Annotated in this window: 97 protein-coding genes, 2 tRNA genes and 18 pseudogenes (2 of these 117 cut by a window edge); 71 read left to right on the top strand and 46 right to left on the bottom strand. The window is 61.6% G+C overall.

The genetic code is table 11. The features are described from left to right. The 12 genes and pseudogenes from A2G06_01865 to A2G06_01920 all read left to right on the top strand — a co-directional run. Positions 1-656, top strand: partial view of a flagellar hook-length control protein gene (locus tag A2G06_01865; protein ANA39340.1) — the final stretch only. Its footprint begins 763 nt before the window's first position; the window shows 656 of its 1,419 coding nt (coding positions 764-1,419); its start codon lies beyond the left edge, outside the window; the stop codon is at positions 654-656. Positions 657-680: 24 nt separating this feature from the next. Continuing rightward, complete coding sequence (locus tag A2G06_01870; GenBank protein ANA39341.1) at positions 681-1,337, top strand: flagellar hook capping protein; 657 nt, start codon at positions 681-683, stop codon at positions 1,335-1,337. Positions 1,338-1,344: 7 nt separating this feature from the next. Further along, a pseudogene (locus A2G06_01875) lies at positions 1,345-1,730 on the top strand (flagellar protein). A gap of 162 nt (positions 1,731-1,892) precedes the next feature. Beyond that, entirely contained in the window at positions 1,893-3,152 is a 1,260-nt protein-coding gene (locus tag A2G06_01880; protein ANA39342.1) for a flagellar biosynthesis protein FlgE, read from the top strand. Between the two features lie 368 nt (positions 3,153-3,520). Continuing rightward, positions 3,521-4,030 (top strand): flagellar basal body protein FliL, encoded by a 510-nt coding sequence (locus A2G06_01885; GenBank protein ANA39343.1) that lies wholly within the window; start codon positions 3,521-3,523, stop codon positions 4,028-4,030. A gap of 34 nt (positions 4,031-4,064) precedes the next feature. Beyond that, positions 4,065-5,051 (top strand): flagellar motor switch protein FliM, encoded by a 987-nt coding sequence (locus A2G06_01890; GenBank protein ID ANA39344.1) that lies wholly within the window; start codon positions 4,065-4,067, stop codon positions 5,049-5,051. Continuing rightward, a complete protein-coding gene (locus A2G06_01895) occupies positions 5,048-5,353 on the top strand; it encodes a flagellar motor switch protein FliN (GenBank protein ID ANA39345.1) in 306 nt (101 codons plus the stop codon). The genes A2G06_01890 and A2G06_01895 overlap by 4 nt, the downstream gene beginning before the upstream one ends. Continuing rightward, positions 5,350-5,847: a flagellar biosynthesis protein FliO gene (locus tag A2G06_01900; protein ID ANA39346.1), complete on the top strand. Its 498-nt coding sequence runs from the start codon at positions 5,350-5,352 to the stop codon at positions 5,845-5,847. The genes A2G06_01895 and A2G06_01900 overlap by 4 nt, the downstream gene beginning before the upstream one ends. 5 nt (positions 5,848-5,852) lie before the next feature. Further along, positions 5,853-6,620 carry a flagellar biosynthetic protein FliP gene (locus A2G06_01905; GenBank protein ID ANA39347.1) on the top strand — a complete coding sequence of 256 codons (768 nt, stop codon included), beginning with the start codon at positions 5,853-5,855 and terminating at the stop codon, positions 6,618-6,620. 12 nt (positions 6,621-6,632) lie between these two features. Next, on the top strand, positions 6,633-6,902 hold the full coding sequence (locus A2G06_01910) for an EscS/YscS/HrcS family type III secretion system export apparatus protein (protein ANA39348.1): 270 nt from the start codon (positions 6,633-6,635) through the stop codon (positions 6,900-6,902). Positions 6,903-6,952: 50 nt separating this feature from the next. Beyond that, a complete protein-coding gene (locus A2G06_01915) occupies positions 6,953-7,747 on the top strand; it encodes a flagellar biosynthetic protein FliR (protein ID ANA39349.1) in 795 nt (264 codons plus the stop codon). A 4-nt stretch (positions 7,748-7,751) separates the two neighbouring features. After that, positions 7,752-8,810, top strand: coding sequence for a flagellar biosynthesis protein FlhB (locus tag A2G06_01920; GenBank protein ID ANA39350.1), 1,059 nt, complete (start codon positions 7,752-7,754; stop codon positions 8,808-8,810). Positions 8,811-8,868: 58 nt separating this feature from the next. Here the strand turns inward: A2G06_01920 and A2G06_01925 are convergent, their stop codons facing one another. Both A2G06_01925 and A2G06_01930 read right to left on the bottom strand, forming a co-directional pair. Beyond that, positions 8,869-9,321 (bottom strand): peptide-binding protein, encoded by a 453-nt coding sequence (locus tag A2G06_01925; protein ID ANA39351.1) that lies wholly within the window; start codon positions 9,319-9,321, stop codon positions 8,869-8,871. Between the two features lie 108 nt (positions 9,322-9,429). After that, positions 9,430-12,399 (bottom strand): transposase, encoded by a 2,970-nt coding sequence (locus tag A2G06_01930; protein ANA39352.1) that lies wholly within the window; start codon positions 12,397-12,399, stop codon positions 9,430-9,432. Positions 12,400-12,733: 334 nt separating this feature from the next. Here A2G06_01930 and A2G06_01935 point away from each other — a divergent pair, with 334 nt between their 5' ends. The 9 genes and pseudogenes from A2G06_01935 to A2G06_01975 all read left to right on the top strand — a co-directional run bounded on the left by A2G06_01935 (position 12,734) and on the right by A2G06_01975 (position 27,278). Beyond that, positions 12,734-16,948: a hypothetical protein gene (locus A2G06_01935; GenBank protein ANA39353.1), complete on the top strand. Its 4,215-nt coding sequence runs from the start codon at positions 12,734-12,736 to the stop codon at positions 16,946-16,948. A gap of 544 nt (positions 16,949-17,492) precedes the next feature. Next, a complete protein-coding gene (locus tag A2G06_01940; protein ANA39354.1) occupies positions 17,493-18,665 on the top strand; it encodes a hypothetical protein in 1,173 nt (390 codons plus the stop codon). A gap of 16 nt (positions 18,666-18,681) precedes the next feature. After that, positions 18,682-19,260 (top strand): DNA invertase, encoded by a 579-nt coding sequence (locus A2G06_01945; GenBank protein ANA39355.1) that lies wholly within the window; start codon positions 18,682-18,684, stop codon positions 19,258-19,260. A 300-nt stretch (positions 19,261-19,560) separates the two neighbouring features. Continuing rightward, positions 19,561-20,115: a type VI secretion protein gene (locus tag A2G06_01950; GenBank protein ANA39356.1), complete on the top strand. Its 555-nt coding sequence runs from the start codon at positions 19,561-19,563 to the stop codon at positions 20,113-20,115. Further along, complete coding sequence (locus A2G06_01955; protein ID ANA39357.1) at positions 20,112-21,503, top strand: type VI secretion protein; 1,392 nt, start codon at positions 20,112-20,114, stop codon at positions 21,501-21,503. The genes A2G06_01950 and A2G06_01955 overlap by 4 nt, the downstream gene beginning before the upstream one ends. A 10-nt stretch (positions 21,504-21,513) precedes the next feature. Beyond that, complete coding sequence (locus A2G06_01960; protein ID ANA39358.1) at positions 21,514-21,921, top strand: type VI secretion protein; 408 nt, start codon at positions 21,514-21,516, stop codon at positions 21,919-21,921. Between the two features lie 28 nt (positions 21,922-21,949). Continuing rightward, positions 21,950-23,682: pseudogene (locus A2G06_01965) on the top strand (type VI secretion system protein ImpG). Further along, complete coding sequence (locus tag A2G06_01970; GenBank protein ID ANA39359.1) at positions 23,646-24,638, top strand: type VI secretion protein; 993 nt, start codon at positions 23,646-23,648, stop codon at positions 24,636-24,638. The pseudogene A2G06_01965 and the gene A2G06_01970 overlap by 37 nt, the downstream one beginning before the upstream one ends. Positions 24,639-24,650: 12 nt before the next feature. After that, positions 24,651-27,278: a ClpV1 family T6SS ATPase gene (locus A2G06_01975; GenBank protein ANA39360.1), complete on the top strand. Its 2,628-nt coding sequence runs from the start codon at positions 24,651-24,653 to the stop codon at positions 27,276-27,278. 9 nt (positions 27,279-27,287) lie between these two features. Here the strand turns inward: A2G06_01975 and A2G06_01980 are convergent, their stop codons facing one another. Next, complete coding sequence (locus A2G06_01980) at positions 27,288-28,292, bottom strand: thiamine biosynthesis protein ThiI (protein ID ANA39361.1); 1,005 nt, start codon at positions 28,290-28,292, stop codon at positions 27,288-27,290. 171 nt (positions 28,293-28,463) lie between these two features. Between A2G06_01980 and A2G06_01985 the strand changes: the two genes are divergently transcribed. Continuing rightward, positions 28,464-30,113, top strand: coding sequence for a pilus assembly protein PilB (locus tag A2G06_01985; GenBank protein ID ANA39362.1), 1,650 nt, complete (start codon positions 28,464-28,466; stop codon positions 30,111-30,113). A 13-nt stretch (positions 30,114-30,126) separates the two neighbouring features. Then, the gene (locus tag A2G06_01990; protein ID ANA39363.1) at positions 30,127-31,197 is read left to right on the top strand and encodes a type IV pili twitching motility protein PilT; all 1,071 of its coding nucleotides are present in this window, start codon (positions 30,127-30,129) and stop codon (positions 31,195-31,197) included. A 29-nt stretch (positions 31,198-31,226) separates the two neighbouring features. On the opposite strand, the gene A2G06_01995 is transcribed toward A2G06_01990, so the two are convergent. The 5 genes and pseudogenes from A2G06_01995 to A2G06_02015 all read right to left on the bottom strand — a co-directional run bounded on the left by A2G06_01995 (position 31,227) and on the right by A2G06_02015 (position 35,062). Continuing rightward, positions 31,227-31,661 (bottom strand): hypothetical protein, encoded by a 435-nt coding sequence (locus tag A2G06_01995; protein ANA39364.1) that lies wholly within the window; start codon positions 31,659-31,661, stop codon positions 31,227-31,229. A gap of 232 nt (positions 31,662-31,893) precedes the next feature. Next, positions 31,894-32,445, bottom strand: a complete 552-nt coding sequence (locus A2G06_02000) for a hypothetical protein (protein ANA39365.1) — start codon at positions 32,443-32,445, stop codon at positions 31,894-31,896. Positions 32,446-32,519: 74 nt separating this feature from the next. Beyond that, positions 32,520-33,466: pseudogene (locus A2G06_02005) on the bottom strand (HNH endonuclease). Beyond that, entirely contained in the window at positions 33,420-33,818 is a 399-nt protein-coding gene (locus A2G06_02010) for a very short patch repair endonuclease (protein ANA39366.1), read from the bottom strand. Before A2G06_02010 ends, A2G06_02005 begins: the two are co-directional and overlap by 47 nt. Then, the gene (locus A2G06_02015) at positions 33,776-35,062 is read right to left on the bottom strand and encodes a cytosine methyltransferase (protein ID ANA39367.1); all 1,287 of its coding nucleotides are present in this window, start codon (positions 35,060-35,062) and stop codon (positions 33,776-33,778) included. Before A2G06_02015 ends, A2G06_02010 begins: the two co-directional genes overlap by 43 nt. A gap of 552 nt (positions 35,063-35,614) precedes the next feature. Here A2G06_02015 and A2G06_02020 point away from each other — a divergent pair. The 8 genes and pseudogenes from A2G06_02020 (at position 35,615) to A2G06_02055 (ending at position 42,774) form a co-directional block, all read left to right on the top strand. Further along, positions 35,615-35,691: transfer RNA gene (locus A2G06_02020), tRNA-Pro, on the top strand. Positions 35,692-35,849: 158 nt separating this feature from the next. Continuing rightward, positions 35,850-37,263 (top strand): annotated as a pseudogene (locus A2G06_02025) (menaquinone biosynthesis decarboxylase). Then, the gene (locus A2G06_02030) at positions 37,263-37,793 is read left to right on the top strand and encodes a hypothetical protein (GenBank protein ANA39368.1); all 531 of its coding nucleotides are present in this window, start codon (positions 37,263-37,265) and stop codon (positions 37,791-37,793) included. The pseudogene A2G06_02025 and the gene A2G06_02030 overlap by 1 nt, the downstream one beginning before the upstream one ends. After that, complete coding sequence (locus tag A2G06_02035) at positions 37,793-38,689, top strand: 4-hydroxybenzoate octaprenyltransferase (GenBank protein ID ANA41568.1); 897 nt, start codon at positions 37,793-37,795, stop codon at positions 38,687-38,689. The genes A2G06_02030 and A2G06_02035 overlap by 1 nt, the downstream gene beginning before the upstream one ends. After that, positions 38,686-39,309, top strand: coding sequence for an aromatic acid decarboxylase (locus A2G06_02040; protein ANA39369.1), 624 nt, complete (start codon positions 38,686-38,688; stop codon positions 39,307-39,309). Before A2G06_02035 ends, A2G06_02040 begins: the two co-directional genes overlap by 4 nt. 4 nt (positions 39,310-39,313) lie before the next feature. Next, positions 39,314-40,399: an aminofutalosine synthase MqnE gene (locus A2G06_02045; GenBank protein ANA39370.1), complete on the top strand. Its 1,086-nt coding sequence runs from the start codon at positions 39,314-39,316 to the stop codon at positions 40,397-40,399. After that, a complete protein-coding gene (locus tag A2G06_02050) occupies positions 40,399-41,463 on the top strand; it encodes a dehypoxanthine futalosine cyclase (protein ANA39371.1) in 1,065 nt (354 codons plus the stop codon). Before A2G06_02045 ends, A2G06_02050 begins: the two co-directional genes overlap by 1 nt. Before the next feature lie 166 nt (positions 41,464-41,629). Beyond that, positions 41,630-42,774, top strand: a pseudogene (locus A2G06_02055) (3'-5' exonuclease). A 6-nt stretch (positions 42,775-42,780) separates the two neighbouring features. Here A2G06_02055 and A2G06_02060 read toward each other — a convergent pair. Genes A2G06_02060 through A2G06_02070 form a run of 3 tightly spaced genes read right to left on the bottom strand, consistent with a single transcriptional unit; the run spans position 42,781 to position 45,227 of the window. Then, positions 42,781-43,503 carry a hypothetical protein gene (locus A2G06_02060; GenBank protein ANA39372.1) on the bottom strand — a complete coding sequence of 241 codons (723 nt, stop codon included), beginning with the start codon at positions 43,501-43,503 and terminating at the stop codon, positions 42,781-42,783. Between the two features lie 39 nt (positions 43,504-43,542). Continuing rightward, a complete protein-coding gene (locus A2G06_02065; GenBank protein ANA39373.1) occupies positions 43,543-44,325 on the bottom strand; it encodes a 16S rRNA (uracil(1498)-N(3))-methyltransferase in 783 nt (260 codons plus the stop codon). Positions 44,326-44,327: 2 nt separating this feature from the next. Next, positions 44,328-45,227 (bottom strand): ribosomal protein L11 methyltransferase, encoded by a 900-nt coding sequence (locus tag A2G06_02070; protein ID ANA39374.1) that lies wholly within the window; start codon positions 45,225-45,227, stop codon positions 44,328-44,330. A 142-nt stretch (positions 45,228-45,369) separates the two neighbouring features. On the opposite strand from A2G06_02070, the pseudogene A2G06_02075 reads away from it, so the two are divergent. From A2G06_02075 to A2G06_02105, 7 genes and pseudogenes are all read left to right on the top strand, one after another. After that, positions 45,370-46,532, top strand: a pseudogene (locus A2G06_02075) (hydrolase). A 136-nt stretch (positions 46,533-46,668) separates the two neighbouring features. Next, a complete protein-coding gene (locus tag A2G06_02080) occupies positions 46,669-47,478 on the top strand; it encodes a phosphoenolpyruvate synthase regulatory protein (protein ID ANA39375.1) in 810 nt (269 codons plus the stop codon). A 47-nt stretch (positions 47,479-47,525) separates the two neighbouring features. After that, positions 47,526-48,200 carry a DNA-binding response regulator gene (locus A2G06_02085; GenBank protein ANA39376.1) on the top strand — a complete coding sequence of 225 codons (675 nt, stop codon included), beginning with the start codon at positions 47,526-47,528 and terminating at the stop codon, positions 48,198-48,200. A 3-nt stretch (positions 48,201-48,203) separates the two neighbouring features. Beyond that, on the top strand, positions 48,204-49,613 hold the full coding sequence (locus A2G06_02090) for a two-component sensor histidine kinase (GenBank protein ID ANA39377.1): 1,410 nt from the start codon (positions 48,204-48,206) through the stop codon (positions 49,611-49,613). 5 nt (positions 49,614-49,618) lie between these two features. Beyond that, positions 49,619-50,350 (top strand): futalosine hydrolase, encoded by a 732-nt coding sequence (locus tag A2G06_02095; GenBank protein ID ANA41569.1) that lies wholly within the window; start codon positions 49,619-49,621, stop codon positions 50,348-50,350. Further along, positions 50,350-51,186 carry a 1,4-dihydroxy-6-naphthoate synthase gene (locus A2G06_02100; GenBank protein ID ANA39378.1) on the top strand — a complete coding sequence of 279 codons (837 nt, stop codon included), beginning with the start codon at positions 50,350-50,352 and terminating at the stop codon, positions 51,184-51,186. Before A2G06_02095 ends, A2G06_02100 begins: the two co-directional genes overlap by 1 nt. Before the next feature lie 102 nt (positions 51,187-51,288). Continuing rightward, a complete protein-coding gene (locus A2G06_02105; GenBank protein ID ANA39379.1) occupies positions 51,289-51,741 on the top strand; it encodes a hypothetical protein in 453 nt (150 codons plus the stop codon). Positions 51,742-51,792: 51 nt separating this feature from the next. Here the strand turns inward: A2G06_02105 and A2G06_02110 are convergent, their stop codons facing one another. From A2G06_02110 to A2G06_02155, 10 genes and pseudogenes are all read right to left on the bottom strand, one after another. Continuing rightward, on the bottom strand, positions 51,793-54,342 hold the full coding sequence (locus A2G06_02110) for an RND transporter (GenBank protein ANA39380.1): 2,550 nt from the start codon (positions 54,340-54,342) through the stop codon (positions 51,793-51,795). Then, positions 54,343-55,031 (bottom strand): annotated as a pseudogene (locus tag A2G06_02115) (hypothetical protein). A 13-nt stretch (positions 55,032-55,044) separates the two neighbouring features. After that, positions 55,045-55,668, bottom strand: coding sequence for a cell envelope biogenesis protein LolA (locus A2G06_02120; protein ID ANA39381.1), 624 nt, complete (start codon positions 55,666-55,668; stop codon positions 55,045-55,047). After that, positions 55,665-56,054: a hydroxymyristoyl-ACP dehydratase gene (locus A2G06_02125; GenBank protein ID ANA39382.1), complete on the bottom strand. Its 390-nt coding sequence runs from the start codon at positions 56,052-56,054 to the stop codon at positions 55,665-55,667. Before A2G06_02125 ends, A2G06_02120 begins: the two co-directional genes overlap by 4 nt. Next, the gene (locus tag A2G06_02130) at positions 56,047-57,072 is read right to left on the bottom strand and encodes a beta-ketoacyl synthase (GenBank protein ANA39383.1); all 1,026 of its coding nucleotides are present in this window, start codon (positions 57,070-57,072) and stop codon (positions 56,047-56,049) included. The genes A2G06_02125 and A2G06_02130 overlap by 8 nt, the downstream gene beginning before the upstream one ends. 11 nt (positions 57,073-57,083) lie before the next feature. Next, positions 57,084-58,288: pseudogene (locus tag A2G06_02135) on the bottom strand (beta-ketoacyl synthase). Positions 58,289-58,423: 135 nt separating this feature from the next. Further along, positions 58,424-59,164 carry a beta-ketoacyl-ACP reductase gene (locus A2G06_02140; GenBank protein ID ANA39384.1) on the bottom strand — a complete coding sequence of 247 codons (741 nt, stop codon included), beginning with the start codon at positions 59,162-59,164 and terminating at the stop codon, positions 58,424-58,426. Between the two features lie 47 nt (positions 59,165-59,211). After that, on the bottom strand, positions 59,212-60,285 hold the full coding sequence (locus A2G06_02145; protein ANA39385.1) for a peptidase M48: 1,074 nt from the start codon (positions 60,283-60,285) through the stop codon (positions 59,212-59,214). Then, positions 60,282-61,522: pseudogene (locus A2G06_02150) on the bottom strand (hypothetical protein). The gene A2G06_02145 and the pseudogene A2G06_02150 overlap by 4 nt, the downstream one beginning before the upstream one ends. A 13-nt stretch (positions 61,523-61,535) precedes the next feature. Beyond that, entirely contained in the window at positions 61,536-61,733 is a 198-nt protein-coding gene (locus A2G06_02155) for an RNA-binding protein (GenBank protein ID ANA39386.1), read from the bottom strand. Positions 61,734-61,831: 98 nt separating this feature from the next. On the opposite strand from A2G06_02155, the gene A2G06_02160 reads away from it, so the two are divergent. Further along, positions 61,832-62,395 (top strand): elongation factor P, encoded by a 564-nt coding sequence (locus tag A2G06_02160; protein ANA39387.1) that lies wholly within the window; start codon positions 61,832-61,834, stop codon positions 62,393-62,395. Positions 62,396-62,493: 98 nt separating this feature from the next. Continuing rightward, a tRNA-Phe gene (locus tag A2G06_02165) sits at positions 62,494-62,569 on the top strand. Between the two features lie 64 nt (positions 62,570-62,633). Here the strand turns inward: A2G06_02165 and A2G06_02170 are convergent. The 6 genes and pseudogenes from A2G06_02170 to A2G06_02195 form a co-directional block, all read right to left on the bottom strand. Then, on the bottom strand, positions 62,634-63,674 hold the full coding sequence (locus tag A2G06_02170; protein ANA39388.1) for a cytochrome C peroxidase: 1,041 nt from the start codon (positions 63,672-63,674) through the stop codon (positions 62,634-62,636). A gap of 94 nt (positions 63,675-63,768) precedes the next feature. After that, a complete protein-coding gene (locus A2G06_02175) occupies positions 63,769-64,629 on the bottom strand; it encodes a hypothetical protein (protein ID ANA41570.1) in 861 nt (286 codons plus the stop codon). A 47-nt stretch (positions 64,630-64,676) separates the two neighbouring features. After that, on the bottom strand, positions 64,677-65,189 hold the full coding sequence (locus A2G06_02180) for a hypothetical protein (protein ANA39389.1): 513 nt from the start codon (positions 65,187-65,189) through the stop codon (positions 64,677-64,679). A gap of 28 nt (positions 65,190-65,217) precedes the next feature. Then, complete coding sequence (locus A2G06_02185; GenBank protein ANA39390.1) at positions 65,218-65,565, bottom strand: hypothetical protein; 348 nt, start codon at positions 65,563-65,565, stop codon at positions 65,218-65,220. 183 nt (positions 65,566-65,748) lie between these two features. Further along, positions 65,749-67,109 (bottom strand): annotated as a pseudogene (locus A2G06_02190) (sigma-54-dependent Fis family transcriptional regulator). A 16-nt stretch (positions 67,110-67,125) separates the two neighbouring features. Further along, positions 67,126-68,361, bottom strand: a complete 1,236-nt coding sequence (locus A2G06_02195) for a histidine kinase (protein ANA39391.1) — start codon at positions 68,359-68,361, stop codon at positions 67,126-67,128. Between the two features lie 335 nt (positions 68,362-68,696). Between A2G06_02195 and A2G06_02200 the strand changes: the two are divergent. Next, a pseudogene (locus tag A2G06_02200) lies at positions 68,697-69,699 on the top strand (transcriptional regulator). A gap of 121 nt (positions 69,700-69,820) precedes the next feature. Next, positions 69,821-72,199: a diguanylate cyclase gene (locus A2G06_02205; protein ANA39392.1), complete on the top strand. Its 2,379-nt coding sequence runs from the start codon at positions 69,821-69,823 to the stop codon at positions 72,197-72,199. On the opposite strand, the gene A2G06_02210 is transcribed toward A2G06_02205, so the two are convergent. After that, a complete protein-coding gene (locus A2G06_02210) occupies positions 72,189-74,057 on the bottom strand; it encodes a PAS domain-containing sensor histidine kinase (GenBank protein ANA39393.1) in 1,869 nt (622 codons plus the stop codon). The two genes, A2G06_02205 and A2G06_02210, sit on opposite strands and share 11 nt — an antisense overlap. Positions 74,058-74,388: 331 nt before the next feature. Here A2G06_02210 and A2G06_02215 point away from each other — a divergent pair. The 10 genes and pseudogenes from A2G06_02215 (at position 74,389) to A2G06_02260 (ending at position 82,452) form a co-directional block, all read left to right on the top strand. Beyond that, a pseudogene (locus A2G06_02215) lies at positions 74,389-75,548 on the top strand (hypothetical protein). A 70-nt stretch (positions 75,549-75,618) separates the two neighbouring features. Next, on the top strand, positions 75,619-76,257 hold the full coding sequence (locus A2G06_02220; GenBank protein ID ANA39394.1) for an HAD family hydrolase: 639 nt from the start codon (positions 75,619-75,621) through the stop codon (positions 76,255-76,257). Beyond that, positions 76,254-76,706, top strand: a pseudogene (locus A2G06_02225) (ferritin). Before A2G06_02220 ends, A2G06_02225 begins: the two are co-directional and overlap by 4 nt. Positions 76,707-76,739: 33 nt before the next feature. Next, positions 76,740-78,190: pseudogene (aspA, locus tag A2G06_02230) on the top strand (aspartate ammonia-lyase). After that, on the top strand, positions 78,174-78,398 hold the full coding sequence (locus A2G06_02235; protein ANA39395.1) for a hypothetical protein: 225 nt from the start codon (positions 78,174-78,176) through the stop codon (positions 78,396-78,398). The pseudogene aspA and the gene A2G06_02235 overlap by 17 nt, the downstream one beginning before the upstream one ends. A 36-nt stretch (positions 78,399-78,434) precedes the next feature. Then, on the top strand, positions 78,435-78,635 hold the full coding sequence (locus A2G06_02240; GenBank protein ANA39396.1) for a hypothetical protein: 201 nt from the start codon (positions 78,435-78,437) through the stop codon (positions 78,633-78,635). A 134-nt stretch (positions 78,636-78,769) separates the two neighbouring features. Continuing rightward, positions 78,770-79,958: pseudogene (locus A2G06_02245) on the top strand (cardiolipin synthase B). Positions 79,959-80,048: 90 nt separating this feature from the next. Beyond that, positions 80,049-80,762: a 7-cyano-7-deazaguanine synthase gene (locus A2G06_02250; protein ID ANA39397.1), complete on the top strand. Its 714-nt coding sequence runs from the start codon at positions 80,049-80,051 to the stop codon at positions 80,760-80,762. A 62-nt stretch (positions 80,763-80,824) separates the two neighbouring features. Further along, the gene (locus A2G06_02255) at positions 80,825-81,601 is read left to right on the top strand and encodes a GTP cyclohydrolase FolE2 (protein ANA41571.1); all 777 of its coding nucleotides are present in this window, start codon (positions 80,825-80,827) and stop codon (positions 81,599-81,601) included. 167 nt (positions 81,602-81,768) lie between these two features. After that, positions 81,769-82,452: a hypothetical protein gene (locus A2G06_02260; protein ID ANA41572.1), complete on the top strand. Its 684-nt coding sequence runs from the start codon at positions 81,769-81,771 to the stop codon at positions 82,450-82,452. Here the strand turns inward: A2G06_02260 and A2G06_02265 are convergent. Then, a pseudogene (locus A2G06_02265) lies at positions 82,403-83,609 on the bottom strand (threonine ammonia-lyase). The gene A2G06_02260 and the pseudogene A2G06_02265 overlap by 50 nt on opposite strands. Positions 83,610-83,630: 21 nt before the next feature. After that, entirely contained in the window at positions 83,631-84,626 is a 996-nt protein-coding gene (locus A2G06_02270) for a cation transporter (protein ID ANA39398.1), read from the bottom strand. Between the two features lie 159 nt (positions 84,627-84,785). On the opposite strand from A2G06_02270, the gene A2G06_02275 reads away from it, so the two are divergent. The 7 genes and pseudogenes from A2G06_02275 to A2G06_02305 all read left to right on the top strand — a co-directional run bounded on the left by A2G06_02275 (position 84,786) and on the right by A2G06_02305 (position 90,674). Further along, positions 84,786-85,736, top strand: a complete 951-nt coding sequence (locus tag A2G06_02275; protein ANA39399.1) for a thioredoxin-disulfide reductase — start codon at positions 84,786-84,788, stop codon at positions 85,734-85,736. Between the two features lie 5 nt (positions 85,737-85,741). Beyond that, positions 85,742-86,668, top strand: a pseudogene (locus A2G06_02280) (ATP-dependent protease). A 338-nt stretch (positions 86,669-87,006) separates the two neighbouring features. Continuing rightward, entirely contained in the window at positions 87,007-88,131 is a 1,125-nt protein-coding gene (locus A2G06_02285) for a hypothetical protein (protein ANA39400.1), read from the top strand. 2 nt (positions 88,132-88,133) lie between these two features. Beyond that, positions 88,134-88,589, top strand: a complete 456-nt coding sequence (locus tag A2G06_02290; protein ANA39401.1) for a hypothetical protein — start codon at positions 88,134-88,136, stop codon at positions 88,587-88,589. Positions 88,590-88,646: 57 nt separating this feature from the next. Beyond that, entirely contained in the window at positions 88,647-89,438 is a 792-nt protein-coding gene (locus A2G06_02295; GenBank protein ANA39402.1) for a hypothetical protein, read from the top strand. A gap of 77 nt (positions 89,439-89,515) precedes the next feature. Beyond that, entirely contained in the window at positions 89,516-90,406 is an 891-nt protein-coding gene (locus A2G06_02300; GenBank protein ANA39403.1) for a hypothetical protein, read from the top strand. Continuing rightward, complete coding sequence (locus A2G06_02305; GenBank protein ANA39404.1) at positions 90,399-90,674, top strand: hypothetical protein; 276 nt, start codon at positions 90,399-90,401, stop codon at positions 90,672-90,674. Before A2G06_02300 ends, A2G06_02305 begins: the two co-directional genes overlap by 8 nt. Here A2G06_02305 and A2G06_02310 read toward each other — a convergent pair. Both A2G06_02310 and A2G06_02315 read right to left on the bottom strand, forming a co-directional pair. Beyond that, a complete protein-coding gene (locus A2G06_02310; protein ANA39405.1) occupies positions 90,645-91,463 on the bottom strand; it encodes a hypothetical protein in 819 nt (272 codons plus the stop codon). The two genes, A2G06_02305 and A2G06_02310, sit on opposite strands and share 30 nt — an antisense overlap. Beyond that, positions 91,460-92,185 carry a hypothetical protein gene (locus A2G06_02315; protein ANA39406.1) on the bottom strand — a complete coding sequence of 242 codons (726 nt, stop codon included), beginning with the start codon at positions 92,183-92,185 and terminating at the stop codon, positions 91,460-91,462. The genes A2G06_02310 and A2G06_02315 overlap by 4 nt, the downstream gene beginning before the upstream one ends. Positions 92,186-92,242: 57 nt before the next feature. On the opposite strand from A2G06_02315, the gene A2G06_02320 reads away from it, so the two are divergent. From A2G06_02320 to A2G06_02360, 9 genes are all read left to right on the top strand, one after another. Continuing rightward, on the top strand, positions 92,243-92,770 hold the full coding sequence (locus A2G06_02320; GenBank protein ID ANA39407.1) for a phospholipase: 528 nt from the start codon (positions 92,243-92,245) through the stop codon (positions 92,768-92,770). 138 nt (positions 92,771-92,908) lie between these two features. Beyond that, complete coding sequence (locus tag A2G06_02325; protein ANA39408.1) at positions 92,909-93,157, top strand: hypothetical protein; 249 nt, start codon at positions 92,909-92,911, stop codon at positions 93,155-93,157. Positions 93,158-93,172: 15 nt separating this feature from the next. Then, on the top strand, positions 93,173-93,358 hold the full coding sequence (locus A2G06_02330; protein ID ANA39409.1) for a hypothetical protein: 186 nt from the start codon (positions 93,173-93,175) through the stop codon (positions 93,356-93,358). Between the two features lie 118 nt (positions 93,359-93,476). Continuing rightward, on the top strand, positions 93,477-94,592 hold the full coding sequence (locus tag A2G06_02335; GenBank protein ID ANA39410.1) for a hypothetical protein: 1,116 nt from the start codon (positions 93,477-93,479) through the stop codon (positions 94,590-94,592). 412 nt (positions 94,593-95,004) lie between these two features. Next, positions 95,005-97,938, top strand: coding sequence for a hypothetical protein (locus A2G06_02340; protein ANA39411.1), 2,934 nt, complete (start codon positions 95,005-95,007; stop codon positions 97,936-97,938). Then, on the top strand, positions 97,914-99,092 hold the full coding sequence (locus A2G06_02345; protein ID ANA39412.1) for a hypothetical protein: 1,179 nt from the start codon (positions 97,914-97,916) through the stop codon (positions 99,090-99,092). Before A2G06_02340 ends, A2G06_02345 begins: the two co-directional genes overlap by 25 nt. Positions 99,093-100,182: 1,090 nt before the next feature. Further along, positions 100,183-100,770 (top strand): resolvase, encoded by a 588-nt coding sequence (locus A2G06_02350; GenBank protein ANA39413.1) that lies wholly within the window; start codon positions 100,183-100,185, stop codon positions 100,768-100,770. Positions 100,771-100,773: 3 nt separating this feature from the next. Continuing rightward, positions 100,774-101,406: a hypothetical protein gene (locus tag A2G06_02355; GenBank protein ID ANA39414.1), complete on the top strand. Its 633-nt coding sequence runs from the start codon at positions 100,774-100,776 to the stop codon at positions 101,404-101,406. A 218-nt stretch (positions 101,407-101,624) separates the two neighbouring features. Further along, a complete protein-coding gene (locus tag A2G06_02360) occupies positions 101,625-102,128 on the top strand; it encodes a hypothetical protein (protein ANA39415.1) in 504 nt (167 codons plus the stop codon). A gap of 259 nt (positions 102,129-102,387) precedes the next feature. Here A2G06_02360 and A2G06_02365 read toward each other — a convergent pair whose 3' ends face one another. The 14 genes and pseudogenes from A2G06_02365 to A2G06_02430 all read right to left on the bottom strand — a co-directional run bounded on the left by A2G06_02365 (position 102,388) and on the right by A2G06_02430 (position 113,804). Then, entirely contained in the window at positions 102,388-102,771 is a 384-nt protein-coding gene (locus tag A2G06_02365) for a hypothetical protein (GenBank protein ID ANA39416.1), read from the bottom strand. A 32-nt stretch (positions 102,772-102,803) separates the two neighbouring features. Continuing rightward, complete coding sequence (locus A2G06_02370; GenBank protein ID ANA39417.1) at positions 102,804-103,904, bottom strand: hypothetical protein; 1,101 nt, start codon at positions 103,902-103,904, stop codon at positions 102,804-102,806. 118 nt (positions 103,905-104,022) lie between these two features. Continuing rightward, entirely contained in the window at positions 104,023-104,430 is a 408-nt protein-coding gene (locus tag A2G06_02375; GenBank protein ID ANA39418.1) for a single-stranded DNA-binding protein, read from the bottom strand. Positions 104,431-104,911: 481 nt separating this feature from the next. Beyond that, the gene (locus A2G06_02380) at positions 104,912-105,175 is read right to left on the bottom strand and encodes a hypothetical protein (protein ANA39419.1); all 264 of its coding nucleotides are present in this window, start codon (positions 105,173-105,175) and stop codon (positions 104,912-104,914) included. Then, positions 105,172-105,984, bottom strand: coding sequence for an endonuclease (locus A2G06_02385; protein ANA39420.1), 813 nt, complete (start codon positions 105,982-105,984; stop codon positions 105,172-105,174). The genes A2G06_02380 and A2G06_02385 overlap by 4 nt, the downstream gene beginning before the upstream one ends. Positions 105,985-106,296: 312 nt before the next feature. Next, positions 106,297-106,518, bottom strand: coding sequence for a hypothetical protein (locus A2G06_02390; GenBank protein ID ANA39421.1), 222 nt, complete (start codon positions 106,516-106,518; stop codon positions 106,297-106,299). An 86-nt stretch (positions 106,519-106,604) separates the two neighbouring features. Next, complete coding sequence (locus A2G06_02395) at positions 106,605-106,829, bottom strand: hypothetical protein (protein ANA39422.1); 225 nt, start codon at positions 106,827-106,829, stop codon at positions 106,605-106,607. Between the two features lie 108 nt (positions 106,830-106,937). Beyond that, a complete protein-coding gene (locus A2G06_02400) occupies positions 106,938-107,432 on the bottom strand; it encodes a hypothetical protein (GenBank protein ID ANA39423.1) in 495 nt (164 codons plus the stop codon). A 22-nt stretch (positions 107,433-107,454) separates the two neighbouring features. Next, a complete protein-coding gene (locus tag A2G06_02405; GenBank protein ID ANA39424.1) occupies positions 107,455-108,942 on the bottom strand; it encodes a conjugal transfer protein TraH in 1,488 nt (495 codons plus the stop codon). A 33-nt stretch (positions 108,943-108,975) separates the two neighbouring features. Then, entirely contained in the window at positions 108,976-109,812 is an 837-nt protein-coding gene (locus A2G06_02410; protein ID ANA39425.1) for a thioredoxin, read from the bottom strand. Continuing rightward, a complete protein-coding gene (locus A2G06_02415) occupies positions 109,800-111,251 on the bottom strand; it encodes a hypothetical protein (protein ANA39426.1) in 1,452 nt (483 codons plus the stop codon). Before A2G06_02415 ends, A2G06_02410 begins: the two co-directional genes overlap by 13 nt. After that, a pseudogene (locus A2G06_02420) lies at positions 111,248-112,620 on the bottom strand (conjugal transfer protein TraG). Before A2G06_02420 ends, A2G06_02415 begins: the two are co-directional and overlap by 4 nt. Next, on the bottom strand, positions 112,589-113,311 hold the full coding sequence (locus A2G06_02425; protein ANA39427.1) for a hypothetical protein: 723 nt from the start codon (positions 113,309-113,311) through the stop codon (positions 112,589-112,591). Before A2G06_02425 ends, A2G06_02420 begins: the two are co-directional and overlap by 32 nt. Then, complete coding sequence (locus A2G06_02430) at positions 113,298-113,804, bottom strand: transglycosylase (protein ANA39428.1); 507 nt, start codon at positions 113,802-113,804, stop codon at positions 113,298-113,300. Before A2G06_02430 ends, A2G06_02425 begins: the two co-directional genes overlap by 14 nt. 113 nt (positions 113,805-113,917) lie before the next feature. Here A2G06_02430 and A2G06_02435 point away from each other — a divergent pair, with 113 nt between their 5' ends. The 3 genes in view from A2G06_02435 to A2G06_02445 are tightly spaced (at most 3 nt apart) and all read left to right on the top strand, a layout consistent with a single transcriptional unit that may run on beyond the window. Beyond that, positions 113,918-114,523, top strand: a complete 606-nt coding sequence (locus A2G06_02435; GenBank protein ID ANA39429.1) for a LexA family transcriptional regulator — start codon at positions 113,918-113,920, stop codon at positions 114,521-114,523. 3 nt (positions 114,524-114,526) lie between these two features. Then, the gene (locus tag A2G06_02440; protein ANA39430.1) at positions 114,527-114,772 is read left to right on the top strand and encodes a hypothetical protein; all 246 of its coding nucleotides are present in this window, start codon (positions 114,527-114,529) and stop codon (positions 114,770-114,772) included. Continuing rightward, a protein-coding gene (locus A2G06_02445; protein ANA39431.1) for a DNA polymerase IV crosses the window boundary here: on the top strand, positions 114,772-115,343 show its 5' end (the start). The gene runs 658 nt beyond the window's last position; 572 of the gene's 1,230 nt are visible here — the first part of the coding sequence; its start codon is at positions 114,772-114,774; its stop codon lies off the right edge, out of view. The genes A2G06_02440 and A2G06_02445 overlap by 1 nt, the downstream gene beginning before the upstream one ends.

Genomic DNA, 115,343 nt, shown 5'->3' on the forward strand with positions numbered 1-115,343 from the left:
CCGGGAGTCCGGTCAGGGCGCTGGACGTGGAAGTGACCGTCAGGGACGGCTCAGGCGAGCAGCACTTCGCCGAAGGCCGCGACCAGGCGTTCACCGGCAAGGAGTCCACGGCGATGAAGGATGCCGTTGCCAGCCATGCCAGCCACGAGGCGGGCAAGACCTCTGCCGCCCAGCCGGCCGAAGCCAGGCCGACGCCGGAGTCGTCGCACTCGCTCCGCGACAGCATCATGGCCCAGGTCCGGGACGCCGTCACGGCCCGCGAGCCCAACGGCAACGGCCGGATCAGCATCAGGCTCAACCCGGCGGAACTGGGCGAGCTCACGATCAACGTCCGGGTGGCGGACCAGCAGGTCAAGGTGGATGTAGTGGCGGCCAACGGCCAGATAAGGGACATTCTCCTCAACAACCTCGACAACCTGAAGGAGAACTTTTCCCGCCAGAACCTGACCATGACCGGTTTCGACGTTTCCACCGGCACCGGCCAGGGGTTCGAGCACCAGCTCTTCCGCGAGGGGGGGCAGGCAGGCCAGGGAGGAACCCATTTCTCCTTTGCCCGTGGTGAAGAACTCGACGGGGACGTCCAAGTCGCAATGGAAGACACGCGCCACTACGTTACCGACCGGCGCGAAAACGGCCTCGTCGACGTGAGGCTCTGACAGAAGGAAAGGAGGTACAACAACGTGGTTTACGGCGTTACCAACGACACCACGGCAGCCGCAGCGGCCATGAAGAAGTCCACCGGCATGAACAAGGACGACTTCCTCAAGCTGTTCGTTACGCAACTCCAGAACCAGGACCCGCTCAATCCCCAGGACAGCACGGAGTTCATCGGACAGTTGGCACAACTCACCCAGGTCGAACAGGCCTACAACACCAACAGCAACCTCTCGGATCTTCTCAACCTCGTGAACGGGGCGACGAGCCTCTCGGCGGTCTCGTTCATCGGCAAGGAGATCACGGCCAGCGGCAACCTGATCAAACTCACCGGCGGCACCCAGCCCACCTTGGGTTACCGGCTTCCCGCCACCGCCCAGAAGGTGACCATCAAAATCAAGGATGACACCGACACCGTTGTCCGGACCCTGACTCTGGGGAGCACCCAGGCGGGAGACGGTTCCATAACGTGGGACGGCAAGGACGAAAAAGGGAATACGCTCCCGGAGGGACGCTACACCTTCTCCGTCTCGGGGACCAACGCCAAGGGAGAGGCCTTTGACGGCGCTCCGCTGCTCCTCGGCCGGGCCGAAGGGGTCATGCTGGAGGGAGAGGAACCCTACATAACCATCGGCGGCATCAATGTACCGCTCGGCAACATACTCTCTGTGAAAGGAGCGTGATTCAGGGATGATTGATTCCATCTACTTCCCCGAACCGCTTCCCATCAACCCGGGTCGCTCGCAGTCGCAACCCCAGCCGGCACAACCGGCCGGCAAGCCGGGCGGGTTTGCCAGGATTCTCGACGGCAAGCTTCCGGCCCAGGAGGTGAAATTCTCGAGTCATGCCCAGCAGCGGCTCCAGTCTCGGGGAATCACCTTCAGCGACACGGACCTGAAGCGGCTGGAAGGAGCCGTGGAGAGCGTGGCCCAGAAGGGGGGCCGTGAGTCGCTCATCATGCTTGGCGACGCAGCCTCGTGGTGAGTGTCAGAAACCGGACAGTCATCACGGCCATGGATCGGGCAAGCATGCAGGGAAATGTGTTTACCAACATCGATTCGGCAGTGATCATTTAGGAAACGGGGACCAGGGACCGGGAACCTTAATGGGCAGGGAAGAAACGAACAACGAACAATGGGCCGGACCTTCACGGGGGCCCATGGGACGCCGACCGACCGAGGCGTTCCAGTCAACCCGGGCGGCAGCCGGAGCGCTGTCGCACCCACGGAGGCACATCAATGAGCGTCACATCCGCACTTTACACCGGCATCAGCGGCCTCAACGCCAACGGCGAGGCCATGTCCGTCATCGGCAACAACATCTCCAACGTCAACACCATCGGCTTCAAGCAGGGCCGGATGCTCTTCTCGGACGTCCTCTCCAGCACCATCAGCGGCGGCTCCCAGATCGGCCGCGGCGTCCAGATCCAGACCGTTGAAAACCAGTTCACCCAGGGCTCCTTCGAGAGCACCGAGAGCGGCACTGACCTGGCCATCCAGGGTGATTCCTTCTTCGTGGTCCAGAACACCAGCGGCCGCTACTATACCCGTGCCGGCGCCTTTTCCTTCAACAAGGACAAAACCCTGGTGAACCCGGAGGGATATCAGGTCATGGGATACGGCATCATTCCCTCGTCCGGGCTCGCCGACGGCGTGCTCAAGCCCATCGACCTGACCAACTTCGCCACCACGCCGCCGAAGCAGACCTCCAACGTCAAGTTCGTGGTGAACCTGGATTCCACCCAGACTACGCCGGCCCTGGCATGGGACCCCGCCAACCCGGTTGCCACGTCCAACTTCTCGACCAGCCTGTCGGTCTACGATTCCCAGGGCAATGCCCACACTGCCACGGCATATTTCCGTAAAACCGCCGATAACACCTGGGACTGGCACGTCATCCTTCCCGATGCCGTGGCCGGCACGCCGGGCAGCAGCACCAGCCCCATCGACGGGACCCTCACCTTCGATGAGACCGGTGCCCTCACCGGCCAGACTCCCCTGGCCAGCGCGGCCCAGAACATCACCTTCACGGGTGGCGTCGCCGCACCCCAGCCGATCTTCTTCGACCTGGGCGTCGGCGCCACCACCCAGTACGCCAGCGCCTCGGTGGTTTCCTCCCAGACCCAGGACGGCTACTACCAGGGTACCCTCACCAAGGTTACCATCGATGACAAGGGATACGTGAACGGCGTGTACTCCAACGGCCAGCTCCAGAAGCTCTACCAGGTGGCCCTGGCCAAGTTCTCCTCTACGGCCGGCCTGTCCAAGGCGGGAGGCACCCTCTTCGAGGAAACCCTCGAATCGGGACAGCCCCTGTTCTCCGACGCCAGCGCCCCCGGCGTCGGGAAAATCCTGGCCAACTCCCTGGAACAGTCCAACGTGGACATGGCGGCCCAGTTCGTCAAAATGATCACCACCCAGCGCGGCTACTCCGCCAACTCCAAGACGATCACCACGGCCGACGAGATGCTGCAGGAAGTACTCAGTCTCAAGCGGTAACCAGCCACTGGCCGCCCGGCGGGGGGAGAGCGCGTTCCTCCCCGCCGGGCGCAACGGTCCGATGTTTGCCGGGGCTTGTCGTTTTTTTGACGATCTGCCGGTTTTCGCGTGCCAGCCGGGGGCATCCAGCCCATTCCATCGCCGAATCTTTGCCTGCCTTGTCAAAAGTCCGACGTGGCTGCTTCCGTACCGGATGATTGCCGTATCTGCCCAATCCCGCGCTTCTCCGCATTAGTTACCAATATCAGGGTGTTTTTTCGCGTAGTATTCCATTGATGCCGTAAAGCAGTTTCTGGCATTTCGGTTGCAATAGCCGTAACGGTACGTAGAGTCCCAAGGATTTCAATCAATACAGAAGGAGGAGTCTGATGGCAGCGGACGAAAAGGCACCCGCCGAGGGTGTGCCAGAGGACAAGAAAAAGCTTTTCATCATCATCGGCGCTGCTGCCGTGGTGATTATCGCCCTTGCCGTAGTGTTCATGGGCGGAGGCAAGAAAGAAAAGGGCAAGGAAGGCGAGGCCGCGGCCAAGGTCGAGCAAAAGGCCGAGAGCGGCAAGGAGGGTGCGGCCGGAGCGACGACCACCGCGTTCGCGCTTGAGCCGTTCATCGTCAATATTTACGACGGCCAGGAACTGCGCTATCTCCGGGTAAAGGTCGAGTTCGAAACCGCTGCCCCGGACGCCAAGACGGAAATAGAGGCCCGTCAGGCGCCCCTGCGCGATGCCATTCTGGTTTTGCTCACCACCAAGACCCTCCAGGACATCCAGGACCTCCAGGGGAAAAACCAGTTGCGGGACGAAATCCTCGTGGCCGCCAACAAGATTTTGCCGCCAGGCAAGGTGAGCAAGGTCTATTTCACCGATTTCGTGGTCCAGTAGCCAACGGGACGTCAAGGGAGGCGGAGGAATCTCCATGGAGAAGATCCTCACCAAGCAAGAGATAGAGGCGCTGCTCGCCGCGGTGTTCGAGGGGAAGATCGAGCCCGACCGGGAACTGGCCAAGGAGCAGGGCGCCGCCCACTCCTACGACCTCTTCAACAGTGAAGCCCACAAGGGGCTCGTTCCCAACCTGGACATCATCTACGACGGTTTCATCCGCTACCAGCGGGGGACCCTGTCGAACCGGCTGGGGCGCATCGTCGAGATCAAGAAGCTCGGGGCCGGGTCGTACAAGTTCGACGACTTCATCCAGACCCTCCCTTCGCCGGTCTGCATGGCGATCTACAAGGCCGATCCGCTCAAGGGTGCGGCCCTGATCGCCTTCGACAGCACGCTCGTCTTCACCATCGTGGACTGCATCCTGGGAGGAACCGGCATGACGTCGGTCCAGACGAGCGCCAACCGGATGTTCACCTCCATTGAGCTGCGGCTGGTCCAGAAGATCGTTCAGGACATGCTCGTCGATCTGGAAAAGGCCTGGGCGCCGCTCTATGCGGCCAAGATGAGCCTGCTTCGGATGGAGATGAACCCGCGGCTCGTGAACATCGTCCCCCCCGAGTACCAGGTGGTGACCATGGAGATGGAGATCCAGATCGACCAGATCGAGGGTAAGATGGTCTTCGCCGTCCCCTACATGACCATCGAGCCGATTCGGGACAAGCTCAAGTCCGGCGCCCAGTTCGACCTCATGGCCATCGATCCCCAGTGGTCGTTCCGGTTGTCCAAGGAGCTGCTGGAGGCTCCCCTGGACGTGTCGGTGGAGGTCGGCGGCGCGGTCATCAGCCTCAACGACCTGCTCAGCCTGGTCCCCGGCGATACCATCATGCTTGATACCCCCTGCACCAGCGATCTCACGGTCAAGGTCGGCGGGGTGCCCAAATTCACGGGAATGCCGGGCATACGCCACGGCAACAAGGCACTTCAGATCACGAACGTCGTAGGCAAGGGAGAACAGCGGTGAGCGACCTCACGAAAGAAGAAACCAAAGACGGTGAACTGGACCGCAAGAACCTGGAGTTCATCCTCGATATACCGCTTCAGCTCACGGTGGAGCTGGGCCGGACCAAGATCCTGGTCAAGGACGTGCTCCAGCTCAATCAGGGGGCGGTGGTGGAGTTGACCAAGCTTGCCGGAGAGCCCCTGGACGTCTTCGTGAACTCCAAGCTCGTCGCCCGCGGCGAGGCGGTGGTGGTCAACGAGAAGTTCGGGGTCCGGCTCGTGGATATCGTCAGTCCCAACGAGCGGGTGGAGAAAGTCCTGTGAAACAGCAGGCGTCAGCCACGGCCCTGGCCCTGGCGTTCCCCGGCGTCGCCCGGGCCGCAGAGGCCGCCGGCGGAGCGAATTTCAGCTTCGCCACCGTGTTCGTCCAGATGCTGGCCTCCCTCGCCCTGGTGCTGGGACTCATCTATCTGGCCTATTACGCGGCGAACCGGTGGTTTAGGCCCGGCGTCCACGGCAAGGGAACCGAACGCCACATCCGGCTGGTGGAAACCCGCTACCTGGCGCCGAAGAAGTCGCTGGTCCTGGTGGAGGTGGGGGGCGAGTTTCTCCTGCTCGGCTCTTCCGGCGACAATCTCTCGTTCATCAAGCAGATAGACATCCTGGAGGAGATCGAGGTGCTCGACGAAACCGCCGGGCGCACCCCCCTCGCCACCCTTTTCCAGGGCAAGCTGGACGCGGTCACGACACGGCTCGCCGCCATGAAACAGGGGCGTGCCGATGCCCCCGAGCGCCGCGCCGGGGAAGGAAAAGCCTGAGCACCATGGACGGTGTCCCGATGTTCAAACGAATCCCTTTCATCGCTTTCTGCGTCGTCCTGCTGACCGCCTCGCTGGCGGCCGCCGCCGAGCCCCTGGCGCTGCCCAGCGTCAGCATCGGGGTGGGCAAGGCCACCAAACCGGGCGATGTGTCGGTGGTCCTCCAGATATTCTTCCTGATGACGGTGCTGTCCCTGGCGCCGGGGCTCCTCATGATGACCACCTCGTTCACACGGATCGCGGTGGTGCTGTCGTTCATGCGCCACGCCATCGGCACCCAGCAGGCGCCCCCCAACCAGATCATCGTCGCTCTGTCCCTGTTCCTGACCTTTTTCGTCATGGCCCCGGTCTGGCAGCAGGTGAACACCCAGGCGATCCAGCCTTACCGGGCGGCCCAGATCACCCAGGACGAGGCCCTGAAGCGGGCGGTGGCTCCCATGCGGAAGTTCATGTTCTCCCAGACCCGCGAGAAGGACCTGGCCCTGTTCCTGAATCTTTCGAAGCTGCCGCGGCCCCGCACTGCCGACGACATCCCGACCCTGACCCTCATTCCGGCCTTCATGATCAGCGAGCTGCGGACCGCCTTCCAGATCGGCTTCCTGGTCTTCATCCCGTTCCTGGTGGTGGACATGGTGGTGGCTTCGGTCCTCATGTCCATGGGTATGATGATGCTGCCGCCGGTCATGATCTCACTGCCGTTCAAGATTCTCCTCTTCGTCCTGGTGGACGGGTGGGGGCTGGTGATCGGCTCTCTGATAAAAAGCTTTGGGTAGCGGAGGTTTGTCATGAGTCCCGATCTCGTCGTACAGCTTGCCCGCCGCAGCTTCGAGGTGACGCTGATGCTGGCCGCTCCCCTGCTCATTTCCGGCCTTGTGGTCGGACTTGCCGTCAGCATCTTCCAGGCGGTCACCTCCATCCAGGAGGCCACCCTTGCCTTTGCCCCCAAGATCATCGCCGTCATGGTCGCCCTGGTGATCTTTTTCCCCTGGATGATGAACTACATGAGCGACTTCACCCGGGAAGTCTACGCCCTCATCGCCACCATGCGACGGTGAGGACCGTCAGCTTCGGCGAGTGACAGCGCTCCGCCGGGACGCCGACACCCATGTTTCCACTGACCACACCATTCCCCACGGTCAACGACGTGGCCTTCTTCACCCTGGTGATGGGGAGGATGGCGGGCATCTTCGCAGCCATTCCCATTTTTGGCGGCCGGCGGGTGCCGACCCCCATCAAGGCGTTGCTCGTCTTCGCCATGACCATGGTCTGTTTCCCCATCATCAAGGGAAAGATGCCGCAGTTTCCGACCGACATGCTCTCCCTGGGGTTCCTCATGGTGCAGGAGGTGCTGGTTGGCGTGTCGCTTGGGTTGCTGTCCCTGATCATCTTCGCCGCCGTCGAGTTCGCCGGCCAGATCGCCAGCGTCCAGATCGGCCTTACCATCGTGACCGAGTTCGACCCGTCCCAGGGAGGCCAGTTGTCGATCATGTCGATCATCCTGGAGATGCTGGCCACGCTCCTGTTCCTCTCCCTGGGCATGCACCACATCTTCATCGGGGCGCTGGTCCAGAGCTACGACGTCCTCCCCCTGGGGGCGTGGCACATGAGCGGCGGGCTTCTCCAGTTCATCGTGACCACCATCGGCGAGGTGTTCGTCCTGGCGGTCCGGCTCGCGGCGCCGGTGATGGTCACGCTCCTGGCGACCAGTGTCATGCTCGGCATCATGGCCCGCTCGTTCCCCCAGATGAACGTCTTTTTCGTCAGTATGCCCCTGAACATCGGCATCGGGTTCATCATCCTGGGGCTTTCCCTCCCTCTCTTCCTCCACACCGTCCAGGGGCATTTTGGCATGCTCGACGAACAGCTCAAGACCATGATGAAGCTCATGGGCAAGGGATGAGGGCATGTCTGACGACAAACATTCGAAAACAGAAAAACCAACAGCAAAGAAGCTGGACGAGGCGAAAAAGAAAGGGGTTCCCCACAGTCGGGACCTGACCTCCACCGTAACCCTCATCGCCGCCATGGTTGCCCTGTACACCACCGGCGGCTTCATGTTTACCACCCTGAAGCGGACCAGCGGCGAACTGCTCGGCTCCATGGGAACGTTTCACCTGACCGAAGCAAGCGTCGAACATCTCCTCATCAAGCTGTTCCTGGTATTTCTCAGCGTGGTCATGCCGTTCATGCTGGTGGTGGTGATTTCGGGGCTCGCAACGACCATGGTCCAGGTGGGCTTCTCCATGAACAGCGAGCGGATCACCTTCAAGCTGGACAAGCTCAATCCGGCCACTAACGCAAAGAAGCTCTTCAACAAGGACTCCCTGGTGGAGATGCTCAAGGCTGTCCTCAAGATCGTCATTGTCGGCTACATGTCGTACAAGATCATGCGGGACGAGATGGACGGACTGCTTTTCCTGGCCGATACCGACCTGGCCGGGATCCTGGAGGTCTTCAGGCACCTGGCCTTCAAGCTGGTCATCCACACCTGCGGCGTGCTCCTGATCCTGGGGGTGCTGGACCTGGCCTTTGTCAAGTGGCGTTTCATCGACAATCTGAAAATGACCAAGCAGGAGGTCAAGGACGAGCACAAGGAGTCTGAGGGGGACCCGAAGGTCAAGGGTAAGATCCGTCAGATGCAGTTTCAGCAGGCCCAGAAACGCCTGCGCAAGGTGATTCCTACCGCCGACGTGGTCGTCACCAACCCGACGCACTACGCCGTGGCGCTCAAGTACGAACGCGAGACCATGGCCGCGCCGCTGGTGCTGGCCAAGGGCGTCGACCATATGGCCCAGACCATCAAGGCCATCGCCCGTGAGAACAACGTCATGCTCGTGGAGAACCGTTTCCTGGCCCGCGAGCTCTATGCCCAGGTCAAAGAGGGGCAGCCCATCCCCGAGAGCCTGTACACCGCGGTGGCGGAGGTGCTGGCCTATGTGTACAGCCTGAAGGGCAAGATATGAACCGGCGCCGCTCCCGCGGGCATGCGGGGTTCATGCGCCGGCCTGCGGGCTCTGCGGCTCACTGCCCATTCCCCTCCACAAACCTCCGGTAGACCCATCCCTCCACCGTTTTCCCGCCGTGCTGCCAGCGAACGCGCAGCCAGCGTCCCTGTTCCCCCAGCAGCTCCAGGTGTGTGCCGCTCCTCAGGACAGCCACCACCTTCGTGCGGGGTGAAGGCCCGCGCCGGGCGTTCACATACGTGTGCTCCGGTCCGATGCGGAGCAAGGCCGGCGCGGCGGCCGCCGGAGTCGCGAGCGGTTCCGGCGGCTGCGGTGGCGGGGGCTGGACCACCGGCGGGACAGAGGCGTGCTGCCGGTCGGTCCGGTCGACGGCCGGTGTCTCCTCGAAGCCGATTCCCGGGGCCTGGGGACCAACCCGCTCCCCGGTGACGGTGGTGCAGGCTGCAAGAAAAGGGGCGGCCTGGGCGAGCGACGGAATCAGCATCCGCAACAGAAGCCGAATCAGGGTCATGGCACATTTCTCCTTTCAAGGAGGGAGGTTAACGCGCCGATGCCTCTCGCGTCAATGGTTACCATTTCACTACATGGGGTCGTCTCAGAAAACGGAATTTATAGCACGCTAAGCCGACTGCACCGGCCGCAATGGCCTATATCTGCCTGCACCAATCTTCGCGCTGCTGCGCCACACATAATCACCTGTCAGATTGATGTGTTCCCAGCCGAGCGGCGACAAGTACTGTAACAGCGAGTCATCGACGCTCTGCCCCTGACCGCGCAAGGCGTCTGTAGCCCGTTCCAGGTAGACGGTGTTCCATAGCACTATGGCAGCCGTCACGAGGTTGAGACCGCTGGCCCGGTACCGCTGCTGCTCGAAACTGCGGTCTCGGATTTCGCCCAGCCGGTTGAAGAACACCGCCCGAGCCATTGCGTTGCGGGCCTCCCCTTTATTCAGCCCTGCGTGCACTCGGCGGCGCAATTCCACGTTTTGCAGCCAGTCCACGATGAACAGCGTGCGCTCAATGCGTCCCAACTCGCGCAACGCAACGGCCAAACCGTTCTGTCGCGGGTAGCTGCCAAGCTTTCGCAGCATCAGCGAGGCCGTCACCGTTCCCTGCTTGATCGAAACTGCCAGCCGCAGAATCTCATTCCAGTGGGCACGGACGTGCTTGATATTGAGCGTGCCGCCGATCATGGGCTTGAGAGCATCATAGGCCGTATCACTCTTCGGGACGTAGAGCCTGGTATCGCCCAAGTCACGAATGCGCGGCGCGAAGCGAAAGCCTAGAAGGTGCATCAGGGCAAAGACGTGATCGGTGAAGCCCGCCGTGTCGGTATAGTGCTCCTCTATGCGAAGGTCGGATTCGTGGTACAGCAACCCATCGAGCACGTAGGTCGAGTCGCGCACGCCGACATTGACCACCTTGGTGTGAAACGGCGCGTACTGGTCGGATATGTGGGTGTAAAACAGCCGCCCCGGCTCGCTGCCGTACTTCGGGTTGATGTGTCCGGTGCTCTCGGCCTTGCTCCCCGCCTTGAAGCGTTGACCATCCGACGATGAGGTGGTGCCGTCACCCCAGTGCTCGGCGAACGGATGCCGGAACTGTGCGTTAACCACCTCGGCCAGCGCCGTCGAATACGTTTCATCGCGGATATGCCAGGCTTGGAGCCAAGCCAGCTTAGCATAGGATGTACCTGGGCAGGACTCGGCCATTTTAGTGAGCCCTAGGTTGATGGCGTCGGCCAAGATGGTAGTCAACAGAAGATGCTTGTCCTTCGCCTGGTCGCCCGACTTCAGGTGTGAGAAGTGGCGGGTGAATCCTGTCCATTTATCAACCTCCAGCAACAGTTCGGTGATCTTGACGTGAGGCAGAACCATTGCCACCTGGTCGATCAGCGTTTGCGCGTTGTCGGGAACCACCGCATCCAGCGGCGTGATCTTCAGTCCCGATTCCGTAATGACGGCATCCGGCAGGTCGTTGGCCACCGCCATGCGGTTGACCGTGGCGAGTTGCTCTTCCAGTAGCGTCAGCCGATCATGCAGATACGTCTCGCAGTCGCTGGCTATGGCCAGCGTCAATTCGCCGGCTGTCTTGAGTGCGGTGAACCTCTCGGTAGGCACCAGATAATCCTCGAAGTCCTTGAACTGGCGTGAGCCCTGCACCCAGATATCGCCAGAACGCAGGGCATTTCGCAGTTCCGACAACGCGCACAACTCATAGTAGCGCCGATCGATGCCACCCTCAGCCATCACCAGCTTCTCCCATCGTTTCCTGATAAAGCCAATCGGCGCATCTGCAGGAACCTTGCGGGTGTTGTCGGCATTCATGCCGCGCAAGACTTCGACGGCTTTGAGCACACCCTCTGCCGCCGGCGCCGCCTTCAGCTTGAGTACCTTGAGGAATTCAGGCGCATAGCGGCGCAAGGTGGCATAGTTGTCACCGACGCGATACAGGAAATCGAAATCTTCAGGCTGTGCGAGTTTTTCCGCCTCAGTGACACTCTCTATAAAGTCATCCCAAGACAAGATTTCCTCAATGGCGGTAAAGGGATCGCGGCCAGATTGTTTGGCTTCCACCAGGGCCTGACCGATGCGGCAGTACAAGCGCACCTTGTCATTGATGGCCTTGCCAGATGCCTGAAACTGTTGCTGGTGCTTGTTCTTTGCCACATTAAACAGCCTACCGATGATACGGTCATGGAGGTCAATGATTTCGTCTGTGACGGTGGCCATCCCTTCGATGGCCTGTGCCACTAGGGTGGCGTAACGCCGGCGCGGCTCGAATTTGGCCAAGTCCGCGGGCGTCATCTGCCCGCCTTCGCGGGCGATTTTGAGCAGTCGGTTCTGGTGTACCTGCCGCTCGATCCCTGTAGGCAAGTCAAGCGCCTGCCACGTTTTGAGCCGCTCGATGTGTTCGAGCATGTACCGCGAGTTCGGCTTCGCGGGCGACTGGCGCAGCCAGGCCAGCCAGGTCATCTTCCCATTGTCACGGCGCTTTAGCAACTCGTCGAGGCGATTCCGGTGCGCGTCTGAAAGCGGGTTCGACAATGTTGCGTAGATGCGCCGATTGGCGCGGGTGATGGCCTCGGCACAGACCCGTTCGATGACCCCGGAAGGCGGCAGCAGGATGCCATTGCGACGCAGTCCTTCGATCAGCGCTGTTGCCAGCACGATCCCCTTGTCCGTCTGCCATGCCAGTTCATCCAGGCTGTGTACCGCCGCCCGATAGTGGCCGATCGTGGTGAACGGTTGGAAGCCGAATAGCGTCTGCAGCTCGACCAGGTGTTCGCGCCGGGTCTGCTGACGTCTGCCATAATCATCCCAGCATTCGACCGCCACCCTGAGCTGGTCGGCAACCAGTTTAAGCAGCGGCGGGTACGGCTGCTCATCTGGACCAAGGAAGATGCCGGGATAACGCAGGTAGCAAAGCTGCACGGCAAAGCCCAAGCGATTTCCGGCCCTACGCCGCTGCCGGATTATGGAAAGGTCGGTTTCACTGAATGTGTAGTGCCGGATCAGTTCGTCCTTAGTGTCTGGAAGCGCAAGCAGGCTTTCGCGTTCGGCGGCGGACAGGATGGAGCGGCGGGGCATGGTGAGTCCTCTCGAAAACGGTCGTTTTTGATAACTCTGTTTTCAGCGGCAACAGGAAACGCTAACTCAGGCACTCGAAATTCTCAAAAACAGTTATTAAAACATTATTCTCATCATGGCCGTGTTGCAACGATTTTTGAGAGCATTTTCGCGTTCAGCGAGATAAGTACCCTTGCAGATTTTTACGTATCAGTGCTCGAGTTCGAGCGACTTGAAACAGCGGGATGGGGATTAGGAGCTATTATTATTGTATTGCACCAACCACTTGTCTCCGGTACAGTATACGCCACTTACAACCCATCTCAAAAGCATCCCGAGCCAAGGAGTCTTTTTCATGGTCCACTTCTCCCGGTGTTCGTCGCTCTTACGTGTGGCTTTCTGCACAACTTTTCTTTCAGCGATGATTTTGTTTTCTGATATCAGACCGGTCGCTGCCGCTCTCTCTTGCAACCCCCAGAGCGGCATCACCACCATCGGCCTCGAATGGGTTGCCAAGCAGTGCATACCCGAAGGGATGACCGACAGCACCTCGATTTACTACGAAAGCAACATGCTCGAATGTTCCGGCTCCTCGGTCGGCCTCTACGCCTGGTACGGCGACACTCAGGGCACACCGACCAACATCGTCAACTACGCCAAGAGCCAGGGCTATCGCGTTTTCCGCAACAAGGAAGGCTCCCATATCGTCGCTGTCCATCGTTACTATACCGGCCTCATTGACGGCAAGAGCATGGGTAGCTACGCAGTCGGCCAGGTCTACACGGATATTTTCAAGGAAGCCCTCTATCCCACCAACCCGGTCCCCGACTGCAAGGGGCGCGAGCCCGACCAGTGCAAGCTGGAGCGGCAGGCCGGTTCCACCGTCAACCTGAGTACCGGGCGGCTTTCCCACTCCCAGACGGTTTTCAGTCTGAGCAACAGCCGTTCTCTCTCCTTGGGGGTTACTCTTTACTACCGTTCTTCCTCCCCCTTTGCGCCGAGCGCCATCGGCAACGGCTGGAGCCACAATTACGAAGCCACGCTGGCTGCCGGCAGCGGCAGCGCCATGGTCTTCTGGAATCAGGGGATTCGCAAGGTCTACGAGAAATACAATACTACCTACATCTCTCCCAAGGGCGACACCTCCACCCTGGTCAAAAACGCCGACAGCACCTGGACCATCACCGAGCTGAGTGGTCTGAAGCGCCACTTCGACACTGCCGGCAAGCTCACCTCCATCGTCGACCGCTACAATAACTCCCTGACCTTCGCCTATGCCAACGACAAGCTTACGTCGGTGACCGACTCAACCGGCCGGGCCGTCACCTTCGGTTACAACGCCACCAGCGGCAAGCTGGAAACCATCACCGAGCCGGAGACGACACGGGTGCATACCCTGGCCTACCCCTCCGGCAGACTCGACACGGTTACACCACCCGGCAACAAGGGGCAGTGGGTTTACACGTACGGCACGAACGGCCTTCTCGAAACAAAGAAAGACCCCGAAAATAACCTCACGCGCTACACCTACCACCCTGACAACCGCCTGAAGGACGCCACCGACCCGAACAACAAGCCCAGGGCATACGCCTATCCCTCGCCAACCGGCACTGCCGGCAAGGTGCCCGATGCCTATCCCGTGCAGAATGTGCCGGTCAAGCAGTTCAACTTCACTGAAAAGGACGGTTTCGGGTGGACCTACACCTACGACACCCTGACCATGGCGGAACGGACCGCCACCGACCCCTACGGCAAGTCCACCACCTCCTACTACAACCCCGACGCTACCCTGCGGGCCAGAACTGTTCCATTCGACGGCAACGTTGCGCTCACCACCTTCTACACCTACGACGCCAACGGCAACCTGCTGACCGAAACCGACCCGGTGAACATTGCCGCCTACACCAACCCGACCATCGATCCCCAGACGGTGAACATCGCTTCACTTGCGAGCCGGACACCGCCGATCAAGACGGCCATGAGCTACACCTACGACACGGCCGCCAGCTACTACCAGGTCAAGACCATCACCGACCATCGGGGGACCACGCCGCTCACCACCACCTATGACCGTTACACCGAGCCGGACGGCCAGGGGGGCACATGGCTGGTGACCCGGACCACGGCCCCGGGCGAGACCAGCGGCACGTATCTCGTCAGCTACCAGCGCCAGAACCAGAACGGCACCCTGGCCGGCACCACCGACGCCAACGGGAATACTACGACCTACAGCTACTACCCGGTCGATACAGCAACCATTGCCAACGGCACCGCCGGCATGCTCCAAACAATGACTACCCCCGACGGGATCAAGCTTACCTACACCGCCTACGACAAGAACGGCAACCCCACCGAATACAAGGTAACCGGCACCGACAATGCCGACGTGCCTGTGAAGACCACCCAGGAGTACAACAGCCAGAACCTGATATCCTCGCTTCTCAGGGAATCGACGGTGCAACCGGCCAGGTTCCCCGCCAACCTGACCGCGTTCGGCTACGATAACAACGGGAACCAAAGCTCCGTCATCGATGCCGAGGGCCACCCCACCACCTACACATACACCTACCAGGGGCAGCTCTCCGAAATCATCGACGCTCGCAACACGTCCACCACATTCGACTACAGCGGCAGCGGCTGCTCCTCCTGCTCCAGCGGCGTGGACAAGCTCACTGCCGTGCGCGACGCCAACCACATTGCCAACAATCAAGCCGGCACCGTCTACACCTACGACAAGGTCGGCCGCCTGGAGACCGAAACCGACCCCCTTGGCAAGAAGCTCCGCTACACCTACTACGATGGCGGCCTGCCCAAGGAGAAATACGACGCAACCGCCGGCGAGCCGGGCACGCTCCTTGTCACCCATTACTACAACGGTCGTGGCCAACTGACGGAAAAACGCTACGCCGACAACACGTCGGTCGCGTTCACCTACAAGCCCAACGGCTGGCTGGAAACCGCTGAGAACCGTGCCGGAACCACCGTAACCTTCAGCTACACCTACGACTATCATGCCAATGGCCGCCTCAAGAGCGTCACCGACTCAAACGGCCGCGTGATCTTCTATGACGAATACTTTGCCGGGGGCCAGCGCAAGAAAGTCACCTACTTTCCCACCACCCCTGACCAGCGGATCATCCGGTACGACTACGACGCCAACCGGCCCTGGCACATCGTTGCGCCTGCCGGCACCTTCACCTATGGCTACGATGAGCGGGGCAGACTCGACAGCCTGGAGTATCCCAACACCGTCACAGCCGCCTATGATTTCGACGACCTGGACCGGCTCACCGCCCTGAACCATGGTACCGCGGGCGGGACGACCATTGTTGCCAACGGCTATCCCGAGCATGACCGGGTGGGGAACATCACCGCGCGCACCGGCGATCTTGCGGCCACCTACGTGTACGACGAACTCTACCGCCTCACCGACGCCGTGACCGCCAAGGGGACCGAAAAGTTCACCTACGACGACGTGGGAAACCGGCAGACCGGCCCCGGCCCCAGGGATACCGCTTACGAGCACAATGCCGCCAACCAGATGACCCGGGGGCGGACCCTCGGCTTTGACTATGACAATGCCGGCAACCAGACCACACGGACCATCGGCAATGCCCCGGACAAGAGCTGGGTCCTTACGTGGGACTACGAGAACCGGCTGACCAGGGTGGAAAAGACCAAGGGGGCCGAAACCCGGACCACCACCTTCAAGTACGATCCCTTTGGCCGCAGGATCGAGAAAAAACATACGACTACCAAGGGACAGATCACCAAGACAATCACCACCACCTACGTCTACGACGAAGAGGACATCATCCTCGAAATCACCAACGACGGCACCACCGCGACCAAGACCTTCTACACCCATGGCCCCGGCATGGACGAGCCGTTGGCCCTGGAGCGGGGCGGCAGCCATTACTACTACCATGCCGATCACCTCGGCAGCATCATGGCCATTACCGACGGCACCGGCAACGTCGTGCAGCGCTACCGCTACGACTCTTTCGGCCTGCCCAAGGCGACGACCACGTTTCAGAACAGCTACCTTTTTACCGGCAGGGAGTGGGATAAGGAGACGGGGCTGTATTACTACCGGGCGAGGTATCTCGACCCTCTGACAGGAAAGTTTTTGAGCAAGGACCCCATCACTATCTTTGATGGTGGGGATGTGGGTCTGTACGGATATGTGCAACAAAACCCCATAAACTTCAGCGACCCATTTGGTCATTACACACAAGCAATTTCTGCATGTGCAAGGAATTTGAGAGCTTGCACAGCGGCTGTTATGGCTACAGCCGCTGCAATAAACAATATTTTTAACCCTGTAAAGTCAAAGACAAGAACTTGTGATGATGACGACGGCAATGACGATTGCAAGGATAAGCTCTCGCCATGGGAGATTGAAAAGATGAAAAAATTGGGGCCAGAATTTCATCCACATTCTATAAAAAAGGATTATGGTGCTGGGTTTGATTTATATAAATGTAAGAATGGAGATATTGTTATCAGGATGAAGCCCGGTATTGGGCCGAATCATCCTACAGGGCTAAATGTTAATATGTTTAGATAAACGGAAGGGATATCATATGAGTGCAAGATCAGATGAAGTATATGTCAGTCTTTGTATATGGAGTAAAGAAATACCATCAAAAGATATTACACAAATATTAGGTATAACTCCAGACAGCACTAGAGATATTGGAGATATAATAAGACCTGGAATTATTTCAGATACCTACTTTTGGGAAATAAATTCTAAAGAAGCTGATAATGTACACCTTGCAACTCACGTTAAATCGATAATAAATTTTATTAAACCTAACATTGATAACTTTTCAAAGCTTGGAAAAGCTCGAATATGGCTTTCTTGTGCCATGTATGTCAACCAAGGACCTTCTGCTCCTAGCGTTCACTTTGATACCGAATCGCTTACATTTTTATCTAAAATAAATGCAGAAATCGATGTAGATATTTATTGTATGGGATCCTGTAATACATTGGAATAATCGGAGCTTCATTAAACTAAAACCCTAACATTAGCATTCCTAAAGTAAAACATGCCAACGCATCGGTTAATCTAACACTGTAATACCATTCGTTCCATGGGAGATAACATGAGAATCTTCCGATTGCTTTTAATCGCCTTATTGCTACCAATTTCTTCAGCGTTGGCCGCCACCGGCGGCATCTACCAACTCACTGAATCCACCACCGCGACGTGGGACGGCACCGACGCCAACCGCCTCAAGCCGATCACTCCCGACTACGATTTTGTCTACGGCGATGATGAGTATCTGACCTACACGCTCCCCTGGCCCTCGTTCACCTTTTACCGGCAAGCGTACACCCAGATCACCGTCGACACCAACGGTAACATCTGGTTCGGGGGAGCCAGGTCTGGCCGTGGCTTTAATCTCGCCTCGGCGGGGTTTGGCCCGGTGATCGCGGCATGGAACGATGACCTTTCCTCGCTGTACGACGGCGGCGTTTTCATCCAGCACAAGGCAGCTCCCGAACGTGTTGTCATCGAGTGGCAAACCGAGACCTACTCCGATGAGGGGAATGGCCTACCGAATTCCTTTACGGTGACATTGTACCAGGACGGCAAGATCCGTTTCGGCTATGGTACCTTTGCCGCTGCCAGTGCCACAGACGCCGGTTCAGGAATCTCCCAGGATGACGGCAGCCACTACCTCAGCGTTACCAATGTTATTGGCAGCATCCCGTCCCTTGCGGGGAGATACTTCTACTTCAACGACGTCTCCCAGCCACTTACGTTCTCGCTGAATATAGCCTTCACCGGCACCGGCGCAGGCACCATCACCAGCACGCCGACCGGCATTGCCTGCAACACCAACTGCTCGGCCTTTTTCCCCGCTGCCGAACCGATAACCCTCTCCTCTCTGGCAGCACAGTATTCGTTCTTCTCCGGATGGAGCAACGGCAGTTGCACCGGAACCGCTGACTGCTTGATGACCCTGGACGCAGACACTTCGATCACGGCTGCCTTTACTTACGATGTTGAGCACCACGTGCGGATTGACGATGGTTCGTCCAATTACTACTCATCCATCCAGTCTGCCTATGACGCGGCAGCGGAGAATGCCGTCATCAGACTCTGGGCTACCACGTATAACGAATCGCTTTCTTGCAGTCGGCCCGTTACAATCACCTTGCAGGGCGGATACGACAGCAACTACTCCACGCTTATCGGTGAGCCGGTTCTCAATGGTGCATTGACGGTAACTGACGGGACACTGATCCTGGACGGCTTCAGCATACGATGAAACCGGGGGCAGACTGATGCTTATTGGATATGCCCGGGTATCAACGCAAGACCAGAACCTTGATCTACAGCGCTCTGCGCTGGAACAGGCCGGTTGCGAGCGTATTTACGAAGACCAAGTAAGCGGCTCCCGTTCAGAACGGCCGGGGCTGAAGGCAATGCTCGATTTTATTCGAGAAGGGGATACCTTGGTTGTCTGGAAACTCGACCGGCTTGGCCGCAGTGTTAAAGGGCTGGTCGATCTGGTTGGCGAGTTTTCAACCAAAGGGATAAACTTCAAGAGTTTGACAGACAGCATCGACACCACCACCCCAGCTGGGCGTTTTTTCTTTCATATCATGGCGAGTCTGTCACAAATGGAAAGGGAACTCACTGTTGAGCGAACCCGGGCCGGGCTAATTGCCGCCCGTCAGCAGGGGAGAGTCGGTGGCCGGAAACGCAAAATGACAGACAGCAAGCTTGAATCAGCAAAAAAACTTCTCGCCAATGGTGTTCCCCCAAGAGAGGTGGCCGAAAATCTCGGTATATCCATTCCCACACTCTACAGATGGCTGCCAGCCTCAAATGATAACCGAGTGCCTACCCCTGACGGCTAATTGAAAATCAATTCTAGGCCAAATAGAGAAGCCGATTTTCATAATCCTTAGCGTGCTATAAATTCCGTTTTCTGAGACGACCCCTACATCTCCCACCGCCACACTGTTCCGGCCATTCCCGGCGCAGGGCTCCCTCCCTCCGCCCCCAACGGCGCGTAGCGCTGTTTCTTACTGTCCATTGACAGCATGTACTAATAAATGATAATAAGTCTGCATTAAATGTATTGTGATTAATAAATTCCGCCTTGCTGTCCGTACCCTGTCCCTTTGCCATCGATCACAGCACCCCGGGAGAAGCCGATGAAGCGTCGTGCCGCTTTGTTGCTGAGTTGGTCTGTCGTTGCGTGCCTCTGCTCCTGTGCCTCGTCCCCGGAGATCAGGCCGCCGGTGGAGTGGGGGTTTGAAAGGGAGGCCATCCGCTTGAGCTTCACCGGGGACCCCCGGCTGAACCTCTACCAGAACAGCCCCCACGCCCTTGTGGCCTGTATCTATCAGCTCCGCGATCCGAACGCCTTCAACCAGTTCCGGAACGAACCGGACGGTCCGGCGAAGCTGCTTGAGTGCAGCCGGTTCGACCCAGCCGTGGCAACCGCCGGGCGAGTCGTGATCCAGCCCGGCCAGGAACTGACCGAGGTCCTGGACCGGGCCGAAGGCGCCCGCTACATCGGCTTTGCGGCGGGGTACTTCCTGCTCGACAAGGAACGGTCTGTCCGGCTCTACCCCATTCCGGCCGTGGAAGAAACCGTGGGGTTCATCAGCCGGATAAAGCTCGCGAGGCCGGGGCAGGTCCATATCCGGCTGCACCTGGGTCCCCAGGAGATTCGGGATGTCAGGGAGGAGTCCCCGAAGCCATGACCGCCCATCCCCCCCTTTACTGGCACCAGGGGCTTTTTCTCCAGCCCCAGCATTTTCAGCTCCATGACCTGTCGGTCCAGGGGCGCCTCGATCCGCTTTTCCGGCATCTTCATCCCCATTTCTGGGGGGCGGGCGAGCTGGAGATCGAGGAGAGCGCCCTCGGCACCCGGGTCTTCTCGATCCTTGCCGGCTCGTTCCTCTTTCCCGACGGTACCTGGGCGGTCATCGGCGGGAACGCCCTCTGTGAACCCCGCTCCTTTGACGACTCCCGGATCGAAGGAGATCGCCCGCTCCTGGTGCACGTGGGGCTGCGTAAGTGGCAGGGCGCGGGAGAGAACGTCACTGTGGCGGAGCGGCTCGAAGGGCTTGCTGGGGTTGCCACCCGCTTTGTTGCGGCGGCCGAGCCGGATGAGGTCCGGGACCTCCATGCCGGCGGGCCGCCGGGGCAGGTGAAGCGACTGCGGCATGTGCTGAAGATCTTCTGGGACCACGAGCGGGAGCAACTGGGCGACTGGCACCTGATCCCCGTGGCCCGGCTGGAGCGCTTCGGGGGGCAGGTGCGGCTTTCCGGCCGCTTCATTCCGCCGTCCCTCTCCCTGGACGCAAGCGAGTCCTTGTCCCGCATCGTCCGGGAGATCCGCGACCAGGTGGCGGCCCGGGGCCGCCAGCTCGAGGAACACAAGAAACAACGGGGCATCCAGAACGCCGGATTCGGCTCCCGGGACATGGTCTACTTGCTGGCGCTTCGCTCCCTCAACCGGTATGTGCCCGGCCTCTTTCACCTGACCGAGGACCGCCAGGTTCACCCGTGGGACGTCTACGGTGCGCTGCGGCAGCTCATCGGCGAACTCGCCTCCTTTTCCGAGCGGGTCTCCGCCCTGGGCGAACTGGACGACGGCTTCCGCCTTCTCCCCCCCTATGACCACCGCAACCTGGGAGAATGCTTTGCCGCGGCCCGCGACCTCATCGCCCGGCTGATGGATGAGATCACCGCCGGTCCCGATCACGTGATCCGCCTCACCCACGACGGCACCTTCTTCAGTGCCGACCTTAAGCCGGCCGTCTTCGGGGCAGGCAACCGCTACTACCTGGCCCTGCGCACCTCCGCGGAGTCGGCGGAGTTTCTCCTGTCCCTTGAAACCGCAGCCAAGCTCAGCGCCCGCGAACACCTGCCGGTCCTGGCCGCCCGGGCGCTTCCCGGCATCGGTCTGAGCCACCTGCCGGTACCACCCCAAGAGTTGCCGCGCCGCGCCGATACCCATTATTTCGCCGTGGACTCAACCGGTGACCAGTGGCATCTGGTGGAGCGGGAGCATACCCTTGCCCTCCACTGGACCGGCGCCCCGGCCGACCTTGAGGTGGAGCTGATGACAGTGGTTCGGGGATAGGAAGGAAGCCATGCGCGAAGAACGCCTTCTGGAACGCATCCGCTCCCTGGAGCGGGATCCGTCGCGCCGCGGGGGGGGCGATCGCGGCCGCCTGCTGGATTCAATCCTGGCGCACATCCGCCGGATTCTCAATACGCGCCGGGGGAGCGTGCCCATCGCTCCCGACTTCGGCATCCCCGACATGCTCGACGTGCTTCAGAGCTACCCCGATTCGGTGCGGGAGATCGAACGGAGCATTCGCACCGCCATCCAGGGCTTTGAGCCGCGTCTCGCCGGCGTGCGGGTGACCTTCATCCCCCAGGAGGACGATGTGCTGGCACTCCGGTTCGCCATAGCCGCCCGGCTCGGCAGCGACGGCGGGGCGGTCCGCTTCGAGACGCTGGTGGATGTCGACGGGAAGATTGCGGTGAGACGCTGACCATGCCCGGAAAGAGAGAGCGAACACGATGATCACCCGTCACTTTCAGGAAGAACTTGTCCGGCTCAAGGAACTGGGGGCCGAGTTCGCCGCGGCCCATCCGGCGCTGGCGCCGATGCTCGGCGGTCCGTCGGCCGACCCGGACGTGGAGCGGCTTCTGGAGGGGGTCGCCTTCCAGACGGCCCTTCTGCGCCAAAAGCTTGACGATGATTTTCCCGAGGTGGTTCACGACCTGGTTCGACTCGTGGCCCCCCACTACCTGCGGCCGGTGCCGGCCACCACCATCGTCGCCTTCGAACCGAAGCCGTCACTGACGCGCTCCCGGCTGATTCCGGCAGGGGCAGAGCTCGCGTCGATCCCGGTGGAGGGAACCCGCTGCCTTTTCCGGACAACGAGCCCGGTGGAACTCCACCCCCTGGAACTTCTCGACGCAACCTTTGCCCAACCGGCGGGGAGCGCCCCGGCCGTAACCCTGTCCCTGTCGCTCACCGGGCTCCCGCTCGACCACTGGGAGCCACGATCGCTTCGGTTCTTTCTGGCAGGCGACCATGCCCGGGCAACGGAGTTGTTCCTGATCCTCTCCCGGCACCTGAAGCGGATCGTGATCACCGCGGAGGAGAGAGGGGCGTCGGCCAGCCTGCCCGCAGCCTGTCTTCAGCCGGTGGGCTTCAACGACGACGAGCACCTGATCCCCTGGCCCTCCCACGCCTTTCCCGGCTATCGGCTGGTGCAGGAATATTTTGCCGCGCCCCAGCGGTTCCTGTTCCTGGAGTTGACCGGCTGGGAGCGCTGGACCGCCCGCGGCAGCGGCTCGAGATTCACCATTACCTTCGAGTTGGGCGGACTCGTTCTCCCTCCGCCTCCGGTACGGCGGGAAAGCTTTGTCCTGTTCGCCTCGCCGGCCGTGAACCTCTTTCCCCACGATGCCGAGCCGATTCTCCTCGACCACCGGGTCGGGCGATACCCGGTGCGGCCCGCGGGCCTGGCGCCGGGGCATGGCCAGGTATATTCCGTTGATCGGGTGACCGGCATCGTCCGGGGGGCGGCAACGGAACGGACCTATCACCCCTTCGGGCAGTTCAGTGCTGACGCCGGTGCCCAGCCCACCTTCCATACCGCCGTATCCGCCTCGCCGGTCCGCGCCGGATTCGATGTGCATCTGGCCGTTGCTACCCGCAGGGGGAAGGCCTGCCGGCGGCGGAGACGCTTTCCATCGCCCTTACCTGCAGTAACGGCCGCCTGCCGGAAAACCTGTGGCTCGGTGACCTGTGCGAGCCGACCTCCTCCTCTCCCGCGAGTGCCACCTTCCACAACATCACGCCACTTACCCCGGCGCTGCTGCCGCCACTGGGAAAAAATCTCCTCTGGCGTCTCGTTTCCCATCTGTCCCTTAACCGCCTCTCCCTGGCCAGCGCCGACAACCTCCGCACTCTGTTGGCGCTCTACCTGTTCGAAGAGGGAGGGGGCCGGGGTGAACTGGCCGCCAACCGGAAGCGGCTGGACGGGATCGAAGCGGTTATCGCCAAGCCGGCCGGCCGTCTCGTGGGGGGGCACCTGCTGCGGGGCAGCGAGATTGTCCTTACTCTGCGGGGGGACCACTTTGCCGGCCCGGGCGATCTGTTCCTCTTCGGGGCGGTGCTCGACCGCTTTCTGGGGGGCTATGCCTCGCTCAACAGCTTCACCCGCCTGACCGTTCGCGAAAGCGTTCGGGAAGAGGTGTACTCATGGCCCCCCAGGCTCGGTCATCGTCAGCTTCTCTAGAAACACAACTGTTCGAGCGGGGGCATGAGTTCTCCTTTGCCCAGGCGGTGCGCCTGCTGCGGCTTCTTGCGGCCCCTCAGGCGGGGGAGGACGTTCGCCCGTGCGGGGTGCGGGTCCGGCCCGAGCTTTCCCTTTCCTTTCCGGTTGCTGATGTGGCGCGGATCGAGCGGCAGGGCGACGGCTACCGGATAACGGCCCGCTTCCTCGGGCTCTACGGTCCGTCGTCCCCGCTCCCCACCTTCTACACCGAAGAACTGATGGACGAGGAGCGGGAAGACGGCTCTGCTTCGCGGAGTTTCCTCGACGTGCTGAGCCACCGGATATTTGATCTCTGGGTCGCCGGCGACGCCAAGTATTGCCTGTTCAACCGGGTTGTGGAGGACGGAAGCGGGGATGACCTCGAACGTCTTTTCTGTTTGGCCGGGCTCGACCTGGCCCAGGGGCAGACGACCCTGCCGGAGTCCGGCCGCTGGCTCCGCTATGCGGGGCTCCTGGGGCAGGTTCCCCGTTCTGCCCTGGGGTTGCGGACCATGGCCGCCGACGCCCTCGGCGTACCGGTTGAAGTCATCCCCTGCCAGCACCGGCAGGTGCCGATTCCCCCCGAACAGCGGCTTGCCGTGGGCGCGGCCGGGAGCAGTCTCGGCATCGACACGGTCGTCGGAACCGACCTGGATGACCGGCTGGGCATGTTCCGCCTGTGCCTGGGGCCCCTTTCCCGCGAACAGTTCGCGGATCTCCTCCCCGGCGCTCCTGGCCGCTCGACCCTGGAGCTGATCGTGGAACTCTACCTGGATGCCCCCCTCGCCTGGGACGTGGTGCTGACCCTGGCCCCGGGAGAGACCCCGGAAGCACGCCTCGGCGCTTGCCGGGGGGCACGGGTCGGATGGGACACCTGGCTCGGTGCCGCAGCCGGCGAAACCCTGTCTCGTGTTGTATTTCCCGGACATATTCCCTAAGGAGACCCTTCCGTGCTGACCGTTGACCTCACCGCTCTTCTCAAGCGACTCAACCCCCTCTGCACCCGGGCACTGGAGGGGGCCGCCGGACTCTGCGTGGCCAGGGGGCACTACGAAGTGACCGTGGAGCACCTCCTGGCCCGGTTGCTCGACGAGGCAGGGGGCGACCTTGTTGCCGTTCTGCGGGACTCTAGCATCGATGCCTCCCCGCTGAAGACCGGAGTCGTCCGGGTCCTCGACGAGTTGCCCACCGGCAACGGGGGGCGGCCGGTCTTCTCCCCGATTCTTCTGGAGTGGCTCCAGGCGGGGTGGCTCACCGCCTCCCTCGACCTGAACGAGGAGCGGGTCCGCTCCGGGGCGCTCCTGGCGGCGCTCCTGGCCCGGCCGCTGCGGTTCGCGGCGGGCCGCTATGTGGACCAGCTCATGCCCGTGGGACGGGAGGGGCTTCTCTCCGGCTTCTCGCGAGCTGTTTCCGGCTCGGAGGAGAATGCCTGCACGGGCGGCGATACCGCTTCCGTTACCGGGCCCGGCCGGGATGGCACGGCGCTTTCCCGCTTCTGCACCGACTTCACCGCCAGGGCGGCCGAGGGGGGCATGGACCCGGTCTTCGGCCGTGATCGGGAGATCGGCCGGATGATCGACATCCTGGCCCGGCGGCGGAAGAACAACCCCATCGTGGTGGGGGAGGCAGGGGTCGGCAAGACCGCCGTGGTGGAGGGGCTGGCACTCCGCATCGTTGAGGGGGAGGTGCCGGAGGCATTGCGGCAGGTGAGGCTCCTGGGGCTTGATCTCGGCCTGCTCCAGGCCGGGGCAGGGGTGAAGGGGGAGTTCGAGAATCGCCTGAAGAGCGTGATCGAAGAGGTGAAGGGGGCTTCCCGGCCAGTGATTCTCTTCATCGACGAGGCCCACACCCTGATCGGTGCCGGCAACCAGGCGGGCGGAGGGGACGCCGCCAACCTCCTGAAGCCGGCCCTGGCCCGGGGTGAGCTGAGAACCATCGCCGCCACCACCTGGAGCGAATACAAGAAATATTTCGAAAAGGATGCCGCCTTGGCCCGGCGCTTCCAGCCAGTGAAGCTGGACGAGCCGTCGGTGGAGACGGCGGTGCTGATCCTGCGGGGCCTCAAGGATACGTACGAGGCGGCCCATGGGGTCACCATCCGGGACGACGCCGTCCGGGCGGCGGCGGAGCTCTCGTCCCGCTACCTGTCGGGCCGGCAGCTGCCGGACAAGGCGGTGGATCTCCTTGATACGGCTGCGGCCCGGGTGAAGCTCCTGCTCACCGGCAAGCCGGGAAGGGTAGAGGAGGCGGAGCGCCGCATCCAGGCCCTGGAGCGGGAAGAGGCCGCTCTCCGCCGTGATCGGCTCCAGGGGCGGCTGGAGGACGAAGGCCGGCTGGCGGTGCTGAAGGATGAGCTGGCGCTGTTGCGGGAGGAGTTGGCTGCCGTAACGGCTCGCTGGCACCGGGAACGGGAGCTGGCCGGGGCGGTGGTGGCCCTGCGGAACGAAGCAGCGGCGGGCCGCGACCCAGGTGGGGACGCAGTGGGGTTGAAGATGGCGGAAACCGCGGCAATGCTGGCGGAAGTCCAGGGGGATGAGCCGCTGGTCAGGATCGAGGTGGACCCGGAGGTGGTGGCGCAGGTGGTGGCCGACTGGACCGGCATTCCCCTGGGGAGCCTCCGCAAGGACCGGACAGCCGGAGTGCTTGCCCTGGAAGAGGGCCTGCGCCGGCGCATCCGGGGGCAGGAGCCGGCGCTGGCCGCCGTGGCCGAGGTGCTCCGTTCCTCGGCTGCCGGCCTCAAGGACCCGCGCCAGCCCCTGGGGGTCTTCCTGCTCGTCGGCCCCTCCGGCGTCGGCAAGACCGAGACCGCTCTGGCCGTGGCCGATCTCCTTTTCGGCGGCGAGCGGTTCCTCACCGTCATCAACATGAGTGAATTTCAGGAGCGCCACACCACCAGCCGTCTCATCGGCTCGCCACCGGGGTACGTGGGGTATGGCGAGGGGGGCGCCCTAACCGAGGCGGTCCGCCGCAGCCCCTACTCGGCGGTGCTGCTGGACGAGGTGGAAAAGGCCCACCCCGACGTCCTCAATCCCTTTTACCAAGTGTTCGACAAGGGGATGCTGGCCGACGGGGAGGGGCGGGTGATCGACTTCGCCAACACGGTCATCTTTCTGACGAGCAATCTGGCGGCGGATGTCGTCGTCTCGCGCTGCGCGGAAAATCCGCCGCCCACGACGGAGGATCTGGCCGCCGCCATCCGCCCCCATCTCGCGCGGCACTTCAAGCCGGCGCTCCTGGCCCGCATGACCGTGGTCCCCTACCTGACCCTGGCGCCGGACAGCCTGGAGGAGATCGTGAACCTCAAGCTCGGCCGGGTGGCGGAGCGGCTCCGGGAGAACAGCCGGACGGAGCTTGCGTGGACCCCGGCGGTTACGGCCCGGCTCGCTGCCCGCTGCTCCGAAGTGGAGAGCGGCGCCCGGGCCATCGACCATATCCTGCGCGGGACCCTCCTGCCGCTCCTCTCCCGGGAGATCCTGGCGCGGATCGGCACGGGAGAGGAACTGGAGGCAATCCGGCTCGATGCGGCAGCCGACGGTTCCTTTACCGTCGGCTGCGGGGACGGTGCGGAGTCCCGGTGACCGGAGGCGTCAAACGCGGTACTGCTCGATGCAGGTTTCGGAGAAGGTGTGGGAGACCGTGAGCATCCGTTCGCTGCCGTCAACCGTGACCTTGATCCGGCAGTCGCTGCCGGATTCGGCCCTGGTGTAGCGGAGGAGAACCTTTGCAGCGGTCTCAAGGAGGCTGTCGTCCACCGTTCCCATGAGGACGCCGAGGGGGCTTGAGCCGTCTACCCACCGGATGGCGGCTTCGCCCGGCTGGACATGGTGAGAGAGGAGCTCGTTCTCGGCTTCGTTGCGGCCGATCAGCACCTTGGTGCGGGGGCCGACGCGGAAGTGGCGCGCGACCTTGAGCAGGCGGAAATCACGCAGGTTGAGCTGGTCCGAGTGGTCGAAGACGTCCTTGACCTTTGAGACGAAGGAGACCTCGGTGAGAAGGCAGCCGCCGGCCGGGCACGGGTAATTCTTCACATCCAGATCCTCGGCCAGTTGCATCTGCTCCTTGCGCGAGCGTCCCTGGATGGCCAGGAGCTTTTCGCGGTCGACCCATCCCTCCCGTTCGGGGAGCGTCGGCTCGAAGTGCTTGGCCGAAAGGGGGCGCAGCAGCAGCCCCTCCAGCCCGCTTTCCCGCTCGATGACGCGGAGCGTGTCCCGGCGCTGGCTCATGGGGCGCTGTCCCAGCACCTCGCCGGTGATGACGAAATCGGCACCGCTTTCGGCCATGTACTCCTTTGCCTTGCGGAGCAGGAAGATGCGACAGTCCACGCAGGGGTTCATCCCCTTCCCGTAACCGTGCCGCGGCGCGCGGACCACTTCCAGATACTCGACCCCCTTGTGCATGACCTTGATGGGGATGCCGAATTCCTCGGCCACCCGAATCGCTTCGGATTTGCAGCCGGCGTTTTTTCCCGTACAGGTGCAGAAGGGAGAGGTGAAGTTGAGGGCCTCGACCTCGATTCCCTGCTCAAGCATGACCTTGACCGCAAGGGTAGAGTCGAGTCCCCCCGAGAGGAGGGCAAGGGCTTTTCTTTTCATGTCGTCTCCTGGGGCGCCATGACGGGCGTCGGCAAACGCGGAGCCCGTTACGGAACCTGAATTTTCACGAGGGTAGCACGGGGAAGCGAAAAAAGCAAAGGGTGCCGCGTCTGAAAATAACCCTCAAGTCGCGGCAGGTTCCGGCCGATGGATGTAGAGGGAGGAGCACCCATGGAAAGCATCGTCAAGGAAGGGTCCCTCGGGTCCATTCTCTTCAAATGCCAGATCATCAGCGAGGACGACATCCGTCGGGCGCTGGACGAGCAGGAGCGCACCGGCGGCCGTTTCGGCGAAGCACTGGTGGCCCTCGGCATCGTCGCCCAGGAGGACATCGACTGGGCCCTGTCCAACCAACTCAATATTCCTTACGTACGCCTCAAGCCGACCATGGTCGATCGGGATGCCGTAGCGTTGGTCCCGGCGGCCATGGCCCGGCAGCATAATCTCATTCCCCTGATCCGGGCCGGCGAGGAACTGAGCATCGCCATTGCCGACCCGCTCAACGTGGCGGCCGTGGCGGCCGTGGAAAAGGAGACCGGGTGCGCCGTGTCCGTTTCCGTGGCGCTCATCCGGGAGATCCGGGAGATGCAGGAGCGTTTCTACGGGCCGCCCGACACGGAGGAACGCCTGGGGTTCACATCGGCGGCGTTCCCACCCCAGGTCGTGGCCGCCATGAATCACGACCTGACAGGGGGGAAGTTCCTGGACTACCTGCTGTTGTTCGTGGCCCAGCAAAAGCTCTCCTCCCTCTCGCTCCACCCCCGGGGGGACAGGGTGTCGGTGATTGCCCGGCGCGGCGGCACCACGCGGGAAGTCGGGCAGCTTGCTCCCTCCCGCTATCCCGACGTGGCCATGCATGTCAAAAAACTCGCCCACATCGATGGGGCCCGGTTCTCCGCCCGGGGGGGGATATCCTTTGCCTTGAAGGGCCGCTCCATTCCCTTCCAGGTGACAGCCCTGCGGGGAGAAGGCGGTGATCACCTCACCTTCAGAATGACGGTGGCGGCATTGTTCCCGGCCTCTCTCGCCGACCTGGGGCTGACGGACGACCAGATCCGGCAGTTTGCCGATCTGGCGGCGGCCGGCCGCGGCATGGTGGTGACCGGAGCCCGGGACCGGGAGGTTCGCCGCCGGCTCACGGATCTCTACCTTCAGGAGCATGAGGCGGAGGGAAAGACCGTGTTGGTCGTCGGCAGTGGCGCCGGCACGGGAGAGCAGCGGTTCTCCCGCATTCCGGTGCCGTCCGACACTGACCTGAGCGCCGTGGTTTCAGCCTGCCTGGAGCACGATCCGGATATCCTCGTCCTGGAGGATGTGAGTGATGGCCAGGCCTTTGCGGCCGCGTGCCGGGCAACCCTGCGGGGTAAGCTGGTGGTGGCGGGAATCGCCTGCGGCGACGCCGCCGGCGCCCTGGACCAGCTCATGGCCTTCCGGGACATGCACGTTCTCGTGCCCGCGTACCTGCGGGGAGTGATTACCTGTACGCCGGTCCGGCCCCTGTGCCCCGCATGCCGGCGGAGCGAGCCGTTTCCCGCAGCGGAGCGGGCGGCCCTGGGGATCGGTGCCGACGTCACCTCCTGCTGGCGGTCGGCGGGGTGCGAGTCCTGCGACCAGACCGGCCATGACGGCAGGCGCTACCTGCTGGATGTGCTGGTCCTGGACCACGACCTCCGGGAGCGGTTCGAGGCGGCCCGCAGCGGGGCAGAGGTGATCGAGCATCTGCGCGGACAGGGCTGGCGCGGGATCGCGGACGAGCGGCAGACCCTGCTGGCTGAAGGCACCATATCGCTGGAGGAGTATGCCTCCTCCCTGCACGGTTGACGGAGACGGTTTCATGGCACGTATCGACGCACTGTTCAAGCTGCTGAAGGAGCAGGGGGCCTCCGACCTCCACCTGTCGTCGGGGGCTCCGCCCATTTTCAGGCTCCACGGGGAGATGGCGCGGCAGAACTTCAAGGTTCTCTCCCACGAGGAACTGACGGCCATCCTCTATGAAATCCTGACCGACAAGCAGAAGGCCGATTTCGAGGAGCGGCGGGACCTGGACTTCGCCTATGCCATTCCCGGCCTGGCCCGGTTCCGGGGGAACTACATGATGACCCATCGGGGCATCGCTGCGGTCTTCCGGATCATCCCCAGCAAGATTCTCTCGGCAGACGACCTGGGCCTTCCCGACGGGGTCCGCCGCATGACCCAGTTCAAGAAGGGGCTCGTGCTGGTCACCGGGCCCACGGGGTCGGGCAAGTCCACCACCCTTGCCGCCATGATCGACCTCATCAACGCCACCCGCAAGGAGCACATCCTCACTCTGGAAGATCCTCTCGAATTCATCCACGAGAACAAGATGTCGCTCCTGAACCAGCGGCAGATCGGCGAACACTCTCTGAGCTTCTCCGCCGCCCTGCGCGCCGCCCTGCGGGAGGACCCCGACGTGATCCTCGTGGGCGAGATGCGGGACCTGGAGACCATAGGCCTCGCCATGAGCGCCGCCGAGACCGGCCACCTGGTCTTCGGCACCCTCCATACCAACTCGGCGGCCAAGACCATCGACCGGATCATCGACGTCTTTCCCACCGATCAGCAGGAGCAGACCCGGGCCATGCTCTCCGAATCCCTCAAAGGGGTAGTCTGCCAGCAGCTTCTCAAGACCGCCGACGGCAAGGGGCGGGTCGCGGCCCTGGAGATCATGCTCGGCACACCGGCCATCGCCAACCTGATCAGGGAGGGGAAAACCTTCCAGATCCCCTCCATCATCCAGACCGCCAAGCGTGACGGCATGCAGCTCATGGACCAGCATCTGCTGGACCTCTTCAAGACCAAGCGGATAACCGCCGAAGAGGCCTACCGCTGTGCCCAGGACAAGAAGCAGTTCGAGCAGTACCTGGCGGAGAAGCCGGGCCAGTAGGGGCGGCGAGGGCAGCGCCCGTCACCCGCCTACCGGTTCGGGTCTCCGACTCCATCGCCCTGGGCCAATACCCTGTCCAGCGTGATCTTGCCGCGCCATTCCTTGCCCCGATCATCAGTGAGGATCACCGTAAAGGTCGAGGGGCCGATCCACTCGAAGTGATCATCAACACCGTGCTCATGGATGCCGAATTCGGCGGCGAGCGTTGCGGCCGTGACCGCTCCCGGCGGTTTCAGGCGCTTGGCGTTGCACAGCAAGCTGTCGCGGCACTGCCCTGCCAGGATACGGTTACGCCTGATGTTGAATTCCGGCGGTTCTATGGTCAGTGCCAGCAGGTCTATGGTGACCCGGGTGATGCCGTAATAATGGGCCAGCCAGGCGTAATGTACGGCGGAAGAGGCGAACTTGTGTGCCGTGCCGCAGGCAAAGGTTTTCAGGTAGCGGCGGCTGAGTTGTTCCCGCATGGCGTCCTCGTGGGGGATTTCAGGCAGTGCATTTCTCCGTGCGATTCGACAGTAGAAATTGTCACATGAGGAGTCAAGCGAAACGATTTCCTTCCACTCCTCACAGAACCCAAACCCCGTCGGGACGATATCACCATCATCGTCATAATCGTAAAAATCTTGATAGCGAGCACAGGAGTCGCAGTCTGTCACGCAGTGATCTGAGCAGCGATGCACCTTTCTTCTCCATTACTCATTCGTTTCGAGCTGCCGTGCTGTCGTGCTTCCGGAACCTGTAGGGTGCGTCAGGGGGCCAGCGGAAATAATACCACTGCCGGTCTGGGTCATAGGTTTCAGAATACCCATGCGGATACGGCGTTTCGGCGTGCCAGACACAAAGGTCCGATTCCTCAGTGGCGGCCCGGAAACGGGCGTCGGACCTCTCGATCCGCTCCGCGAGACCGCGCGGCAGCGGCATGCCGCAGTAACCGTCAATGGCATCGTCGAGGATCTCCCGTGCCGTAAGGTCGTTGGTGTATTCCTCTATGCAATCCCATCCCTGCTCCAGCCAGGGGATCGCCTCTTCCCATCGGGAAACCGCAACTTCGAGCTGTTCTCTCAGCTCATTCTCCGTCAGCGGCGCCATTGGTTCGGACAGGGGGTCAAAATGCTTGGTGCCCCAAGAGTCAAACCGTACACTGACGATCCCCGAACCAGCAACGTCGACCACTTTTCCCAGGCCGAGCCGTTCATGCCGAACCATCATTCCCGGTTGATAGCTCTCTGTTTTCCGCGAAACCACCATTGCGTTTCCTTCTGTCTTTCAAAATGCAAAAAGGGGTACGCCCCCCATAGAGACCCATCATTGCTTCTCGCTGCTCAAGTCCTATGCCTCACATCATGACAAACATTACACACCGCCACCAAGTTTTCCTCTGTATTCGTCCCACCTTCCATGTGCATTTCCATATGGTGAAGCTCCAGGTGACGGGGATCTGAAGGATTCCACAACTCTTGGTGCCAGCCGCAATCGGCACACTTGTAACCGGACTTCATCAGGACGGCCCGCCGGATATTGTCGGGAATCACTCTGTCGTGCGGCTCGGCCTGCTTGTCCTCGACAAGCATGTAAACACCGACCGGCAGTTCCGGCATTCCCGTCGTTTTTGTAACAACCGGCCATCCCTGTTCGGTCCGCAGTTCCCGCACTCGTCGCGCCCACTCGGTCTTGTTGCCGGCGACATAGCGAAGTTCTTCACCGGTAACCTGCTTGCCGACATTGGCACGGAGAAATTCAAGGATTTTATCCCGCATCGATAGGTTATTTTTCTTTCTAATTCGGTTTGCCAGTTTCCATCGGAACGCAGCATCCCGATCATATTCCGACGATAGAAGAACGTAGTCATCCGGTTTCAGCTTCCCGAATTCAGATTCAGGGAGATCATCCACCGATTTCATCTCTTTGATCATAATCCCGGTCACAATCGCGTAGCCGGCTTCGACACGCAGCTCACGAACGCGGCGAGCCCACTCGCCTATCCCGCTATCACCATCAACTCATCGCCTGTTAAGACTGTTCGCGGATATTTAAGAAAGTACTGCTCAAGGCGGTCACGCGCGGCAGATGCAACGTCTCTGGGAATGAGGGAACTGCCCAGATCTCGGAGGAGGTGGTGCGCGGGGACCAGGGCAAGGACTTTTCGCCGGAGGTCTTCCTGCTTCAATTCGGATTCGAAGTTGCTCAGCAGTGTAACAAGCTTCCGTCTCAGCAGTTCCGGCTCATTCTCCTTCGGTCGTCTCACGTTCCGTCCCCTCCAGAAAATCATGTAACAAGTATCCCGTCTTCACGGGATCGTTGATATCACATGCCCAAAGTATCAACACATTCCAACCGAGTTCCTGCAACTGCGAAATCTTCATCGCATCCCTGCGGATGTTTCCGTCAATTTTTTCGCGCCAAAACTCCACATTGGTGGTCGGCCGTCTACTGCGTTTGCAACCTTCATGTCCGTGCCAGAAACAGCCGTGGACGAAAATCACCTTTTTAAAACGCGGCAGGACGATATCCGGTTTACCGGGCAGGTTTTTAACGTGCAGCCGGAAACGGTATCCCATCCCGTGAAGGAGCTTCCGTACTACAATCTCAGGCTTTGTATTGCCTCTTGGAATTCTGGACATAATCCAGCTTCGTTTTTCCTTGCTGAAGACGTCCGACATTCGTGAATACCTTTCGTGAGCAGCAGTGCGTATACCGCATCCGCGATCCTGGCGGCGAGTAGAGGCGGGACGGCATTTCCGATCTGTTTTGCGATTTCGACCTTGGTGCCGAGAAAAGTGAAGTCGTCCGGGAATGACTGCAGCCGCGCCGCCTCACGGTGCGTTATCGGCCGATTTTGGACCGGATGAAGATAACGTCCCTTTTCCGGCTTAAAAAATTCTGTCCTAATCGTCACCGAGGGACGATCCCACCAAAGCCGACCGAAGAGATCCGTTCCCCCCGAAGTTTTCCGTATCCAGCATGCAGGAGTCAGGTGGGGGGCAAAGCGCTGGAGATCGAAGCGGTTCATTCCCTCTTCAGGGATCGCCTTATACCTGGCTATGCTGGTCGGAGTCGGTGTGCGACCGAAATGAAGGTCCAGCGGAGGAGTAGCATCCCTGACTTCCGTTCCAACCGGTTCAGGAAGATCACTTATTGCATCTCTGACGGTCTTCCAAATGTGCGGGTTTTCAGTGTATGAATCGAACTCTTCCGAAAACGCCTTGCGATATCCGTTGTTCGGCTTGAAGTTCGTTTTTTTGGGGGGAAAAACGGCAGCAGGATTCGTGAAGCTGCAACCGATGATGAAGGCACGCCAGCGAATCTGCGGCACGCCGTAATCCGCAGCGCACAGCTTTGCCTTTCGAATCTGGAAACCCATTTCATGAGCCACATGTTTTATCTCGACGTATTCGTGGGACTCAAGAAGTTGAGGCACGTTTTCCATCACAAACACGGAGGCCCCTGATCTTTTAACGACTTCCATGAAAGGACGCCAAAGTTGCTTTCTCGGGTCCCCGTTTCGAAATTTGTTAAGAAGGCTGAATCCCTGACACGGTGGACCGCCGATAACCACGTCAGCCTTAGGGATCACCGTCTCCGGCCTTTCCAGTATTTCAACGATATCACCTACGACACAGTGATTACCGAAGTTCCGGTTGTACGTTCGCGCCGCGTACGCGTTGAAGTCGTTCGCCCAAACAGGTGTAAAGACGTGATTCGTGAATTTTGTGAAGCCAAGCGTCATACCACCTGCTCCACAGAAAAGGTCGATCACTCGCGGAGAAAACTTTTCCGGCGACAGCCGACCATGGACCCGCGCGGAATAGATTTCTTCCTCCTCAGCAACAATCGGTAAGTCTTTAATCTGATTGTTTTTTGCCATTTTTCCCCTCCGACCTATGCCGGTCCTGCCCAAATTACCTGATACATATTTAGTACGCCTGAGGCGTCAAAACTCAATAGAATTTTCCGAGTCATTGCTTCAACTTCTCTGGACGACCTTTCTATCATGCATTCTGTGACAGAAAGTGACGCAAGGACAGGAGCGGCTGAAGCTGGCGTGAAGAAGGACACGAGCCCCTACGGCTACTGTAGCAGATGTTTCCCTCATTGCCGCTGCTTTGCCATATTTACTGACGGCTCGGAACCTCCAGTAGGTTACACCGCTCGGAGAGGAAGAGCTTGTAGTCGGCGCGCTCGGCCGCGCCGAAAGCCTCCCCGCGGACAATGACGGCGGGGGTGGCTGGTGCTTCGGATATGGTTCCCTAGGGGGCACGGCATGGCAAAAACAGAGTCAATGAGCGAGATTAACCCATTGTGAGGCGGTTGTCGAGAGGGAGGCGCTTTCGGTTTTCGTCGCGTTACCGAAGTGGAGAGGGATCAAAAAAACCTTGCCAGAGCAGCAGGTCGCATGATATACAAATTGCTTCTTAGTCGGGGCGTAGCGCAGCCTGGTAGCGCACCTGCTTCGGGAGCAGGGGGTCGGAGGTTCAAATCCTCTCGCCCCGACCATAAAAAGATCAAGGGGTTACGGTGAATGCCGTAGCCCCTTTCTTCTTTTTGATCCATTCAAACCTCCCGCCTAGCGTCGTTAAAAGGGTTGTCACGCGCGGGTCGAAATGCTACAAGATTTTATTTGGCGTCATTTCGCACGGTTCTGTCTGAACTCCATGGTTAACGGTGATCTTCACGATTTTCTTGCCGAGTTGGAACGGCTCGGTGACCTTCATCGGGTGGCGGCTGAAGTCGACCCGGTGCTTGAGGTGGCCGCCATCACCGACCGGGTGAGCAAGCTGCCGAACGGGGGGAAGGGGCTTCTTTTCGAGCGCGTGAAGGGCTCCCGCTTCCCTCTGGTCACCAACGTCTTCGGCTCGGCCGGACGGGTGGCAGCCGCCCTTGGCGCGGCAACCCTGGACGACTTGACGGCGCGGATGGACGGGCTCCTCGCCGCCGTGCCCCCCGCGAAAACGGCATCCCCCCTGGAGGCGATGGCCTCCCTGGCCGAGATGCGGCGCTTTGCCCCCCTGATCGTGGAGAAGGCGTCCTGCCAGGAGGTGGTGGAGGCGCCGGACCTCCTGCGCTACCCGTTTCCGCACTCCTGGCCCGGCGACGGTGGCCGCTTCATCACCCTTCCCCTTGTTGTTACCCGTGACCCGGAGACGAACACTCCCAACTGCGGTATGTACCGCGTGCGGGTGGTGGATGGAGCCAGCGCCGGCATCCGGTGGTATGCGGGGAAGGGGGGCGAGCTCCACTGTAGGCGCCATCAGGAGCGCGGGGAGCGGATGCCCGTGGCCGTGGCCATCGGCGGCGATCCGGCGGCACTCCTGGCGGCGATCCTTCCGCTTCCCGAGGGGTTCGACGAAATGCTCTTTGCCGGTTTTCTCCGGGGCGCCCCTGGAGCTGGCGCGCTGCCGGACCAGCGACCTGCTGGTCCCAGCCGGGGCGGAACTGGTCCTGGAAGGCTATGTGGAGCCCGGCGAGACGGTCATGGACGGCGCCTTCGGCAACCATACCGGCTTTTACGCCCCGGCGGCGCCGGTGCCCCTCATGCGGCTCACCTGCATAACGCGCCGTACCGATTGCATCTGCCCGGCCACGGTGGTGGGCCGCCCCCCCATGGAGGATTGCTATCTGGCCAAGGCGGCGGAGCGGCTCCTGCTGCCGGTACTCAGGATGCGCTGGCCCGAGATCGTCGACATCAACTATCCGCTGGAATGGATATTCAACGGCGGCGCTGTTCTTTCGCTGCGGGAATGCTCTTCCTCCCGGGTCCGCCAGATCGTCACGGAACTTTGGAGCTCGGGGCTTGCCGGACCCGGCAGGCTCCTGGTGGCGGTGGACGAGGGGACGCGGGTCGATGACCCTGCCGAGGTGGCTTGGCGGGTCATGAACGCGGTGGACTGGCGGACCGATCTGATCATTGCCGAGCGTGACGCCCCAGCCGCCTGGCCCGGCCTCGGTTCGCGGCTTGCCATCGACGCCACCCGATCCGCTGCCCGCCGCTACGGAGCAGAAGAACTCGTGCCGGACCGGGAGACGGCCCGGCGTGTGGACTCGCGTTGGAGGGAATACGGATTCTGATGATGTTCCGGCTTGGCTGGGGAATACTCGTATGCCTCTTTCTCGCCTTGGCAGCGGGATGCTATCACTTGCGGCTCGAGCCGGCTACGTTGCCGGTTCAGCGGGCCGTTACGGCCCGCGCGGCTGCCGATGTCTTTGATCGGGTGCGGGATGTTCTCGTCCAGGACGGATACGCGGTGGAGCGGGCCGAGAGGCGGGACAACGGCGAGGGGGGCGTCATCACCTGCGGATACCGTCACTTCTCGACCCGGGCCGGGGGAATTTCCCAGCCGGTCGGGGGGCGCCTCTACTATCACCGGTTGATGATCACCGTGAACGGCGGCGAAGAGGGGGCCGAGATCCTCATGGAATCCACCGGCCTGGAAATCCGTTCCAGCTACGTCTATGAGGAGGGGGGCGCGGTCCGTTCGTTTGCCAAGCGCTACCCCTACGAGCAGTATCCCGGCATGTTCGACCTGAAGGCGGTGGATCGCGAACTGGCGCGGGTGAGAGGGATGCTGGAGGCTGCTCTGCGGCAGGGGGAACGATGATGGTGAGCGAGGAAGGGCTGGAGAAGGGTATGTTTGCCAAGATCAGAGTATTTCTGGAGATGATCAAGTTTTCCCACACGGTGTTCGCCCTGCCGTTCGCCTTTACCGGCGCGGTGCTGGCGGCCGGCGGCATGCCGTCGGCGCACCAGGTGTTCTGGATTCTGATGGCGATGGTGGGGGCGCGGACCGCCGCCATGGGCATGAACCGCCTGATCGACGCCGAGATCGACGCCCGGAACCCCCGTACCGCGAGCCGCGCCATCCCGGCAGGGCTCATCGGCACGGGCACGGTGATCCTTTTCATCGTGCTCTCCATTCTGCTCATGCTCTACGCTGCCTGGCAGCTCAACCCGCTCTGCCTCTATCTTTCGCCCGTGTCCCTTTTCTTTCTGTGGCTCTATTCGTACTGCAAGCGGTTCACCTCCCTGGCCCACGTGGTGCTCGGCATCTGCCTGGCAGCCGCGCCGCTGGGTGCCTGGATCGCCATCAGGGGCACGGTGGAGGTGCCGGCGATCCTGCTGGGGCTCGCGGTCCTCTTCTGGGTGGCCGGGTTCGATATCCTCTATGCCCTCCAGGATCTGGACTTTGACCGCGCCAGCGGGCTCCATTCAATCCCGGTCCGGCTCGGGGTAAACGGTTCTCTCTGGGCAGCCCGGGTCTTTCATCTGGTCATGCTGGGGCTCCTGGCCGGGCTCTACCTGAGCGCGGGGCTCGGCCCCTGGTTCCTGGCCGGCCTGGCCGCCACCATCACCATGCTCGGCTATGAGCACTGGCTCCTGCGCCACGGCGACCTGACCAAGCTCGATGCAGCCTTTTTCACCATGAACGGCTACATCAGCATCACGCTGTTCGTAGCAACCCTGGCCGATGTGCTGGCGGGACGGGGGGGCGCATGAGCGGGCGGCACGTGGTCTTGGCCATCACCGGCGCATCCGGCGCAGTGTACGGGCTTCGCCTGGGGCGTGAGCTCCTGGCTGCCGGTTGCCGGCTCACCCTCCTGATCAGCCGGCCGGGCTTTACCGTCATTCGGGAAGAGTGCGGCCTCGATTGGGGGGATTGGCCCCATGAGACCCTGGCCGCCCTGGAGGAGTACTTCCGGCCCCCCCCGGGGATGCTCGCCTACCATGCGGAGGACGATCTCATGGCTCCGGTGGCGAGCGGTTCCCGTGCGCCCGACGCCATGGTCGTTTGCCCCTGCTCCATGGGGAGCCTGGCCCGGATCGCGGCGGGCCTTTCGAGTACCCTCCCGGAGCGGTGTGCCGACGTGACCCTCAAGGAGGGGAGACCCCTGGTGCTGGTGCCGCGGGAGACCCCCTTGTCGGCCATCCACCTGGAAAATATGCTGAAACTGGCGCGGCTCGGGGTGCGGATCGTGCCGGCCATGCCCGGTTTCTACCACGGACCGCGCACCCTGGACGACCTGGTCGGTTTCGTGGTGGGCAAGGTGCTGGACGCACTTCAGATTCCCCATGAGCTGTTCACCCGCTGGGGTGACGCATCCCGGGTGGAGGAGTGATGGGATGAGCATTTCATTGGCGACACTTAGCGACAGGGTCCATGGCGGCGAACGGATCAGCGACGAGGAGGCACTGTTCCTCTTCGAGAGCCGCGACCCCCTGGCCGTGGGAGAACTGGCCGCGGCCGTGAACCGCCGCCGCAACGGCGACCGGGTCTTCTTCAACGTGAACCGGCACATCAACCACACGAACATCTGCGTCAACCGCTGCTCCTTCTGTGCCTTCTACCGCGCCGCCGACGAGCCCGGGGCATACCTCTACGACCTGGAGGAGATCCGCAACCGCGCGGCCGAGGCCCATGCCCAGGGAGCCACCGAGATTCACATCGTGGGCGGCCTCCACCCCGATCTTCCCTTCGACTTCTATCTCGCCATGCTCCGGACCGTTAAGGAGGTCTCTCCGGACCTCCACGTGAAGGCCTTTACCGCGGTGGAGATCGAGTACCTGTCGCGGCTCGCCGGCCTTTCGACGGCCGAAACCCTGGCCGTGCTGAAGGAGGCGGGACTCGGCTCGCTCCCCGGCGGCGGGGCGGAAATCTTCGCCCCGGCCGTGCGCAACCGGCTCTGTCCCGAGAAGATCTCCGGCGACAAGTGGCTGGCCATTATGGAGGAGGTCCACCGGGCCGGGCTCAAATCCAATGCCACCATGCTCTACGGCCACATCGAGAGCTACGCGGACCGCGTGGACCACATGCGCCGCCTGCGTGAGCTCCAGGACCGCACCGGCGGTTTCCAGGTCTTCATTCCCCTGGCTTTCCAGAAGGAGAACAACCCCTTGGGGCACCTGAAACGCCCCGGTCCCGGAGGGGTCGATGCCCTGCTCACCCTGGCCGTGGCCCGCATCTACCTGGACAATTTCGCCAATATCAAGGCCTACTGGGTCATGCTCGGGGTAAAGATCGCCCAGACCTCCCTGGCCTTCGGGGTGAACGATCTGGACGGCACGGTGGTGGAGGAGAAGATCGGCCATGATGCCGGCGCCGCTTCCCCCCAGACCATGGGGCGCGACGAAATCGTCTCCCTGATCCGCACGGCCGGCCGGGTGCCGGTGGAGCGGGATACACTGTACAATGAACTGCGGGTGTACTGATGCCGATACGTGCCATGGAAAAAGCCGCCGCCGGGGAACTCCTCACGCGGGCCGAAGCGCTCAGCCTCCTGACGGAGGGGGATCTCCTCGCCCTGGGCCGGCTCGCCGATGCTGTCCGCCGGAGGATGCATCCGGAGAATCTGGTTACCTTCGTGGTGGACCGCAACGTCAACTACACCAACGTCTGCGAGTCCAAGTGCAAGTTTTGCGCGTTCTACCGTGACGAGGGAGCTCCCGACGCCTATCTGCTGGCCGAGGAGGCCATCTTCGCCAAGATCGCCGAGCTGGTGGACCACGGCGGGACCCAGCTCCTCATGCAGGGGGGGCTCCATCCCCAGTTGGGGATCGACTGGTTCGAGGACCTTTTCCGGGGGATCAAGGCCCGCTTTCCGCAGGTACAGAACCATTCACTCTCGCCGGCGGAGATCACCCAGATCGCCACGGTTTCGAAGCTCACCATCCCGGAGACGGTGCGCCGGCTTCGGGAGGCGGGGCTCGACTCCATTCCCGGCGGCGGCGCCGAGATCCTGGTGGACAGCGTGCGGCAGGAAATCTCGCCCCGCAAGATCGGCTGGGAGGGCTGGGCCGCGGTCATGAGAGAGGCGGCCCGCCAGGGGATGGCCACAACGGCCACCATGATGTTCGGCAGCCGCGAGACCCCCGAGGACATCGTGGAGCACCTCTTCCGCGTCCGGGAGCTCCAGGCCGCCGGAGGGTCCTTCACCGCCTTCATCCCCTGGACCTACCAGCCGGGCAACACCGAGCTCGGCGGCACGGGGGCCACCGGCGTGGAGTACCTGAGGGTCCTGGCCCTGTCGCGGATCGTCCTCGACAATATTCCCAGCATCCAGGCCAGTTGGGTGACCCAGGGCGCAGCCATGGCCCAGGTGTCGCTCTTCTTCGGCGCCAACGACCTGGGCGGGACCATGCTGGAGGAGAACGTGGTGGCCGCGGCCGGCTGCACCTTCCGCATGAGCCGCGAGGAGATGGTGGAGCTCATCCGTGAGGCCGGGTTCCGGGCTGCCCAGAGGACGACGCTCTATTCGATAATCCGCGAGTATTGACTTGAATAAGCAGTTGAAACACAGAGCAACAGAGCAAAATCTGGAAGAGCCTCCGTTCAAGTTCAACTTCGCCTCTTGATGGCATAAGGCAGAATGTTACCGACGCGCTGAATTCTCTGCTACCCTGCGTTATTGCCGCAGTTTAATCCCATGACTGGAGTTTTCCTTGCCTCTGCAACCCGCTTCACCCGAGATCATCACCACCGTTGACGGAGTGCGCCGTCTTGCCGACCGCCTCGGGCGCGAGCCCATCGTGGCCTGCGACCTGGAAGCCGATTCCATGCACCACTATCAGGAGAAGGTCTGCCTGATCCAGTTCGCGGTGCCCGGCTACGCCGCCATCGTCGACCCCCTGGCCGCACCGGACATTTCCCCGTTGGCTCCACTGTTTGCGAACGCCGCCATCCGCAAGGTCTTCCACGGGGCCGACTACGACATCCGCTCCCTCCACCGGGATTTCGGCATGAAGGTGAACAACCTTTTTGACACCATGATTGCCTGTCAGTTGCTGGGCGAGCGGGAGTTCGGCCTGGCCGCCCAGTTGCGCAAGCGATTCGGCGTGGAGTTGGACAAGCAGTACCAGCGGGCCGACTGGAGCAGGCGCCCCCTCACGCCAGGGATGATTGAGTATGCCGTGAAGGACACGACGCTCCTGATCGAGCTGTACCGGCAACTGGCGACCGATCTGGAGGCAAAGGGGCGACGCGGCTGGGTGGAGGAAGAGTGCGAGCTGCTGTCGCGGGTGAGGGTGACGGAGCGGGGCGACGAGCCGTTCTTTCTCCGGTTCAAGGGGGCATCCCGGATGGATGGCCGGACCCTGGCGGTTCTGGAAGAACTCCTGGCATTCCGTGACGGACGGGCCCGCCAGGTGGATGTGCCGCCGTTCAAGGTGCTGGGGACCGATACCGTGCGCGAGTTGGCCGAGCGGCGGCCCCGCCTTCCGGAAGAGCTGCAGGGAATTACCGGACTTACGGACAAGGTCGTGGCCCGCCACGGCGAGGGGATTCTACGTGCCATTGAGCGGGGGTGCGCGGTGCCGGAGCAGCAGTTGCCGGCGTATCCGCGGGAGGAGCGCCGCAAGATGGAGCGGGGGGAAGAAGAGCGGCTGAAACGGCTCAAGGAGTGGCGGACCGAACAGGCGGGCCGGCTCGGCATTGAGCGGGGTACATCGCCAACAACGCCCTGCTGGAAATGGTGGCCATCCAGGCCCCCCGCACCATGGGGGGCCTGGATGGCCTGACCCCCATGCGCTGCTGGCAGCGGAGCGAGTTCGGTGAACAGATTCTGTCTGCCGTGGCCCCGAGGCGCTGACGCTACCTACTTTTTCCCCTCCTCTCCGGCATCGTCGTCGAAAAGGGAGTCAAAATCGCTCCCTGGAAAAGTATCAAGCCCCGCCTCCGGCCCCTTGGGGACGGCGGGCGGGGTCTCCGTCTTTGCCTCTCCCTCGTCCCAACTGAAGCTTTCCAGGTCAAAGTCACCGGATGCGGCCGGCTCCGCTGCGGGTGCGGACGTGTCTCCGAATCCGCCGAAGCTGTCGGTCGGCACGTCCCAGGGGCTCTCCATTTCCTGGACCGGCGCGGCCCCGGCGGTGGTTGCCGTGATTTCGCTGCTGTCGCCGGTCTCCAGGAGCGCGGCGAAATCTGCGGTGCCGGCAGTGGCGTCAATGGGTGAGGGAGCAGGGGCGGCGGGTGCCGCTGGGGAGGCGCCAAAGGAAACGTTGCCCAGGTCAAGCTCGTCGGCTGCCGGTTCCGTCGGTGATGACGAGAGCCCCAGGTCAAGGTCGGAGAAGATGTCGTCGCCCGGCTTGAAGGACTCCGGTGTGGCCGGAATCTCCCAGGTGAAGCTTTCTTCGGCGTTCGCAGCACGTGCTGCCGACGGCGCTGCAACAGCGGCGATTGGTGCCGCTGCGGTCAGTCCCGCCAGGGGGAGCACCACGGCCCGGATGCCGTGTGCCTGCTTGAAGGCGGAGAGGTCGTGGCTACACTTCTTGCACGTGTCGAGGAATTCGAAGCTGTTGTAGCCGCACTTGGGACATTTCATCGTGGGAACTCCTTGTGCGGCCGGCTTCGATGCTGGCCGCTATGGTATCGGTTGCGCCGGGGCGGGCCAAGGATGGGGCTGGCCGCCCAGGTCTCCGTATAGGTATTGCAGTATCGCCACCAGGGCGATGCCGGCGGTTTCGGTTCTGAGAATCCGACGGCCGAGGGTGACGGGAACGAATCCCGCTTCCCGGGCCTCGGCTGCCTCGGCCGCCGTGAGTCCTCCCTCGGGGCCCACCACCACGGCGATGCGTCTCGGCGCCGGCGTTGCGGCCAGGACTCCGGCGAGGGTCGTGGTCCGTTCGTCCTCCCAGAGCAGAAGCTTCAGGTCGTGGTCCGTTCCCCGAACCGCCTCGGCCAGCCCCCGCGCCAGTTGTACCCGGGGTACCGCCGGACATCCGGCCTGGCGGGCTGCCTCTCCGGTCACCCGTTGCCAGCGCCGCAACCGTTCCTGCTCCCGCTCCGGCGAAATGCGGGGCACCGAGCGCTCGGCCAGGAAGGGGACCACTTCGGATACGCCGAGTTCAGTGGATTTCTGCAAGATGAGTTCCATCTTGTCGCCTTTGGGCAGACCCTGGCAGAGGGTGAGCCAGAGGCCGTCTTCATCCCCCCTGACCTGCCGCCGCTCGCTGATGATCACCGTCAGGCTGTCCCGCTCCACGGCCGTGATGACTCCCGTGCATTCGATCCCTTTCCCGTCCGCGAGAATGACCTCGGTGTCAATTTTCAGACGAAGCGACCGGGCCATGTGACGAAAAAGGTCTCCCCGCACAACCACGTTTTTACCCGACAGATCCAGGTCCGTGTCGATAAACCGGCGCATGCTCATCCCCTGTTCCGGTATACGAGACAACTCCATTCCCCTTCCCGGGAGGTTGCCACCAGGGCGAGGCCGCTCCGGTCGAACCCCTCGACGACAAAGGTTTCCCGCTCCGTGAGGATGCCCGAAAGGATCAGGTGCCCGCCGGCAGCGACCTTTGCGGCCAGGTCCCCGGCCATGCGGACCAGGTCTTCGGCCAGGATATTGGCGAGCACCACGTCGAAGCGTCCCGGAATCAGGGCCAGGGGGGTGGTGACCAGCTCCACCTCCACGCCGTTGAGGGCGCAGTTCTCCCCGGCCACGATCACGGCGTCCGGGTCGATGTCGGTGCCGATCACCTGTCGCGCCCCCAGTCGGACGGCCGCGATGGCCAGGATGCCCGACCCGGTTCCCACGTCGAGCACCCTGTCGGGGCATCCGAGCGTTTCCAGGGCCTCCAGGCAGAGTCGCGTGGTGGGATGTGTGCCGGTGCCGAAGGCCATGCCGGGGTCCAGTTCGATAACCCGGTCTCCCGGTTCGGGGGTGAACGGCTCCCAGGTGGGCTTGATGACCAGGTGACGGCCGATGCGGGTGGTGACGAAATGTTGGCGCCAGCCGGTGGACCAGTCCTCGTCGCGGATGAGGGTGACGGTGGGGATGGGGATGGGGGCGCCGCCGAAGGCGGTCGCGTTGTCGCCGAGGAACCGCTCGATCCGGGCGAGCTGCCCGGCCATGTCCGTTGCCGGGTCGAAGTAGGCCCGCACGGTGGCGGTGTCCGGCTCCTCGATGCCGTCCAGGGTGAAGGTGTCAAGTGCCCGGTTGTCGATGCTGACACCGTTGCCGGAGAGTTCCACGAGAAAATCGGCCAGCAGGTCCACCAGTCCGGCCGGGACCTGGCAGCAAACTTCGGCCCATTGTTTATCCATGCCTATACCTCGGTATGTTTGTGTCTGCCAGGGGCGGCAAGGTGTGCTAAGGTAGCAGAACTAAAAGATTATGACAATAAAAACCTTGACAAACCGTCCGGCCCGGGTTTTAATTCTCATTAAAATAGATTCGGTGGTTCCCATGGACTTGGAGCGGATAAAGAAGGAACTGATCGCCTTTGTCGACGCCCGACGCGACGATTTCATCCACGTGTCCGAGGAGTTGTTCCACAATCCCGAAACCGGGCTCAACGAGGTGCGAAGCGCGGCCCTGCTGACCGATCGTCTCGAAGCCGAGGGGTTCCGGGTAGCCCGCGGGGTGGCGGGGCTGCCCACGGCGTTCCGGGCCGATTCCGGCGAAAAGGGGCCGGCCATCGGCATCATCGCCGAGATGGATGCCCTGCCCGGGCTCGGCCACGCCTGCGGCCACAACGTGATCGCGGCGGCAGCCCTGGGCGCCGCCATTGCCCTGCGCCGCGTGCTTCCCGCCGACGCGGCGCGCCTCGTGGTCCTGGGCACGCCAGCGGAGGAGATCGGGGTCGGCAAGGTTGAGATGATCCGGCACGGGATCTTCGACGATGTGGAGTTCGCCATGATGGTGCACCCCTCGTCCCGGCGATACGTCATCAAGCACTACCTGGGGCTTGCCAAGATCCGGTTCGTCTTCCTGGGCAAACCGGCCCACGCCGCCGCCTATCCCGAAGAGGGGATCAATGCCCTGGACGGCGTGATCCAGCTCTTCAACGCGGTCAATGCGCTGCGCCAGCAGCTCCGACAGGACGTGCGGGTCCACGGCATCATCACCGACGGGGGCGTCGCGCCGAACATCATCCCCGAGAGGCATCGGCGTTTTTCTACGTGCGGGCCGACGACATGGCGGAACTGGAGCGGGTCCAGGAGCGGGTCATCGCCTGTGCCCGGGGTGCCGCCACCGCCACCGGCTGCGGGCTGGAGATCGAGGAAGACCCGCGGGTCATGGCTCCCCTGAAGGTGAATTACCGTTTTTCGGACCTCTATGCCGAACAATTGGCATATCTGGGGCTGGAGCTCTCCGAGAGCAGGCCCGACCGGAACAAGGGGTCGTCGGATATCGGCAACGTCTCCCAGATCATGCCGACCATCCATCCCCACGTCCCCATCGGGGAGGGGATCAATATCCACAGTGACGCCTTTGCCCGGGCCACGGTCTCGGCCCGGGGAAAAGCCGCCGTCGTGGAAGGGGCCACCGCCCTGGCCCTGACCGCTGCCGAACTGATCGCTCGCCCGGAGCTGCGGGAAGAGATCCTTCGGGAGTTTCGCGGCTGAGACCCCTGCAATCCCCTCATCCGCTCGCGCCTGGGGGAAAAAGGAAAAAGCCTCAGGGAGCGGTCATTTTTTTGCCTTGCGGGAAAAAGATGGTATACCTTAATGAAAAATCGTTCGAGTCGGTGCCGGGACTGATATGAAGAGGAGCATCAAGCACATTTATCTGCTGTCTGATGCCACGGGTGAAACCGTGGAGCGGGTCGTGCGCGCCGCCCTTTCCCAGTTCCGGGACGTGGAGGCGCGCTTCCACCGGGTGACGCGGATCAGGAGCCGCGAGGATGTGATCTGGGCGCTGGGGGAGGTGCTGCGCGAGCCGGGAATGGTGGTCTACACCCTGGTCGACACGGAACTGGCCCAACTGCTGCGGGACGAGGCCGAAGCCCACGGGCTCGATGCGATCGACCTGATCAGCCCGCTCCTGTTCAAGCTGTCTGACTTTTTCGGCGAAGCGCCCCAGAAGGAGCCGGGGCTCCTCCACCAGATCAACTCCGAATACCACAAACGGGTGGATGCCGTCGACTTCACCGTAAAGCACGACGACGGCCAGGACCCGCGGGGGCTGGCAAAGGCGGATTTCATCCTGGTGGGGGTGTCGCGCTCGTCCAAGACGCCCCTCTCCATGTACCTGGCCCACAAGGGGTACAAGGTGGCCAACGTTCCCATCGTGAAGGGGATCGATCCGCCGCCTGAGCTCTACAAGGTGGACCAGAAACGGGTGGTGGGCCTGATCATCGATGCCGAACGGCTCGTGCAGATCCGCACCGCCCGCCTGAGGAACCTGGGGCAGATGCCCAGGGGGAGCTATGCCGATTACGAACGGATCGAAGAGGAACTGGAATTCTGCCGCAGGCTCTACCGACGCAATCCCCAGTGGCTCGTCATTGACGTGACCAAGAAGTCGGTGGAGGAGTCCGCGGCCGAGATCATACAAAAGCTCGGTGGTTAAAGAACCCGCCCCGATGGGCGGAGACGGAGTCAAGAAAGGAGCGCTCAATGAAGGTTCTCGTGGTCGAAGATGAGAAGAAGGTGTCCAGCTTCATCAAGCGGGGGCTTGAGGAGGAGAAGTATGAGGTCGATGCCGCGTTCAACGGCGAGGAGGGGCTCAAGATGGCCCTGGACAAGGGCTACGACCTGATCGTTCTCGACGTGATGCTTCCCAAGAAGGATGGCCTCAGCGTGGTACGCGAACTGCGGGAGCGCAAGAACAGCACACCGGTTCTGATGCTGACGGCCAAGGACTCGGTGGAGGATATCGTGGCCGGCCTCGATTCGGGATCCGACGACTACCTGACCAAGCCCTTCGCCTTTGCTGAGCTTCTGGCGCGGGTCCGGGCCCTGGTGCGCCGCAGCGAGCAGGATCGCGGGGCGGAGATCCGCTTTGCCGACCTGCGGCTCGACCCGGTGACCCACAAGGTCTGGCGCAAGGACAAGGAGATCGATCTCACCGCCAAGGAGTATTCGCTGCTCGAGTACTTCATGCGGAATCCCAATCAGGTCCTTACCCGCACCATGATCGCCGAGCACGTGTGGGACTACACCTTTGACAGCTTCACCAATATCATTGATGTCTACGTCAACTACCTGCGCAAGAAGATCGACCGGGAGTCCGACAAGAAGCTCATCCACACCGTCCGCGGTGTGGGCTACATCCTGAAGGAGGAGGATTGATCGTTGTTTTTCAGGTCAATCCGCTTTTCGCTCACCCTCTGGTATGCGGTGACGCTCGCGGTCATTCTGGTCCTGTTCAGCTCCTTCATCTACCTGGTTCTGAGCAATCAGCTCAACAAGGAGATCGACCGTGAACTGCTGACCGTGGCCGAGGCCGTGGCAAGCCCCACTCTGGAGCCTTTCCGCCATGCCGCGCCGTCGGTCTTCGACCAGGTGCTCGAAGACTTCATCGGCACGCGCCTGACGGGCAAGCACGTGCAGGTGCTCGACGGCTCCGGCGCGGTTGCCGCCTCGTCCAAGAGCATGGAGGAGCTCCGCATCCCGTTGGGCAAGACCGCGTTGCGGCGCGTCCAGGCCGGCAAGGTTTCCTATGAGACCAGGGTCAACCTGGATGTCTATCCGGTCCGCACCATCGTGTACCCCATCATGACCGACAGCCGGCTCGACCAGATCGTTCTGGTCGGCACATCCATGCGGGGACCGGCTGAGACCCTTGAAAAGGTCCAGCTGGTCTTTGCCGTCTCCATCCCCCTGGCTCTTATTCTCTGGAGCCTGGGCGGATGGTTCCTGGCGGGCAGGGCGCTGAAACCGGTTGACCTGATCACCCGCAGCGCCCGCAAGATTACGGCGGAAAACCTGGGACTGCGCCTGGAGGTCATCAATCCCCAGGACGAGATCGGCCGGCTCGCCACCACGTTCAACGATACCCTGGAACGCCTGGAAAACGCCTTCAACCGGATCAGGCAATTCACCGGCGACGTTTCCCACGAGCTGCGGACTCCTCTCACCATTCTGCGCGGCGAGGCCGAGGTGGGGCTCAAGTGGGCCAAGGAGCCGGAGGAGTTTCGCGAGCTTCTACGCAGCAACCTGGAAGAGATCAACCGGATGTCCAAGATCATCGAGACGCTCCTGGAGCTCTCCCGGGTCGAGGGGGGAGTCAAGCTGGAACTCGCCGACCTGGACCTGAGCGACCTCCTTGCCGAACTGGTTCAGCAGTCGCGTCTCATCGCACCGGACAAGAATCTCCGCATCGCCTTCGTGGGGCAGGAGCCGGTTACCATCCTCGGCGACTGGCTTCGGCTGCGCCAGGTTTTCATGAATCTGCTGGACAATGCCGTCAAGTACACCCCTGCCGAAGGAGAGATCTCCGTGGTGGTCGATACGACCGGCGACAGTGCCCGCGTAGCGATCATCGACAGCGGCCCGGGCATTCCCCCCGAAGATCTGTCGCACATCTTCGAGCGGTTCTACCGGGTCGACAAGGCCCGCAACCGGGCCGACGGCGGTTGCGGCCTGGGCCTCTCCCTGGTCAAGACGTTCGTGGAGGCTCACGGAGGACGCATCGAGGTGGTGAGCGAAGCGGGCACGGGGAGCGTCTTCACGGTCCTGCTGCCACGGATCGTCACCGGATGACCCCCATGGACCCGATCCTCGTTGTTGCCGCAACCCGGCAGGAACTGACGCTGGCGATCCGAAGCCTCGGCGCCCGGGAGCACGGGGGCGCCGGTCGCCGTCCCACCTGGCTCGGCAAGGTGGGGGCACTGCCTGTGATCCTGGCCGTGACCGGCATCGGCAAAGTCAATACCGCGGCTGCCCTTGCCGCGTTGTTCGAGAACTTCATCCCCCGCCTGGTGATCAACACCGGCTGCGCCGGCGCCTACACCGCGGGCGGCCTCCGGGTCGGCGATCTGGCCGTCGCCTCAGCCGAAATCTCCGGTGACGAGGGAGTTCTCACCCCCCGGGGGTGGGAAGGCCTCGATCTCATCGGCATCCCTGCCGTTGAACGCAACGGGGTGCGCTACTTCAACGAGTTCCCGCTTTCTCTCCATCCCGCCGAGCAGGCGGTCCAACTGGCCACGGCCCTCGGCATCCCGATCCGCCGGGGAAAGTTCGTCACCGTCTCGACCTGCAGCGGCACTACGGCCCGCGGCGACGAACTGGCCAGCCGCTTCGACGCCATCTGTGAAAACATGGAAGGGGCCGCCATGGCCCAGGTCGCCCTGGACTACGGCGTCGACTGCCTGGAGGTCCGGGGGATCAGTAACATGGTGGAAGACCGGGACCTCTCCCGCTGGAACCTGCCCCTGGCCGTGGAAAAGGCCCAGCGCTTCGTTCTCAAATATCTCGAAACCTGCGGGGAGGAACAGTGATGGACGCGCTCTCGCTCGGCTTTTCGCCCTGTCCCAATGATACCTTCATCTTCTACGGCCTGATCCACGCACGCGTGCCCACCAGCGGGCTTGCCTTCCGGGAGCGGCTCGAAGACGTGGAGACCCTGAACGGTCTCGCCCTGGCGGGAGCTCTGGATATCTGCAAGGTTTCCTACCACGCCCTCGGGTATCTGCGCGACCGTTACTGCCTGCTCCGCTCGGGAGGGGCGCTGGGGCGCGGTTGCGGCCCCCTGGTGGTGACGCGGGGGGCGTCGACCCTTGCCGACCTGAGGGGGAAGCCCGTGGCCGTGCCGGGGCGCTTCACCACGGCTGCGCTGTTGCTGCGCCTTGCGGACCCCGCCATCGACACCCTCGTGTTCATGCCGTTCCACGAGATCATGGGGGCCGTGGCGCGGGGCGAGGTGGCGGCGGGGGTCATCATCCACGAATCGCGCTTCACCTACCGTGACCATGGCCTCACCAAGCTTATGGATCTGGGGGAGTGGTGGGAGAGGGAAACCGGCTGTCCCATCCCCCTGGGAGGGATCGTTGCCCGGCGCGACCTGGGCGTGGAGACCATCATCGCCGTGGAGCAGGCGCTGCGGTCGAGCGTGGCGTTTGCCCAGGCGAACCCCGGCGAGGCGAAGGCTTACATTCGCGCCCATTCCCAGGAGATGAGCGACGAAGTCTGCACTGCCCACATCGACCTCTACGTGAATGATTTTTCCCTTCAGCTCGGTCCCGAAGGGGAGGCTGCCGTGATTGAGCTCCTGTCCCGGGCCGAGGCCGCGGGAGTGATTCCCCGGTCGGACGCGCCGCTGTTCGTCCCCTTTTAACCGGCTGAATTTAAACGGTATTGCGCGGAGTTAGCCTTCTTTTGGCTTGACCTGTCCCCCGCGGCCGTGCTATAGGAGTGCCTCGCCCAGAAGGAGGTGCCTATGGTATCTGCACTCCGGAAAGGGCGCCTGGCCATCCTGATCATTCTCTGTCAGGCGTTCTTCCAGATCCAGACACTGTCCTTGCAAGCAGAGGAAATCGCAGCACAGGAAACATCGGACACAGAGGCCGCGGTCGAGGCCACGGCCGACGAGGGGGTCAGGGGGACCGCCTCGTACTACGCCACGCGCTATCACGGAAGAAGAACGACATCGGGGAAGCGGTACGATCCGAAGAAGCTCACCGCCGCACACCCCACCCTCCCTCTCGGTACCAGGGTCAAGGTGGTGAACCTGGCCAACGACCGGGAGGTGACGGTCACCATAACCGATCGCTGCCGGAAGAGGGTGAACCATTTCATCGACCTCTCCCGGGAAGCGGCCAGGAGGCTCGGATTTCTCGGCAAGGGGGTGACGCAGGTACGTATCATCACCCTTGACGAAACCGCATCCTGAAACAACACATTTTGGGCGAAACAGGGAATAGGGCCGGCAGCGATGTCGGCCCTATTCTTTTGCGGGGAGGCGGGCCGGTTTACGGTTGCGCCGAAGCGCCAGGAAAGCGGGAAGAGCCACCAGGCCGAAGAAGGCCGTGGCGCCGATGCCGAAGTTGGTGGCCCAGCCGATGGACGACATGGCGCCGTAGTCGGTGAAGGCCAGGGAGCCGAACCCGGCCACGGTGGTGAGGGCGGAAAGGAGTACCGCCCGGCCCGCCTGGACATAGCGGTCGCCTGCTTCGCTGCCATCTCCCTCGCGCAGCCGGTGGTAGACGTGGAGCCCATAGTCGCTTCCCATGCCAAGGATGGTGACCAGGACCATGGCGTTCATGAAGTTGATCTTCATGCCGGTGGCGGCCATGAGGCCGAGCATGGAGACCACCCCCGCAAAGACCGGCAGGAGCGATGCGGCGATGCCTGCCAGGGATTCGAAGTGGACCACCAGGAGGAAAAGGATCAGGATTCCGCCAATGGCGAACCCCTCCATGAAGCTTCCCCGAACCGATTCTGCCAGTTGGCGGCTGATGAGGTCGGGCCCCGTGGTCCGCGCCTGGGGGGCCAGGGCCGCCAGTTCGCCCAGGAAACGCTCCTGGGGAAAGGCATCGCCCCGATAGTGCAGGGTGATGAGGAGATGCCAGCGGCCGTTCCGTTCCACCAGGAACCGGTCCACCATCCCGCCGAGGGGAGAGTTCCTGAGGAGCGCCACGGCCTCGGCCATTGGTACCGGCCCTGCTGTGGCGAGCCGGCCGAGTCCGGATAGGGCTTCGGGGAACATGGCCGCGTCGAAGTCTGCCCGTTCAAGCGCCAGCCCCAATTCTCCACGCGCCTCCCGCACTGCCGGCCGTTGCCGGAGCCGCTCCAGCACCCGCTGCTGTTCCCCTGTGCCGTTCATCACGCTGCCGAGCCAGGTGACGGCCACCAGTTCCCGGCGTTGCCGGTACTCCTCGGCCAGAGCCGCAACCTCTCTACCCCGTCGCATCACGTCGCCAAGATCGTCCCCCTCCACCGCCACCAGCATCTGGCTGGGGGAAATGCTCAGGTGGCGTTCGATCCGCTCCTGGGTCAGGAACGCTTCCGAGTGCCGCGGCTGCAGATTTTTCAGATCCCCTTCGAAAGAGATGGAAAAGGCCGCCAGGGCAAGGCCGGCAACGGCGGCCAGGGAGATGAACGCGATGGTCCGGGGCCGGCGCTGGGTCAGGCGCCAGAGACGGGTGAGCCCCAGGCTCGGGAGGGGTGGGTGAAGTGCGTCGGGGGCGCGCTGCTCGGCAAAGATGAGAAGCGGCGGCAGGAAAAAGAAGGTGGCATAGAGCGAGTAGAGGACCCCCAGTCCCACCAGGAGTCCCAGCTCTGAGAGCGCCCGCACATCGGAAATCACCAGGGCAAGGAAGGGAAATGCCGTGGTGGTGGCGGCGGTGAAGACGCCGTGGCCGGTGTCGACCACGGCGAGCCGCAGGGACTCTTCGGCGTCGCGGCCCGCACTCCGCTCCGTGCGGTAGCGGTCGTAGAGGTGAATGGAGTAGTCGGTGCCGAGGCCGATGATGAGAGCCGTGAAAGCGAAGGATATGATATGGACCGACGGCAGGATGAGCCCCGCCGTGCCCAGGGCCATGACCGTGCCGAAGGCGATGATGACAGGGATGAGAAGGGTCGGCAGCATCCGCCGGTAGGTCATGAAGAAGAGCCCGAGAACCACTGCCAGGGATGAGGCGATGCAGGCGAGGATATTCCGCTTCATGACCGCTTCATCAATGACAGCCGAGAGGTGCGCCCCGGCGCAGGAAACCGAAACGCCCGGCCCCACGGCTGCCCGTGCCTCGTTGATGCCCGCCACGAGCTTGCGGGCGAATGCCATGTCCTGCACCGGCCGGGCCGGCTCAGCGATCATGACGAGGAGTTGTCCGTCCCGGGAGAGGAAGTAGGGGGACTCGGGGTCCAGGTCCAGGGCCTGGCTTGCCTCCTGGAGGCGCGGCAAGATCAATTCGCGGAGGGCCAGGGGGTCGGCGGCCACCAGGTCCCGGCTCCCAACCCCACCACCGGCGGCCAGTTCTGCCGTGGCCCGCCGCAGGGCCCTATCCATTTCGTACGCCTCCAGGCGGGCCGCGAACTCGTCCACCTTGCCGGGGGCGAGAAAGAGCTGGGGCAGTGTTACGGCCCGACCGACAAAAGCCGCGAAATCGGGCAGGTCGGCAGGTTCCACCACCCGGTAGGAAACCGAGCGAAGAGCTGGCTCGCCGTCCACCCGCAGGGCCCGGAGCCGTGTGGCCAGGGCTTCGGCCTCGGCGGGAAGCCGCTCCCGCTCCCCTTCCAGGAGGAGGTAGGCCTCACCGGCGCTGCCGGTCCATTCCAGGGTGTCCAGGAAGAGGCGAAGTGCTCCCCGGTCAGTGGGGAAGAGCTTGAAGATGTCCGATTCGAAGCGGAGGCCCGCGATGGAGGCGATGGCCAGGCAGAGGGCCAGGAGCGAGCCGGCCAGGGTCGTCCGGGGGTGATGCCAGGTGACCCGGAAAATCCATGCCAGGTGCCGGCCGATGGCAGCCTGGACAAGGGCGACGAGACGCCGCACCTAGAGCCCCTTCAGGCCTGCCAGCGGCATGACCGTCATCCCCTCCAGGCAGGGGTGAGCGCCGACTCGTCAAGGGGAGCGTTCACCTCCGGCTCGTCGAAGGCTATCTTCACCCGCACGCCGTGGCTGTCGCTGAACTCGACCTGGGCGGGAAACGGCACCCCCCCCAGGGAGCGGTAGTTCCGGTAGATCACCTCTCCACGCGCCGAACGCTTGCGCTCCAGAAGTCCATCGGGGCCATAGGTGGCGAGGGTGACGCCGCCGTCGTCCGTCTGCTCTTCGGTTCGCCCGGCCGCTTCGGGACGGTAGAGGGGGGAACCTTCCACCACCCACTGCATCATGCGCCACCCCTGGAGCCCCCCCTTGGCCGGCAGGTCGGCGAAGGTTCCCACATAGGCCTGTCCCTTGGAGGGGAGCAGGATGGTGATCCGCTCGCCAGCGGCGAAAAATTCCAGGGCAGTGGTGCCGAAGGGGGTAAGCATGACCATGTGGAAGCGGTCGGGGCGGTGATAGAGGAGATAGCCGTTGCCGCCGGTGCTCCCGTCGGGCGTTTTGACCGAGAGGGAGACCGTGGCGGCCAGGGTTTCCACCCTGGCCCCCGGTTCGAGAGGCACCTGGGGCTGCGGCACCGTGGCGCAGCCGGCCGCAAGGGCGACGGCAAGGATGAGGAACAGGGCGAGTCGTCTCATGGCGGCAGCACCCTCACTCTATCCTGAAGTCGCGGTCGGTGAGCCCCACGTTCCGGCGGACATTGCGGAAGGAGATGACGGTCCGGTCCCGGTTCTGCTCTTCGATGACCACCCGCCTCAGTTTCCCGTCGGTGGCGAGGATGACCTGAAGGTTCTTCACTCCCCGTCCCTGGGAGGGGGCTATGGAAATAGTGACGGCGTCGCCGTTCCGCTCCGCCTGGACGGCGACCCCGTCGGGGACCGATGTGACCGGCTTTTCCATGAGGGCGAACCAGCGGGCGAGCCCTTCGTCGGGAGGAAGCACGATCTTCTGCCGGACTCCGTCGGCGGGGAGCAGGGTGGAGATGACGTTGTCCCGCAGCAACACGCGGCTGGCGTGGGGGGGATTGAGTTCCATCATGAAGCTGTCGGGCTTGCGGAAACGGACCATCCCGTTCGTCACCAGCTTCTTTTTCATAAGGGCGATCTGCTTTTCCTGCGTGATCTCGGCGGTGAAGTCGTTGACCCCGGCAAAGGCCGAGCGGAGGAATTCGAGTCCTTCCCGCGGAGAGATCCGTGCCGCGTGGCCGGGTGCAGGGACGGCCAGCGCCAGGAGTACGAACGCGAACAGAATGCGTGCGAGTCGGCTTGCTATCATCGAGGGGTTCCTACCTTGAGGGTTATTGTGGCGGAGGCGGCCGGGCGCCCGTCGGCCGTCACCTCGCCCGCAACCAGGTGGAGGGGACCGAAGGACTTCACGACCGTCACGGAGACGGTCAGGGAATTTCCCGCTTCCACCGTGCCGTGAAAGTCGGCGTGGTCAACGGCTGCGAGGATGCCGCCGCCGTTTGCGTCGTCCGCCGCGGCGATGCCGCCCAACTGGGCCATGGCCTCCAGCAGGAGCAGGGGGGAGCATCCCCGCGTACCGGCGGTCGTCCGCATGAGGGCCGTGGCTGATTGGCCGGGCTCCCTGGCGATTATACGGTCGAGGACGAGAAAAGGATAGCGGTGAGGCAGGAAGTCCCACGGAGCGGGGCTATGCACGCATACCCCCGGTGACGTCGATGGCGTGGTACGGGCCCTCGGGCGAAGCCGCCAGATGGAGCCCCCGGGCATCTTCGGGGAGGACCAGCAGGAGGGCGGCCAGGGCAAGGCCCCCCATGGCCAGGGAGCGTCCGATAAGATTGCCCGGTTCCATGGCCGGCACGGCAGGAAGCGGGGTGGTGAGGGCTGTATTGTCGGCTGCGGCCCCCGAGAACGACACCAGGGCCGGTGTAGCGGGTGGCATGAGCCGGTCGACCGCCTCCCGTTCCCGGCCGGCGGGCAGCATGCCCACGGTCCGCAGTCCCGTGATCCTGCCCCGCAGCCTGGCGGCGCGCCGCTCCGCATGGTCCCGCCGCTCGAGGACCAGGATGCCGCACCCCTCGCCAAAGGAGCGGGCATAGGTCCGCAACTGGCCCGCGGCCCGGAAACCGGCCATCATCAGCGGGGTCAACTCATCCACTCCGCCGGCCAGCATCACATCGGCCCGCCCCTCCTCCAGGAAGCGGCAGGCCATCTGGATGGCGGCCTCTGCGGAGCAGAAACGCTGCACCTGGGTCACGTTGGGTCCCTTGAGGCCGTGCTCGATGGAGGCGTTGCTGGCGGCGGCATTGGCAACGGTGTTGGGGAAGAGCATGGGCACGAGCCCCTCCACTCCCCTGGAGAAGTAGCCGCTCAGAAACTCCACGGAATTGGCGATGCCGCCGAAGCCGCAGCCCAGGGCAATGCCGATGCGTGTGGGGTCGCCCCCCTTCGGGTCGATGCCGGCATCGGCCAGGGCCATGCCTGCGGCCACGGTGGCCAGGAGGCTGCACCGGTCGAACTTGCGGGCCTTGAGGGGGGGCATGAAGTCTGCGGCCCTGAAGGCGTCCGCCTTGCCCCAGAGATATCCTCCCGTGCCGAGGACTTCGACGGGGACGGGGGTGAGGCGGCATTGGCGCTGTGCCATCGTCTCCCATAGCGGTTCGATTCCCACCCCGGCAGCGGAGATGGCGGCAAGGCCGGTGACGGCTATGTCCATTGACGGGATGCTCATCGTCCGATCACCACCGAGGTAACGTTGCCGCCAAAGGCAAAGGAATTGGACAGGGCAACGGTTGCCGAGCTCTGCCGGGGGCCGTCGTGGCAGTAGTCCAGGTCGCACTCCGGATCGCTCCCCCGGAAGTTGAGGGTCCGGGGGATAATCCCCGCCCCCAGGGCCGTTACGGTGGCGACGATTTCGATGGAGCCGGCGGCGCCCAGGCAGTGGCCGGTCATCCCCTTGGTGGAGACCAGGGGGACGCGCTCCACGTCAGTGCCGAACACGAGTTTCATGGCCTTGCTTTCCACCGCGTCGTTGAGGGGGGTGCCGGTGCCGTGGGCGTTAACCCAGCCGATTTCGCCAGCAGCAACCCCCGCATTGTCGAGGGCGGCCCGCATTACCCGAGCCGCTTCCGACCCGGAGGCTCCGGTGCGGTCATGTGATGGGCCTCACCGGCCAGGGCATAGCCCAGAACGCGGCCGTAGATGCGGGCGCCCCTGCTGCGTGCCGTCTCCTCCCGTTCCAGGACCACGAAGGCCGCCCCTTCGCCGAGGGATATTCCCTGGCGGCCCAGGCTGAAGGGGGAACAGGGCTCGGGATCGACGACCCGCAGAGAGTTGAAGCCGGCATAGGTGAGGATGGAGAGAGTGTCGCTCCCGCCGCAGAGGCATGCGTCGAGCTGTCCCGTGGCGATGAGGTCGGCACCCCAGCCGATGGCCGTGGCCGACGAGGAGCAGGCGGTGGTGATGCTTCCCTGGTAGCCCCAGAGGCCGAAACGCTCCGCCAGGGCAGTGGTGGTTCGGTCCGGCAGGATGCAGCGCAGGTCACCCGGCCGTCCCCTGCCGCCCGCAAGCCGGTCCCGGAGCCACGCCTCGCCGTGGATCATCCCCGATGCACCGGCTCCCACGCAGACCCCCACGGTAAAGGGATCGTAGTGTTTCCCGGCGCCGCTCATGCCAAGGGCCTCCGCCGCTGCAACGGCGGCGAACTGGTCGGTGCGGGAAAGCCGCCGGGCGTCGGCCCGGTCAAAGTAGTCCAGGGGGGAATAGTCGCGCACCTGGGCTCCGATGTGAGAAGGGAAGGGCGAGACGTCGAAAAGATCCACCGGACCGATACCGCTGCGTCCGTGCAGGAGGGCGTCGGTGAAGGAGGCCAGGTCTTTGCCGGCCGCGCAGAAGATGCCGAGGCCGGTTATGGCGATGCTGGTTTTGTCCATCGTAATTCGTTCAAACGGCTCGACGGGCCGGGCAAGGCCCGTTTAGTGGATAACTGCCAGATGGTGATATTGTAGCCGGACGGTCCGGCGAAGGCAAAGAAAAGTTGCCGGTCTCCGCCGGTGTGGCACGGCCTGTCAGAGGATTCCGCCGTCGACCACCAGGCACTGGCCGGTTATGTAGGATGCCCGGTCCGAGGCCAGGAAGGCCACGGCCTCGGCCACTTCCTCCGGGCGCCCAGTGCGGCCGAGGATGCTGCCTTCCACGATCCGGTCGACCATCTCCCGCTTCATGCCGGCAATCATTTCCGTTTCGATGAGCCCCGGCGCCACGGCATTCACTCTGATGCCGAGGGGACCCACTTCCCGGGCCAGGGATTTGGTGAAGCTGACCGCGGCTCCCTTGGTTGCGGCATAGTTGGTCTGCCCGGCAGTGCCGGCAAAGGCCGACACGGAGGAGAGGTTGATGATGGCGCCCCTCCGTCTGGCGAGCATTTTCCGCACCCCCCACTTGCAGCAGTGGAAGAGGGGGGAGAGGTTGGCCCGCATGACCGCATCCCAGTCGTCCTCGGCCATCATGGCCAGGTAGCCGTCCCGGATGATCCCCGCGTTGTTCACGAGGACGTGGAGGGTGCCGCTCTCCCTGCTCGCCGCGTCGATGGCGGCCATGGCCCCCTCTGCCGTGCTCACGTCCGCCCGTATCGTGGCAATGGAGCCGGGCAGCCCCGCTGCCTCGGCTTCCAGGGTGCGGGCCGCCTCTTCGTCGGCGCGGTAGGCGGCGGTCACCTGTGCCCCTTGCCGGGCGAAGTGGAGGGAAATGGCCCGGCCGATCCCCCGGGTGCCGCCGGTGACGACCACGATGCTATCCTTGAATTCCATGGGATTGTCTCTCCTGTCAGTGGGGGCGATGCCCCGCGTGATGGCTGTCAACGACCCCTGGGAGCGTCTGCTCCGCCGCCGTTCGCCATGAAGCGCCTGATTCGTTCGTCGGTGGCCGGATGGGTGGAGAAGTAGTCGCTGAGCGAGCGCTCTTTCTTCCGGTCCTCTCCTTCCCCGGCCCTGCGCTGGTGATCCCGTTCGAGCCGGGCCAGGACATCTGCGTACCGGGAAAGCGGTATCCTTTTGCCGCGGAGATATTCGACCGCCGCGTCGTCGGCCTCCACCTCGAACCCGCGGGAGAACCGGGCGTCGACCAGAGCCGTGGGGAGCCCTGCCGACAGGGATGTCACCGAGGTGATGTCGCCGGTGATGGTTGCCAGCAGAAGCCCGGTGGCGGAATTCTGGAGGATATGGCGCAGGGCGTGGCGGTTGCGCACGTGCCCCATCTCGTGGGCCAGGACCGCAACGATTTCGTCGTCGTTTTTTGCCAGCGTCACCAGGCCGTCGGTCACCACGATGATCCCCGACGGCAGCGCCAGGGCATTGGCGCCGAGCCGGTCGCTCCGCCGGAATTCGATCCGGTATCCTCCCGCGTAGGACAGCTCGCGGGTCATCCGGGCGAAGAGGCGGGTCAGCTCCCGACGGCGCGCGTCCGGAAGCTGAGAGGGGGTGAACACCATCCGGTCCAGGAGTGCAAGCCCTTCCCGCCCCAGGGATTCTTCGGTGGACGGCGGGATGGCGAAGGCCGCCTTTCGTGCCAGGGCGGGAATGCCATACGTCACGAAAGCCGCGATGACCGCGACGGTCAGGACGAGGGCCGCGAGGGCGCGGGGCAGGCTTTTCTCCCACCGGTGGAGCGCTGCCGAGCTTCGTCCCCTTTCCTGGCGGCGGAGAAGGCCGTCCGCGAACCGTTCGTCGGAGAGCTCGCAGAGGGCGCCGTCGGGGAAGCGGATGGAACGGCGGACCGTTGCCAGCCGGGGTGAAACCGTCACCTCGTGGATGGAGCAGGTCCGCTCCACTCCCTCTCCCCGCACCCGCAGGTTCTTGCTCTCCACAACCAGCGTTACCGCGGTTTGGGCTGAACTGATCCCGTCGTAGAACAGACCGCGTGCTTCACTCATAGGGCCACGTCGATACCGAAGATGTCGCCGATCTCCTCGCCGGTGGCCGCCACCTCCTCGGCCGGTGCCGCGGCAAACTCCTGCAGATCTCCGGTTGCAAGGACGGTCAGGCTCTCCATCCGGTAGCGGAGGACCCTCACCGTGGCCCACGGGATCATGAGCCCCATGGTCAGGAAGATGGCCACGGCATTGGAGAGATAGAGCCATGCCATGTGACGGGCCCGGAGCGAGCAGGTGAAACGGGCGTCTGCCACCTGCGTGCCGTTCCAGGTGAGGTTCGTCTCGTTGGTGCTGACATAGATGGCGAAATAGAGGTAGGTCAGGGGAATGAGGAACGCCGGCAGCACGATTGCCAGTCGCCAGGGGCCCCCCGTGCCCGCAGACAGGAACGCCCCCCCGGCCAGGAACAGAAGCGGGACCGCCACTGTCACGATCGCGACAAAGCCGGCCACGGCCTTGAGGTAGAGGAGGTAAAAATCCCTGGTCGTGGTGGTGAAGGAAAATGAGGTCGTACCGTAGCCGGAGTTTTCCACGAGGAACCGTTTCCGCCGGTAGGCCGCGTAGGGATAGAGGAGCCCCAGGGTCAGCGGCACCAGCAGGGAGAGGAGACCGTAGACCAGGTAGGCCTGGCGGTAGTCGGCCCGGAAGGTGAAGCGCAGGTTGCGGTAACTCGTGTTGCGGAGGTTGAAGAGGCGCGAGCGGACCACGAGCCACGGCACGGCCGCGAAGAACAGGCGCCGACGGCGAAGGAGAGGGTGGGGCTGTAATTGGTCCCCAGGGTATAGAGCAGAAAGGCCAGCACCCCGATGAGCCAGCCCCGGAACAGGGCCCGGGGATTGGCCAGGTAGTCGAAGGGCGCGCCGTGGAGCATGGTGTTGCCATAGAGGTAGCGGCGCTTGCGGACCTTGGCCCAGGCCGAATAGACCCCCAGGGTGAGGATCTTGAGAAGGGTGTTGACGATCCAGATGCCGAAGTATTCCCTGGCCGTGCCGGTGAAGCTGAAGCGAAGGGTCCGGGGGCGCGCAGTCGACGGGGCCGCCGGGGCGGCAACGGCTGCTTCCGGACCCAGCGGAGACGCGATCGCCGGAACCGGGTCGGTTCCGGCAGCAGTGCCTCGGGCGAACATGAACGTATCCCTGCACCGGGGACAGGTGACCCGGGCGCCGCCGGGGATGGTCCCGGCCGGCATCTCCCTGCTGAACCCGCACGCGGGGCAGCTTACGGTCTCACGGTCCACAGCCGCTCCTTGGCTACTCGATGATGACGCACTCGCCCGCCATCTCCACCCGGTCTCCCGGGCGAAGTTTGCGGCCGCGGCGCAGTTCCGTCTCGCCGTTCACCCGCACGGCACCCTCTGCGATGAGGATCTTGGCTTCGCCGCCGCTGGCAACCAGGTTCGCCGCCTTGAGAAAACTGTCGAGCTTGATGTGGTCGGTGTCGATCTTCATGGGCTCTCCGCGGGGCCTCATACCCCGTTCATACGGTTGTCTTTGTAGCATTTTTCTGGTAAGAATAGCGAGATTTTTTACCCAGGGAGAACGACACCATGCTTACCGCATCCGATTTTAAGCGCGGCCTCGTCATCAAACTCGACAACGCCCCGTGCCTCATCCTCGACGTCCACTTCCAATCCCCGTCCGCCCGGGGTGCCAGCACCATGGTCAAGACCCGCCACCGCAACCTCCTGACCGGCCAGGTGCTCGACAAGACCTTCCGCTCCGGCGACAAGGTGGAAGAGGCCGAATTCGAGCGCCACAAGGGGCAATTTCTCTACACCGACGGCGACCATGGCGTCTTTATGGACCTGGAGACCTACGAGCAGTTCGAGATGGGCGCCGAGTCCTTCCAGGTGATCCAGCCCTACCTTCTCGACGGCACCGAGGTGGTCCTCGGCCTCTTCCAGGAGCGGCTCGTCAGCGTTGATCCGCCCCAGGTGGTGGAGTTGACCATCACCGACACCCCGCCGGTCATCAAGAATGCCACCGCCACCGCCCAGACCAAGGAGGCCACTCTCGAAACAGGCCTCACTCTCCAGGTCCCTCCCTATCTTGAGGTTGGCGAGAAGATCAAGGTCGACACCCGTGACTGCCGGTTCATCTCCCGCGCCTGAGCCCCGGTGTCCGGCTGAACACCCCTGCCGGTTCCGGGCACGCGCGAAAAAAGGGTTGACACAATTCCCGCTTCGGTTTATAACCTAAAGCTCTTTTCGCCCAGATAGCTCAGCTGGTAGAGCAGAGGACTGAAAATCCTCGTGTCGGCGGTTCGATTCCGTCTCTGGGCACCATTCAACATCAAAAGGCTTCGCGGGTTTTCCGCGAAGCCTTTTTTCGTTGCCGGGCATAACGCTGTCAGTTGCTGACCGGCCTGGGGGTATCGTCCGAGTTGGGAGGCAGGACCGGGTGCATGATCTTCGGTTGCGCACCGGTGAGGGTGTCGAGGAAGGTGACGATCTTCTCGGCTTCCGTATCGGTGATGGTGGTGCCGAGCTGGGCGCTTCCCATGATCTTGACGGCGTCTTTCAGCTTCCAGACCTTGCCCGAATGGAAGTAGGGCATGGTGATGGCCACGTTGCGCAGGCTCGGCGAGCGGAATACGTATTTGTCCGCGGCCGTGCTGGTCACCTTGAAACGGCCGGTGTCGTCCACGGGCCGCACCTCCGGCCCCGGGTCTTCACGGACACCGAAGGGGAAGTAGCCGGTTCCGCCCATGTTGACGCCGCTGTGGCAGGCTGCGCACCCCTTGTCCAGGAAGAGGGCGAGTCCCTGTTCCGCCGTGGTGCTGATGGCCTTGCGGTTGCCCTTCAGGTACTTGTCGAAGGGGGCGTCGGGGGTGATGAGGGTTGCTTCGAAGACCTCGATGGCCTTGGCCACGTTGTCGAAGGTGACCGGATCGCCCTGCCCCGGGAAGGCCTTGCGGAACAGGGGCGGGTAGCCGGGAATGCTCTTGAGGGTGGCGACCAGGTTTTCGGGTTTGTTGTTCATCTCCACCGATGCCTGGACCGGCCCCTTGGCCTGGGCAGCCAGGTCCTCGGCCCGGCCGTCCCAGAACTGGGCGATGTTGTAGACGGCATTGAGCACGGTGGGGGAGTTGCGTGGTCCCTTCTGCCAGCCGTGGCCGATGGAGGTTTCCAGGAGGTCGGTGCCGCCCAGGCCCACGTTGTGGCAGGTGTTGCAACTGATGATGTGCGATGCCGAAAGCCGCGGATCGAAGAACAGCATCCGCCCCAGTTCGACCCTGGCCGGACTGGCCGGATTGTCCTTCATGACCGGCGGTTTGGCAGGGATCGGCTTGAAGAGCCCCTGCGCACGTTTCATGACATCCTCTTTCCCCCAGGCGACGCCCGCCACCAGGGTGAGGGCCATTCCCCATGCGAGATTCCGGGTTTTCATTCGAGTTCCTCCTGAACGTGAAATGAATTGACAGGGTTAAGTATAGAGCAGCACGGCGGTTGCGCAAGACGACCGGACTGCTGCTCCCTGCCTGTCAAAAGTCATAGAAAACCGTCAGTCCTGCGGCGAAATCGGGGCTGGCGTCGGACAGCCCCGCCGCCACATAGCCTTCAAGGGCCATGGAACCAACGGCGTAGACCCCCTTGAGACGCCCCTCGAATGGCGCGTCGGAATCCTCTGCCGGGGCCGTTGCGCCACGACCGAGGATCGCAGCATACAGAGATGGCGTGAACTGCCTGCCGAGACCGGCCTCGTAGCTGAGGTAATCCTTGGTGGCGTAGAGATCGGAGGAGCCCTGGACGATCCAGACCGCCTCGCCGAAGGGGCGCCAGTCTCCGAGCCACTTGTCCAGCGCGAGGCCTCCGCCCGCGTCGAATTTACCGGTACCGAGCCCTTTGTTCTCGTCGGCGGTGGGGAACTTCAGGTAGATGAGTGGGCGTACCCGGGGCACCACCGTTCCCTCGGGAATGATGATGTAGCCGGCCGTGAGGGTGATGTCGCCGAGGCCGCTGGCCGAGCCCGCTGATCCGCCTGCCGTTGAGCCGGAGCTGCCGCCGGCCCCCGCCTGGAACCGGGTGCCCGTTGCCGTGGCGGCGCCGCGGGCATACCCCTGCCGGTAGGGCATGACCGTTCCGTAGGCATTGTCGCCATTGGTCTGGTACACCCAGGGGATAATCAGTTCCAGGTCCAGCCGTTCGGTGGGGTAGAGGTCCACGATGAGGGGCACGGCGATGAAATCGGTGCTGGTGCCGCTGCCGTAGTCGCCTGTCGCGAAGTCGACCCCCAGCCCCACGGCGCCCCGTCGTCCCTCGACGGGAGCGTCCCGCCGTTCGGCGGCCAGGGCTGCCGGACGGCTGATGCAAAGCAGGGCGCACGCGACAAAAAGCGAAAGAATGAGCCTTCCGCGCCACAACATAGCCGCTGTTGTTCCATTCATCCGCTTCATCTCCCGTGTCGCCCCCCTCCACGTCTCACCGGAGAGGTCGGGCGGGTCGTGTTGCCACGGCCGCTTCCGGACCAGAAGGGGCGCCCCGCATCGCTCCGGATGACGGTTTCCCCGCCGGTTGAACTGTTGCCGACCTTCTGGGTCAGGAGGTAGATGGTGCCGTCCTTGCCGATGGCCTTGGCGCCACGGGCTGTAAGCCGATCGCCCGGTTTCAGGGGGAAGCCGTTTTCATTCCAGTACCAGCGCGGACCGAGCGCCAGGACAACGGTGTCTTCCCCCTCCTTGATCGTTACGAGCATATGCGTGCCGTTGCCGCCCGGCTCGACGGAGGCGATGGTGCCCGTCACCGTGACGACCGTGTTGAGGTCGTAGCCTTCATCAAGGTCGAGGCCGCTCTTCTCCCATCCCCAGCCGAATCCGAATCCCCAGCCTGCCGTGGCGTTTCCCGCATGGAAAAGGGCCAGGAGGACAAGAATCGTGAGTATGAGGGTCGAGCGGCCTCTGTTCATGGTGGTTCCTTGCCTGTTGATGAGTCGACTACTGGGCGGTCCTGCCGGTATAGGATGAGCCGTAGCCCATGCCGTCCTGGGGCGGGGTGACGTTGCCGGTGCCGTCGCCGGGGCCGAGGCGCCTCATGGCTCCCGTCCCGACGCCCTGGCGAGCGGTGCCGGTTCCGCTGCCGTCACGGAGCTGCTGGCGGGACGAGGTTGCGGCGGACGCCGCCGTTGCCGTGCTGCTGAGACAGCTTCCGTCGCGGAGCTGGAGCCGGTCTCCGGTCCCCTGGCCGGCCATGGGGCCCTTACCGCCCCGGGCCATGGCCTCGCCGCCGAGGGCAAGGGCTCCTGCTGCCACCATCACTGCCACTGCAAGTACTTTTCCGGTCATTTCTTCTTCCTCCCTGTGTGGTTAGTGGTGTCGATGCGGGATCGACAATCGCTGCCGATCTCTGTTCCACGCACCATGCCAGGGATTGGTGTCTGTTGCAGTGTGTTGAAATGGTTGATGTTTTTGCGTAGTGCCCCTGGTGTTTCCGGGTTGCTTTAGTGCAGAATGTGCACGTGTTCACGACTAATTTGCACCGTCCCGATCATCCCCCACCAACCCGTACTCCCGAAGGCGGTACTGGAGGGTGCGCCGGGAGATGCCGAGCTTTTCGGCGGCCAGTCGCCGATTGTTGCCGCAGCTTTTGAGGGCGGCCAGGATTGCCTCCCGCTCCACCCCCTTGAGAACTCCTTCCCCCTCCTGTCCGGCGGGAAGGGGTGCCCTGAAGGTGTCCGGGAGGTCGTCGAGGGTCAGGGCGTGTCGGGCGAGGATCACTCCCCGTTCGATGGCGTTCTGGAGTTCGCGGATGTTGCCGGGCCAGGGGTAGCGCTTGAGGGCCGCCATGGCATCGGGCTCGATGCCCCGGATTTTTTTGCCGGTCATGCCCGAAAAACGACGGATGAACCAGTTCACCAGGTGCGGCAGGGCGTCGCGGCGCTCCCGCAATGGGGGGAGCGCGACGGGGAATACGTTCAGGCGATAGAAGAGGTCTTCCCTGAAGCGCCGTTCGCGGATTTCAACGGCCAGATCCCGGTTGGTGGCAGCCACTACCCGCACGTCCGCCCGGATTTCCCGGTTTCCTCCCACCCGCTCGAAGGCCCGCTCCTGGAGGACCCGCAGGAGCTTCGCCTGAAGGGGGAGAGGGAGTTCCCCGATTTCGTCCAGAAAGAGAGTTCCCCCCTGGGCCAGTTCGAATTTTCCCCGCCGGGCCTGGACCGCGCCGGTGAAGGCCCCCCGCTCGTGGCCGAACAGCTCGCTTTCGAGCAGGGGTTCGGGGATTGCCGCACAGTTCACCGCCACGAAGCCGGCCCCGTGTCGGGGTGACAGGAGATGCACGGCCCGGGCGATGAGCTCCTTGCCGGTGCCGCTTTCCCCGCTTATCAGCACGGTGGTGCCGGTGGGGGCGACCTCTCCCACGAGTCGCCGTACCGGGACCATGGCCTCGCCGGCGAAGATGAGATCCTCCGGCGGGAGTCCCGCCGTTTCGGTTTCCTTGAGGGCCAGGTATTCCCGCTCGCGGCTCTTCCCGGACAGGACCCGCCCCACGAGAACCCGCAGGTGTCCGGGTCCTTCAGGGGCTTGGTGAGGAAATCCGCTGCCCCCTCTTTCACCGCGGCCACTGCTTCCTCGATGGTGCCGAAGGCCGTCAGGATGACGAACGCCGGGGGATAGGGGTCCTCGCGGCTCGCCCGGAGGAGTTCCAGCCCTCCGATGCCGGGCATCCGCAGGTCGGAGAGGACCAGATCGAAGGATTCGCGGCGCAGCAGGGCCAAGGCCTCTTCCCCGCCAGCGGCCTCCCGGATGTCGTATCCCTCCCCCTTGAGGACTGTCCTGAGAAATCCCCGGAAGGTGCTGTCATCTTCGGCTATGAGTACGCGTGTCGTCATGGGTGCGGTCTGCCTCTCATCGGTGAAGGGGGAGTGTTACCCGGAAAACGCTGCCGCCGCCGGGATTGTCCGCTACGCTGATGCTCCCCCCGTGTGCTTCGGCTATCTTGCGGCAGACGGCCAGCCCCAGGCCGCTGCCCCGGGCCTTTGTGGTGAAGAACGGGGTGAAGATCCGCTCCCGGTCATGGGGGGCAATGCCGTGGCCGTGGTCTGCCACGCTGATCTCCACCGTTTTCCCTTCGCGCCGGGAGACAACGGCCAGCTTTCCCCCGTCCGGCATGGCCTGAATGCCGTTCTTTGCCAGATTGAGAATGAGTTGCTCCAACCGCGCTTCGTTCCCTCTGGTGGCCAATCCTTCGGCAAGGGATGCCGCAATGGTGACGCCGGCGGCCCGCGCTTCGGGGCCCACCAGTGCCAGCACATGGTCAATCACCGCGTTTACCTGGAGCGGCCCTTCTGGCCCGGGCTCCGGCCGGGCGTAGGCAAGAAGGTCGCTGACGAGCGATTCGAGCCGGATCGCCTCGGTGACGATCAGTGCGGAGAACTCCCGGTTTCCATCGTCGTTGCTCCGCTCCATGAGCAGTTGGGCGTAGCCCTTGATCCCGGACAGGGGGTTACGCACCTCGTGGGCGAGCACCGCCCCCATTTCCCCCAGTTGCGCAAGCCGTTCCCGGCGGATCATTTCCAGCCGGTGCTCCTGGGCCTGGCGGGCGTGGCGATAGAGGAGCACCCCCATCGTCCAGGCTGCCGTCAGCAGCGAAAACAGCACCACCATGCCGACCCTGGCCCGATGGATCACCGCATCGGCCCGCCAGGGGTGAAGTGCCAGGCGCAGGGCCAGGGTCCGGCCGGGGAGGTGGAGGGGAGAGTGATATTCGTACACCTCTTCGCCCGTGCCGAGCCTGATGCGGTTTTCCGCCAGGCCCCGTCCGCCGAGAACCGTCTCGTACCGTTGATCCGTCACCCGCGATCCGATCAGGTCGGCATTGGAGTGAAAGACGATGGTGCCGTTGCGGTCGATGACCGAGACATAGGCGATGTCCCGGGCGCGAAAGGCGGCCAGCGAAGTCAGGGACGAGTCGCGGGCCGCAATCGATTCCAGCGCCGACGTGAGCGAAAGGGCGAGCCCCCGGAGGTTCCCTTCGGCAATGGGGCGGGCGCTCCGGTAGTTTCCCACGGCGAACCAGCCGAGAAGCAGTGACAGGATGACTCCGGCCGCAAGGGCGATGAGGGAAACGATAGTGCCGCGCATACGTTTGTCGTTGTTGAGTTTGCTAAATCCGTTTATTTGCATGTACTATAGCATTGCCGGCTGTCCGTGCAAATGCATATTCATGCCTCGCCCCGAACGGTCCGTGGGGGGCCGGAAGGGGCAGCGCAGTCATTATGCGTGGACTGGTGTGTAGTTTTCAATGAAAATATGCCAATCATGTCAAGCGCAGTATATGCCCATGCCGTTGACGGCCGCCTGGAATGTTTTCTCCAATCCGCTCGGCCTCGCCGCTATCACCCCGCTGGCCGGAGACCCCTTTTCCGCTTTCCCCGCCTTTTGTTCCGGGCTATCATCCCTTTCCCAGGAGGTGCCCCATGAAAAAGGGAAAACCGGCGAAGAAGTACTCCCAGGCAGCCCGGGTCCATGACCTCATCCGCCTCATCGAGCGCGGCACGGCGTGACCATTGCCGAAATGGCCGAGGAAACCGGCGTGGACCGCCGCACCATCACCGTGACCTGGCCGCCATCCACGAGGCGGGATATCCCCTGATCTCCGACTGGGAAGAGGGGCGCAAGGTCTACCGCTTCATCACCCGATTCCGGGACGTTCCCCCCATTACCTTTACCCTTCAGGAACTGGTGGCACTCTCGTTTTTCCGCACCCAGCTTCATTTTCTTGACGGTACCCCCTTCCGGGAGGACCTGGATGCGGTCTTCCGCAAGGTGAGCTCGGTCCTTCCCCCACGCTACGCAGCCCATATGGAGCGGATTGCCGAGGTGTCCGTGCCGCTTCTGCAGGGACGGCGCGACTATTCGCGGGTGGGGGATGGGCTGCGCAGCCTGCGCGATGCCCTCATCTACCAGTACCGGGTGCGGCTCGCCTACCAGGCCAAGGGGCAGGGGCGGTCCGCCCTGTACGAGGTGGACCCCTATACTCTGGTCTTCTACAAGGGAGGGCTCTACCTGGTCGGTTACGCCCACAACCGGCGGGCGCTGCGCACGTTTGCCGCCGAGCGGATCACCTCCGTTGAGGTGACTCGCGAGCGGTTCGAGATCCCCGATGACTACCGGCCGGCCGAACGGCTGCGGGATGCCTTCGGGATCGTTGAGGAGGAACCCCTGCCCGTGGCGATCCGCTTTTCGCCCGAACTTGCCCACACGGTCCGCAGCCGGATCTGGCACCCTACCCAGGAGGTCCGCATGGAGCCCGACGGCGCCTGCGTCCTCTCCTTCACCGCCGGCGGCCGCATGGAGATCATCGCCTGGATCCTCTCCTACGGTGCCCATGCCGAGGTCCTCTCTCCTCCCGACTTGCGGGCCGAGGTGGCCCGCACTGCCGCCGCCGTGGCCGCCCGCTACGCTTCCTCCGACGGCTGACGGGCATCGATGACGGAAGACGGTAAAGTTTGCGCAACGGATGCCGATACGTATGAGTAGTGTCACTTGTCCCGTTTTTGCGCAGACCGGGCGGGCTATTCCCCTCTCAGCGGAGCTCTGCATGGATTTCACAAAAATCTCCGCACTCCACCACCGCCTTCCTTCACCGGTGCGGCAGTTCATCGTGCTTCTTTTGATCATGTTTCTGATCGAAATGCTGCTCATGGCGGTTCTGCCCCATGTCACCGGGCGCGAAGTCGAGTTCGTGGAGGCATTCATCGACAGTCTGGGGCTCGTCACGTTCGGCGCGCCGTTCCTGTGGGCCTTCATCGTGCGCCCCCTGCGCCGCACGGCCGTTGCGGCCGTCTTCCGGGAGGAGGTGCTCCTCCGCCAGATGGTGGACGGGGTGATAACCTTCGGGGAAGACGGGATGATCCGCTCCCTCAATCCGGCCGCCGAGCGGATGTTCGGCTACCGGGACGCCGAGGCCGCCGGCATGGCCATCGACTGCCTGCTGTCGGCCGACGGGGGCTATTTCCGGTTCGCGGCGCAGGCATCCGGCGGCCAGGGCACGCGCCAACTCGCCTATGAACTGGAAGGGATCCGCCGGGACGGCAACCGCTTCGTTGCCGACCTCTCTGTCAGCCGGATCGTTTTTGAAGGTCGCCGGGCCGTGATCGGCATTGTCCGCGACATCACCGCCCGCAAGCGGGACGAGCAGAATCTCCTCGTCTTCAAACGGGCCATCGAGTCGAGCGTGAACGGTATCACCATCACCGACGCGGTCAATGGCGAGAACCTGATTATTTACGTGAACCCCGCCTTCGAGCGGATGACCGGCTATGCCGGGCACGAGGTCCTTGGGAAGAACCCGCGCTTTCTCAGGGGGAACGACCGGGACCAGGTGGAGCTCAGGAAGCTGGCCATGGCCCTGGAGGAGCGCAGGGAAGGCTACTTTGTCCTGCGCAACTACCGCAAGGACGGCAGCCAGTTCATGAACGAGCTCTACGTGGCGCCGGTGCGCGACCGTGATGGCGCGGTCACCAACTACATCGGCATCATGAACGATATCAGCGACCAGCGGCGCTACGAGGAACAACTGGTCTACCAGGCCAACCACGACCCCCTGACCGGCCTTCCCAACCGCAATCTCCTGCAGGACCGCCTGGGGCAGGCGCTCGCCCTGGAATCCTCCCGCCGTCGCAATCCCATCGGCGTCATGTTCCTGGATCTCGACAACTTCAAGAAGATCAACGATACCCTGGGGCACACGGTGGGGGACATGCTGCTCAAGGCCGTGGCCAACCGTCTGCGCAACTGCGTGCGCGGCGGGGACACGGTTTCGCGGCTGGGAGGGGACGAATACATCCTCATCCTTCCCAACGTGAAGGAAATGCATGATGTGACCACGGTGGCCAAGAAGCTGATCGGCCTCTTTTCCACGCCGTTCCTGCTCATGGGGCACGAGCTCTACATCACGGCCAGCATCGGCATCGCCCTCTTCCCCTCCGACGGCGACACGGTGGACGCGCTGCTCAAGAATGCCGATGCCGCCATGTATCATGCCAAGGAGCAGGGGAAAAACAACTACCAGTTCTATTCAGAGGAGATGAACACGCGGGTCTTCGAGCGGATGGCCCTGGAGACGAGCCTTCATCGGGCGATCCGGCAACAGGAGTTTCTGCTCTACTACCAGCCCCGGGTCGATCTGCGGACCGGAAGGATCAGCGGCGTGGAGGCACTGGTGCGGTGGAACCACCCGGAGATGGGGCTCGTGTCGCCGGCCAGGTTCATCCCCCTGGCCGAGGAAACGGGGCTCATCGTGCCCATCGGCGAGTGGGTCCTGCGCACCGCCTGCGCCCAGAACAAGGCGTGGCAGGAGGCGGGGCTCCCGCCACTGAGGATGGCGGTGAACCTTTCGGCCCGGCAGTTCCGCCAGGAAAATCTCATCCAGATGGTCGCCGACGTCCTGGCCGAAACGGGCCTCGATCCCCGCTGGCTGGAGCTGGAGCTGACCGAAAGCCTCCTCATGGAGCGGGCCGAGCAGTCCGTGTCGATCCTCCGTTCCCTGGCAGACATGGGGATCGACATCGCCGTGGACGATTTCGGCACCGGCTATTCGTCCCTGGGATATCTCAAGCGGTTCCCGATTACGAACCTGAAGATCGATCAATCGTTCATCCGCGACATAGCGAGCGATCCGGACGACGCTATCCTGGTGCGGACCATCATCACCATGGCCCACGGCCTCGGCATGAAGACCGTCGGCGAAGGGGTCGAGTCCCTTGAGCAGGTTGATTTCCTTTGCCGGCACGGCTGCGAGGAAGTGCAGGGATACTATTTCAGCAGGCCGCTTACCGCTGAGGGATGCGAGGAACTGCTACGGGAGGAGAGGTGCCTGGACCTCCGGGCGCTCCGGGATGGCGTGCCGGGGCAGATGAGTGAGGAGCGCATTCGCACTCTGGAGCCATCCGCGACTGACTGCCGCATTACAGCGTAAAATAGAATACTGCCCCGTTACCCTCTTCCCCCTGGGCCCAGATTGTGCCGCCATGGCGGGAGACGATCCGGTGGACCGTTGCGAGGCCGATGCCGTGTCCCGGGAATTCGCTCCGGCCGTGGAGGCGCTGGAAGGGAAGAAAGAGCTTGTCGGCCTGTTGTGACGAGAACCCCGCTCCGTTGTCCCGGACGAAAAACACGGTTTTCCCCTCCACCTCTTCCTTGCCGAATTCGATCACGGCCCGTTCCCGTTTGCCCGTGTATTTCCAGGCATTGCCCAGCAGATTCTCCATCACGACCCTCATGAGCCCCGGGTCGGCGGTCACGTCGGCGTTCTCGGCAATGGTGAACTCTGCTATGCGCTCCTGGTCCTTCATCCTGAGTTCCAGGGCGATCTCCTCGGCCAGCGTGCTCAGACTGACCGGCACCCGTTCCAACTCCACGCGCGCCACGCGGGAGAAGTCGAGCAGGGTGCCGATGAGACCGTTCATGCGCCCCGTCTCCTCCCCGATGTGACGCACGTAGCTGCGGCATTCGTCGTCGAGTTTGTCCGCGCAGACTTCGAGCAGAACGTCGCTGAATCCCCGGATCACGGTCAGGTGGGATCTCAGGTCGTGCGAGACGCTGTAGTTGAACGCCTCCAGGTCGCCGTTGGCCACTTCCAGGTCCATGGCCCGGGAGGCGAGGCTTTCGTTGAGCCGTTCGATCTGCCGGGCCGCACTCCGCTGCTCCGTCACGTCGGTCATGACCGACAGGGATCGCACGATTTTTCCCTCATCGTCCCGTTCAGACTCAGACGAAAGAAGGACGTCGATGACCTTCCCGCTGCTGGTCAGCAGGTGGAGCGGGATATCCCTGGTACATCCGGACCGGAGAAATTCCGGCACGACCGTGCCGAGCACGTACGCCCGTGATTCGTCGGTCATGAAGTCGGCGGAAAGCCTGCCCAGCACCTCGTCGCGCCGGTAGCCGAGGGTTTCCAGCCAGAAATCGCTCACATTGACGATTTTCCCTTCCCGGTCAATGGAGTGGAGCATGACCGGGGTCTTGTGGTAGAGGCTGCGGTAGCGCTTCTCGCTTTCTTTCAGGTCTCGGAACAGCAGATCGTAGGGGCGCTCCAGCCCCGTTTCCACCATGGCGCGGTAGATGAGCACGAAGCCGCCGAGCGTCAGGAGGTGCCCCGTCATGCCGATGAGGGTGGAGATGCCGGTGTTGAGGGCAAAAACGAAGCCGCTTGTCGCAAGGAAGACCAGGGAGAGCGAAAGCATCCGGAACACCCGGGAGTCGAAGTGCCGGCGCTTGGTCAGCAAGCCTGTCAGGGCAGCGAGGATGAAGATGCCGGCCAGGAACTCGGCTCCCTTTTTGACCGGGGTGAGCCCCACATCGTCCGAGAAGCAGGTGGGGAAGATGTCCCAGTGCAGGATCGACAGCAGGATGAAGGACGTCACGGCCGCGTAGGCGGTAACGGCCGCGGCGGGACTGAGCCGCTTTCTGACGAACAGCGGTGCAAGCGCCAGCGACGTTCCCTGGAGCAGCCGCGAGCCGATCCAGAGCTGGGTGGGGAGGTTCATGCCCGCGCCGGGGAAGATCCCCATTCTCGGGTAACTCAGGGCGTGGAACAGGGTAATGATCGCCACGAACAGGTGAGAGACGCCGATGAGCAGGATGCAGTGGTTATCGATCTGCCGCCGGGCGTGCCAGGCAACCATGAAGATGCCGCATCCCGCGACCACGGTGACGATTTCGGTAAGCGTATGAAATAGAAGATAGTTGACGCGGCTCGTCAGGACGAGCGCGGCGAGAAGCAGCATCACCAGGGCGAAGCGGGCGCTTCGCGATACGAGGTCGGAGCTGGTCATGTGTGGGGATGATCAGTTGTTGTTTTGACCCTGCTGATGGAGTTCGGGTCACAGGTACCATATCATTTCAAGCCGGCTTCGCAAGGAGCAGAATGCCCATTGTGGCCGGTGTTCCGGCCATGGCCGTCAGGCGCCGAACCATCCCGCCACGCCGCATGGGGCCGTGACGGGTTGTGCCGGGGCCGCCGGTTGGCGGCGGGCACAGGCACGGGGTGTTGCGGGTTCACACACAGATTGTTTGTATCACTGTCCTTCGTTTAGAGCAAGAGCGTACCTGTGATTGACAAACAGCGGCCCTTACACTATACAATCGTATTTTTGGGGAGGGCTTGTGGAACAGATCGACGATTCCAGGCTGCGCGGCATCATTCACGACCGGATCAAGGAACGGGGCGGGCGTATCACCGTTGCCGACTTCATGGCCGCGTGCCTGTATGAGCCGGGCCTTGGCTACTACACGTCCCCGGGCCGCAAGGTGGGCGCCGAGGGGGATTTCTACACCAGCATCAACGTCCATCGGGTCTTCGGCCGGCTCATCGGCCGGGAGGTCTGCCGGATGTGGGAGGTCATGGGATGCCCGGCGCCCTTCACCCTGGTGGAGGCCGGCGCCGGCCACGGCCGTCTGGCGGCGGATGTGCTGGACGCCGTCCGGGAGCTGAACCCGGAACTCTACGCCTGCCTCACTCTGCGGCTCGTGGAGGCGGAGCCGTCCCTGGCCGCAGCCCAGCGGCAGGTGCTGGCCGAGCACCTCGCCGGGTAGGGTGGAACGATCCGGCCGAGCTGATGGGGGGTACCCTCAGGTTCACCGGCTGCCTCTACTCCAACGAACTCATCGATTCCTTCCCGACCCACGTGGTGGAGATGACCCCTGCCGGATTGCGGGAGGTCTTCGTCACCGCCGCCGGCGACGGCTTCGCCGAACAGCTCGACCTTCCTTCGACGCCCGACTTGGCGGACTATTTCCGGCGGATCGACGTCAATCTCCAGCCGGGGCAACGGGCCGAGATCAACCTCAACGCATGCCGGTGGCTGGAGGGGGTCGCCCGTTGCCTGGAGCGGGGCTTCGTGCTGACCGTGGATTACGGTTTCCTCTCGCCCGAGCTTTACGGCCCCATGCGCCAGAACGGAACCCTTCTCTGCTACTTCCGCCACACGATCCAGGAAGACCCGTACCAGTGGGTCGGCCATCAGGACATCACGAGCCACGTGGATTTCACAACGCTCATCCTGCGCGGTGAGGAACTGGGGCTGCGCAAGGTCTGGTTCGGCGAACAGTACCGTTTTCTCATGGCAACGGGTCTCATGGAGGAGCTCATGACCCTGGAGGCGGCTGCCGCCACCGAAGAGGAGCGGATTAAAATTCGGCTGGTGCTGAAGAAGCTCGTCCTGCCCGAGGGGGGAATGGGCGATACCTTTAAGATCCTCGTGCAGGCCAAGGGGGTCGAGAATCCCCGCCTGCTCTGCATGCGCGACTGGAGCAAGCTCCTTTGACAGCCCCTGTTCGGGTGATAGACTGTTTCCTGCGGCGGCCCGTGCCGTTGAGTTTCCGGAGAGCCATCCCATGCTGACCGGCATCGACGCCATCGTGTTCGATTTGGACGGCACTCTCTACCAGAGCGAGTCGTTGGGAGTGCAGATCGCAGCCTGCGCCGACCGCTATCTGGCGGACCTGCTCCGTGTGAGTCCGGAAGAGGCGGGTGAGATTGTCCGGCGGGTCAGGCGCGAACTGACCGCCCGCTTCGGCAGGGAGGCCTCCCTGAGCGATGCCTGCCGGGAACTCGGCGGCGACCTCAGGGAGCTCCATCGCCGCTTTGCCGCCGAGGTGGCACCGGAACCCCACCTGCGGCGCGACAGTCGGGTGGTGCAATTCCTGCGCACCCTCGGCGCCAGCCGGGAGCTGTACCTCTACACCAACAACAACCGTGCCCTTTCCGGCCGAATCATGGATGCCATCGGCGTGACGGGGCTCTTCCGCCGTGTCGTCACCATTGAGGACAACTGGCGTCCGAAGCCTGACCTCCAGGCGTTGGACGCTCTGTTTGCCGACATCGGCCGGAAACCCTCCGAGTGCCTTTTCGTGGGAGACCGCTACGATATCGATCTGCGGCTTCCGGCGGAACTCGGCTGCTCGGTCTATCTCTCCCGCACCGTCGATGAACTGCTCGGCTTGACACTGCCACTCAGCGAGGGACCCCAATGAACGATCACGGCAAGGAAATGCTCGATGCCATCATGAGAGCCATGGAGATCGAGAAGGAGACCTTCGACTTCTATACACGGGCCGAGCACAAGACGTTCAATCCCGAGGGGAAGCGGATCTTCCGCTGGCTTGCCCGCACGGAGGAGCAGCACTACCTCACGCTCTCCGAACTGTATCAGTCCCTCCACAAAGAAGGGCGCTGGGTCTTCTACGGCGGTTCCACCGTCTCCCTCGAACCGGCCGGCCCGGACGAGAGGCAGGTGGCCTTCGACACCGACGATCGCCAGGCCCTGGAGATCGCCATGGCGATCGAGAAGAAGGGGATCGCCCACTTCGAAGAGCTCATGGAGAAGACCACCGACCCCCAGGGCAAGAGCATGCTGCGCACCCTGCGTGACGAGGAGGCGGAGCACCTGCGGATCATCATGGAAAAGCACAATGCCTTAAAACCGGCGGCCGGGGACCGGGAAACGTCATGCACGGTGACGTTCCGGATCGAAAAGGATACCCTCGGCGAGGTACGGGTTCCGGCGGCCGCCTACTACGGCGCCCAGACGGCCCGGCCGTGGAGAATTTTCCCATCTCCGGCCTGATGCCCCATCCGGCCCTCGTCCGGGCGACGGTACTGGTCAAAAAGTGCGCAGCCCAGGCCAACATGGCCACGGCGAGGCTCGACGTCCGGTGTGGGAACGCTATCGTCCGGGCGGCCGACGAGTGCCTGGCCGGCGCCTTTGATGCACACTTCGTGGTGGACCCGTTTCAAGCCGGCGCCGGCACTTCCCACAACATGAACGTGAACGAGGTGCTCGCCAACCGGGCCAATGAGCTGCTGGGGGAGGAACGGGGCGGATATGCCCCTGTCCATCCCAACGACCACGTGAACATGGCCCAGTCCACCAACGACGTCTTCCCCACGGCCATGCGCTTGGCGGCCCTTCGGCTGGCGGAGGATCTCAGGCCGGCCCTGGCCGGGCTCGTGGCCGCGCTTCGGAAAAAGTCCGCCGAATTCGACGACATCCTCAAAAGCGGCCGGACCCACCTGCAGGACGCGGTACCGATCCGCCTCGGTCAGGAGTTCGAGGCGTGGGCCCTGGCACTGGAGAAGAACCTGGCCGCCGTCGAGGGAGCAGTGCCGGGGCTCGCGGAACTGGGTATCGGCGGCACCGCGGCGGGTACCGGCATGAACGCCGAGCCCGCCTACATCGATCTGGTGGTGGCCGAGCTCGCCCGGGAAACCGGTTTTCCCCTCGTGCGCGGCGCGAACCTGGTGGAGCGGATGCAGAACATGGACCCCTTCGTGGCCCTCTCCTCCGCCCTCAAGGGGCTTGCCGTCAACCTGGCCCGCATCGCCAACGACCTGCGGCTCCTTTCCTCGGGCCCCCGGACCGGGCTGGCCGAGATTGCGCTGCCGGCGCTCCAGCCGGGCTCTTCCATCATGCCGGGGAAGGTCAACCCGGTCATGGCCGAGGTGACCGACATGGTCGCCTTTCAGGTCATGGGCGCGGACACGACGATCATGCTCGCCGCCCAGGCCGGGCAGTTGGAGCTCAATGTCATGATGCCGGTGATCGCGTTCAATCTCCTGTTCAGCCTGGAGATACTGAAGAATACGGTGCCCAGGCTGGCCGACGCCTGCATCGCCGGCATCACCGCAGACCGGGAGCGCTGTCTCGGCTACCTGGAACAGTCGGTGGGGCTTGCCACGGTGCTCGCGCCCTATATCGGCTATGCCGCGGCGGCTGAGGTTGCCAAGGAATCGACTGCCGCGGGCCGGAGCATCCGGCAGATCGTGGAAGACCGGCAGCTTCTGTCGGCCGGGCGGCTGGCGGAGATCCTCGATCCATTCCCGCTCACCAGCCCCGGCGTGCCGGGAGCCGCCCATCAAGCAGAGAACACAACCCAAGGAGGAGACAACAATGCTGGAAGACGTTAAGAAGGTTCTCGACCTGGTCCGCCCCGCGCTCCAGGCGGACGGCGGCGACGTGGAACTGGTTGAGGTTACCGATGACGGCGTGGTGAAGGTCAAGCTGGTCGGTGCCTGTGGCCACTGCCCCATGTCCACCATGACCCTCAAGATGGGGATCGAGCGGACCCTGAAGGAGAAGGTGCCGGGAGTGAAGGAAGTGGTGTCCGTCCAGTAGCGGACCTGCGGCGGATCGCTGGTAAAGGAGGATGGCATGGGTTACAAGGTCAAAACGTTTGGCATGGAGCTCCGTTCCCTCAAGGCCATGCAGGAGCTTTCCGCCCTGGATGCCATGGTCAACGCATTCGTAGCCGGAAACGGCGTGAAGCGGATCGTTTCCGTCTCCGACTCGCCGACCACCGATGACCAGGGCGAGACCATCGGCCTCGTCAGGGTGGTCGCCTACGAGGATTGAGAGGACGGCGGACGAAGCCGCCGGTGACTGCTGTCAAGGGGCGCGGGGAAACTCCGCGCCCCTTTGTTGCGTCATCCCGTCTTTCCTTGCTCCCCCGGCATGCCTGCGTTACCCTTGATGCAGGAGCAAGGAACATGTCCATCGTTCGCCGCAAAATGATTTTGGGCACCCCGCGCGCCCCCCGTTTTCTGAGGGTTTTCAGGAGGAATGCCGAGGCGGCCCATTCCCGGGGAAACAGGGTGAAGCTGTTCACGTCGGGGGCCGATTTCTTCCCGGCCATGCTCGGGGCCCTTGCCGAGGCGCGCCACCACATCCACGCCGAGTTCTACATCGTGCGCGACGACGCCACGGGCGCGGCCTTTGCCGAAGCGCTGCTGGCCGCTGCGGCACGCGGGGTGGAAGTCTCCCTTATTTACGACTACATCGGCTGTTTTGACACTCCTTCCGCCTACTTCCGCCGGCTGGAACGGGGCGGGGTTCGCTGTCTCGCCTTCAATCCCCCTCCCTTCAGGCGGGGGATCGCCTGGTTCGACAAGCGGGACCACCGCAAGATGGCCGTGATCGACGGGGAAACCGCATTCACGGGCGGAGTCAATATCGGCGACGAGTATTCGGGGTTCGGCTTCCCCTGCGAACGGTGGAGGGATGTGGGCATCCGGATCGACGGGCCGGCGGTCATGGATCTGTCGCAGCTCTTCCGGGAGTTCTGGCGTGACGAGAGGGGGAGCGCCTCTCCGGCCTGGCATCAGGAGCGCCCGCCCGTGGCCGCGGCCGGTGATGCCGACGTGATGGTCATCAGCGACGGCCCCTACCATGCCCGTTCCTTTATCCGTAACGCCTTCCGCATCGCCATGGCCGGCGCGGGCGAGTCGATCCGGATCATGAATCCTTACTTCGTGCCGGGCCCGGGTGGTCCGGTCGCTGCTGCGGGCCGTCCGGCGGGGCGTCAGGGTCCAGATCATCCTCCCGGCCAAGAGCGACGTCCCCATCGTGCGCCTCGTGAGCCGCAGCTATTACTCTCCGCTCCTGCGGGAAGGGATCGAGATATTCGAACGTCAGGGTCCGGTCCTTCACGCCAAGGTCATGCTCATCGACGACGCCTGGGGGGTGGTGGGGTCGGCGAATCTCGACCAGCGCAGCTTTCACCGCAACTACGAGGTGAACGCCATCGTTGCCAGCCACGAGTTCGGCAGCCAGGTAGCGGAAATGTTCGCCGAGGACCTTGCCGGATCGCGCCGGGTGGTCCTTGAGGAGCACGAGCAGCGCGGCTGGCATGTGCGCGTGCTGGAGCGTCTCTGCGGATCGGTGAGCTGGTTTCTGTAGCGTCTTCACCCTTGTCCCTCGTCCATTCCTGATGTACGATGGCCCAGGGCTCCCATGCCCCTGAAACGCCCTGTCCGGCGAGGTATTCCCATGACTAGAAAAGCCGTTGTCCTTTACAGTGGCGGCCTCGATTCCACTACCTGTCTCGCCATTGCGCGGGCCGAGGGATTCGAGCCCCATGCCATGAGTTTTTCCTATGGCCAGCGCCACAGCGTGGAGCTGGAGCTGGCCAAGAGGAATGCGCGGCCCGCAGGGGCCGTGGAACACATGGTGGTGGAGTTCGACCTGCGCAAGGTCGGCGGCAGCGCCCTGACCGCCGATATTGCCGTGCCCAAGGAGGGGGTGGGGGACGATATCCCGGTAACCTACGTGCCGGCCCGCAATACCATTTTTCTTTCCTTCGCCCTGGGGTGGGCCGAGGTGCTCGGCGCCTTCGACATATTCATCGGTGTCAATGCCCTGGATTATTCGGGCTACCCCGATTGCCGCCCCGACTACATCTCCGCATTTGAAACCATGGCCAATCTGGCGACTCGGGCCGGGGTGGAAGGGACGGACCGCTTCCGTATCCATGCCCCCCTCATGAGTCTCACCAAGGCGGAGATCATCCGGAAGGGGCTCGCTCTGGGGGTCGACTACGGGCTCACCCACTCATGCTACGATCCCTCCCCCGCGGGAGTTGCCTGCGGGCTCTGCGATTCCTGCCGCCTGCGGCTCAAGGGATTTGCCGAGGCAGGGGTGGCGGACCCGGTGAACTACGCAACCGTGGACCAGGGAACCGGGGCCGGGAAGGAAACTGCATGAGGACGAAGAAAACCGAAGATCCCCGATCCCTGATGCCCGACGCCCCTGCCCCGTCCGGCCCGATGCCTGATATGCAGACCAGCCGTGACACCCGCAAGATCCCCATCAGCAAGGTGGGGGTGAAGGACATCTCCTATCCCATCGTGGTGATGGACAAGAACCGGAAGTTCCAGCAGACCGTGGCCCGGGTGAACATGTACGTGGATCTCCCCCACCACTTCAAGGGAACCCACATGAGCCGCTTCATCGAGATTCTCAACGTCTACCGCGAGGACATCGGCCTGGACAAGATGGAGCCGATCCTCCAGGAGATGAAGAAAAAGCTCGGCGCATCCTCGGCCCATCTGGAGATCGAGTTCCCCTACTTTATCGAGAAGCGGGCCCCGGTGTCCGGAGCCAGGAGCCTCATGGAATATACCTGCACCTTCACAGGAACCTTGGGCGAAACGTTCGATTTCGTGCTCGGGGTCCAGGTGCCGGTCACTTCCCTGTGCCCGTGCAGCAGGGAGCTCTCGCGTTACGGCGCCCATAACCAGCGCAGCCATATTACGGTCCGGGTCCGGTATGCGGGCTTCGTCTGGATCGAAGACCTGGTGGACCTGATCGAGGGGTGCGGCTCCAGCCCGGTGTGGTCGCTCCTCAAGCGGGCCGACGAGAAATTCGTGACAGAACGGGCCTACGAGAACCCGAAATTCGTGGAGGATATCGTCCGTGAGGCGACCCTGGTCCTGGCCGCCCACGAGGCCATAACCTGGTTCTCGGTGGAGGCGGAGAATTTCGAGTCGATCCACAAGCATTCCGCCTATGCCGCCATTGAGCGGGATAAGCGAAAGGCATGAGCGTAGTTCATGTGCTCACGCACGTTCCTTGTTAACACTCGCCAAAGCATCTGTCGACGCCTCCCTGTGGATAACTGTGTGGAAAACCCTGGAAGTTGTGGATAACGCTAGCCGTTGTTCGCTGCAAACTCCCTGTTCATGAGCCTTCAGCCATGTCAAAAGCTCTGATGGTATTCGCCAAAAGGCCCATGGCCGGCCGGGTGAAGACACGGCTGACGCCGCCCCTCTCTCCCGGGGACGCCGCTGAGCTCTACCGGCGGATGCTTCTGGATATCCTTGCCACGTGTGCCCGAATGGCCGGCGTGGCTCTCCTGCTCTTCTACGAGCCGGGAGAGGGGAATGGACATTTCTTTGCAGAGACAGCTCCGGGGTGGGCATGTCGTGCCCAGGAGGGGGATGATCTGGGGGCGCGGCTCGATTCGGCCTTCCAGGTCGCTTTCGATGAGGGGTATGGTGAAGTTGCCGTGATCGGCACCGACTCCCCCGATCTGCCCGAGGAGTACGTGCGGCTGGCGTTCGAGCTGCTGGGTCGCCCCACGGTGGATGCGGTCTATGGTCCCTCGGAGGACGGCGGCTACTACCTGCTGGCCTTGAAGCGGTACCTGCCGGAGCTTTTCCGCCACATCCCCTGGTCCACGGGGAAGGTGCTGGAGCAGTCGCTGGCGCGGGCCGAGGCGGCAGGCGTGCGGGTCGAGCTTCTTCCTGTCTGGTATGATGTGGATACCGCCGCCGACCTGCGGCGTCCCGGGCTGGCCGGGGCCGGCGCAACGGCACCGCTTACGGCGGAATTCGTTTCCGGCCTTATTTCAGCACATCCACCAGATACCCAACCCCCTGCAGGTGAGAGATAACCTCCTGAATGTGCTCGAACCCCCGGGTCTCCAGCTCGATGAGGACCTCGGTCTTGCCGATGGGGAGCGATTTCGAGCGCCGGTCATGGGTGATGATGGAGATGTTGGCTTTCGCCTCGGCGATTTCCGTGGCAAGGCGCGCCAGGCGCCGGGGAGATCGTCCAGTTCCACCTTCAGTTTCAGGTAGCGCCCGGCAGCCACCAGACCCCGTTCCACCACCACCGAGATGGTCTTCACGTCGATATTTCCGCCCGACAGGACGCAGACCGTTTTCCCCGAGAGCTCCGCCACGCGCCGGTTGAGAAGCGCGGCCAGCGGGACGGCCCCGGCCCCCTCGACCAGGAGTTTCGTTCGCTCCAGCAGCGCCACGATGGCGAGGGCGATCTCCTCCTCTTCCACCAGGACCACCTCGTCCACCAAGTCCCTGATGATGGGAAAGGTGTTCACCCCGGGCTTCTTGACCGCAATGCCGTCGGCCAGGGTGACCGTCACGGGCACTTGGGCGATCTTCCCCTTTTGCAGCGAATAGTGGGCCGATGGGGCCGCTGCCGTTTCCACGCCGATGATCCGCACCTGGGGATGGGTCTCCCTGATGGCCGTGGCGATGCCCGCGATGAGGCCACCGCCGCCGATGGGGACGAGGATGTTGGCCACATCGGGAAGCTCCTGGAGAATCTCCAGGCCGATGGTGCCTTGACCGGCCATCACGAGCGGATCGTCGAAGGGGTGGACGAAAAGGGCGCCCCGTTCCTCCTGGGCCTGGACCGCCGCAGCGTACGCCTCGTCGAAGTTGCGGCCGGTGAGCACCACTTCGGCGCCGTAGTCCCGGGTGGCAAAGACCTTCTGCGGCGGCGTGCTTTCCGGCATGAACACCGTGGACGGCACTCCCAGCAGGTCGGCCGAGAACGCGACTCCCTGGGCATGGTTGCCGGCAGAAGCGGTAATGACGCCTTTTGCCAGGGCATCCCGCGCTGCGCCGTCATGAAGTTCAGGGCGCCTCGGATCTTGAAGGCACCGGTGCGCTGGAGGTTCTCGCACTTGAAGTAGATCGGGACTCCCAGTTTCTCGCTGAAGTGATGGGAGTGGATGAGCTCGGTGCGGCGGACCCGCTTCCTGAGCCGGTCGTCGGCTTCCTGGATCAGTGTGTAGGGGAGCATTGGGATTGCGCCTCCGGCCTGCTAGTGTGAATGCCCGTGATGATGTTCGTGGGGGCCGTGGGTGCAGTGCACATGGGAGTGGCTATGGTCGTCATGGCTCTGGCCGTGGCGCGGCCGGTGCCGGAGGTCCTTGATGACCGGCCCGTCCACGCAGCGGGTGCACTCGGCCTGGAGGGTCGTGTGGGTGATGTGGTACCGCTCGAGGAGCAGTTGTTCGATCTGCCGTAGAACCTCGGCCTGCCGTTCCTTGTACTCGGGCTTCACGTCCACGTGGGCGGACAGCGCCAGAATATGGGAGCAGATGGTCCAGATGTTCATCTGGTGAACGGCATTGACCCCTTCCACGCCGGCCATCTCGTCGGCCACCTGCCGTGTGCTCATCCCCCGGGGGACTCCCTCCAGCAGGATGTGCGACGCCTCCCGCAGCACCCGCCACGAGCCCGCGAAGATGACGCAGCCGATGCCGATGGAGATGAGGGCATCCAAGACGTACCAACCGGTGAAGTAAATGATGAGGCCGCCGACGATGACCCCCACCGAAGCCGCCGCGTCACCCACTACGTGAAGGAAAGCGCTACGGACGTTCAGGTCGTCGTGGGAGTGCCCATGGAGGGCCGTGGCCGAAATGAGGTTCATCACCAGGCCCAGGGTGGCGATGAGCAGCATCGGAAGGCTTTTTACCTCTTCCGGGTGAAGCAGCCGTCCCGCTGCCTCGTAAAAGATGCCCAGCGCCATGAGAAAGACCGTGGCGCCGTTGATGAACGAGGCAAAAACTTCCGCCCGGTGCCAGCCGAAGGTCCGGGTATCGCTGGCGGGGTATGAGGCGAGCTTGATGGCGGCCAGCGACAGCACCAGGGCGAAGAGGTCGAGAAACACATGGGCCGCGTCCGACAGGAGCGCGAGCGAGTTGGTCCAGATGCCGCCGGCCACTTCCGCCACGAGGGTCAGGGTCGTCAGGGCGATGGCATATTTCAGCCGTCCGGCAATGCTTCTGTCCAGATGAGAGTCTGCGTGCATCAGAGGTCTCCCGGGGCGGCACCACTTTTGTGGGGGTCGCTTGTCGGCGAAGTGTATCAAAGCGCCGACAGGCCGGTCAATGGTAAAGAACCCGTCTACGCTTGCAATTCCCCAAGGTTGCTGGTATCTTGTCGCGATAGTTTTTTGGAGGACGTTAATATGCAAACAGCCCACCATCGTCTCCTGATTCTCGGCTCCGGCCCGGCCGGCTACACCGCCGCCGTCTACGCGGCCCGCGCCAACCTGAGTCCAGCCCTCATCACCGGGCTCCAGCAGGGCGGCCAGCTCATGACCACCACCGAGGTGGACAACTGGCCCGGCGACCCGGACGGAATCCTCGGCCCGGATCTCATGGACCGGATGCGGCGCCATGCCGAGCGCTTCAACACCGCCATGATCTATGATCATATCCATACCGCCAATCTGCGGGAGCGCCCGTTCCGGCTCGAAGGGGATTCCGGTATCTACACCTGCGATGCGCTCATCATTGCCACCGGTGCGTCGGCACGTTATCTCGGGCTTCCTTCCGAAGAGGCGTTCAAGGGCAAAGGCGTATCCGCCTGCGCCACCTGCGACGGTTTTTTCTACCGCGGAAAGGCGGTGGCGGTCATTGGCGGCGGCAACACGGCCGTTGAAGAGGCCCTCTACCTCTCAAACATCGCCAGCCACGTCACGCTCGTCCATCGGCGCGACAAGCTGAGGGCCGAGAAAATTCTGGCCGACAAGCTGATCGAAAAGACCCGCGGCGGCAACGTCACCATCGAGTGGAACCACGTCCTGGATGACGTCCTCGGCGACCAGGCTGGGGTGACCGGCGTCCGCATCCGCCATGCGGACGGATCGACCAAGGAGATCGATGTCCACGGATGTTTCATCGCCATCGGGCATACTCCCAACACTCACCTTTTCGAGGGACAGTTGGAGATGGACGAGGGGTATATCCGTACCCAGTGCGGGGCCGAGGGGAACTTCACCGCCACGAGCATTCCCGGCGTCTTCGCCGCCGGCGACGTCCAGGACCGGCATTACCGCCAAGCGGTCACCTCCGCCGGAACCGGCTGCATGGCCGCCCTTGACGCCGAGCGCTACCTGGATATGCTCAAGCCCTGACCGCCATGCTCGCCAAAGCCCTCTCCAGCGCCCTGCTCGGGATCGACGCCGTCATCGTCGACGTGGAGGTGGACATCTCGCCGGGGCTTCCCCAGTTCGCCACCGTCGGCCTCCCCGACGGGGCGGTCAAGGAAAGCAAGGACCGGGTCAAGTCGGCCCTCAAGAACGCCGGGTACGATTTCCCGCCCCGGAAGATAACCGTCAACCTGGCGCCTGCTGACCTGAAAAAGGAGGGTGCCGCCTTCGATCTGCCCATCTCCGTCGGGATCCTCGCCGCCACCGGTGCCGTGAAAGATGAGCGGCTGAAGAAGTATCTCCTGCTGGGAGAGCTCTCCCTGGACGGAATCATCAAGCCCGTGCGCGGTTGTCTTTCGGTGGCCGTGGCAGCGCGCACCGCAGGGCTGGCGGGCATCATCGTCCCCCGGGAGAACGCGCCGGAGGGCGCGGTGGTGGCGGGCATCGACGTCATCGGTGTGTCGGAGCTGGCCGAGGTGGTCGAGTTTCTGAATGGCGAGCGGCGTATCGACCCCCATCGGGTCGATGTGGCGGAGCTCTTCGAGCGCAACGCCGGGACCGGCGACGATTTCGCCGAGGTGAAGGGGCAGGAGCACGCCAAGCGCGCCCTGGAAGTGGCTGCAGCCGGGTCGCACAACCTCCTCATGATCGGACCGCCGGGCTCCGGCAAAACCATGCTCGCCCGCCGGATCCCCACCATTCTCCCCAGGATGTCCTTCGAAGAGGCCATCGAGACAACCAAGGTGTACAGCATAACCGGACTGCTGGACCGGGAGCATGCTCTCATCGCCCAAAGGCCGTTTCGCAGCCCCCACCACACCGTTTCCGACATCGGGTTGATCGGCGGAGGCAATACGCCCCGCCCCGGCGAGGTCTCCCTTTCCCATTACGGCGTGTTATTTCTGGATGAGCTTCCTAACTTACAATATTGCTAGTATTCCTTCCTCTTTTCTCACAATTCCCCTAACACACCAGAACAACTAAACAATCCTGATTTTGAGCTGCAACTTTTCTGGTTGCTTTTCAACATTTCCCACATTTCCTGTGCAAATATTGGAAAATCACGCGACCGTGATAATCCTTAGAGAAAACGGCATGTTAACCATGGTTGCAGCATTTGTGGCAACTTTAAATGAAATATGTTGGATTTAAACATTTAAAGTTGCTTTTCAACTTATAGGGTGGTAAAGTAACATTTAACGCTGGTCGAATATTGTTGTTCTCTGTTTTGGGCATTTCAGATGGAGGGAATGTCATGGGTGATGAAACCGTCTTGCATGTGGTCGGCGGAGACGCCGGGAAACTGGAAATCCACCATGTCCTGCCAAAGGACGAGGCTGAACTCTTCGCCCGGATAGTCGAGGCGTACATGAGCCGGCAACTTGGTGCCCTTCGCCACAGTCCCAAGACGGTCATGCGGGACATGGCGGCGGTGAAGGATTTCGTGATGCACTCCCTCAAAGCTCCTTGGCGCTGGACGGAAGAGGATTTCGACAAATGGTGCGAGCACCTTGTCCGTGACAGGAACATCGTCGGCAGTTCTGAACGGACCTATCAGGGGGCCGTCAGGCGGTTCCTGGACTACCTGACGAAAAACGTGCGGTTCAGGAACGAGATCCAGCGGTTCTACAAAATCACCCCTGTCCAGATATGCAACGAGGACAACTGCATCCCCCACGCCTGCGAGCGCGAGCTGTCGCGTGAGCGACCCGCGATCACACACGGGGAAATCGACCATATTCTGGAAGTCTTCGACAAGGAGATAATCAGCGCCGGGAAGTTCGGCAGCAAGGACTTCTACCCGCTGATGCGCGACAAGGCGATGTTCTTCACCACCTACACCGGAGGACTGAGGGCTTCCGAATGCCTCGGCCTCGATATCACGTCCTTTTCACCGAACCCCAAGATCCCGGATCTGGGGGATTACGGCTTCATGTCCGTATGGGGCAAGGGAAGCAAGGGAAGCGGGAAAAGGCACCGTTATGTTCCTGTGACAAACCTTGACTTCCCCTCGTTGATGGATTGGTACCTGACGAAGGTTCGCCCCCGGTTCCTGCTTAACGCCGATCCCAACGAGGTGGCGTTGTTCCTCTCGGAGCGGGGCAAGCGGATGGCCCTTTCGACCTTCGAGGCGAGGTTCAAGCACGCGATGGAACTGTCTGGGCTTGAAGGCAGGGGGTTTTCACCGCATTGCCTGCGCCATTCCTCGGTATCGCATGAGTCGCTGAGGATGAGCCTGGAGGCCAACCGCAGGAAGCACGGCCATGTCTATGCGGCCACAACGCAGGGATATACCCACATCCCCGACGAAATCGTCAGCGAAGAGATGCGGGCCATCATCGAAAAACAGATAAGCCAGATAAAGGGAGAGGGGGAATAGGCATGGGCAAGGACGGTATGAACCTGAAGCTCACGAAGAGGCTTGTATGGAGGCTGCCGGTCCTGATGGCCGAGCACCGGATACGCACGGCGACCGAGCTCAAGAGACGGCTCGAAGCGCTGGGATACGAGATCACCAGCGTCCATGTGGCGAGGCTCGTCCATGACCGGCCGCAACGGATCAGCAGCGATCTTCTGGACGCCATCGTGACTATTTTCGACTGTACGGCAAACGAGATCCTGGCCGTCGAAATGGTGAACCCCGACGAGGAAGGCGGGGAGTCGATGGACCAGAAGGCCGCAGAATCGGTCCCGCGCGTAGGCAAGGCCGACAGGAAGCGCGAGGGCAAGCCGAAGCCGAAGGCCACCCGGGCAAACCTGCCGGAGGGAGTGAGTCTGGAAAACATCACTGGACCGAAACTGCGCGCGATCCCCAACCCGTACAAGAAGGACAGGTAGGGCATGTCCCGCCACGGCCGGAAAATAGCGCAAGCCTGCGGGTGCTGCCACAGGCCGATGAAGAGGGCGCAGGCGGTCCACGACGGAATCTCCTACTGTCCTGCCTGCTACAAGCGGGAATTCCGCCCGGTGCCCTGCGAATCGTGCGGGGAGACCACGAGGACCCCCGGCGGCAGGACGCCGGCTCTCTGCAAGAAATGCCGGTCAAAAGGCCGGCCCTGCGCCCGGTGCGGGAAGGACACGCCACATGCGGCATTAATCCTTGAGGATGGTCGGGTGGCCTGCGCTTCGTGCGCCAAACATTTCAAGGAACCGAAAGCTTGCCCGGTCTGCGGCCAGTTGAGCATTTACCTTGCGCGGGACTTCAAGGCCGGTTTCACTGAGCCGGTCTGTCAGATCTGCCGGCGCAAGGGGCACATCACTTGCCCGTGCTGCGGCAAGAACCGCCGGCCTGAAGGCGTCACCACAGACGGCCGGGTTGTCTGCAAGGACTGCCTCAAGACCGACGGCAAGCCCTGGATCTGCCCGAAGTGCGGGAAGGAGGGGAAGAGGCACAGCAAAACCCGCTGCGAGGACTGCTACTGGCGGGAGAGCGTCGATGAGCGGCTGAGCGATGCGATGGCCCTTGTCAACCGTGAATGGGTGTGGGAATCCTTCTCGAAGTTCATGATCAAGCTGGCGGACAGGATCGGGGCTAAAAAGGCGGCTCTCAGGCTTGAAAAATACTTCCTCTTCTTCGCGGTTCTCGACGCCTCGTTCGACTTTCCCGACGCCGTGACTCCCGACGCCTTACCAGGGTGTTTGGGGCGGAAGGGCTGCGTCGTCACGCGGTCCCCTACGGGTTTCTGACTGGTGCAGGCGTTCTGCCGGAAACATCCGAAGAGGCCCTTGAGGCGGCATCCGAGCGCCGGTCACAGGAGAGGATCATGGCAAGGGCGGAGGGCACCTGGTACCTGCCGCTCTTGGGAGATTTCCGGCTCTTCCTCCGTCTGGTCAGTGAACGGTATGAAAGGCGGGGATGGAGGGGGAAGAGAAGGCGGTTTGGGGAAAGAACCGTAACCAGCGCCCTGCGTTCCGCTGTGCGGTTCCTGTCGAGCATGGACAGCACCGTGGCATCGGTCCAGCAGATCGACCAGACGGCGCTCGACCATTTCATCATGCGGAACCCTGGCTATCGCAACGGCGTGCGTGCCTTCGTCCGTTACCTCAACAGGTACAAGAAGCTTTTCAGAAAGATCAAAGTGGAAACTGTGAACAGGGGAATCCCGCAAGGGCTGTTCCTCGACCACAAGCGCCACGCCGAACTGCTCGGGAAGTGGCTGAATCCCGACGAAGGATCGCTCAAGGAATCTCTGATCTGCGTCCTGATGCTGCTCTACGCGCAAAAGGTCAAGAACGTGGTACGGCTGAAGGTGTCGGATCTCCTGCATGGCCGGGACGGCGTTTACCGGGTCGCCTTCGGCAGGACGGAAATAGCTCTTGCCGGTCCCGTGTGCAAGCTGCTCGACCGCTGGCTGGTGGCAAGGCGGGCGTTGTCCGCAGTTGACGATGAACGGGAGAACGAATACCTCTTCCCCGGGCGCACGAGGGGGAGCCATCTGACCGAGGCAGCCGTGACCTACTACCTCAACAAGCATGGCGTCAACGCCGAAACGCTTTTCGCCACCGCCATCCACCAGGCGTACCTGAACGGCCTGAAGCACCCCAAGGCCCTCTCCCGGGCGTTCGGGATAACCGACTTCACCGCCATCAAGTACCTGGATCTGATCAACCCCCGGCTTCGGGACGAGGTGGAAAAGGTGGTGAGCAATGGCTGATTCGTGGTGGCTCTACATGATCGAGTGTGAAGGCGGCGGGATGTACGTCGGGATCGCGAAGGACGTGCAGGCCCGGTACCGGCAGCACGAGGAGGGCAAAGGAGCGCTCTACACGAAGCTCAGACGGCCGTTGCGGCTGCTTGCAGCGCGGGAGTATCCGTCGCATAAACTGGCAGCACAGGCGGAACGGGAGATGAAGAAGCTGCCTGCGTGGGAGAAGTGGCGCTGGGCGTATGCATTAGGCGGGGGAGCCTGCGCGGACAATTGAGCTGATATGCCTTGCGGCGCCGTCCATCTGTATGTTTATTAAATGTCCAGCCTCGGCGAGCCGTCGGGCAGGGCCGGCATTACTGGCCGGGATTGCCTCGGTCAAGATGACGCAGCGATCCTTCTCCACGAAGCCATGCTCTACGAGTTTTTCGAAGGTGTAGATCGCGTCGTTCATCTGCCGGATGAAAGCCTCTTTTCCGGTTCTGAACCGGACGATCTTGAAAGCGGTTCTCGGCTTTTTCTCAAGCAGGCAAAAAAGACCTACGGTCTCGGGCGGTTTTCCTTCGCATGGCAAAAACTCCACCTCTATGTCACGGAGGAAATCAGGGCGGTAACAGATCTCCGACCCCTGGAGGACTTCCTCAAGACGTTCGCTGAATTCATTCCTTCTTGGCCTCGGGCTGCTTACAAGCCGGCCAAAAAGATGGTTGAGCGCATCGTCGAGAGAAGTCCTGGAATGAGTCTCAAGCACTCCGCCTTTCCTCGCGATGATCCTGCCTCCAGAGGATTCCAGTTCCGACATTGTTGCCACAAACAAATCCGGCTCCCAGGCCTCATTCGCCGTCAAAGAACGGAACCATTCTATCCATTCGCCGAAAACCCAGGCGTCTTTCCCGATATTGCCCGAAAGAGCCCTGAAACAGCCGGGATCGACGGCTCCCGTATTATCGATGCCTATTAAGCGGAATCCAGCCTCGAAATACCTGCGGGCGACGATGCCTATGTTGCGGGTCTCCCCGCGTAGAGGATCGTCAATGTATTGAATGAGATGGAACTCGATGTTCATGGTATGGGACGGATTGTGCCGATATTCGCCGCCAGAATCGCTTTGAGGGTGTTTTTTCTCCGGGACAACGCCTTGGCGAGGCCCGACTGCAACTGCTCGTCCACAGCCCGAAATGGCCGTCCGAAACAACAGCACTCTTTGATGTAAATATCCTCAACTGCCGCCATGCGGTCCATCCATTCCTCCAGAAGCGAACCGGAGACGTGTCCGAAAAACGGATGAAAGCGGAGGATGAGGTCGTTGCTGTCAAGAAGAGCTATGCTGTCGCGAGGGCTTTCCTTGATGTTCAGGAGAGCGTGGCTGTGATCAAAAGCCTTGAACAGGCGAATATGGGGCGTTACGATGCTCGCCTTCAAGTTGCGTTTCCGGTCCCAGTTGCCGATCAGGATGTCGAAGGCCGTGAGAGCCGCCACCTCGTTGGGATATGTTCTGGCGATCCGTTCGCACTGTGACTCAAGGACGTTCGGCAAGGGAATTCCGGGAGTGGCCACCTCTAGGCTGGCGTAGGCCGGACCGTCGCCCGCCATGGTAAGGGCTCCGTCGGCGACCGGAATATGGAAGGTCTGGGCAAGCCGCAGAGCCACATGCTCGATGTAGACGCAATGTGGCGATTCCGGACCGTCGAACTTCAGGATTGCGTCGAGGGCGCAGTACGAGGCTTCGGTAACGCCCGATGGACGCCGCTTGAGGATCTGGCGGATCTTGTAGGGTGTTTCCTGCATGGGTGACCACCCCAGAAGTGGGTTATTTCTTCTGTTATCGGCAAGAAGGAGAGAATCGTGAAGAAAATTCTTGTTGTGCTTATGCTCGTGCTCCTGTCGGCCTCTGCCCCAGCGGAGCCGGTTCTGGCCGCCGGAACCGTCGAGGTCTGCTTCACTCCGGGCGAGGACTGCGCTGGCAAGATAGTCCGCGAGATCGATGCCGCTAGGAGCCAGATACTTGTCCAAGCCTATTCCTTCACCTCAAAGCCCATCGCCAAGGCCTTACTGGATGCGCACAAACGGGGCGTGAAAGTCGAGGCGGTGCTGGACAAAAGCCAGAGGAAGGAGCGATACACCTCCGCCACCTTCCTGAACAATGCGGGCATCCTGGTCTTCATCGACGACCGGCACGCCATCGCTCACAACAAGATAATGATCATCGACCGGCGGACAGTCTTCACCGGATCGTTCAACTTCACGAAGGCGGCTCAAGAGCGGAACGCAGAGAACCTGCTGATCATCAAAAGGGACAAGGCTTTGGTTGAGAAATATCTGGCGAACTACGCCGTCCACCGGGAACACTCGGAGCCATATGCGGTGAGATAGGCTTCAGGCGGACCAGTTTGGTGTCTTGGGAGGAAGGCGCTTCGTGCGCCTTTTCTTGTGCCGTAAAATTATCATATTTGACAAATATATTGCATATATGATAATTTTACGGTAAAATAATTATTAATTGGGTTGACAATGACAAGCCGAGCCAAAACAATCAGTGACCCGGAGTGGGAGGAAGAAGTTAAGGGGCTCTTGAAGGCGGAGCTCGCGAGGAAGAACATCGGTCATAAGGAGCTCGTGGCTCGCTTGGATGGGATCGGTGTCAAAGTTACGAAGGCAAGCATCGACTGCAAGTTGAGCAGGGGAACGTTCAGCGCGGTCTTCCTGATGCAATGTCTCCGGGCAATCGGGTGCAACAGGCTGGAAATCGGCCCGGAATAGCAGGGAGGTGGGTTGATGGTGGGAGCTGGTACGGCATTTGATAGGGCAAGAATGCTTGCCTGCAACGAGTCATGCGCGAAATGCGGAGAGTTCAAGCGATACCCGGACGGCGTGGCTTTGCACGAGGAGCCCTACTGCGAGGGTGTCTGGCTGTGCCGGGAGTGCTACCCTGAGCCTGAGGAAGGTAAGGACGATGAATAGAGAGTTGAGATGGTGAGTTGAGACATATTGAGTCGCATTGGCGTGTAGGATTGTTGCATCACTGCACATCCCAAATTAGGAAGCTGGTTTGATGCAGGACCTATGAGGAGTATTTAAAATGCCGCAATTACAATATAGTGACCCAAAATCCCTAGCAAGAAAGCCAACCGAAAGACATAAGGTGCTTGGTCAGGTTTTTACGCCAGACCACATTGCCTCGGAGATGGCCCGTAACTTAATGGTCACTCGCGACAGGGAACGACCAATCCGCATACTCGACCCTTGCGTAGGGCCATGCACGTTCCCTAAGAGTCTACTAGGGCACAACCTCATTGGGCCTGACGATATCATTGTCACGGTAGACCTCGACGAAAAAATGATCTCCCTGACGAGGGATTATCTCAAGAAAATGAAAACATCAAGTTTTTGTCGCAAAGGCGACTACCTTTCCCTCTCGTTCGAGAGCGCCTTCGACTATGCTATTCTGAACCCTCCTTATATTAGACAGGAGTGGATCGGGAAAAAGGACGAATATAGGGCCTTGTTCAAGGGGCTTTATGATGTAGAAATCCCTGGGACATCTAACTTGTATGTGTATTTTTTGGTGAAGGTCGTCAAAGATCTAAAGCCAGGTGGCCGTTTTTCATGCATCGTTTACGACTCTTGGCAGTTCACGAAGTTCGGACAATGGCTGATCAAATTCATAAATTCAGAGTGCAGCGAAGTGATATGCAAGCCTGTCGGAGGACAGCCATTCGAGGGGAGGCTTATCGATGCAACGATCATTTACGGCACGAAGAAGACGTGCCAAGCCACGTCATCAGTCCACTCTGAAAAACTAGAAGGAACAAGGAGTGGTTACGCAGCCGGCATACGAGGATTCAGCACCATTGGCGACCTGTTCCATTCGAAGAGAGGTTTGAGGCTTAAGCAATCCGACTTTTTTATGTGCGATTTCGCCGAGGGGAAGGCTATTGGGGCGACGCCGTTCGTCAAGAAGGTGTGCTCCATCGAGGGCTTTAAGGTCCCGTCAGATCATCCTGAGTCAGCGTTGCTGATAGGGAGGGGAGAGACGAACCAATCGATAATGTTGATCCTTAAAGATCGCATCAAAGCGGCACAGCAAGATCCGACGAAAAATATCTCCGTACTGACGTGGTATGAAGAGCGCCCGTTCAACTGGCACGTTCACGCAATCCCCCCACTGCTCCGATCATCTTTAACTACTACATGAGGAAGAGGCCTCGCCATATCCTTAATGATAGATGTTACTCTGACAATTTCTATGGCCTGACACCACGGAGGGGTTCCCCTCTGGCCTGGCTTGCCATCCTCAACTCCACCGCCGTCTGCGTTGAGACCCTTTCCCTTGCTCGCACCCAGGGTAGCGGCCTGTCGAAGATCCAGTTGTTCGAGTATCGGCAAGTGTCTGTCCCTGACCTGGCATCATTCAAGGAAGAGGATGTGGCTCTGCTGGAGGACTTAGGCCTGAAACTGATCTCTTCCGAAGAACAGAGTGCAGGCGCCCTGGCGGAAATCGACAACCTCATTTTCAGTGTCTTCGGTGATGAAAGGCTTGCCCCTGAAACCCTCCGAGAAGTCTTGCAGACTTTTCAATCTTAATTTTGATGTAATGGAGACCTGTGATGTCCTGGCTCACCTACTCTAAACACGAAATCAACTGTTTTCACCCCGCCTTTGAGATTCTCGCAAACCAAGCTCTTTCTGAGCTTGGTCTTGACGGGGGATACAAGTGGGAACATCACGTCCGTACCGACAGCAACCCGGGGATACCTGATTACGTACTCCTGAAACAGGGCACGAACCGTTGGGTCCTCGCCGTCGAAATCAAGAGGACAAGAGAGGCAGTCTGTTCGTCTAGGACCAAGATACAAGCCAAGAGTTACGCAGAGTCGAACTACTCTCATTACGACAGCAGCAGCCCGAAATATTTTGCCACCACCAACCTCGAACTCTCGGAATTGTTCGCCTTAAATGGGTCCTTGCCGCCGAATGATTGCAAGATTGAGAACGGCGACTTCACAGTTACCCCCGTCGAGAAGCACAAAGCCGCCTTCGTAAAAGACATGAAGGCGATCATCTCGACCGTGATTAACGAGAAGGTGCCCAAGTTCGAGAATGTCTGGCCTCGGGTCTTGCGGGAGTGGGAGGCCGCAGCCAACAGCCTTTCAGGTTCACACCTGGCCGTTCCGACAATTTCCCTTTCACCTACGGCTGTGAATGTGGTGGAAAATTACTTCTCACCGGAGATCGAGGCGGACGCCGCGAAGATGCTGTTTTTGAGGTGCCTGCTGCTTGAGTACCTGAAGGGGGTCCTCATCAAGTACGGACATTCCGGGGCGAGTAAGATCCCTCCTCTCACTGATGACGTACCAACATCTCTGGTGAAGGCTTTCGCTAAGCTGAGAGAGGTGGACTTTGAGAGCATCTTCAGTCAGTCCACCTTGCAGAGCTACAGAAGCATAACTGACAAGGGTACCCTTAATAAACTGAAAGAATACGTCGCCGTCTTGAATCAGCCTGGGGCAAAGGTCGCTGAATTCGCAAAGAAGGCAGGTAACGCCTGCGAGCTGGTAGATTCACTGTTCACTTGTGTCCATCCAATCGAGGCGCAGAACCGCAGGGGTAAAATTCAGACCGACCCCGAACTCGCCGCAGTATTGGCTCATCTCGCTATCGGTGAGGTCGTCGAAAACGTCGTGGACCCCTGCTGTGGGGAAGGCTCGCTGTTGTCGGCGGCATACGACCGACTTGTCGGGTTGGGGCTTAAGTTCGAGGAAGCTTTAAGGGTTAGCCAGGGGGTGGAGGTCGATTTCATCCCGGCTCAATTGGCCGCTTTGCGTTTAACCCTGAAGGAACCAAAATCGCTCAAACCGTCCACAATGGCTTTCATCAGCAGGGATGATATGTTCGCTCGGTGGCAGTTGCTGAGGGCAGCCAACGTCGTCCTCATGAACCCTCCGTTCAAGCGGTATGAGAACCAGGATGGGCATCCGATACCAGGTGAACTTCGCCAGTATTACGCAGAGGCTATTGAAAGAGTTGGCGGGGAACCTGCCAAGACGATAGGGGCACAGGCAAACATCTATAACTACTATGTCGAGTTCGTCACGAAGTGCGTGAAAAGCGGGACCCGGGTGGCGATCATCCTTGACAACAAGTGGTACAACAACAGTTATGGCCGGCCGTTAAAAGACCTTTTCCTCGGCAATTATAACATCAAGGGCATCTTCGAATACCCCCACAGTGCCTTCTTTAAAAAGTGGATTATCGCAACCTCTATCATTATCGCCGAACGTGTTGAGACCCCGGACCCCGAAAACATTGTGAAGTTTGTGAGGACCACCGAAGACCCCAGGTTGGTGGACTTGGAGGCCCTGTCACGGGCTTTCATCCAAGGGGATGGCGAGTGGCCAATGCACTGGAGATGCGTCGAGAAGAGGCAGAAGGAGTTGAAGGCAAAAGACGGGTGGAAGTCGAATTTCTCGGCGGCCATGGAGAATGACTTCCTTGCGGGAGACTGGCCTGCCTTGACGAAGCTATTCGCCTCCGTGAGGAGTGGCCGTCCCGACAGGGAAGGCGGTGGAACGATCGTCTACACCTTCCCCGTTGGGTTGACGGATTACGGCCCCCGGAGGGAGTTCAGCACCAAGGAAAAGAAAGGTAGGTACACCACGGACGAGGGTGCCCCCCTGACTGCGGAAGAAAATGCAGAATTACGGGCACTCGCGGCTGCGATCAACCCGGATTTCTTGGGGTATGCGGTTAGAAACTCCAAAAACCTCTCGGGCTACGAGATCTCGATTCAGGATGTCACGAAGTGCCCAATCATTGAGCCGCCTAGTCTCAGAGGGCGAGCGGAATACGTAGATTCTCCGAAGAAGGCGAAATGGCAGACCCACCATGACCAGGCCTTGAAAGAAATCTACTCCGAGCGTAGCCTACGTAAATACATCAGAAAGGTCATGCAGAAGGTGAACATGACCAAGCGGGTACTTCCCCGCAACAATCTCTGGTTCATCCTGAGAGAGCCGGCGGCTGGCGAGTTGATCCTGAACAGGAAACTGCGGGAGGGGCACCGTGTTCACATCAACCCCTTTGCCTTTGATGCTGCAGGACGTCAGGTCAGGATTTCCAGCAACTTCCTATCCCTTGCCACCTGTAAGGCCACAGATGACAATAGCGGTTTGGACAGGAAGAAAGCCACCTACTTGATCGCGGCTTTTCTCATGTCGAGCTTCGGGCAGCTCCAATTCGAGCGTGAAGGCCAGAATAGGGAAGGTTTGCTGGCTGTCGAGGAGCACCAAGTCGAAAGGATTCGCGTCTTTGATCCAAGATGGATAAGGCCCGAGAATCGCGATGTAATCATCGCTGCCTTCAAGTCTCTCCCTTACCCCATCAAGGCGGAACTGGCGTCTGCTGAGCTCACGGAGAGGAATCATCTGGACGATTTGTTCGCTGACGAAATTGTTTTTAGGAATAATTCTCTCGGAAAAGACTCTTTACTTAAAGAAGTCCATGACGAGCTGGAAGAATGGATCACATCGAGGCAACCATGAAAAATGACAAACTGACCGTCGTATCACTTTTTTGTGGGCTTGGAGGGCTAGACCTTGGCTTTCATTGGGAGGGTTTTGAGCTCCTTTGGGCTAACGATCTGGAGCCGCATGCGACCGAATCCTTTACCCTCAACTTCGGCTTTAAGCCTCGGTGCGGCGACCTGACACAGATCCCCATCGACGACATCCCGTATTCTGACATCATCATCGGCGGCCCGCCCTGTCAGTCGTTTTCTCTCGTTGGCAAACGGGAGCCCAAAGATGAAAGGGGCAAGCTCGTCTTTCGATTCTTTGAGATCATCGAGCGGAAACAGCCGCGAGCCTTTATCATGGAGAATGTTCCTGGCATCGCTTCCTCCATGATCAATGGCACCCGTTTGCCGGATCTCCTAAAAAAAGCTTATGAGAATCTGGGGTACCATGTCACCGTCATGGAGGTCATGGCGACGGATTACCTAGTACCGCAAAGAAGGAAAAGGGTCATCATGGTCGGAGCCAAAGACTTTAAACCGGTGAGGCCAAATAAGATCGAGTACGCCCATGAATGCTATGGCCTGGACTTTAATAGCTACGACCTAAGTGCGCTGGCTGCTATCGGTGACCTTGGCCCCTGTACCAAGAGGGGCGGTGTGGCCACATACAACGATAGCGAGCCTTCCGAGTTCGCCAAGATCATGAGGGCGGGCAACGGCAGTTCCTTCACCCTGCATGAAACACCCCGGATGTCGGCCACGGACGCCACTATCATCCAGTTCATCCCTCCGGGGGGTAACTTCCAGGACGTTCCCGATGCCGTGGCGACGGGCCGGATCATGAAGTTCAAACAGACCGGCGGGCGAACGACCACCTATGGTCGGTTGCATCCGGATAGGCCATCCTACACCATCAACACTTATTTCAGGCGTCCGAACGTCGGCTGCCACTTCCACTACGCCGAGCCCAGGCTGATCACGCCTCGTGAGGCGATGAGGTTCCAGTCCTTCCCTGACTACTTCAACACCGTGAAGGCGGCCCAAGACAAGAGGAATGCACTGATCGGCAACGCTGTGCCGCCGCTGATGGCCCGTGCCCTGGCCTGGGGGATCAAGAAGCAGATGCTAGAGGAGGGGGTTAACGGCGAAGAGATGCGCCTTGCGTCGGGGATAGCGCCATGATGATTGACTGTACGGCTTCGGCGGTGCCTGTATGCTCCCATAGTCGCAGGACCCTCCAGCCGTGCGAAGTCAGCGCCTCAGTGTCCTTTTGATCCCGCACTCTGTTGCGTTCAAACTTTTGCTGCCAAAAGTTGATGTTCGATTTTGGGACCTTGCCGTGTTGAGGACAATGATGCCAGAAACAACCGTCGATAAAAACGACCAGCTTCGCTTTGGTGAAGACTATATCCGGACGGCATTTGCGGTGTCCCGCCTGGACCCTGAAGTTTACCCGATACCGGTACCCCAGCCTGCGTAGCATTGATCGGATTGCCATTTCAGGTTGGGTTCCGCTCCCCTTGTTCGCTCTCATCACATTCACGGTGGCGACAGGAACGGACGACTGAAATATCGCTTCACCCATGATAAATCCTTCCTATTCGTTCATCGAGCCACCTTACTGATCACGGCACAAAGCTCAGGCCACTTCTGTTCAACCCATACAAGGTGGTATGTCTCGGCATAGCTCGGTGTCCTGCGGTTTTTGTTGCCAGGATAGCAGGCGACATTTTGAGCTGCCTCAGGACAATCCTTGATTCTCTGGGCAAAGCTCTGCGATTCAAGACCATTGGGATTCGGAAAGAGAGGGCATTCTAAGTGGTGTTGACGGCACCAATCTTCGAGGAATGCAAGGTCTGTAGGAGGAAGGATGTCACGAACACCCAAAGCCCACAAAGCAGCATAGCGGATGGAAGCGCTATTGGTCGGAGCATGGCTTGCCTGGGGGGTGAAATCTTTCACATTGCCCGGGGGGATGACATGAGCAGGGATTCTAAATTTTTCCATAACCGTGCCTTCGTAGGATTAAATGATAATAACTGATTTTACCATAAAAACCCCATTTCGCCCTAAATTCTAAAAGGTCACGACATAAAACGATGGCTCCTTTGCCCAGTGCAAAAAGTACACTTTCCGCACTGGTCTATTTCCCTCTCGCCACACCACCGCCAGGCACCATTTCCCGGTGCGAAAACCACTGCGAGAAACAACGTGCAAATACTTGACGGCATAGACGAGTTGTGAGACTCTGCGCGAAAGTGAGGTGTCCCTCATGGAAACGACAACGTCAAATAGGATCGGTTACGCCCGGGTCAGCACTGCCGGCCAAAATCTCGACTCCCAGATCGACGCCCTGACCGCCGCTGGCTGCTCGAAGATCTTCACCGACAAGGCCAGCGGTTCGAAGGAGTCCCGGCCCGAGTGGGACCGCCTCATGGAGTACCTGCGGCCCGGTGACACGCTCGTCGTCGCTGAACTGAGCCGGATGTCCCGTTCGCTGATGCACATGCTCAAGGTCGTCAAGGATCTTGGTGATAGAAGCATCAATTTGGTTTCACTCCGTGAGCACATCGACACCACGACAGCCACCGGCAGGGCATTCATCGGCATGATCGGCGTCGTAAACCAGCTTGAGCTAGATCTGAAGTCCGAGCGGGCGGCAGCAGGCCGGGCGGCGGCCAAGGCGAGAGGGAAGACCGGTGGAAGGCCACGAACGGATCAGGACAAGCTGGAGCAGGCCCGCATCCTTTACGAGAATTCTGACAAGAGCGCTGGCGAGGTTTGCAAACTGGTTGGGATTGGCCGGCGAACGTTCTTTGACTACCTGGCGAAGGTGAGAAATCAAAAAAAGGTGGCTTAGCAAGTGGACCCACAGCAGGTGCCCCAAGCGCCGCCAATTCATGATGACTACCGTAAGGAACTCTGGAACGCTCAAAAATCCAGCCATGAGCAATATGACAAGGCTCTTTTGACCTTTTCTGGGGGTGGTCTGGCTATTTCCCTTGCTCTCGTAAAAGACCTTTTCCCGGCTGATGTGATGGTAATTCCTTGGTTGTTGGTTTTATCGTGGGGGCTGTTTTGCACATCTATCGTTCTCACAGTCATGTCATTCCTGACCAGCCAGAAGTCAATAAGCGTCCAGTTGGATTATTTTGAAAAATTTGTCTCTGGCGATTTGTCCTATTGGAACAAGAAGAACCCTTTCACGGCCGCCACAATTTGGCTGAATAGGGTGTCTGGCGGTGCTTTTGTCTCGGCAGTAATTGCCGTTACCGTATTCTCTGCGGTTAACATGAATGAGGTCCTACAGATGACGGAAAAAACCGAGAGGCTTCAGGGTGGGGTTGTCGCCCCACCAATGCCACCACTACGTCAACTTCAAGAGGGGGCAAGTAATGGACAACAAGCACTTCCACGACAAAACAGTGAAGAAGGCAACGGTGGCACAAAGGATGAAAAGAAGTCGGTCGGCAAGCAGGAGGGGGGCATCAAATGAGTGAGAACAGGAACAGAGATCGCGGATACACGGTTCCTAATATGCCTCCACCCCAACCACCGGGTCCAAACGTCGGATACGTGCCCCCAGGGATGCCTGCACCCCAACAGCCATCACCTCCGTCCAATCCTGGTGCCGGACAAAAGGGGAAGTGAAAGTGCAAATCGAATGTCTCACGCAACGCAAGGATCAGGCGATGGCCTGAACAGGAGGAAGGGATGCCCTTATATTTGGGACACTTCTCTTTTGACGAAGTGAGTGAAGAGCCTCGCTTTGGTTATTTTACCTGCATGGTCGAAGCGAAGAATGCAAATGCCACCGAGGCAGCGTTCAGGAAGTTGATCACGGGCATGAGAAAAGCAGGTCAACTCTTTATCGGTCCCGTAGACATTTTTCTCGACGCCCTTGTTGAAGTGGGCGAGGTCCCGAAAGCTGGGGTGGTCACTTGTTATTCCTCATACTCCGAAGATGGACTTGGGCGTTTAAGCACCTACTTGCCGCACAATGATGCCGGGGGCTGCCATTCGTTTTATTACTACCCCGAGAGTAAGCCTGAAATACCTGACAGCATAAGAAAGATGGAGACGTATGCGGCCGAGCCTTTTCTGAGTTTTGATGTTTCCAGAGATGGAAAGAGTAAACGAGAACCGACTCGTCCGTCTGAGCCGCCAACGCCCCCTTCGACGCCAAATAGATTCAGGAAAAAGAGTTGGGGTGGATAATTAGGGAGATTTACGAGGCTGACCTTCTTCGCATCTGTTGGATACAGAAGCCAATTTGACTGTTTAAGACAAGGAAATGAGAACAGGGTTCTATTGTTGGGGGTGTTAAGGGAATATTAGCAATTCTCGGGCAATATTGGAAAATCACGGTCATAACTGTAATTCCCCAGTACGAATTCAAGAAGAATGTCCTCGAGGTCTTGCGGCAGCCTCTCGAGGATGGCAAGGTGACGATTTCGCGGGCGCTCATGTCGCTCACCTACCCGTCGCGCTTCATGCTCGTGGCAGCCATGAATCCCTGCTGATCCAGTATGCGGGAGTAGATGCCGAAGCATTCCTCCCTGCTGTTCCCGACGATGAGGCGGCGCTGGCGTCCGGGAAGGACGTACAGCCCCGAGTAGCCGTTATCCATCTTGCCGATAAGGCTCACGGGTCCTCCCATTGCCACGCGGTCTCTCTTCCTGCCGGGGACTTCCAGCACGGGGGCCTCCCGGTCGTAGAGGATCTGGGCGAAGGCCCTGACCTCTTGGGAGGGGCCGTATGCGGACAGCAGAACGACAAGCTTGTCGTCTTCCAAGATCAGGTTGCTGCAGAAGATGGTGGCCGAGGCACGCTGACCAATGAGTGAAATGGTGGGTTGCATGGCTTCCTCCTGTTCATGGGGTCGGATAGCGGTCAGGCCGCCATCTTGATGACCCATGCTTTGTAGGAGGAACTCCACTTGAAGCCTTTCGTCTTCAGGAACTCCTTGGAGGCAGAGTCCTGATACGACGGAGTGGCGTAGACCTCTTTGTTGGTTTCGTCCAGTTTGAACGGGATGCGGCGTGCGGCCAGGATGGCCGTGATGTCAGTCACCGGTGCCCCGTCGGTCTTCTTCGTTTTCGCTTCCAGGGCCTTGAGCGCGGCGGAAATCCGTTCGGCGGGAATATCCTCGAGTCTGTTCACTCCCAGATAGGCGAGGAATTTGTCCCGGTCGGCTCCCACCTCGCTGATTTTCGCCTCCAGTTCCATCACCTGATCCTGCGTGATGAACTTCGGCCCCGCGGGTTGCTGTTCCTGGGTATTACCGGCATGATTCTGCGCCGACTCTCCCGATTCCAGCCAGGCGCGGATGGAGCTTCCGTGTTCCTCCGTCAACTTCCCGTGGAAACCGTCGAAAATCTCTGTCCGGTCCTTGCTGGTGGTGGCGATGTGCCTTTCCTGGTCAACATCGAAGACCAGAGTAAATTCAAAGTCCATTCCCTCTCTTTGAATGGGCGCCATGCCGACCTTTTTCGGGACTTTCTTGCCTCTCTCGTCATCGACAAGGACGTATTCGGTTTTGCTGCGCATCGTGGCGATGACGTGCATCTGCGACTGCAGCATGGCATCGACGAGGGAGTTGTGCTTGGGGGTCGCTTCACGCCACCCGGCAAACTTGTTTCCCTTCGCCGATTCGGTCCTCGAGTCAACGAACTCCAGGATGCCACCGGTCCCTGCCCATGCATGGGAGAGTGAGTCGATGATGATGAGGTCGTAACCCAGTTTTTCCGCCTCCCTGATGCCGCTTATGTACTTCTCGACGGTGAAGGGGGGCTTGATGACGGCGACGTGGTAGTCGCCCAGGTGGGCGTAGAGAGAAGCGCTTTCGTTCTCCGTATCGAGTACCGCGATTTTTCCGGTGGGGCCGACGATCCCGAATGCCAGCTTGAGGGCCGACATGGTTTTGCCGGAGCCCGCCGGGCCGCAGATGCCGATACGTGCTTTCGCTCTCTTTCTGACTGCTTTCTGGAACATGATCTCGATCTCCTTTCTGTGGGTTGTACCCGGACAGAGGAGACGGACCACCCCGCAGGGGTCTGTGTCTCCCCTGTCGGGCTTGTGTTTGGTTTCGGTCGTTACGGATGGTCAGGGCTCAGAAGGGAATTTCGTCTCCTCCGGAAGGCGGCTGGTAGAAGCTGTCCGGTTCCGGGTCGCCTTCGCGTCCGGTTTCTTTCCTCGACAGCATCTGCATCTTCTCGCCGACGATCTCCGTGGTGTAACGGTCCTTGCCTTCCTTGTCCTGCCATTTCCTGGTCTGGAGCCGGCCCTCTATGTACACCGTCTTCCCCTTTGACAGGTATTCGCCGGCGATTTCAGCCAGACGTCCCCAGAGGGTGAGATTGTGCCACTCGGTCCGCTCCTCGTATTCTCCTGCCTTGTTCTTGAAGCGTTCCGACGTCGCCAGAGAAAAACTTGCGACCGCCGTTCCGGATGCCGTGTACCTGACTTCCGGATCCTTGCCCAGATTCCCTATCAAGAGAACCTTGTTCAAACTTGCCATGACTGCCTCCTTGCTGGTTTCCCGAACGAGAAGACGGTCACCGATCCCGCGCGGGGAGAGGTTTGGTCTCCCTGTCGGGACATGTTGAATTCCCGCCGCTTCCAAGGCTTGTCGCGGGTTTTGGGTACAAAAAAACCCGTTCCGGCACGATGTCCGAAACAGGTCTTTGCGGGGTTATGGTATGAAAAAAGGCACTGTCCGGTTCTGGACGCACCTCTATCGTCGCTGTTTAAAGTCGCCTTTGCCCAAGGTCGACTACCTGGTGCTCGTCGAGCACACTGACTTCACCGGGAAAGGGGCGAAAAGCGCGCCTTGTCTTTCCCTGCGTTGCATCCCTGCCGGGGTGTTCAGATCAGGGGCTATCCCTGAAATTTGTTCCGGGGTGCGTGACCCTCGCGGAATCTCTTCGATGGAAGAGTGTAAAAATACGAAAATCTTCTGCCACCTTCGTGATGAGGCGTTCAGCCTTCCGGCCGGTCTCCTACGCGAAGGGGTTTTTCACCGTGTCCGGCTGTTCCACCTCGACCTTGTCGGGCAATTCCACGCCCGTCATGGCCGCGACCACCGAATCAACTATCTCCTTCAGCTTGACCACCTTCTCCAGGCCTTCCTTGTCCCGGGTGATGTCGAGGCTGCCGTACAGCGACACCCGATCCAGACGGTTCTCGATGGTCAACCCGTTGATCTGGAGGCACTCCGATTCGTTCTGGAACGGAGAGATGCTGAGATCCTTTTTCCTGCTCACCTGTAATTCCTCCCGTGCCTCTTTCCGCCTCCCCTGTGCTCCTTCGGCTGAGGAAGCGGCATGATTTCCCGTTTCACGGCCGGCGACATGGAGGGGAAGAAATCGATCCCGGCCATCTGCTCGAGTTCGGCCACCGAGATGTAGCGCAGATCCGCCTCGGCGGCGTTGTTGACCAGATAGACCCCGGCGGCGTTGCGCTTCGGGCTGTACACGATCTTGTAGATGTGGGTCGGCACCAGGACCCGGCGCTTGAGGGCCTTGACGTTGTTGCCGACGAACAGGGGACCGGTGATGACGTACAGGTTTCCTTCCCGCTTCGCCAGCGTTCTGACCGCGCTCTCGATCCCGCTCCAGATTCCCCTGTTGTTGGTGCCGTCCTGGGGGACGATGTTGGCGAGGCTGAAGCTCTCGTGCTGCGCCTGATCGGTGGACATGTCGGCGTTGGGAGACGTGTGCCCTCTGTCGAAGCCGCTGCGCGCGTAGTCGGAAAGTTCCGCCCGGGCCGACTCCGGCAGCCGCTCTTCGGCGTGGAACGTGTCCTTGCGGATCATCCCCTTGGCGGCGTCGAGCCTGGACCTGGTGAGATGCTCGGCGGACCAGAGCGGGGTGCGCGTCAGGCCGGAATGGACCACGCCGAATTCCTCATAGCAGAGTTCCTGGGTCTTTGCCTGCATCTTGGCGTTGATGATGTCCGGCGCCTCGCCTCCGACGTAATGCTCCCCGCAGGAGGATTCCATCGCGAAGGACGGAGCGATGAAAAGCGCCAGGATGAGGGCGGTCACGAGCGTGATCGAAAACCTGCTCTTCATGGGTCCTCCTGTCGATTCTAATGTGTATCCGGATTTCATGATTTATGGTCGCTCAGAGCGGTACCTGTAACATGATCTGCCTGCAATCTGCGCATAAAATCTTCGGGGGCAATACCATTCCTGCGCAGGTGTAGAATCAAAGAGACTTCTCCTCGGCTGTATCCCTCGGCATGATAGATCGTGTGATCATTCGGGCAGTAGTATAGAGAGTCAAACCAGTCTGCGACAGCTAATCCATCTTGCCCAGGTATCTGTTCAGGGTTCTCTCTCAACATCGTGCTTAACAAGTTGATCACCTTTGGAACAGCTCCTTCACGCATGCGATCCCCTGCTGCTAATCTTCATGAATGCTTCCATTACAAGCGGCCTGATCAAAGCATTCCGTTCCTGTAGAGAGAGAAATTTATCCACCTTTGACACAATATCCAGACCCTGAAGGAATGTATTTTTTGCTTCCCGAAAGACCGGATCAGTCTGATACCAATGAGCTACATAACGCTCGAAGAAGTTGTGTCGCTGCGAGATCTTCATCATCCGTAAGCCCCTCATTGTCGTACTTTGATTGAAGACGACGAAACTCTTGATCGTCTTCCTCAGTCCAGGTCACTTTGCTAGCGGGATTATTCGCTGGCATCGTCCACCTCGTATTTTGCTTTGAGAGACGCCACAAACTGCTGCCACGCATACCCGATTATCCAACCGGCCGTCATCCACAGGAACAGATGGATGACCCATGTAACACGGACAGGATGGAGTGGTTCCGGTTGGACCCTGCTGACGACATCGAAGGTAACTGCGATTGATGTCACCACGATAGCGATTATAAAAAGGATGACTCGTTTCAAGAATCTCTGTTATGCCATGCTTCAATCATGAAATACGGATACCCAATAAAATGAAACGGCGCACATCATATCATCTTACGGTGGACAAGTGAAGATCTCCCCGACATTTCAGGCCGACGCCGGCAGCTCAATGCCCTCTTGTACCGAGATGGCCGAGCCGGTCACGCCGGCACCCTTTTTCTCCGTCACGGGCTTCTTTGCCGGTTGCGCCTCGTCGGCATCCTGGTCGTTTTTTGCCAGCGGATCGTCAAACCCGCGGGGCGGAATGTATCTGTCTCCCAGCAGCCTGCTTATTTGCGCATTGAGGAGATTGATGTCTCCCTTGATTTTGTCGGACTTCTCAATGATCTCCGCCACCACGGCGAAACTGAGTTTCCTGCTCCTTCCTGCCTGCAATCTCAGCTTGTGGAGCATGATGTCGTGGGAGTTGAGAAGACCGATGAAATCGAACTGGTCGTAGGTCCGTCGGCTGATGAACGCCAGGTCGCTACGTTCCGACTTCTTGTGCCGCTCTTCGCGCCATTCCTCGGGGGTAGGGCGGGGTTTCCTCTGTTCCTTTTCGCCGCTTTCGTGTTTCTCTTGCCCTTTGGTAGACTTGCTCATGATTTTCTCTCCTTGAGTGTGGTTAGGATTTCCCCAGTGCCCGCCGGGCTACACCTGTCCCGAAGCGCCCCGAGAGCTCCGCGAATACCGTATCGTCGAATCGTTTCATGTTGAGGACGAGCATTTCCACCGAGTTCACCTCGGTTGCCGCGTTGGCGTAGCTTTGATGGGCCTCCTGCAGCAGATGCAGGGTTTTCTCCTCGAGGGTCTGGAGATGCTGGAGCCCTTCGCCCAAAAGGGCGATCTGGCACGTCTCGGGCGAGGCCCCCGCCTTGCTCGTCTGCTGGCTCGACATGATGTTCTTGGCGCTTTCGCTGAGCTGCACCGCCCGGTTGAAGAGGTCGAGAAGCATGTAGTAACCGAAGGCCCTTGCGGTGACCTCGGAGAGCTTGCCGATGACCTCTCCCTCCGTGTTGGTGGCCGTGGCGTTCTTCAGGATCAGGCCGACCGAGAGGGGAGTGCTCTTCAGGAACGTTTCCTCGTCTGCGGAAAGTGGCTGCCTTGCCTTGAGCTTCCCGGCAATGGCCTGCATCTGACCGTTCACGTAGGTCAACAGGTTCTTGTTGGCGTCGGTGATGTCCGCGCATGCTCCGCCGCTGGCCCTCCGTTGGGCCGTACCGTCGATGAATGAGCTGAAACTCCCATTCTTGTCGCAGGGGGGGATGTACTGGGCACGGTACGTAGTCCCCGAGGTGGCCGGACTCTGGACCACGACGTCGCCGATGAAGCCCCTGATGAGCTGCACGTAATCGCTGCTCATCCCCCTCTTCGCAGCCAGGTTCTCCAAGACCGACCCGTCGCCGAAAACTGTCCTCACCTCATCGGGACAGCCAGCCGTGGCGCTGGCTGCCGAAGTCTGGATGGTGCCGGGAGCCATGGGCTTTGTTCCGCTGGCGGACTTGAGCTCGCTATCGAACAGCTTGCTCACGTCATGGGCCAGGTCTTTCGCCCCGCTGGAAACCAGGAAATCGGTCTGGGCCGACTTAATCTCCGCCTTCAGGCTGTCGGACATGATGGAGGAGAATGGGCTCGAAGCCGTCGCCACCAGGGCCTTGGCCGCCTTGCAGTCGTTGAGCTGGAGCGAGTTCAGCCGGTCGGTGATCGCCTCCAGCGTCTTGATGGTGTCCGCCACCTGGGGAGCCAGGGTCTTCAGGGCAATGTCGAAGGCAGCCGCAGGCGCCGCGGAAAGGATGTTCTGCAGCTTCTGGACGAGATAATCGGCGTTCATGAACGAGAATCCCCCCAGGAAGGCGTCGATGCCGCCGCATCCCGACTTGAGCTGCGGGAGCGATGCGGTGACCAGGTAGTCGTTGGAATTGGCCCAGCGAGCAGAGAATCCGCCGCCTGTGTAGTAGCCACGTTTCGCCCCCTCGTAGTAGCTGGGGGAAGTGCTGCTTTTCTGCTTTATCCAGTCGTCCACCCAGCCCGACCCTGGCGCCGGGCCGGGGAAGCCGGCGAGAGACACGGCCACCGCCGCCGCGATAAGCTTTGTTCCCTTGCGATGCAGCATGGGCACACCTCCTTTCTCATGTCGCGATTCCATCTATTTCTCCGTTGGCGCGGGAGGACGCTTCTTCACGTCGAAACCGCCTCCCCGCTGGAAATCGTAGAGGGAGAATTCCTCCGGGGTGATTTCCCCCTTGAGGAGCCTTACGGCCCGGTAAGTTCTGTCCTCTATCTCGTCGGCGGAGATCACGCCTGACGACACCGGGAAATAATCCTGGTTCCCTTTCTGGATTAGGACGAGAGTGGGGGTGATCTCCACATGGAATCTCGCGGCGAGTCCCGGGTTCTCCTGGGTGTTCACCCTCTTCACCACCCACCCGGTCGAGTTGGTGAACCACTCCAGGATCGGCGCCTGTTCGTCGCAGAAGCTGCAGTCCTGCCGGAAGAAATAGATGAGCGCGAAGTCGTTCCGGTTTTCGCGCAGCTTCCTACTCTTTTCCTCCCTGATCCGGGATATGCGGCCCAGATTGCCGGGGGTCGTGATCGGATAGTCCTTCTTGGTGGACAGTTCCGGGTATTTCTGCCAGACGTACTGGGAGACGTTGGTGAAGGCGAGGGCCTTCTTCCTGGCGATCTCCTGGACTTCGTAGTAGTCCCTGACGTTCTCCTCCGACGGGTTCCGCACCGCCTCCTTCTTCAGACCTTCGGCGAGCTTCTCGAAGTTGTCGGGATGCATGTCCCAGATCTGATCGTAGGTATAGTCCCTGAGCTTTGCGGGCCTGGAGCCGGCGTCCCGGTTCTTCTCCTTCTCCTCTGTGGCCTTGGGCGGTTCTTTCTCGTACCACCACCATCCCTTGCCCGCCTCCGAGTAGTAATCGGCGCTGGCGGTAGCGGCGAAGACGAGGAGCAGGCAGGCGACGATCAGGTTACGCATGTGGCGCCCTCCCTGATCTTCAGCTTGATGTCCGCGACCATCTGTCGCAGCGCCTGCGGCTTCTCGCTCTCCAGGGTCGACGGGAGAGCGCCGAAGGCCTCGGCCCGGAACGGTATCAGCAGGACTGAATACCCTTTGCCACCTTTGGTGACGACGGTTGTCTGCGTCATATAGTGGCCGCGGCCCATCAGGTCGGTGGCGATGGCGTTCTTGACCCTGCTCAGTTCCCATACGACGGTGTGGAGCAGGTTCCGCTTCATCTCCTCGTTCGCGTCCGCCAGTTTCACCAGCGGGTCGTGTCCTCCGATCCGGTGAATCACCCGCCACAGTGCGTCCTGGTTGGCGAAGACCAGGCCGTTCGGCATTGAGACGATATGCCAGCGGCTGCCGGTGGGCGTCTCCTCCAGTCGGTTTACCATCTCTCCGAGAAGCGACAGCACGGTGTCCGCGTCGAACCAGGAGGGGAGTTCCAGCGTCGTCGGCGTGAATTTCCCCTCCACCGGAGAGCCGAGCGGGTGGTCCGTCTTCGGCCGATCCGCATCGGCCGTCACCTGTTCGACCGGCATCAAGGGGACCCCGACATTTCCGAACGACGCCAACTCTTCCGCCCGCGCGTCATGGTCGCACCGCTTCAACTGCACGGTGAGTTCGTCCGGAGGGGTGATCGCGTGGTGATTGCCGATGGCGGCGTCCAGTTCCTGCCTGTTGGGAAGGGAGGCATACTCTGGTATGCCGCCGAGGACAATCTTGGAAATGACCGGGTGATCCGCGGTGGAGTAGTACTTTTTGTGGAAAGACGGAATCTTGCCGATGTCGTGACCGAGCGCGATAATCAGGCAGTCGGCCAGCATCGCCCCCTTGCCGGCGGTCGCGGCGAATTTACGGGCTACCGCCAGGCTGTGCCTGTAAAGGGGTATCGTGGCGAGCAGGGAATACGCCTCGGCCCCATACTGGGCATCCGTTTCCGTCACCTTTCCCCCACCGCCCGCGTGTCCCTTGCCGACCACGGAAGGACAGGTCCCTTCCGCGTCGAGCAGTTTGAGGATCTCAACGATCACCATCCTGCGGGCACCTTTCACGAGCCGCTGATTCTGGACCATCGTCCGGTAGAACGCTGCTATCTCCTCGATGGCGAAGGCAGGAGGCGGGGTGGCCACTTCGTCCGTGGCGGAAGGAGGCTTGCGCCAGAGTTTCGCCACTTCCGTGAACTCGATGACGTCGCCCGCCAGCGCGTTGTTCTCGTCCGAGGGGGTTTCCTCCTCTTCGGTCCAGAGGTGGCTGATCTCCTTGAGGGTGAGGGTCTCCATTTCGCCGTCCCCCTCTTCGCGGCGTTCCTTCGCCTCGGGGGCACTTTCGGGTCGAAGGCCGATGAACAGCCTGATCGAGAACAGGATCAGGCCGACTCCGATCAATCCGGCGATTAAGGCCAGGGTTTTCATTTCGAGCTCTCCCTTTTCGCCGACGGCACATTCAGCGGGGCGGCGGGAAAGTTGATCTTCACCGATGGATTTTTCACCATGAGGGTGGTCCCCTTGTATCTTCCCGAATAGGTAAGCATGTAGAACTCCTGCGGCTGCAGGCCGAGAATGTCCTGGACCTTGAGGATGTCCTGTTCCACTTCGCGGGTCGTGACCTGGTTCGAGCCGAAAATCCCGGTTAGCACGTTTCTCACCCCGAAATGCCGCACCACGTACTCGGAGGTCTCGGCGTCAGAGCAGCGCATGAAGATCTTGGTGTTGGTGTTGTCGAGGATCGACTTCCCGTACTCCTCTCCCACGGCGGCGTATATCTGGTTCACGGACTGGGCGAAGGCGTGAACCATCACATCGGCCGATCCCGCCTTGGCGAACAGTTCCTCCACCCCCTGGTAGATCAGACTCTGCGCCTCGTCGATGTAGATCGACAACGGAGGGGAGACCTTCTGCCTGTTGGAGAGATAGACCCTGCCGACGAACGACTGGATCATGGAGAGGAGGACCTTGCCGAGAGTGGCGGCTGCCTCGCGGGTGATCAGGGAGCCGGTGTGGACGACCAGGATGACCGGCTTTCCCTCCTCAAGCCGGTCGATGAAGCGGTTGCTGTCGGCCTGGCCGATGATTTTGCCGATGTTGCCGGAGGAAAGCTCCATGAGACAGGTGCGAAGCGACGAAGAAACCTTCGAGTAGTACTCCTGGGGCGAGTCAAGGATGTCCCTGAACATCCCCGCGATCAGGTCCGCCTCCGGCATCTCCAGCCTTTGCAGGTGGTTCATGGTGTATTCCAAGGAGCTGCGCCGGATGCTGGTGCGGATCGTGTCCATGTTCAGGACGAGCTTGTGCCTTCCTCCTTGGCGAGAATGATGTTGCCGGTGATAACGGCGGTCGTGATCTCCTTGGCGATGTTGCGGTAGAACGGCTCCCGTCCACCCTGGATGCCGGAGATGATGTGGCCGACCAGCTCGTCGACCATGAAATAGAAGGCCATCGGATCGACCACCGCCGAATACTCGGGAAAGATCGGCGTCACCAGCATCAGGTCCTTCAGCCGGCCGGACTCCCGGGCCACCTCGAATATCTTGGTGAATATCTGCTGGTCCCCCTTGGGGTCGAAGTAGACGACGCTGTTCCCCTTGCGAATATCGGACTCGATCAGGTTCTCGCAGAGCCGGGTCTTACCCACGCCGGTGGTTCCGAACACAAACATGTGCCGTCTCCGGAAGGAGTCCGGGATCGAGATGGGGACGATCCGGGTCGGCTGCTCCATCCGGACGCCGGTGCCGATGTCGGTGGACGGCTCGTCACCTCCCGCTTTTTTCAGCCACGAAAACATACAGGTGTTCTCCCAGTTCCTTTCCGACGCTGTTGATGGCGCTCTTGGGAAGACGGACCGGCGTCGCGAGCCTGCTGAACCCTCCGGCGACCCGTCTCTGACAAACGATGCCGTCCACTCCCGTGACTTTCTTCAGGAGCAGTTCCGGCAGTTGCGGTGACGTTCGACTCAGTTGGATGCGGACGCGCGCCGAGTGCCTGCCGGCCTGGACGGCGTGGACCCGTGTAACGTGAAAAGCCCGCATGTCGCCGACCCGGTAAAGCCCACGTTCATGCCCGGGCTGGTAGAGTAGCGGGCATTCCCCGCTCAGGATCAGGCGGCGGAAGGCTTCGTCGATCTCCAGCACCACGCGCAACGTCCCACCGTCCTCGATCCTTCCGACGGTGCCGTATATGACCTGGCCCCGCAGTTCCTGAAGGACCTCCGCCTCGCGCAGTGCCTGCCTCCTTTGCAGTTCCAGTTCGACATTGTGGAGAATGTGGCGCCGGAGTTTCCTCGTTATGGCATGCAGCGGAACCTCGACCGGCCTTCCGATGCGCGGATAGGCGACGATCTCCAGTCCGTTCTCCGCCCTGACCGAGATGGTGGTATCGAAGGCAGCGGACAGGGTTCTGGTCACGGCAAGCTCCACGGCATCGAGCACCTGGTCTTCCGGCAGCCCGTACTTCTGCAGAAGGTCAGCGGTCAACACGGCTGAACACCGTCTGCCAGGGTGCATCTTGCGCTACGACCTCGGCCGAGGCCACCTGTCTGATCGGCTGGGTCCCGGCGTGTTCCGACAGAATCCGGAACACCTTTGCCGCGTAGCGATCGCGCTTCGACGGGGTGCGGGAGTTGTAGCAGCCGACCGCCTGCCAGGTGTAGCCGTAGTCGGAGACGCACTGAGCGAGAATCCAGGCCCCCACCTTCACGTTCGTGCAGGGATCTCCGAGACCGCTCCAGGTCTTTCCGAGCCGTCCGGCCCAGGAGGAGTTGATCTGCATGAGCCCGAAATCGTAGGTGCCGTTCCGGTTCCAGTTCACGGCCCCCGGATCGAAGTTGCTCTCCACCTTGGCGATGCTCCAGAGAAGCTGCGGCGAGATGCCGTAAAGCTCTCCCGCCTCCTGGAAGCAGAAAGCATGGGCGCTTGCAGTGTTTGCCGCAAGGCAGAGCATCATCAGGATGAATACCGACAGTCGGATCATGTTCGTTTTCTCCTAACCCTATATCTAGCGGGGGGACAGCTCTCGTTGTCTTGACAAGACAATGCGACCCTGATATATAGTGCTCAATTGGACACTATGCGGAGGAGAAAACGGTGACCGACCTCACGGCACGGCAGCAGAAGGTACTGGACTTCATCGCCCGGTTCATCCAGACGAACGGCTACTCGCCGACTCTGCGGGACATTGCCGGCGGCATGAACATCAGCAGCACGTTCGGCGTGAACCGCCACCTCGACGCCCTTGAGAAGAAGGGCTTCATCAGGAGGTCCGGAGCGGCGCGAAGAAGAATAGTGCTTGCAGCGCAGGGGGCCACATCGGTCCCGCTACCGATCGTCGGCACCGTCCGCGCCGGCCTGCTCCACCCCGCCATCGAGGACATCCAGGGGTACTTCGCTGTCGATCAGGGACAGGTTAAGGGCGAAGGGTGCTTCCTTCTTAGGGTGAAAGGGGACTCGATGATCGGAGCTGGGATTTTCGACGGCGATCTCGCACTGGTCCGTCCGCAGCCCGTCGCGGAAAACAGGGACACGGTGGTCGTCATGGTCGAGGGAGAGGCCACGCTCAAGTGGTTCTACCGGGAGCGCGACCGCATTCGTCTCCAGCCGGCCAATCCCAACATGGAGCCGATCATGGTGGGCCCCGACAAGGACGTCTCGATCGTCGGCAAGGTCATCGGCATATACAGGCAGTTGGAGTAGGAATTGGAACGGATCAGGGAACAAATAAGGATCGCCACCATCTTCACGCCGGGACGCCAGATCAAGCCGGTCTGGTTCGACTGGCACAACCGGAAGCACTCGATCCTCCGGACGACGTACTACTGGAGGGAAAAGGTGGGCGATGCTCTTCTCCTGCACTTTTCAGTGACGGACGGAGAAGCGCTCTACGAGTTGGTCTACAACACGAGCGACCAGAGCTGGCTGCTGAACGGCATCGAGGTGAAGTGATGAGCCGCGTGATCATGCATCTTGACATGAACAGCTTTTTCGCCTCTGTCGAGCAGGCCGCCAATCCGGAACTGCAGGGCAAGCCCGTTGTCGTCACGGGTTCGCAGCAACGCACGGTAATCCTGACCGCCAGCTACGAGGCCCGCAAGTTCGGCGTCAAGACCGGCATGATGCTCCATGAGGCCCGGAGGCTGTGCCCGGACGTGATCATGGTGCCGGCCGACAACCGCAAGTACACCCACACCTCCGCCGAGATCATGAAGATGATGCTGGACTACACCCCTCTTGTGGAGGTGTTCAGCATCGACGAGGCGTTCATGGATCTGACCAACTCCCTGTCGATCTTCGGAAGCGCCGAGAATGTCGCCTACCTTCTCAAATCCCGGATCAGGCACCGCTTTGACATCACCTGCTCCATCGGCATCGCACCGAACAAGCTCCTGGCAAAGCTGGCCTCGGAGATGAAGAAGCCGGACGGCCTGACGACGATCACCCCCGGGGACGTAAGCCGGGTATTGGAAACCATGCCCATCAAGGAGCTCTGCGGCATCGGCAGGAAGATGGAGCGACA

Origin of the sequence: Geobacter anodireducens, assembly GCA_001628815.1 — a bacterium.
Lineage (GTDB): Bacteria > Desulfobacterota > Desulfuromonadia > Geobacterales > Geobacteraceae > Geobacter > Geobacter anodireducens.

Bases quoted from the DNA above. Each gene is read 5' to 3' on its own strand.
- A2G06_01880 (ANA39342.1), top strand. From the start codon at position 1,893: ATGAGCGTCACATCCGCACTTTACACCGGCATCAGCGGCCTCAACGCC.
- A2G06_01885 (ANA39343.1), top strand. From the start codon at position 3,521: ATGGCAGCGGACGAAAAGGCACCCGCCGAGGGTGTGCCAGAGGACAAG.
- A2G06_01890 (ANA39344.1), top strand. From the start codon at position 4,065: ATGGAGAAGATCCTCACCAAGCAAGAGATAGAGGCGCTGCTCGCCGCG.
- A2G06_01905 (ANA39347.1), top strand. From the start codon at position 5,853: ATGGACGGTGTCCCGATGTTCAAACGAATCCCTTTCATCGCTTTCTGC.
- A2G06_01910 (ANA39348.1), top strand. From the start codon at position 6,633: ATGAGTCCCGATCTCGTCGTACAGCTTGCCCGCCGCAGCTTCGAGGTG.
- A2G06_01915 (ANA39349.1), top strand. From the start codon at position 6,953: ATGTTTCCACTGACCACACCATTCCCCACGGTCAACGACGTGGCCTTC.
- A2G06_01920 (ANA39350.1), top strand. From the start codon at position 7,752: ATGTCTGACGACAAACATTCGAAAACAGAAAAACCAACAGCAAAGAAG.
- A2G06_01925 (ANA39351.1), bottom strand. From the start codon at position 9,321: ATGACCCTGATTCGGCTTCTGTTGCGGATGCTGATTCCGTCGCTCGCC.
- A2G06_01930 (ANA39352.1), bottom strand. From the start codon at position 12,399: ATGCCCCGCCGCTCCATCCTGTCCGCCGCCGAACGCGAAAGCCTGCTT.
- A2G06_01935 (ANA39353.1), top strand. From the start codon at position 12,734: ATGGTCCACTTCTCCCGGTGTTCGTCGCTCTTACGTGTGGCTTTCTGC.
- A2G06_01940 (ANA39354.1), top strand. From the start codon at position 17,493: ATGAGAATCTTCCGATTGCTTTTAATCGCCTTATTGCTACCAATTTCT.
- A2G06_01945 (ANA39355.1), top strand. From the start codon at position 18,682: ATGCTTATTGGATATGCCCGGGTATCAACGCAAGACCAGAACCTTGAT.
- A2G06_01950 (ANA39356.1), top strand. From the start codon at position 19,561: ATGAAGCGTCGTGCCGCTTTGTTGCTGAGTTGGTCTGTCGTTGCGTGC.
- A2G06_01955 (ANA39357.1), top strand. From the start codon at position 20,112: ATGACCGCCCATCCCCCCCTTTACTGGCACCAGGGGCTTTTTCTCCAG.
- A2G06_01960 (ANA39358.1), top strand. From the start codon at position 21,514: ATGCGCGAAGAACGCCTTCTGGAACGCATCCGCTCCCTGGAGCGGGAT.
- A2G06_01970 (ANA39359.1), top strand. From the start codon at position 23,646: ATGGCCCCCCAGGCTCGGTCATCGTCAGCTTCTCTAGAAACACAACTG.
- A2G06_01980 (ANA39361.1), bottom strand. From the start codon at position 28,292: ATGAAAAGAAAAGCCCTTGCCCTCCTCTCGGGGGGACTCGACTCTACC.
- A2G06_01985 (ANA39362.1), top strand. From the start codon at position 28,464: ATGGAAAGCATCGTCAAGGAAGGGTCCCTCGGGTCCATTCTCTTCAAA.
- A2G06_01990 (ANA39363.1), top strand. From the start codon at position 30,127: ATGGCACGTATCGACGCACTGTTCAAGCTGCTGAAGGAGCAGGGGGCC.
- A2G06_01995 (ANA39364.1), bottom strand. From the start codon at position 31,661: ATGCGGGAACAACTCAGCCGCCGCTACCTGAAAACCTTTGCCTGCGGC.
- A2G06_02000 (ANA39365.1), bottom strand. From the start codon at position 32,445: ATGGTGGTTTCGCGGAAAACAGAGAGCTATCAACCGGGAATGATGGTT.
- A2G06_02010 (ANA39366.1), bottom strand. From the start codon at position 33,818: ATGTCCAGAATTCCAAGAGGCAATACAAAGCCTGAGATTGTAGTACGG.
- A2G06_02015 (ANA39367.1), bottom strand. From the start codon at position 35,062: ATGGCAAAAAACAATCAGATTAAAGACTTACCGATTGTTGCTGAGGAG.
- A2G06_02030 (ANA39368.1), top strand. From the start codon at position 37,263: ATGATGTTCCGGCTTGGCTGGGGAATACTCGTATGCCTCTTTCTCGCC.
- A2G06_02035 (ANA41568.1), top strand. From the start codon at position 37,793: ATGGTGAGCGAGGAAGGGCTGGAGAAGGGTATGTTTGCCAAGATCAGA.
- A2G06_02040 (ANA39369.1), top strand. From the start codon at position 38,686: ATGAGCGGGCGGCACGTGGTCTTGGCCATCACCGGCGCATCCGGCGCA.
- A2G06_02045 (ANA39370.1), top strand. From the start codon at position 39,314: ATGAGCATTTCATTGGCGACACTTAGCGACAGGGTCCATGGCGGCGAA.
- A2G06_02050 (ANA39371.1), top strand. From the start codon at position 40,399: ATGCCGATACGTGCCATGGAAAAAGCCGCCGCCGGGGAACTCCTCACG.
- A2G06_02060 (ANA39372.1), bottom strand. From the start codon at position 43,503: ATGAAATGTCCCAAGTGCGGCTACAACAGCTTCGAATTCCTCGACACG.
- A2G06_02065 (ANA39373.1), bottom strand. From the start codon at position 44,325: ATGCGCCGGTTTATCGACACGGACCTGGATCTGTCGGGTAAAAACGTG.
- A2G06_02070 (ANA39374.1), bottom strand. From the start codon at position 45,227: ATGGATAAACAATGGGCCGAAGTTTGCTGCCAGGTCCCGGCCGGACTG.
- A2G06_02080 (ANA39375.1), top strand. From the start codon at position 46,669: ATGAAGAGGAGCATCAAGCACATTTATCTGCTGTCTGATGCCACGGGT.
- A2G06_02085 (ANA39376.1), top strand. From the start codon at position 47,526: ATGAAGGTTCTCGTGGTCGAAGATGAGAAGAAGGTGTCCAGCTTCATC.
- A2G06_02095 (ANA41569.1), top strand. From the start codon at position 49,619: ATGGACCCGATCCTCGTTGTTGCCGCAACCCGGCAGGAACTGACGCTG.
- A2G06_02100 (ANA39378.1), top strand. From the start codon at position 50,350: ATGGACGCGCTCTCGCTCGGCTTTTCGCCCTGTCCCAATGATACCTTC.
- A2G06_02105 (ANA39379.1), top strand. From the start codon at position 51,289: ATGGTATCTGCACTCCGGAAAGGGCGCCTGGCCATCCTGATCATTCTC.
- A2G06_02120 (ANA39381.1), bottom strand. From the start codon at position 55,668: ATGATAGCAAGCCGACTCGCACGCATTCTGTTCGCGTTCGTACTCCTG.
- A2G06_02130 (ANA39383.1), bottom strand. From the start codon at position 57,072: ATGGACATAGCCGTCACCGGCCTTGCCGCCATCTCCGCTGCCGGGGTG.
- A2G06_02140 (ANA39384.1), bottom strand. From the start codon at position 59,164: ATGGAATTCAAGGATAGCATCGTGGTCGTCACCGGCGGCACCCGGGGG.
- A2G06_02145 (ANA39385.1), bottom strand. From the start codon at position 60,285: ATGAGTGAAGCACGCGGTCTGTTCTACGACGGGATCAGTTCAGCCCAA.
- A2G06_02155 (ANA39386.1), bottom strand. From the start codon at position 61,733: ATGAAGATCGACACCGACCACATCAAGCTCGACAGTTTTCTCAAGGCG.
- A2G06_02160 (ANA39387.1), top strand. From the start codon at position 61,832: ATGCTTACCGCATCCGATTTTAAGCGCGGCCTCGTCATCAAACTCGAC.
- A2G06_02170 (ANA39388.1), bottom strand. From the start codon at position 63,674: ATGAAAACCCGGAATCTCGCATGGGGAATGGCCCTCACCCTGGTGGCG.
- A2G06_02180 (ANA39389.1), bottom strand. From the start codon at position 65,189: ATGAACAGAGGCCGCTCGACCCTCATACTCACGATTCTTGTCCTCCTG.
- A2G06_02185 (ANA39390.1), bottom strand. From the start codon at position 65,565: ATGACCGGAAAAGTACTTGCAGTGGCAGTGATGGTGGCAGCAGGAGCC.
- A2G06_02195 (ANA39391.1), bottom strand. From the start codon at position 68,361: ATGCGCGGCACTATCGTTTCCCTCATCGCCCTTGCGGCCGGAGTCATC.
- A2G06_02205 (ANA39392.1), top strand. From the start codon at position 69,821: ATGGATTTCACAAAAATCTCCGCACTCCACCACCGCCTTCCTTCACCG.
- A2G06_02210 (ANA39393.1), bottom strand. From the start codon at position 74,057: ATGACCAGCTCCGACCTCGTATCGCGAAGCGCCCGCTTCGCCCTGGTG.
- A2G06_02220 (ANA39394.1), top strand. From the start codon at position 75,619: ATGCTGACCGGCATCGACGCCATCGTGTTCGATTTGGACGGCACTCTC.
- A2G06_02235 (ANA39395.1), top strand. From the start codon at position 78,174: ATGCTGGAAGACGTTAAGAAGGTTCTCGACCTGGTCCGCCCCGCGCTC.
- A2G06_02240 (ANA39396.1), top strand. From the start codon at position 78,435: ATGGGTTACAAGGTCAAAACGTTTGGCATGGAGCTCCGTTCCCTCAAG.
- A2G06_02250 (ANA39397.1), top strand. From the start codon at position 80,049: ATGACTAGAAAAGCCGTTGTCCTTTACAGTGGCGGCCTCGATTCCACT.
- A2G06_02255 (ANA41571.1), top strand. From the start codon at position 80,825: ATGCCTGATATGCAGACCAGCCGTGACACCCGCAAGATCCCCATCAGC.
- A2G06_02260 (ANA41572.1), top strand. From the start codon at position 81,769: ATGGTATTCGCCAAAAGGCCCATGGCCGGCCGGGTGAAGACACGGCTG.
- A2G06_02270 (ANA39398.1), bottom strand. From the start codon at position 84,626: ATGCACGCAGACTCTCATCTGGACAGAAGCATTGCCGGACGGCTGAAA.
- A2G06_02275 (ANA39399.1), top strand. From the start codon at position 84,786: ATGCAAACAGCCCACCATCGTCTCCTGATTCTCGGCTCCGGCCCGGCC.
- A2G06_02285 (ANA39400.1), top strand. From the start codon at position 87,007: ATGGGTGATGAAACCGTCTTGCATGTGGTCGGCGGAGACGCCGGGAAA.
- A2G06_02290 (ANA39401.1), top strand. From the start codon at position 88,134: ATGGGCAAGGACGGTATGAACCTGAAGCTCACGAAGAGGCTTGTATGG.
- A2G06_02295 (ANA39402.1), top strand. From the start codon at position 88,647: ATGAAGAGGGCGCAGGCGGTCCACGACGGAATCTCCTACTGTCCTGCC.
- A2G06_02300 (ANA39403.1), top strand. From the start codon at position 89,516: ATGGCAAGGGCGGAGGGCACCTGGTACCTGCCGCTCTTGGGAGATTTC.
- A2G06_02305 (ANA39404.1), top strand. From the start codon at position 90,399: ATGGCTGATTCGTGGTGGCTCTACATGATCGAGTGTGAAGGCGGCGGG.
- A2G06_02310 (ANA39405.1), bottom strand. From the start codon at position 91,463: ATGAACATCGAGTTCCATCTCATTCAATACATTGACGATCCTCTACGC.
- A2G06_02315 (ANA39406.1), bottom strand. From the start codon at position 92,185: ATGCAGGAAACACCCTACAAGATCCGCCAGATCCTCAAGCGGCGTCCA.
- A2G06_02325 (ANA39408.1), top strand. From the start codon at position 92,909: ATGACAAGCCGAGCCAAAACAATCAGTGACCCGGAGTGGGAGGAAGAA.
- A2G06_02330 (ANA39409.1), top strand. From the start codon at position 93,173: ATGGTGGGAGCTGGTACGGCATTTGATAGGGCAAGAATGCTTGCCTGC.
- A2G06_02335 (ANA39410.1), top strand. From the start codon at position 93,477: ATGCCGCAATTACAATATAGTGACCCAAAATCCCTAGCAAGAAAGCCA.
- A2G06_02340 (ANA39411.1), top strand. From the start codon at position 95,005: ATGTCCTGGCTCACCTACTCTAAACACGAAATCAACTGTTTTCACCCC.
- A2G06_02345 (ANA39412.1), top strand. From the start codon at position 97,914: ATGGATCACATCGAGGCAACCATGAAAAATGACAAACTGACCGTCGTA.
- A2G06_02350 (ANA39413.1), top strand. From the start codon at position 100,183: ATGGAAACGACAACGTCAAATAGGATCGGTTACGCCCGGGTCAGCACT.
- A2G06_02360 (ANA39415.1), top strand. From the start codon at position 101,625: ATGCCCTTATATTTGGGACACTTCTCTTTTGACGAAGTGAGTGAAGAG.
- A2G06_02365 (ANA39416.1), bottom strand. From the start codon at position 102,771: ATGCAACCCACCATTTCACTCATTGGTCAGCGTGCCTCGGCCACCATC.
- A2G06_02370 (ANA39417.1), bottom strand. From the start codon at position 103,904: ATGTTCCAGAAAGCAGTCAGAAAGAGAGCGAAAGCACGTATCGGCATC.
- A2G06_02375 (ANA39418.1), bottom strand. From the start codon at position 104,430: ATGGCAAGTTTGAACAAGGTTCTCTTGATAGGGAATCTGGGCAAGGAT.
- A2G06_02385 (ANA39420.1), bottom strand. From the start codon at position 105,984: ATGAAGAGCAGGTTTTCGATCACGCTCGTGACCGCCCTCATCCTGGCG.
- A2G06_02390 (ANA39421.1), bottom strand. From the start codon at position 106,518: ATGATGAAGATCTCGCAGCGACACAACTTCTTCGAGCGTTATGTAGCT.
- A2G06_02400 (ANA39423.1), bottom strand. From the start codon at position 107,432: ATGAGCAAGTCTACCAAAGGGCAAGAGAAACACGAAAGCGGCGAAAAG.
- A2G06_02405 (ANA39424.1), bottom strand. From the start codon at position 108,942: ATGCTGCATCGCAAGGGAACAAAGCTTATCGCGGCGGCGGTGGCCGTG.
- A2G06_02410 (ANA39425.1), bottom strand. From the start codon at position 109,812: ATGCGTAACCTGATCGTCGCCTGCCTGCTCCTCGTCTTCGCCGCTACC.
- A2G06_02415 (ANA39426.1), bottom strand. From the start codon at position 111,251: ATGAAAACCCTGGCCTTAATCGCCGGATTGATCGGAGTCGGCCTGATC.
- A2G06_02430 (ANA39428.1), bottom strand. From the start codon at position 113,804: ATGATCCGACTGTCGGTATTCATCCTGATGATGCTCTGCCTTGCGGCA.